The organism is Pseudoalteromonas luteoviolacea (assembly GCF_018100925.1).
Classification (GTDB): Bacteria; Pseudomonadota; Gammaproteobacteria; order Enterobacterales; family Alteromonadaceae; genus Pseudoalteromonas; species Pseudoalteromonas obscura.
Window position 1 is genome coordinate 1 of record NZ_JAGJEH010000018.1, and the last position, 97,850, is coordinate 97,850.

At 47.2% G+C, this 97,850-nt stretch carries 46 protein-coding genes; 17 read left to right on the plus strand and 29 right to left on the minus strand.

What is annotated here, in order from left to right; all coding sequences use genetic code 11:
* Positions 1-1,131 (plus strand): replication protein A (locus J8M00_RS25605; protein ID WP_211013226.1); only part of this gene is annotated, 1,131 nt, incomplete at its 5' end.
* 884 nt (positions 1,132-2,015) lie between these two features.
* Here the strand turns inward: J8M00_RS25605 and J8M00_RS25610 are convergent.
* Positions 2,016-2,273, minus strand: coding sequence for a hypothetical protein (locus J8M00_RS25610; protein WP_211013227.1), 258 nt, complete (start codon positions 2,271-2,273; stop codon positions 2,016-2,018).
* 479 nt (positions 2,274-2,752) lie between these two features.
* On the opposite strand from J8M00_RS25610, the gene J8M00_RS25615 reads away from it, so the two are divergent.
* The 4 genes from J8M00_RS25615 to J8M00_RS25630 all read left to right on the plus strand — a co-directional run bounded on the left by J8M00_RS25615 (position 2,753) and on the right by J8M00_RS25630 (position 6,089).
* A complete protein-coding gene (locus tag J8M00_RS25615; RefSeq protein ID WP_211013228.1) occupies positions 2,753-3,754 on the plus strand; it encodes a tyrosine-type recombinase/integrase in 1,002 nt (333 codons plus the stop codon).
* Positions 3,755-3,847: 93 nt separating this feature from the next.
* On the plus strand, positions 3,848-4,738 hold the full coding sequence (locus tag J8M00_RS25620; RefSeq protein WP_211013229.1) for a DNA replication terminus site-binding protein: 891 nt from the start codon (positions 3,848-3,850) through the stop codon (positions 4,736-4,738).
* A 225-nt stretch (positions 4,739-4,963) separates the two neighbouring features.
* Positions 4,964-5,311 carry a Rieske (2Fe-2S) protein gene (locus tag J8M00_RS25625; RefSeq protein WP_211013230.1) on the plus strand — a complete coding sequence of 116 codons (348 nt, stop codon included), beginning with the start codon at positions 4,964-4,966 and terminating at the stop codon, positions 5,309-5,311.
* A gap of 10 nt (positions 5,312-5,321) precedes the next feature.
* Complete coding sequence (locus J8M00_RS25630; protein ID WP_211013231.1) at positions 5,322-6,089, plus strand: 4'-phosphopantetheinyl transferase family protein; 768 nt, start codon at positions 5,322-5,324, stop codon at positions 6,087-6,089.
* Between the two features lie 37 nt (positions 6,090-6,126).
* Here the strand turns inward: J8M00_RS25630 and J8M00_RS25635 are convergent, their stop codons facing one another.
* The 12 genes from J8M00_RS25635 to J8M00_RS25690 all read right to left on the minus strand — a co-directional run bounded on the left by J8M00_RS25635 (position 6,127) and on the right by J8M00_RS25690 (position 21,909).
* Entirely contained in the window at positions 6,127-9,216 is a 3,090-nt protein-coding gene (locus tag J8M00_RS25635; protein ID WP_211013232.1) for a YncE family protein, read from the minus strand.
* A 99-nt stretch (positions 9,217-9,315) separates the two neighbouring features.
* Positions 9,316-9,879: a flavoprotein gene (locus J8M00_RS25640; RefSeq protein ID WP_211013233.1), complete on the minus strand. Its 564-nt coding sequence runs from the start codon at positions 9,877-9,879 to the stop codon at positions 9,316-9,318.
* Between the two features lie 38 nt (positions 9,880-9,917).
* Positions 9,918-10,379 (minus strand): group II truncated hemoglobin, encoded by a 462-nt coding sequence (locus tag J8M00_RS25645; protein ID WP_247687571.1) that lies wholly within the window; start codon positions 10,377-10,379, stop codon positions 9,918-9,920.
* 59 nt (positions 10,380-10,438) lie between these two features.
* Positions 10,439-11,323 carry a GNAT family N-acetyltransferase gene (locus tag J8M00_RS25650; protein ID WP_211013234.1) on the minus strand — a complete coding sequence of 295 codons (885 nt, stop codon included), beginning with the start codon at positions 11,321-11,323 and terminating at the stop codon, positions 10,439-10,441.
* A 17-nt stretch (positions 11,324-11,340) separates the two neighbouring features.
* The gene (locus J8M00_RS28650; RefSeq protein WP_211013235.1) at positions 11,341-12,477 is read right to left on the minus strand and encodes an acyl-CoA dehydrogenase family protein; all 1,137 of its coding nucleotides are present in this window, start codon (positions 12,475-12,477) and stop codon (positions 11,341-11,343) included.
* Positions 12,478-12,495: 18 nt separating this feature from the next.
* Positions 12,496-13,239: a thioesterase II family protein gene (locus J8M00_RS25660; RefSeq protein WP_211013236.1), complete on the minus strand. Its 744-nt coding sequence runs from the start codon at positions 13,237-13,239 to the stop codon at positions 12,496-12,498.
* Positions 13,236-14,861, minus strand: a complete 1,626-nt coding sequence (locus J8M00_RS25665) for a GMC family oxidoreductase (protein WP_211013237.1) — start codon at positions 14,859-14,861, stop codon at positions 13,236-13,238. Before J8M00_RS25665 ends, J8M00_RS25660 begins: the two co-directional genes overlap by 4 nt.
* Positions 14,862-14,872: 11 nt before the next feature.
* The gene (locus J8M00_RS25670) at positions 14,873-18,241 is read right to left on the minus strand and encodes a non-ribosomal peptide synthetase (protein WP_211013238.1); all 3,369 of its coding nucleotides are present in this window, start codon (positions 18,239-18,241) and stop codon (positions 14,873-14,875) included.
* A gap of 384 nt (positions 18,242-18,625) precedes the next feature.
* Positions 18,626-19,009, minus strand: coding sequence for a putative quinol monooxygenase (locus J8M00_RS25675; RefSeq protein WP_190337413.1), 384 nt, complete (start codon positions 19,007-19,009; stop codon positions 18,626-18,628).
* The gene (locus tag J8M00_RS25680; RefSeq protein WP_211013239.1) at positions 19,009-20,421 is read right to left on the minus strand and encodes an aromatic ring-hydroxylating oxygenase subunit alpha; all 1,413 of its coding nucleotides are present in this window, start codon (positions 20,419-20,421) and stop codon (positions 19,009-19,011) included. Before J8M00_RS25680 ends, J8M00_RS25675 begins: the two co-directional genes overlap by 1 nt.
* A gap of 53 nt (positions 20,422-20,474) precedes the next feature.
* Positions 20,475-21,269, minus strand: a complete 795-nt coding sequence (locus J8M00_RS25685) for a phytanoyl-CoA dioxygenase family protein (RefSeq protein ID WP_211013240.1) — start codon at positions 21,267-21,269, stop codon at positions 20,475-20,477.
* Between the two features lie 358 nt (positions 21,270-21,627).
* Complete coding sequence (locus tag J8M00_RS25690) at positions 21,628-21,909, minus strand: phosphopantetheine-binding protein (protein ID WP_023402296.1); 282 nt, start codon at positions 21,907-21,909, stop codon at positions 21,628-21,630.
* Positions 21,910-22,233: 324 nt separating this feature from the next.
* Between J8M00_RS25690 and J8M00_RS25695 the strand changes: the two genes are divergently transcribed.
* The 6 genes from J8M00_RS25695 to J8M00_RS25720 all read left to right on the plus strand — a co-directional run bounded on the left by J8M00_RS25695 (position 22,234) and on the right by J8M00_RS25720 (position 29,367).
* The gene (locus tag J8M00_RS25695; protein WP_211013241.1) at positions 22,234-22,428 is read left to right on the plus strand and encodes a hypothetical protein; all 195 of its coding nucleotides are present in this window, start codon (positions 22,234-22,236) and stop codon (positions 22,426-22,428) included.
* A gap of 490 nt (positions 22,429-22,918) precedes the next feature.
* Entirely contained in the window at positions 22,919-24,007 is a 1,089-nt protein-coding gene (locus J8M00_RS25700; RefSeq protein ID WP_247687572.1) for a hypothetical protein, read from the plus strand.
* Between the two features lie 371 nt (positions 24,008-24,378).
* On the plus strand, positions 24,379-24,864 hold the full coding sequence (locus J8M00_RS25705) for a DUF2938 domain-containing protein (RefSeq protein ID WP_211013242.1): 486 nt from the start codon (positions 24,379-24,381) through the stop codon (positions 24,862-24,864).
* Between the two features lie 146 nt (positions 24,865-25,010).
* Positions 25,011-26,975, plus strand: coding sequence for an acyl-CoA synthetase (locus J8M00_RS25710; protein ID WP_211013243.1), 1,965 nt, complete (start codon positions 25,011-25,013; stop codon positions 26,973-26,975).
* Between the two features lie 88 nt (positions 26,976-27,063).
* The gene (locus tag J8M00_RS25715; RefSeq protein ID WP_211013244.1) at positions 27,064-28,419 is read left to right on the plus strand and encodes a cytochrome P450; all 1,356 of its coding nucleotides are present in this window, start codon (positions 27,064-27,066) and stop codon (positions 28,417-28,419) included.
* Positions 28,420-28,428: 9 nt separating this feature from the next.
* On the plus strand, positions 28,429-29,367 hold the full coding sequence (locus J8M00_RS25720; protein WP_211013245.1) for a hypothetical protein: 939 nt from the start codon (positions 28,429-28,431) through the stop codon (positions 29,365-29,367).
* A gap of 1 nt (position 29,368) precedes the next feature.
* On the opposite strand, the gene J8M00_RS25725 is transcribed toward J8M00_RS25720, so the two are convergent.
* The 14 genes from J8M00_RS25725 to J8M00_RS25790 form a co-directional block, all read right to left on the minus strand.
* Positions 29,369-30,427: an NAD-dependent epimerase/dehydratase family protein gene (locus tag J8M00_RS25725; protein ID WP_211013246.1), complete on the minus strand. Its 1,059-nt coding sequence runs from the start codon at positions 30,425-30,427 to the stop codon at positions 29,369-29,371.
* A 2-nt stretch (positions 30,428-30,429) separates the two neighbouring features.
* Positions 30,430-31,599, minus strand: a complete 1,170-nt coding sequence (locus J8M00_RS25730) for an NADH:flavin oxidoreductase/NADH oxidase family protein (RefSeq protein WP_211013247.1) — start codon at positions 31,597-31,599, stop codon at positions 30,430-30,432.
* Between the two features lie 88 nt (positions 31,600-31,687).
* A complete protein-coding gene (locus tag J8M00_RS25735; RefSeq protein ID WP_211013248.1) occupies positions 31,688-32,620 on the minus strand; it encodes a hypothetical protein in 933 nt (310 codons plus the stop codon).
* 89 nt (positions 32,621-32,709) lie between these two features.
* Positions 32,710-52,602 (minus strand): SDR family NAD(P)-dependent oxidoreductase, encoded by a 19,893-nt coding sequence (locus J8M00_RS25740; protein WP_211013249.1) that lies wholly within the window; start codon positions 52,600-52,602, stop codon positions 32,710-32,712.
* Positions 52,603-52,674: 72 nt separating this feature from the next.
* Positions 52,675-56,004 carry an ACP S-malonyltransferase gene (gene fabD / locus J8M00_RS25745; RefSeq protein WP_211013250.1) on the minus strand — a complete coding sequence of 1,110 codons (3,330 nt, stop codon included), beginning with the start codon at positions 56,002-56,004 and terminating at the stop codon, positions 52,675-52,677.
* 75 nt (positions 56,005-56,079) lie between these two features.
* The gene (locus tag J8M00_RS25750) at positions 56,080-64,380 is read right to left on the minus strand and encodes an SDR family NAD(P)-dependent oxidoreductase (protein ID WP_211013251.1); all 8,301 of its coding nucleotides are present in this window, start codon (positions 64,378-64,380) and stop codon (positions 56,080-56,082) included.
* 100 nt (positions 64,381-64,480) lie between these two features.
* Complete coding sequence (locus tag J8M00_RS25755) at positions 64,481-65,314, minus strand: alpha/beta fold hydrolase (RefSeq protein ID WP_211013252.1); 834 nt, start codon at positions 65,312-65,314, stop codon at positions 64,481-64,483.
* Entirely contained in the window at positions 65,311-69,618 is a 4,308-nt protein-coding gene (locus J8M00_RS25760; RefSeq protein WP_211013253.1) for a polyketide synthase, read from the minus strand. Before J8M00_RS25760 ends, J8M00_RS25755 begins: the two co-directional genes overlap by 4 nt.
* A 4-nt stretch (positions 69,619-69,622) precedes the next feature.
* A complete protein-coding gene (locus J8M00_RS25765; protein ID WP_211013254.1) occupies positions 69,623-70,402 on the minus strand; it encodes an enoyl-CoA hydratase/isomerase in 780 nt (259 codons plus the stop codon).
* Positions 70,403-70,412: 10 nt separating this feature from the next.
* Entirely contained in the window at positions 70,413-71,678 is a 1,266-nt protein-coding gene (locus J8M00_RS25770) for a hydroxymethylglutaryl-CoA synthase family protein (protein WP_211013255.1), read from the minus strand.
* A gap of 23 nt (positions 71,679-71,701) precedes the next feature.
* Positions 71,702-72,943 carry a beta-ketoacyl synthase N-terminal-like domain-containing protein gene (locus J8M00_RS25775; RefSeq protein ID WP_247687573.1) on the minus strand — a complete coding sequence of 414 codons (1,242 nt, stop codon included), beginning with the start codon at positions 72,941-72,943 and terminating at the stop codon, positions 71,702-71,704.
* Positions 72,921-73,187, minus strand: coding sequence for a phosphopantetheine-binding protein (locus tag J8M00_RS25780; RefSeq protein ID WP_023402314.1), 267 nt, complete (start codon positions 73,185-73,187; stop codon positions 72,921-72,923). Before J8M00_RS25780 ends, J8M00_RS25775 begins: the two co-directional genes overlap by 23 nt.
* Entirely contained in the window at positions 73,184-82,246 is a 9,063-nt protein-coding gene (locus tag J8M00_RS25785) for an SDR family NAD(P)-dependent oxidoreductase (RefSeq protein WP_211013256.1), read from the minus strand. Before J8M00_RS25785 ends, J8M00_RS25780 begins: the two co-directional genes overlap by 4 nt.
* Positions 82,247-82,249: 3 nt before the next feature.
* Positions 82,250-83,374: a MupA/Atu3671 family FMN-dependent luciferase-like monooxygenase gene (locus J8M00_RS25790; RefSeq protein ID WP_211013257.1), complete on the minus strand. Its 1,125-nt coding sequence runs from the start codon at positions 83,372-83,374 to the stop codon at positions 82,250-82,252.
* Between the two features lie 605 nt (positions 83,375-83,979).
* Between J8M00_RS25790 and ileS the strand changes: the two genes are divergently transcribed.
* From ileS to J8M00_RS25820, 6 genes are all read left to right on the plus strand, one after another.
* Positions 83,980-87,126, plus strand: a complete 3,147-nt coding sequence (ileS, locus tag J8M00_RS25795; protein WP_211013258.1) for an isoleucine--tRNA ligase — start codon at positions 83,980-83,982, stop codon at positions 87,124-87,126.
* Between the two features lie 486 nt (positions 87,127-87,612).
* Entirely contained in the window at positions 87,613-88,974 is a 1,362-nt protein-coding gene (locus J8M00_RS25800) for an ANL family adenylate-forming protein (RefSeq protein WP_211013259.1), read from the plus strand.
* Positions 88,964-89,689, plus strand: coding sequence for an SDR family oxidoreductase (locus J8M00_RS25805; RefSeq protein ID WP_190337523.1), 726 nt, complete (start codon positions 88,964-88,966; stop codon positions 89,687-89,689). The genes J8M00_RS25800 and J8M00_RS25805 overlap by 11 nt, the downstream gene beginning before the upstream one ends.
* The gene (locus J8M00_RS25810) at positions 89,683-90,018 is read left to right on the plus strand and encodes a phosphopantetheine-binding protein (RefSeq protein WP_211013260.1); all 336 of its coding nucleotides are present in this window, start codon (positions 89,683-89,685) and stop codon (positions 90,016-90,018) included. Before J8M00_RS25805 ends, J8M00_RS25810 begins: the two co-directional genes overlap by 7 nt.
* Before the next feature lie 133 nt (positions 90,019-90,151).
* Positions 90,152-92,401 carry a beta-ketoacyl synthase N-terminal-like domain-containing protein gene (locus tag J8M00_RS25815; RefSeq protein WP_211013261.1) on the plus strand — a complete coding sequence of 750 codons (2,250 nt, stop codon included), beginning with the start codon at positions 90,152-90,154 and terminating at the stop codon, positions 92,399-92,401.
* Between the two features lie 47 nt (positions 92,402-92,448).
* Positions 92,449-92,721, plus strand: coding sequence for an acyl carrier protein (locus tag J8M00_RS25820; protein WP_211013262.1), 273 nt, complete (start codon positions 92,449-92,451; stop codon positions 92,719-92,721).
* Positions 92,722-93,913: 1,192 nt separating this feature from the next.
* Here the strand turns inward: J8M00_RS25820 and J8M00_RS25825 are convergent.
* On the minus strand, positions 93,914-94,978 hold the full coding sequence (locus J8M00_RS25825; protein ID WP_211013263.1) for a ParB family protein: 1,065 nt from the start codon (positions 94,976-94,978) through the stop codon (positions 93,914-93,916).
* The gene (locus J8M00_RS25830; protein WP_211013264.1) at positions 94,979-96,184 is read right to left on the minus strand and encodes a ParA family protein; all 1,206 of its coding nucleotides are present in this window, start codon (positions 96,182-96,184) and stop codon (positions 94,979-94,981) included. It abuts the gene before it with no gap.
* Between the last annotated feature and the right edge of the window lie 1,666 nt (positions 96,185-97,850).

The following is a 97,850-nucleotide window of genomic DNA, read 5'->3' on the forward strand; positions in this document are numbered from 1 at the left end:
ATGAAAACACCAGTAAAGAAAGTATCTTTGAGCAATCTACCTGCTTCCATTAGACGAGATATTGAAACTATCGAAAGTGCACACCAAGTGGAGCAGCTTTCTTTATTTGTTGATTGTAAAACATCCAGTGCAGGCTTAAAAAGCTCCTTAAGCAATACATTTGTTGGCTATGATCTTTGGTCTCGATTTATCAGGCATAAACGTGAGCAGATCCCCGTCAATGCAGCCAGTGATAAGGTTATCATATCTCGTCGTGTCTCTGAAAAAGTGGACAACGTTCTGTATGAAGGTGTACTCGATATATCCCCTGCTTTGATTAAAGGCAAGGATACCGATTTTTTTGCCTGGCCTTCTGACAGAGAAGAAAAGGTAGAGCGCGCATTAGTCAGACTGGGATCTCAAGGGCGTATTGTGAAAATTTCAGGCCGGGTAGGGGAGCGCTATGCAATTGTTTTTACCTTACGCGAGCTTCAATCTGAACTTAAGTCGGTATCACAAACCTTATCAGTGAATGAGATTAAAGAATCCCTTCTAATTCTAAAGGGCGCTGAATTGAGTATGCAGTGTCGAGAAGTGAACGGGGAGTCGGAATCCTATAGCGAGTCGAGAATGAATTATATCAGTAGTATTCATTTTTCGGGCGCTAACGGAAAGTCCACCGTTAAATGTGTGGCCTTTTTAAATGAGGTGATGTCGCAGCAAATTGAAGGCCTGACATATCGAAGCTACTATTTTGACCGTGTACAAAGCTTTAAGCGATCGCTAAGCCGCTGGTTAACATTGCGCCTTTACCAAGTATTTAAATATGCTGCAGTGGGTAAAACATATCACTTTATGCTGGTAAATATGTCTTTAAAGTTTGGCTCGATCACGTCCCAAGAGGATGTCGATAAAAGTCGCCTGACTGCAATAAGGCGTGATATGACCAGCACCATGAAAGATTTGATTGATTCAGATATTATCAACCGCTATACAATTGAAAATGAAAAAGATGATGATGGTAATATCGTCGACTACAAGTATGAAATATATCCAACAGCACGTTTTTGTGAAGAAATTTTGAGCTTAAATAAACAATATAAAGCTCGTTTGGCAAAAGCTGAAAAGTTAGCGGGTATCGAATCGGATTAAGGCACCATTCGGTACTTGGTATCGTACCAAAGAACACCTCATCATCTATTTCATGTGACTATTTTGACTCAGTGGATCAAAACAAACCTTATAGGTTTGATTGTTTGACAATAAATGGGTTTTACAGCCGGCTTGTTTTATATATCACAGTGGGTTCTCTATCAATGTAATTGATAACAAAGGGTAAAGTCATGGCTCAAAGGTCATCTTATAAGCTGCAAGGAAAATTCAGGCAATGACAACCGTGACGACTTTTTATCATTTCAGCACTATTGCATGCTGTATTTGATGCCTGCTCATTGCGTATCCACTTTTGTGACTCTCACAGGATGAAAGTTTTAATACGCTTTTAAACATACCCATCGAACTGCATTTAGTACATTAACAGTGCGTGATTATCAGTCTCACCTATAAATGGCTTTGCCAACCAGAAGGGAAAGATTTGCTCCGCGACTGGGAGCAACCAGGTATATTCAAAAGTTACTCTAGAAAGCGGTCACGAAGATGCAAGCTAACGGTAGCCTAATGATAGGTAATTAGATAAAGGGCCCTAGTCGCAAATTACACCTCAAGAACACATCATACATGTGATTAACGATTAGGGCAAAAGAGGTTACTTAATTTATTTATGATTTTAGATAAAAAGCGAGGGATGTTTCTTCATCAAAGCAGACTATGCAAAGAGCGCTGGGAACCAATAAAAAGTAGTTACCATGCATCTATGATGAAGTAACAAGGCATGACTATAGGGAAAAACGATGAAAAAGTTTAGTAGAAGGTTCGCTTTTTGATATCGAGACTCTAGCTGCTAAGACATCTTGTTGTTACAAATGGCTCTGAGATCGAGTGCATTGAGTCTATAGTGCTGAAGGCTTAATTTAAGCCTACTGGCGATATTGGCCAAATTCATCTTTATAATAGTCTGAGATGGCCTTCATAACTTCAATCTGATCTAACGCAATGGTGACGGCACTTGATAACCTTTTCATCTCACTATCAATATTCGCAGACACATTGATATTGGACTCTCCAACTTCCCAAAACTGGCCGGTGCTCTCAAAGCATTCAACGCTTGATCCCGTAGGTTGACACCCATGCTTTAGTAAGTGAGGAGCTCGGATGAAACTTATATTTTTTGCCAAGTGAGCCGTTTTCCATGATTTGTATTTTACTCGAGATCCCATTAGGGTAAACAACATGTTCTGGATGATGAATTGAAGTACTTGAGGGTGACCAGTAAATAGCTTAAAAAATACATGATGTGGTTTTTGAAGACTTGATCATGCAGGTTAAACACGTCATGAATAAACGAAAGATTTTCCTCATTTTCCTATAAAGCGGATCTGAGGCGTTATATTCAACTTGAATTCGCCAAGTTTACAAAGTTCACAGTTGAACAAATAGCCAACTTTTAAAAATTGGAAGCGTAACGCATTAATAAAGCGGTGTTCAGATTTTACTTTTATCTATCCTATATAGGGAAAATGACAAAATAACATGATTTAACATAATTGATTTACTGCCGTAAATATACATTTACGTTAGTAAATGATATGCAGATCGGCTATAGTAATGTTGTCGTATTAAATAGCCTTAAGCGCCATAAATTATGAGTTATCGTTTGTCACATATACTGGGTATAGCACCTAGTGAGGTAAGTAAAGAGAGCAGTTTACATACTGGTGGGCAGAATTTGATTGTCCGCGATAATGAGTGTCCGATCTATGCGTATATTATGTCGCTTAATTCTGACAAGTCCAAAGAGACCGCTAGACGAGTGCTCATGGCTGTCGCTATGCACCTCGGGTGCGATGATATTTACCATATAAAATGGTCAAAAATAGATAAAAATACAATAAATAACTTATTGATTATTTTGGATAAAGTAGGCCTTTCCCCAGATACAAAATCACTTTACTTGTCGGTAATTAAAAGTGTTTTGAAAGAAGCTTTTTTACTTGGTCAGATCACCTCATTGCACTATGAGCGGGTCAAAAGTGTGAAGAGGTCCATGGGATCAAGGATTAAAAAACATCAGTTGATCAGCGAACAAAACTTTCGACAGTTATTGCAGCAGGTTGATGAGGTAAAGCAGCCCACTGCGACTTGTTTACGGGACAAGGCCATTTTTCATTTGTTGATAGGATGTGGTTTGCGACGTTTTGAGTTGTCAGGGTTACAGTTGGCACAAATCAATCATGAGACGCAGCATCTTATTGTGGTGGGTAAAGGTAACAAAGAGCGTGAAATAAAACTACATAATATTACTTATCTTGCGCTAAAAGCCTGGCTAAATATTCATCCATATCGCAACGGCCCTGTGTTTATCAGGTTGACCAAAAGTGGCAAACCTTACTATAAAATGTCCGATACACCGGGCCTATCAGGCCATGCAATCTATAACTTATGTAAGAAGTATGGATTGATCTCGGCAGCACAGCGTATCCCACCCCATTCATTGAGAAGGTCATATGCTACCTGGTTGTATAACAATGGCGCTGATCTAAAAGTAATTTCTGTTTTGCTGGGCCATTCATCGCTCAAAACCACAGAAATTTACATTAAGCATACTCAGGATGATATCGATCAGGCCGTCGATGCCAATTTATTTAGTTCATTTTGATGTTTAGTTAAGCAGTTTAAAATTTAGCTGCATTGCTGCGTTATACTATCGAATAAATAAAGGGTATGATGTAGTACAAAAATAAGTGAAAGCATGCAAAAAGTAGCCGTTATACGAAAAATTCGCGCTGATCTGCACTATTTACAAGTGCACATTGGAGAGGCGTTAACACTCTTAAAAGATGCCCAGCTACAACCATGCTCAGCTGTTTATGAGTTGCCAAGATTAACACAAGAAAACATTGCAGAGCATGCTCCCACAATTTTGCCCAACCCCCTGTTTAATGAGCAAGCCCGCCAACGTTTTCTCCATCATGCATTGGACTTTACACTCAAAGGTAATCACCCTGGGGTTATGGCACGTCGCTTACCAGGTTGTCTATGCTTTAGTACTCCTCACGATCAGGAGTTGAGAGAGCGAGTTGCACACGTAAATCAACTAAAAAGTGAATTCGATACGTTCATTCAGCATCATGCCGGCAAAAACCCCGATCAGAGATTTGAACTTGTATCACAGGCAGTACCATTATTGATCCGCAAAGCCGTTTCTAGAAACTTATTGCTCGCCCCACAAGACACTTTTAGCTTATCTTATAGCTGGTCACATTCAACCAGCCGAAGTGCGATACAACCAAGGCAGTATTGGCATGAAAAACTGGATAGGACCTTGCAATCAAAACTGTCCGATGTGAATGCAAGTAATTGGGTAAAAATGATAGAGCAAGAAAAGAAAGCATTGGCAAACGCCAATGACAGCGAATATTTTCGCACAATAAGGCCACTTCGCATCACCCCAATTGTCAATCTTAAATACAACCGAGGTCAAAATGGGGAATTCAACAAAACCACCATGATTGCCCACTCACCTGTGATTGTCTTAAATGATCGGCCTAAATTATCACCACTCAAACCCTATACAGGCAAGCGCATCAGAGATGCCAGAGCGGGCCCGGTCATTGCTCGCTTACATCTGTATCGCGCCTAGAAACCGCTTTTGATGAGTAATATCTCTCATGATTTTAACAACTTGAATGTAGCATTAGGTAAGGGATTACGCTATGCTGGAGTCTATCGCTCGCAGTCCCCCTAAGTATGATGTCAGCCTTTAAACAGGCCGCTCTCACGACATCTAATATACATACGCCATGTATTTTGCAATGAGTGATTGTTCTGACAAGAACCAGACATTAAGTATTGGAAGGATGAAACCATGACATTAGCTCAAGGACGCTATCATATAGCCACAACAGAAGACCAGCTCAAAGAAGGAAAGAGCATGGCACTTAAAATCAATGGGTACAATGTTCTATTGTGCAAATTCGAAGGTCAATATTACGCGTTTAAAAATAGCTGCCCCCACCAAAGCCGGCCAATGACAAATGCCAAAGTCAAAGCTGGAAAACTGATCTGTCCGTTGCATGGGGCGAAATTTAACTTATCAGATGGCGCATCTTTGGGATCGCTCACCAAGCGTCCACTCACAAGTTATGATATCCTGGTCGAAAACAACGAAGTACATATCAAGCTCCCGTGTGAAATAGAAACCGTTTCCTGCTAATGGGCTCGGTATGACTCCACATCATCCGGTACTACCGCTTTGGATTGCAAAAGATGAGCAGATCACGTGTCCTGAGTTATTAGACCAATATAAATTAATGCTCAGTGATGAAGAGCGAGCACACTACTTGCGGTTCATCTACGATGGCCATCGGCATCAATATTTAGTTACCCGCGCACTCGTTAGATGCACTTTATCCCGATACTGCCCAGATATTGCGCCACATCAATGGCAGTTCAAAAAGAGTCGCTTTGGCAAACCAGCCATTGTGAACCGTCTCAATGCACCGCTTTACTTTAACCTATCCCATACCAAAGGGGCTGTGGTGTTGGCTGTAAATTATGTAGGTGAAGTAGGGGTAGACATTGAGTGGATACAAAGGCGAGAGAAAATCACTGATATCGCGACGCGTTACTTTACACAACACGAAATTAAAACCTTGCAAGCCATGGACCCCGTAACGCAGCGCCATCACTTTTATCAGCTATGGACGTTAAAAGAGGCATATATTAAAGCGTGCGGGCAGGGGATGTCGCTCCCCCTAAATCAGTTTTATTTTCAATTTTTAAAACAGCGTATTCATGTATGTCATACCAAACCAAGCTCCTTGGTAAGCGAAAATTATCATTTTTTGCAGTTTCAAATGGGCACAGAGTATCAAGGTGCCTTGGCCATCCAGTGCACAACTGGTGACTTTTCTTCTCCCGCTATACAGTGTAGACATGTCGTACCATTGCGCACGGAGCAAAACGATACACACATAGAATTGAGCCGTTGATAGGGCCATAACGACTATGCGTTATGACCCTATCTGTTTAATGCCCCCAACGAAACCAATCGAAGCCATCTGGTAGACCATCGGTATCTCTATCAATTCCGATCCGATAACCCGATCCCGGCGGCACTGCTGTGAAAGTCACAGGCCCATGGCACAATCTAAATACTAGGCCAAGTGTCAGTAGTGGGAACCCTCTGTCAGAGGTAAATAAGCCGTACTGATTATACAAAAAACCTCGCGGCTTGCCGTGCACTAAGCACTTTGCCACCACATCAGCTTCGACCGTTTCACCACCGAGTGTTTTAGAGACAAACTTTTCTCTGGCTCGTTTGAGTAGTAGCTTAACCCGCTCAAAGCCTGTATCTGTATAGTGGTTGAGTGTGATCTGCTGCCCCACAATCGGTGCCAAGTCCCCAGGAAAAACGAACATATATTGTTCCGTGTCTAGTCGCTGTTGTGTCGTTTGAAATCCAGTGCCTTTGCCTGAATCAAAGAAACGACTGGAGCCAAAAAAGTTCCCGATAGTATCAACACCACCGTCTTTCAAAAAGCCAAACCCTTTGATCTGATCGCCTTTGAAGTCAAATACACTGGGGTCGGGTACCGTGTGCATATTCACATCTTCATTGGGCACAATGCCAAATGCACCTACCCGATTTGCCAAGTTGCGCAAGTGGGGGATCTTCAATATTTGCGGATCCTCTATGTTCTGCCTGCCATTGGTGCCAAAAAAACCTTTTTCTGGTTCCAATGCGTGACATCCTTCACAACTAAACCCACCGACAAAGTCCATCCCAGTAGATTGATTCAGTAAAATATTATCTAACTCGGACAAAAATACCGCGCGTCGTGTGACTGTTATCTCTGTACCATCAGGCATGGTGACATCTTCTTTGAGGCCAAAAAAGAAGTCTCTGCCATTTTGTTGTGATGGCGTTAGGCTATTGTCTAGGTTTCTAACCGGGTTTGGTGGCATAAAAAGTGCCTTTGTAAATGCCCAAAACTCCAGCATTTGCGATTTTGACAGCGGCTCGGCCATGCCATTGACTGATGCATAACTCGGGGCAAAATTTATAAATGAAAGCGCTTCGTCAAACGCATCATCCAAAGTAGGATTGTCGGGATCTGCGGTGAATACACCATTGAGTTTATCACCTCGCCAATGCATGGCGCCATGTGTACTGATCCCTCTTAACGTCTGTGTCAATAGAGGTCCTTTAAGTGGGTGGAATTGGTTGACCTCCGCGTCACCGTTGAGTGCAGCTAAGCGTTCAGCACCCACGGGATCAAAAGAGGACGCAAACTCAAAAAATTCACGTAAATTAATCGGCAATGAGCTGTTTTTAACGCGCTCATTTGGATCCCCTAAATCCCATGCTATAAAGTCGTGATCACCAAAAATATGGCAACTCGCACACGATGCCTCTCCATTACTTGAGGTCAGTTTGGCATCGTATAAATAGGGGCGCCCCTTTACGATGGACTCAGGCTCAGGATTAAACAGTGTGACGTGATCAACTTCTTGCTTGGTTCTAGTATCCACCACTGAAACACCATTATCAAAGCGCGTATAGACATATAGAGTTTTATCGTTATCAGCCAGCACCAGCCCACCTGGACCACCTGCCGAGAGCTGAATGTGCGACGCCTCACTGGGAACAAAAGTATCATTTTCGAGCGCTGTGGTATTAAATGTGCCAATCGCCTGAGAGCCAAATGCAGCCACATATAACATCTGTCCATCTTGGCTAACGACCATTTCCAAAGGAGTGGACAGACTACTAGCCTTCACCTCAGCGGGGGCGACAGGCTGATTATAGTCAATGTGCTTATTGAGGTGACGAGGGATAACATTATTGCCACCTTGATCATGTTCATCCGCCGATGTGATCACAGTAATTCTCGACTCTGCAATATGTCCTCGCAGCGATTTGCCATTATAGCCCTCGCCAGTATAGCGTTTCATATTTTGCGCCTCGGTATTGCTCACGTAAAGCACATCCGTACGCGGGTTCACAGCCATATTGAATAACGTCGTGCCCACAGATTGATGGAATGCTACCTCCTGTAAATCCAGCGCATCTATGACAAAAACATCTTTGTCCGGCAGATGCATACGTACACCATTGCTCCAGTTTCTTCCCTGCGCATCGACAAACTGGCCTGTATTGAGGTCATTATCAGCCGGTCCTGCATTAGGGTCAAACTGTACTATCAAACTGGTTTCTGGTGCTTTGAACCCTTCAAAGTTTTCAGCAGGCGCAGGCAACCCTCCGGGTAAAACGCCTTTGCCAGCAGCGTTGACGGGACCATTTGGTGACGCTTGTCCATCCAGTGTTTCACAGGGTGCTGCATGTTCAAAGCCATTACAAATAGTGAAATTATTCACGAGGGCAGTTCTATTGTGTGAAAAATGCGCAGCCATATAGACGCGTTTTCCATCATTACTGACCGCCAATGCACGGGGAGAGTCCGAGAAAAAAGACATTATTTTTAGTGGCTTACCACCCAGTTCGGCACCCAATTGATGACTGTCAAACACCCAAACATCAGCGCGCCCGACGCCCGGTGTTGTCAACTGTGGATCGCCGGCACCTGGTACACTGGCAATGCTCGAGTGGGTTCGGTGTTGGCCTCGATGTGCCGTCGCAACAAATAACCTCGGACTGGCGGGACCACTGCCGTCAGGGTCTGTGACGACAATGTCACGAGGTTCATCACCGACCAGAAGTGTCTTACTAACAAACGCGCTTGCAGGGTTTCGCACGTTCACGACACTGACACTGTCCGAAAGGTGGTTAGCAACAAACACAATGTCATTGCTTAAAACCGCCACGGCAACGGGCTCCATCCCCACCATGACTGAGCCAAGTAGTCGGGGCGTGGTATAGGTAATATCAAAAATTTCCAAACGGTTATCTGGAATGTTAGTCACAAACAAACGTTTGCCATCAGGGGATATCGCTAAAGGTCGAACCGGACCACTTTCAAACCCGATAAAGTCTGGTTTATTGGTGTTGGGTGTACTCAACGCTGTTGTTGGGAACAGCAGGCTCATCATCAGCAGGCAATACCACTGCCAATGCGCATATATGCTTTGTCGTTTATCTCTTCTCGCTTGGTACATACCTTCACACCTTCTAATTATTGTTGTTGTGAAAGCCAACTGGAGAAACACGCAACACCCAGTTGACCTGTTTTCGCTTTAATACCTTGGCGCGCTTTGTTAACTTCCAATGTTGTCGCGTAAAATGGCGATCACATCCTCTGGGCTTGGAAAAGAAGGGTGTCCCACCATACGTGCCAGCGATACATCAAAGTTTTCGTGCCAAACCGGCTCGACCACTTGATAACCATCTTCTCGCAATTGCTGCACATTTCTGCGTACAGCGGGCTTTTCCCACATACTGGCCCCCATCACTGGAAAAAACAGCACGGGATAAGTTGCAGCCATAATAATGGTGGCGAGTCGATTAGGAGCACTGCCCGTTGCCACAGCTGCTAAGGTGTTAGCAGTCGCAGGCATCACGGCCACAATGTCATGATCAGCAATGATCCTAGAAGGTTTATCCGTTGGCCAATCTTCAGGCTTTTCACCACTGATCACCCGATCTGCGAACAGTGCGATGGTGGTCGCCGGAATAAAAACCTCGGCTGATTTAGTCATCAATACCGTTAAAGTACAATCTATGTTGGCTTTAATTGTTTGCAAATACTTAGGAAGTAAAACGATATCCACGGATCCAGAGACGCCTATCAGGATACGCGCTTTCTTTTTATGTTCGTCCATCTTTTTCTACCAATAATTAGTGTAATTTAGGTTAATACTTACTCGGTCCCCGGAGGCGCTTCTCCCCATCCCCACCGCGGCACGGTTTCTCGTTTTGAGGGGGGCGCATCCGGTTGCGAATTAGCCAGTGCTCGTCGAGAGCCCCATTCGATGTATGCTACAAAAGCGGAACGAAACTCGGGATCGTCTGGCAGCTCAATTTCATCGGCTGTTTGCAACATCAGTGCAACCCAGCGTTCTCGCTGCTCCGGCTGGATCTTTCTCCCTCGATGCCTTCGGATCATAGTTTTAAAGCCACCGCGCTCTTCGGTATAAATCGAAGTGCCGCCGAGTACCTCTTCAAACCACATTGCAACATGAGTGTGATGGTCATCTGCCATATGTTGGAAAAGCGGCTGCAACAAGTCATCTTGCTTCACTTTTTCATAAAATTTTTCTAATAGGGTGGCCACGGCTTCCCGTCCCCCCATCCATTCAAATAATGTCGGCTGTTGTGTCATTATTTTTCTCTTTATTCGGGCGTGATTATGTCTAATCAATGGCGCATAAGGCGCTATGATCAGCCGAGTTCCAATGATGCAATGGCTTGAATTTTGTGCTTTTCACCTTGTGGCTCTGTGCCTCTGTACATGCGGAATGTATGAAATATCTCCTCATACCCTAACGCTTTTAAGGTGTTGATAAAACCAAGATCCAACGTCGGTGCATCAATTGTTACCTGTGTGCCAAGTGGCACCTGTGCCATCGCCACAGCGAACAGCTTCTCGCCGACCGCTTGATTTTCGGCATAGAGAGGACCCAATCGGTAACCATCTGTGGAGCGGCGGATCCCGACCACACCTAAGACCCCATCACCAGACTCTATTAAAAAGCCGTGACGCCCCTCTCCGCTGAACCAGTTTTGCAATAGCGCAGCACGTGAATAGCCAGTAATTTTCGCATCAAATTCAATGACCGCTTCGATATTGTCAGCCGTAATATTTTGCACGCCTTGCGGTGCATCAACTTGTTGGTTATGCACCCCAACCAACCTCGAAGTTTCATAGTGAGTGACAAACCCGCCTTTTTTGTAATTTTCTTCCTGTTCAGGCATGCCATCAAGCCCAACTGAGCGCTTGTCACAGTGATGAAATGCATCGTAACTCAAACGCAACCCATACCCTTTACCACGGGCACCAGGTGCAACTAAATAAAACCCAGCATAGGCATACTCATCACTATAATTAACAACGGATACCGAAGCGACCGGCTCTCCATTCACATAGCCCAAGTAAAAGCCCTGATCATCAATGTTAAAAAAGCACTCGGTATCACCTAGACCCAAATCCCACTTTTCAGCGAGCGCCCATTCATTAACAATTTGCCACTCTTCCAAAGTCGCAGGTTTTGACGTCCACGACTGGTGGTCCTGTGTTAATTTATAACTATCTAATTTTTCGCTCATTATTCTCTCCAAATTTGCTAAAGGCCAATCGACTTTCCAATTACTTCTTGCAACACTTCACTGGTGCCACCATAGATTTTCTGCACTCTGCTATTTACCCAATGCTTCCCCATGCTGGAGTCACTCATGTAACCCGATGCGCCGTGCAATTGCATGCACTGCTCAGCCACTTTGACCTGCAAATTGGTTGTCCATAACTTGGCGCGTGCCGCGTCATCGACATTGAGTTTTTTGCGATTAAACTTGTCAATCGCATCATTGAGATAGATCCGGGCAATCTTGACTTCGGTATCTAAATTGGCGAGTGTGAACTTATTGTGTTGCAAAGAGCCTATAGGTTGACCAAATGCAATACGGTTTTTGCTGTATTCCAGCGTCTCTTTTAATATGGTTTCAGCGGTGGCCACTGCTACTGACGAAATACTTAAACGCTCTCGGGTCATGGCCGTCATAAAATAATAGCTGCCCATGTTTTCACGGCCGATTAGGTTGTCTGCAGGCACATGACAATCCTCAAAATAAAGCGCGGCAGTGTCACTGGCATGCCATCCTAACTTCTTCAACGCGGCACCTCGTGTAAAGCCACTCAAACCTCGTTCAAGGGCCAATAAGCTCAGTCCTTGACCGCGTTGGCCGCTGCCCGTTTGTACCGCGGTTACAACAATGTCAGCGTTGACGCCATTGGTAATATACGCCTTGCTCCCATTGACCACATATTTTTCTCCGTCGCGCACTGCTGTGGTCTTTATTTCTGTTGAGTCAGATCCGCCCCCAGGTTCAGTGGTGGCAATCGCAGCGACTTTTTCACCACTACACAGCGCTGGCAGCCAACGTTTTTTTTGTTGCTCTGTGCCATGCGCGTTGATGTAACTGGCCAAAACATCGTTGTGAGAAATAATGATAGGTGCTGTCAGTCCAGCGCTGATCAGCTCTTCTGTCAGTATAACAGTATGAGAGATGCCCTTGCGACCTTGACCACCATACTCAGGATCAATCTCCATACCAAGTAACCCTGCTTCACCCATTTTTTTCCAAAATGAGCGGTCCACTAATCCCTGTTGTTCCCACTGCGCTTGATAGGGCACAGCTTCTCGTTGCAAAAAGTCTCGGCAGTATTCTCTAAACTCATTGTGCGATTCGATATCTTTACTCACTGCTATCCCCTCGGTTCCCTAACATACCGGTTGCTCAGACACTAACCCTTGCAACATTTCTCGCTCCACCACATCCCAATTGTCATAAATTGCAAAATGGTCGCCAGCCACTTCCACGTGTTTTGTTTTGCCAGTGGAGTGCTCCTGCCAAGCGAAGACATCCCGCTCTGGCACATCAAAGTCTTTTGACGCGGTAATAAGGGTTAGTGGCTGTTTAACTCGCATGTGTTTTAACGCGCCAAACTGACTTTTCACTGTGTAGTCACTGCGAAGCTGCTTGATCAGTCGGTTGGCGATCAAAGGCTGGTTCAGTACCGCCTCGGGCGTGCCTTTATCTCTTCTGATTTTTTCCAAGATCGCCTCATCGCTTAGCAAATGCAGGTTTTCCTGTTCTTGCACGCAGGGGGCAGGCGAAGCAGAAATGATACTAAATGTCGGTCTCATCCCGTATTTACGCTCTAGCAATTGGTTTACCGCCATGCTGATCACGCCACCAAAGCTATGCCCAAATGTGATCCAATCCTGACACTGATCTTGTGCACTGACATAGTGCAAATGTAACGCATCGGCGAGTTTATTTACTAACTCGTCCAACTCTTGAATGTGTGCCTCTCCACCTAATGCGCCTCTACCTGGGATCTCAATCGCTTTGAACAACAGCTGAGACTGTTCCTGCGCATATTTACTCCACGCGTTATATACCGCAGCCCCCGCCCCCAAGTGCGGAAATGCGTACACAACTCTTTTTTTATCCACACTCATTGTAGTGCTCCTACTTTTAAACTATTGGCGATCCGCTCCGCTACCATAATGGTGGTTAAATTGGTCGGCATCGACGGGACACGTGGGAACAGCGAGGTATCGGCGACCGTGATCCCTTCAAGACCATGAAGCTTGCCCTGTTCGTCAGCGGCTGTGCCCGCTTGACCGGGCTCGCCCATACACACAGTGCCTGAGGCATGCCAACCAGGGTTTACGAGGTTTTTCATCGCATTGTGCATAACAACATCATTGTTGATCATGGAGTCGGACCAGATAGGAATGTCCTCTAGACAGTCAGCAAGTTTCTCGTGTCGTATCACCGACCAAATCTTTCTCACTCCACCTATCAAACGCTTTATATCTTCATCGTGTTGGCGAATAGGAAAATCTATCACAGGGCTGGTTTTTGCACATGGCGTTTCAATAAACACCCGGCCGCGTGCCTGAGGCCGCATCAACATCACCGAGGCGCCCACAAGCATGGTGTCTTCCCCTTGTTGACTAAATCTCGGTACCGTTTTGCTACTCACATTGTTGAGCAGGCCAATTTGCACATCAATTTGGCTGTCATGACCACTGGGTAATCGGGCAGCGACCTGTCGCCATGGCGAACCAGTGGTGCATAGCGCTTGTTTGGGCTTGGCCCACAACACTACGGCACTGTGATCTTGTAAGTTGCCCCCTACAGCAGGTAAATCTGCTACCACAGGGATCCCGAGCTTGTCTAAGTGAGTTGCATCCCCCACGCCTGAACGCTGTAAAATTGCCGCGCTGCCAATCGCGCCAGCACAGAGCACCACATGTTTCGCCTGTAGTTCACGCGCTGAGTTGCCTTGTAGTACCCTAACCCCAGTCGCTTTGTTTCCCGAAAACTGCACATGAGAAACCATAACATCGGTTAAAACATGGAGGTTTTTCCGACCACGCATAGGTTCAAGATACGAGCGATACACATCCAGTCGCTCAGCTTCGTGACCAACATTGGAAGGGACCAATCCCACACTCGTTTGCTCACCGTGGTTTAAATCTTCAGTATAGGGAATGTGATGTTCTTGACAGATCTGAGAGAAGAGCACATCCAATGGGTGCAGTTCAGCCTCAGAGGGCCGCCGGATCCGCAAGTAGCCATCTTTACCATGGCGGTCGGTGTCGCCAAAATCTGCATCCGCTTCTAAATGATCAAACCAGGGTTTTACTTTATCCCATTGCCAGTTTGGACAGCCCAGTTTAGCCCATGTATCAAAGTCACTGGGAAACCCGCGCAGCGCCACAGCGCCATTGACCGCTGATGAACCGCCCATCACTTTGCCCGCTTTGTAGCCAAATAATTTATCCGGCGCACGCTTGCCCGGTTTCGCGGGCGCCTCAGGCTGTTCTGATAAGAAGCGATTACTGCCACTGAGGTTCGCTTCATAATCCCAATTATACCCATCCAAAACCAATTGAGAGGCATCTCTTAGTGGGCTATTTTCCTCATTTGCATCCGAGTCCTGACCTGCCTCAATTAATAGCACCGAGACCTGCTCATCTTCAGACAATCGAGCAGCCATGACACATCCGGCCGTTCCGCCCCCAATAACAATGTAATCAAAAACTTGATTATGTACTTCATCGCTGTACATTGACGCTTTCCTTATTCTACTTCGGTCTCGTGGTCCTTGTGGATGAGTTGGGCAAAATATTGAATATTTGAGTTCATAAATAGCCCTTCCACGATCTCTTGTTCGGTATCAGTATTGATGCCAAATTGCTCTCTGATCGTGCCTATTAACGCCACAGCATGTAATGAGTCTCCACCAATATCAAAAAAGCCGCTGGTCACATCGACCGAATCATGCTGAAGCTGCTTGATCCAGATATCAAGCAGTGCAGCTTCGATTTCATTGCCCGCTTGCACACTCTGCTCCGCCTCGTTGTCCAGATCTTGCCAAGGGCTAGGCAGTTCGTTGTGACTTATTTTTCCGTTGCTGGTAAGTGGCATCGCATCCAACACAATATAATAAGACGGGATCATATAGTTGGGGAGTTCACGCTGGGCGAGGTTTCGCAACTGGGTTTGCAGCGCGTCATGATCTAACTCAGCTTGAGGCTTATCAGAAACAATCCATGCGACGATGTGCCTCTGTCCTGTTCTTGGGTGTGCTGGCGCCCCCACCACGACATGGCTAATGTGTTCATGATCCAATAAACATACTTCAACTTCACCAAGTTCAACTCGATAGCCGTTGATCTTAACTTGATTGTCTTCTCGTCCTAAAATCTCAATGTACCCATCGGCGATGTATTTTCCTAAGTCACCAGTTTTATACAAGCGCTCTCCCGTTACAGGGTGGTCAAAAAAGCGCTGGGCAGTTTTTTCTTTATCGCCAAGATACCCTTGTGCAACCCCTTCACCGGCAATGTACAGCTCACCTGTCACCCAACGCGGGCAGTGAGACAGCCACTCGTTTAATACATGGAAACGTTGGTTTGCCAATGGCTTGCCGTAAGGAATACTCGACCATTTGTCATCAACGGCTTGAATAGGGTAGAAAATAGACCAAATGGAGCCTTCGGTTGCGCCGCCCAAACTGATGACTTCACAGTGCGGCAATACTTCTTTGATGCGGTCGGGCAAATCAACCGGGATCCAGTCACCGCTCATCAATACCAACCTGAGTTTTGACTGAGATAAATTGTGGGTATTTTTGTCTACCAATGCTTTCATTGGTGCCGGAACACTATTCCAAATTGTCACGTCATGCGCGACCAACTCTTCATACCACAAAAGCGGATCTTGTGCCGATTCAGGCTTGCCAAAGACGACCCGTCCTCCGGCACCGAGCACACCAAAATAATCGTATACAGATAAATCAAATCCAGCAGGGGCTACGGAGAGTACCGCATCATCGCTGCTAACATTAAAGCGACGATTAATATCTATTACCGTATTGGCGGCGTTGCGATGGGAGATCATCACGCCTTTGGGCTCTCCGGTGGACCCTGATGTGAAGATCACATACGCCAAATCATCCAGCTCGGGAACGGGGTGTGATACTGTTGATGCAGTCTGCGTAGCGTCATATCCGAATAAGTCACAGTGCGGGACATCGCTGATCTGCGTAAAATCAGCTAGGGTATTTGTGTCTCCAACCACCCCTTTGGCATCACAGCGCTCTAGTAATTTCACTTTTCTGGCACTGGGTAGATTAGGGTCTATCGCCACATAAGCGGCTCCCGATAACAAAACACCGACTATCGCAATGACCAGATCTGGGCCTTGTTGCTGAGTGACGGCCACTATATCATTGGCGCAGATATTAACATTGCGACCGATCTGATTGGCAATCCACTGTGCTTTGTTGAGCAGCTCTGAGTAAGTGACTTGGCGATCACCTTGTACCAAGGCAACCTGATCAGGGTATTTGTGCGCTGCGTTTAGCACTAAATCTTGTAGTAAAGTCGGGTTGAGCGCTATCTCCGTGTCATTTGCTTGTTGTCGTGCTCTGGCATCCTGCTCAGGTAAATCAACAACCTCACCTTGCTTATCAAGCAATTTTGCATCGCTGGCACAGGCATTTAACAACGTCAGATACGCTTCTTGCATCTCTTGGATCATGCCATCTGGGAATAACTCTTCAACATAGTTCCAATTTATCGTTACTTGCCCTTGTTCATAGGTAAGCTGATTTTCTAACCACAGCTGCGGCGTTGTATTACTCATATACCGACTGTGAATACCAGGCCAAGAAGGGCTTTTCACGACTTCTTGTAGGTCATAGTCGAGTGTATTACTAAATACCACAGGGAATGATGCCGCGCGATTTGATTGACTTTGCTTGGTCAGTGCTCTTAGCACCTTGATGCTATTGTGGGACGAGTGCAGGCGATTGCTGATGATGGATGATTGTAAGGCCAATAATCGCTGGGAAAATGTCTCGCTTTTTCCTCCCTCGACAGGCAACAACACAGGTTGTAAAAAGTTACCCACCGTGTGTTCTACACCTTCAAAATAGGGGCGACGACTCATTTGGGTCACGGTCAGGGTGAAGTTCTGTGCCTTTGACCACTGACGAACCACCTCTGCATAGGCGCCAAGAAATAAAGTTTCGAGTGTCATTCCGCCGTTGTGTGCAACGACTCGTAGTTGCTCAATGAGCGTTGCTGGCAAAGATTTAGACAAGCGACAAAACTGTGGTTGAGACAGTAAACTAGGTGCCTTTTTTAACGGCATTTCAGGTGCTTGTGGCAATTTATTGAGTTTGTCTTCCCAGTATGCCACATCTTTTCGACCTTGCGCTTCATCAGTGAGTAATGCTTCACAATTTAAGTAATCACTGAAGCTAGGCCGTGATTGCGTGGCCACAGTGCCATTTTGATAATGGTCAAACCAATCTTGTAGCACGAGATATACGCTGTGCATATCGACAAAAATTAAATCAAAATAGATTGCCAGGCGAACTAGGCCCGTGTCTAGACGAATGGCCTTGATCACAAAAGAAGGGGCTTTATCTAAAGGTAATAATGTAGTCTCTAACTCATGGCGATGTGCGGCCAATGCAGCTTGCTGCTCCTGTTTTTCCAAGCCTGATACATCCAGTGTTTCAATTTGGTAGGGCGACACCTGTTCGAGCACTTTTTGTTGGCCATCACCGCTTAGTACTGCGCGTAACATTGGGTGCAGTGAGATCACATGATTGAGAGAAGCTGTTAATGCGTCAATGTCCGCATCTTCAACATCAATCTCAATATAAAAACTGCTAGAGCGGCCTCCTAGCTCAACGCCTGGATTTCGACCGATCACATAAGCATATTGAATATCTGACAAACTAAAAGGAATTGTGCTGTCAGTGCTGACATGCCCTTTCAGGTGCGCTTCATCTAACGGTAACTTTCCCTCTAATAATGCACGTACTTGCTGTGCAAATAGAGCCGTATTACCATCGGTTAATTCGGGAGCAGAGCTCAAGTGGATTTCACTATTTTTTAATTGAATTCGTTGCTTAAATGCATCCATGTTCATAATATAACTTCGCACCAATAAAGATTATCTTGTTCATTTTGAGTAAACGTTGACGGCCTATCTACTCACACCAGTAAAGCATTAGCTAACAAATTTTTGCGCTCACCACTTGGCATCGCTGCCAGTGTTCACATCCATATTGCTGAAGCAGAGGATACTGCCACTACATCCATCTTATCTGTACGCGCCTAGACAACACGGTGCTCGCATATAAAAAAGCACCTGCTCTGTTAAACGACAACTAACTAAGCTTTGTTTAAAGTGGGAACCCCCACTTATCAAAGTTTTCACTTTATAAAAAGGCTATCTAAAGTAGCGGACATCGGTACCCCACCTTTGCTGTATGCCATAACATGTGTAGCCGTCTTATCCGCCCACCTCGCCTTAACTCGTCGGTTCCAATACCTTACGAAAACCGCATCGGGTCTCATAATAAATCGGGTTCAAAAAAGCCAGTGGCCCTCTGAGTTTATCTAATTCACTTTTTGGACCATGTACCTCATAGCGAAATATTGTCGCCAAATGCATTGCCTGGCGATTTAACTCATCAATATTTTGCAAATGCGCCAAGACGCCTTCTGCATCTTCATAGCACTCTTGGCAGTGGCCCTTGTTACCATCAAAAGAAAAAATATAATGCATACATTTAGGTTCATTGGCCGTCTTGGCAATGAACTTGTCACAGTATTCTAAAAATTCAGCCACATGTTTATCTGGGATCTCAAAATAAGGCTTTGTAGACACACATGTTTCATTGTTGACCAGCATTACTCGCCTCCTAGCTCTTTATTCATGTACAGGTTCAATGCATGGTGAAAGTGCTTGATCCGCGACTCATGATAGTCACTTAGATACACTTCCTGATCTGGCCCTGATAGCAAGCCGCCATGCATGTTCTCAATATTCACCATATCTTGGTCGTACACATGGCCTAGCCAATCTTCCAAGACGCCAGCTTCTTCATAGGTATCACCTGCAGCCATATGAACGGTTTCCACAGCGGGAGATTCAACTTCGCTTTTCGGCTTATCTTCAAGAAAGAAGATATCGAAAATACATTGGCTGTGATCATTTTTATTCGGCCTAAAGCGTAAAATAATCGGCAGCGTGATCCCACGGAACAAGATGATATTAGGAAACAAGGTATACTGCAGCACATCCAGAGCCTCAGCATCGGACAGATGCATATGGTCTTTGCCCGTTTTTAACGTATGCTGGGCGCGCATGATATCTGCCATATATTGCCGAGCCGTTACCCCTTGACCTAACTGAGGCGGCGGCGTATCAGGGTTGCCAAGATGCACATTGTAATGGAAGTGGTCCATGATCTCCTGCTCGGTCAGCTTTTCTCGGCCTTCACTGACCTGCAGCCCCACGGCGTGAAAGCTTCTCGATATATGGCGGACACCCGGAAATGTATCATATTGCAATATATCGCTCAGATGCGCCCATGTATGACCATGGGTCTCTTGGGCATGCAACCCTTCCATAAAGGACTCCATGACGGTTTTCCAATTTGCAGGTAACACTTGTTGACTATGTTTTACAACAACTTGCTCGCCGTAAAAATTATTGGCAAGCTGCTCAGGTAAAATCTCTAAATAGGATTTAAGTGACTCGGCATCTGGGTCCATATTAATGAATACGAACCCATCCCACACATCGACACGCACTTCTAGCAGTGGCATCGACTTCTTTTCGATTTTGGAAAAGTCCCACTCATATGGAATTTCAGTTAATTCCCCCTCTAGAGACCAAGTGAAACCATGATAGGGGCATCTGATACATTGCACACTGGTGTTATGCTCAACCAGTTTACGTCCACGATGGCGACAGGAGTTATAATATGCCTTGATAACCTTGGTCTCACTCAAGCTTTGCGGCTCATCGTCTGACACACGCACAACTATCAAGGATAGATGGCCAATCTCATAGACATAGGTATCCCCCTCTTCAGGGATATCTTCGACACGACACGCCATTTGCCAAACGCGTGACCAAACTTTTTTCATCTCCAAATCATGGTATTCAGCTTCGGTATAACGGGCTTTAGAAATAGAGTGAAAATCATATTGCGCCGAAGAGTGCATATGCATATCCTCCGGCGGGGCTATTTTATCGGTTGCGATCACATCCTGATAACTTGTGTATTTGCCGTTTTTTGGTGCCAATTTATTCATGTTGCAACTCTGGATCCTTGCTAATTCTGATAGTAATAAAAAGGTGTCATGGATTAATACCCACCAGGATAACGCCGCTCGGGATCCCGAGGGTAGTGACCAAGGTATTTTCCAAACTGCCTATACCCAAGTAACTGCTTAGTTCTCAGTGGTAACTTCTCGACTGTTTCTGGTGCAAGCGACAAGTACGGGTTTTCAGCTTGCCTTAACCAACCCAGGCTATACATGGTGGCTAGCGCACTGCGCGAGTGAAGACTGTCATTACTGCCTCCACCGTGATATGTGCTGCCCAAATAAACAACCGCAGACCCTTTGCTCATCACCGCAGAACAGGCTTGATCATACGTCGGCTCATTGTGAATACTGCGATTATTTTTCACCACCAAGGTTGCACCATTGTCATGGGTAAACTCATCCAAAGCGACTAAGCAACTAAACATCAAGTTCATACCCTGCATTTGGATTGGATATTGTACGTCATCTCGATGTATTGCTTGCTTGTCTTCGCCGGGAAATATTTCGATACCTACTGACTTATCTATCTGATAATAGTCGCAGTGTGGTAGCAATATGTTATCCGCGATCTCAAGGACCCGAGGGTGACTACACACCTCAATTGCTTTATTTGAGTACTCAAACAGCCTCAGGGCCCTGCGGGTTTTAAACCCATAGAACTTGGAATTGGCCTTGCCATGAAATGCATCATACGCTGGTTCGATTTCGGCTTTTAATTGCTCGGCTTCATCATCACTGATCAACTTTTCAAGAATAACCGCGCCATCTTTTAAAAGTGCAGTAATGACCCTCTCTATTGGTGCGTTATCATCAAACGACTGCAAACTATCCATGAGTTTTCTCCAAAACTTCTGACCGATAACACCACTTAATGCGCTATGCCTAACTACCTGTTAGTGCGCACTCAGCGGCTGTGTAACAGTATTGAAAATATGTCAGCCGTTTGCATGCTCTAACAGCTTTCAGTCGCGCAAAAACACAGCGATTGCGCACAACAGCAGATCATATTATTTATAATTGGCCTATCTAAAATAACCATTCATACACTTAACTTGTGGGGTCCACAAGTTACTATTCTTTCCCGCATCTAGCAGACACAGGTAACCGCACTGGCATAGGGTATACGCATACGGGTAGAGTTGTGTTTATAAATTTCTTTTAGATATCACTTCTTAGAACGACAAAGTAGCATTAAGCAAATTCAGCTTCAACTAGCTTAGATACCGCTTTTACAAAGCCTTCGAATACAAAGAGGTCTGCTGCTGACTCATCGCCTTCATTAACCCGTCCCATCCATTCACCAATGGGAATACGAATACTATATTTCTCATCAATTAAATAGCACACATCCATAAAGTCCATGCTTTCTATGCCCAAGTCTGAAAACAGATTGGTCGTTGGCGTGATCTCTTCACTATCGATATTGCAGACTTCAGAGAAAGTACTCTGAACAAACTGGTATATTCCTTCCATTAACTTCGCATCCTCGAAAAATCAATTTATGATATGTCTCAAATTATGATATGTCATTGAACATGACATTCTGATACTAACCCAATAAAAGATTCGGCTCAAGTCACTCTTGCACACGAAAAATGAATGCAGATCACCCTATACACCTTCTACAAATTGAAACAATTCCTATATAGGATAAATGATTGCTTACCAACCGGGAAAATGTGAAAAAATTTACTTTCCTGTAGATAAGCACCTAATGGATATGATAGATTGATTTTCAACCTGTTATAAAATATATAATTTTAACAGGGGATAACAGACGAAGGAATAGACGTGGTTATGAATACAAAAAAAGCAATAATATTGGCCTTTGAAGCGGGTTACCAGTTAGGGTATTCGGATTCAAACAACGGCATACACATTAAGCTAGAAAAAGTGGTAGAACGCTTTATGAATAGTGAATTTGAGCCAGCATTATCTTCACCAAATGATATGTCGCGCTTTGCTGAGTTAGAAATGGCCAGTGATAAATAGTTAATTTGTAAATAACTATTTACGTCTCATCTGTGCTTATCCTCAATTGTCATCAACTCACAGCCATACCGTGCACACGGTATTCATTCCTTCACCATCACAGACCCTGTCCGTGATTTTTCACGTATACCTTACGTGATCTTGTTTTAAGCTGCGCCTCTGGGCCCAGCTTGCAGAGCTCAGAACCTTTTACAATAGCGCGCCCCGACAATTTGTCTCACGCATGAGACAAATTGCTAAGCCTGAATACGATTAATATTTATATTAATTATTTAATAACAAGCACGAATTCATAAGAGTGAATCCAAAAAAAACTAGATTTTATAGTATTCAATACGTCAATAAACAACACAACAGGTTAATTCATGCTCTGAAAAACACTATTTTTGCAATAAAGGTGAAATTCTCTTTAGCAAGAGTTAGACTTGCGTACTAGTCTTACTTAGGCAAATGTAACTCTTTTTAATATCACTATTCTTTTGGTAGCCGCATGATCAGTTTAGAACAGAAAGTTATCTCATTTTTAGGGAAGAACAAGGAAATGAGCTTTAAAGATGAAGATTTCTCTTACGAGGCTATTTTCCTCTGTAACGTAAAGCCCGATCCGACAAATGCGCGTTACCTCCCCACGGTAATGATCAGTGATGAAGATGCAGCACTTTTCGTCAACAGGAAAATTTCTAAGCGAGCGTTAGCTAAGATGTATGATGCCGAGGGTCTCGTACTTGTCGGTCACAACTGTTTTATAAATTGTCTCCCCCACGGCTCATCTGATTGGAAAAAAGCAAACGAAACCATTCACTCTATCGTCGATTTAGCCAACAACTTGGCCATGTCAGAAATCATTCAGGTACCAACTGTTTACCCAATTCACGATGGTCAATTTCAAATTTTAACAGGCCACCGCCGATATTTTGCTCTTTTGTATACCTATGGTATTAATTCTGTTTCCCAGTTTAAAGTTTATCAATGCGAGCCTATCTTATTAAAAACCAAGCAGTTTCAAGAAAATGCCAGCCGCGAAGAGCTGCCTCAGTATGGCAAATTAGTCTCCTTTAATGCCGCACTACTCGAATTGCAAACCTTGTCAGACGCCAGGCTCAGGCTCGGACTTAAAAAACTGACCGTGCGAGATACAGTCAGCATACTGGGGATCTCCATGGGCTCTTTTGACAACTATAAAGTCCTTACTCGTTACCCCTGTGTACTCTCAGCATACGAAAATGGTATCGCCTTGCCATTTATGAAAGCCAAAAAGATTGTCTTGACCATAGAGGAGCAGTACAAAGAAAAGCACGACAAAAGCGTCCTCAATGTGACGGATAAACACCACATTAATGATGAAATTGATTGCGTGCTGAATGGCACAACACAGAAAGCCTCCCCCCCGCACTCAGCATTTAAATTCAAGAAAATTAACTCAGCCAATACAATTAAGACGTTATTTGAGTCCAATATCTTCCAATTAGATACGGGTATTGACTGGCAAGAGTTAGATTGGGGAAAAACTGCGGATGTGAACGCCGCACTGGCCAAAGTCATCGATTACCTCGAATCTCACAATCGCGATATCCTTTAATTGTCAGGCCATTTAAACCCCGTTTAGCATAGAGATACCAGCAATACCGTTACTTTATCCGCGCCGAGATATACTGCGATGAATGTGCTAACTGACCCATATAGACTGCTGATATTTCGTTGAAATATGCGCCACGATATGGATATACTAGGCTGTAATATTGTGGCATTCACCATGGTATTAGACACCCGACGATGTATGTAGTATCAGTCAAAGACGTTGTCGCAAGAAACACTGAGTATATATTGTGAGTCATTCACCACGCGATAAATGTGTTGTCGCGCATGTCACCACTTGCGCGTACGATCATCATAAGATCACGTTTGTGGTTCGTATATACATGCAAATAGTAAAAAGACACAGGTAAAAAAATGGAATCTTTAGTTCAAGTTATATTAGTAGGGATAGGTGCAACCTTGATCATGGATCTTTGGGCCTTACTATTAAAAGTCAGTTTTGGCATCCCTTCATTAAACTACGGTATGGTTGGCAGGTGGTTTGTCTATCTCACCAAAGGCAAAGTATTTCATCAAGGCATCATGAAAACACCACCAGTCTCTGGCGAAAATACACTTGGTTGGATAGCACACTACGTGATTGGTGTTGCCTTCGCGTCACTGCTTTTTTTGGTACTGGGCAGTGAGTGGATTGAATCACCGACCCTATTACCCGCCTTGGTAGCCGGGGTTGTCACCATTGTATTTCCTTTTTTCATTATGCAGCCATGTTTTGGCATGGGAGTCGCGGCCTCCAAGCTACCCAACCCCAACACACTGAGATTTAGAAGCCTGTTGGCGCATCTGTCGTTTGGCATTGGTCTCTATCTTTCCGCAAAGTTAATGATGACACTTGCTTAATATGCGGGATACCACACCCGATGTCGTGACTGACCGATAAATTCAGACGCGCTCAGTGCAGTGCCAAGTCACATCATAAACCATGGTGACTTGGCACGTCACAATATCAGTTGGCAACATTAGGGCTAATAAGGAATATAAATAAAATGCATGATTCACCCCTCAATCAAGAATACTTGTTTCATCCTTTTGTGAAGCGCTTTGCTGGTGATCCCGAGCAGGTTCGTGACATTCACGACATCGAACAATTGGAAAAGCACCCAGCTTCTGAGCGCTTTCCCTGCCAATCGGTGACCGATGCCCTCTCCATCGCTGCACAGAAGTACCAACATGCCCGAGCAATGAGCTACTTACCCAATGGACGCGCGGACGATCCGGTGCAAAGCTGGAGTTATATAGAGTTTCAGGAGCAATGTATTGGTGCAGCCAATCTTTTCCACTCATTGGGGATAGATAGCGACAGTTCGGTGGCATTTTTGTTGCCCAATATGCCCGAAATGGTGTTTGGTTTGTGGGGGGCTCAGGCGGTCGCCATCAGCACACCTATCAATCCATTTCTGGAAGTAGAACATATTTGCGGCATTATGAAAGAAACCCAAGCACGCATTTTAGTGACACTTTCAAGTGATGCTAACCCAGCGCTTTTTGAAAAAGCGCTGGCAGTCAAGCACAACACCGTCCATCCAGTGACATTAGTGACCATAGGTACGCCCTGCAAGGAGGCGATAGACTGGCACTCTGAGCTGAAAAAGCAGCCTACAGATCAGTATCTTTTTCATCGTCCATTGAGCGGTCACGAAACTTCTGCCTATTTTCATACCGGCGGCACCACAGGCACACCAAAAATAGCCAGGCACACCCACCGAGGTGCAATAGTGAATGCCTGTCAAATGCTGATTGTCGGTCCCAATGAAGCCCTACTCAACACCAAATCAAAAGTGTCATTGTGTGCACTGCCGCTATTTCACGTCAACGCCATTGTGGTGTCCTCGTTAACATCATTGCTCAATGGCTCTGAGCTGCTATTAGCAGGACAGCAGGGATTTAGAAACAAGGCACTCATGCAAGATTTCTGGGCTATTGTCGAACGCTTTAAAATCAATTTTTTTGCCGGTGTTCCCACCGTTTATGCCGCATTGCTAGAGCAGCCAATCGAACAACACAACATCGACAGCCTCTTTTATTGCGGCTGCGGTTCGTCCCCTATGCCACAAGTACTCATCAATGAATTTACCCAGCGCACAGGGGCCGATATTTGTGAAGGCTACGGCATGACAGAAACCACCGCCTGCGCGTCAACACACTACTATTATGGTGCGCGTAAAGTTGGCTCCGTTGGCATGAGAGTCCCCTATCAAGCCATTCGTGTCGTGCAACTGAACGACGATGGGCAGATCATAAAAGAATGTGCACACGGTGAAGTCGGGGTACTGCTGATCAAAGGTCCCAATGTGATCCCTGAATATAAACAAGCCTTTGCCAATGCAAATGCGTGGCCTGAGCCGGGGTGGTTGAATACCGGAGATCTGGGTAAGTTCGATGCTGAAGGCTATTTGTGGCTGACCGGTCGACAGAAAGATTTGATCATTCGAGGTGGACACAATATCGATCCACTGATCATTGAAAATACCTTAGTGGGGCACTCGGATGTCATTATGGCTGCTGCCGTCGGAAAGCCCGATGCGTACGCCGGTGAGTTGCCTGTCGCCTATGTGACGATCCACGCTGGCTCATCACTCACTGCGGACACATTAAAGCAATATTGTAAAGATAACATACCCGAACCTGCGGCATCACCAGTGGAAGTAATGATTGTACCTGAATTACCTGTGACCCCCGTTGGCAAAATTTTCAAATTGCCACTGCGCCAAGAGGTGCTGATAAACTGCGTCAGCAGTGTCATACATGCATTGCATGATACGCTAGAGTTCACAGTTGAGGTCATCAACAATGTGTCGACAGGCAGTATTGTCAGGATCCACTTTGCCCAGCAACGCGAAGACATAGATGAGGTTGCCGAGCAATTGCAACACCAGCTCGACAAGTTCCACTTTCAATGGGAATTCAAATTTGCACCAGTGTCAGCACCTCAAACCGCACTGGAAATATAACAAAGAAAAACATGGCCCATTCAATCTAGGCCAGCTGTGCAGAGCCCCAAATTTTGGGCTCTTGCTTTTCAATAAAAAGGAAATTGTTGTGACAACGACGAATTTGCAGGAACAGGCGATGACCAAGCCCCCCATCGCAAAAAATATCACAGATGGCAAAAAGCCAATCACCTGGTTAGACAACCCACTTACATACTTGCGTCAGTGCTATGACCAATACGGTGATATATTTAGAATCGGCTCTGAGAAAAGTTCAGTCACCGTATTGGCTGGACTTAAAGCCAACCAACTTATGAGTACTGAGAGTAAGGACTTTTTGAGTTCAAATGCGTTTTGGTCAGATACACTGGATGAAATGAATTGTCCGCACTCATTTATTGGCGTAGATGGCGATGTACACCGCTATCAACGCCGTTTGATGGCCCCGATGTTTTGCAAAGCATCTTTAAAAGACAGTGTCGGCGAGTTTGGGAAAACTTTTCGAGATATTTTAAGTACGCAGTATAGCGAGCCGTCAACACGGCTTTGTCCGTTTCTGCGCCACACTTTGTCGACGCAAATAGGGTATGCATTGCAAGGTTATGCCCCCACTCCTGAAGAAGTGGAAGCATTGATCGATTATCAAGCAACGGTCATGAACGCCTGCTCCTTTAAGCGTATTTCAAAAAGGGTTTTGACCTCGCCTGAATATCTACAAGCGAAGAAAACCGTGCATGACCTTGCCGATCGGATCATTCACAATGAACAAGCCGAGCATGCAAAAGAGCGCTATATTGATGTGTTGATCTCACAAGGGCTTAAGAATAAACCGCAGTGGTTCACACCCGGAGATATACGTAATCACGCCATTATTCCTTTTCTTGCGGGAATTGATACGGTTACCTCTGCCTTAAGTTTTGCCCTACGAGAGCTCTTACTCAACCCTGATATTCGCCAAGAATTACAGCAAGAAGTCGCGCAATTAAACCTCGATGAGCCCGACCTATCGGTGATCAACGACATGACCAAAATCAATTTGTTCACCAAAGAAATCATGCGCTTATACCCGCCTGCATTTGCCATCTACCGTGTTGCAACCAATGACTTTGAGTTCAATGGCTATCAAATAAAGCAGGGGGAGACCTTGATCTTTTTCTTGTCAGCCTGCCACACCGATGCTCGCTATTTTAGCGATCCCTATACGTTTAAATTACATCGATTTGCTGATCCGGATGTTGAATCAGAAGCCTATGCGCCCTTTGGAAAAGGCCCACATACCTGTATTGGTGCAGGTTTATCCAACATTATTTTACCGCTCAACCTCGCCACTATCTTGAAATTTGCAGATTTTAAGTACGAGGGCAATATTGCTGATCTGGCACTGGACTACACTAAGCCTTCTCTGTCTCTTGACCCAGATTTTTCCTTGAGCATTACTCCGCTTGCGCACAACCCAACTGCATAGGACACAGTTATGTATCCACATCTTTGTCAATTGGCGCTCACCACTAAACATCCCCATTTATGCAGCAGCTTTTATAAAAAGCTGCTGGGTTATCAAGACAGCGGGGAGCGCACGGTACGCGGTATTGCCGCCGCACGCATTTTCAGTTGCAAAAAAGTGCGAGCACAATGTTATTGGCTCACTGGCGACGACCCATTTTTTCAATTGGAGATCTTTCACTTTGAACAGCCCCACTCGACAGATAACACAGAAAATATGCTCACACGCGGCTACAATATGCTGCTTATTGAGGCTCCATCCCTAGATGAGATCTGTCAAGACCCCCAGCTTGCCCCCCATATGCGTCAAATATGCCGATATCACGATCAGGGCACTGAGCATTTGTTGGTCCGAGACATCGATAACAATGTATTGGATATTTTTTCCAACGCGACCTCGCATACCCTGACTAAACCCACACTTCGCGGAGTCGGGGCCACCGTGAATGATTTGGACAGAGAAGTTTCCCACTTCACCCAGGGCTTTGGGTTATCTGAATCCACGGTACCATCGCATTTTGATCCACAATTTAAACGCTTGTCTGAGCAACCTCAATACAGCGGGGTTACGCAACGAAGTAAAACTCTGGTATGCGGCGGGTATCACTTGCAGCTCACCCAATATAACGATACCGGTGCCCATCACACTAAAGCCCAGACAGATCAAGGGGTGCTCAATATCGCCCTCGGCATTCGAGCATACGATGATTTTGCACCGCTGTACCAAAGTCTGTTGGATGCAGGTTATCAACCGCTATGTCTACCTATGGGGGATGCGATATCCAATAGTGCATATGTACACAGTGCTTCACTCTCCGTCGAGCTAGTACAGCTACCCACGCACATTCAAGCCATGTGGGGGTTTCCAGCACTAGAACCAGAGCCAGAACCAGAACCAGAACCAACCTAGATTAAACCGCAGACTTGATACCCGGCTGAGCAACTGCGCGTATCGCGGTCACAGAGTCTATGATGGTCTGCGTCAAATCAATGCGATATGGATCACAGAAATCCCGCTTTAGCTTACTGTCATCAAAGCGGTGCTCAATACCCAAGAACTTGTCGAGATAAGCCGTGGTTAAGCCCGTATTGTGCGCCGCTAAGGCGTACACCATCGCATCCTTTAATTCACGGTTCGGCATTTTATATTCCGGAAAATGCTGCGCGACAACTGCGGCAATACCTAACAGCGAAATTGATTTACCCGGTAGTAAGTAACGCCCCTCAACAGCAGGGTTGTGCAAAGCTTCCACATATATTCTCGCGACATCGCGCACATCGGCAATGCTGTAATACAAGCGAGGGCAGCCACTTGCGCGGGCATCAAGTAAATTCCGCAATATAGAAATACTGGAATCTTGGTGCGCTTTGGCATTAAACGGCCCCATCAACACCGACGGGTTAAATCGCACCAGTGTGGGTAATGCATCTGATGTATCCGCATCATACTGGGTCTTTAACAGCTGTTCAGCCTGTGTTTTTGAATAAAAGTAGGGTTCACTACTGGTTTTGATATCGTTGTTCCAATCGCTTTCGTCATATAGATGATCGTCAGCAACATCCGAACGAAATACCGCGGCCATTGAAGAGCTATAAATGACTTTTTTCAATCCAGTGCTGCGCTTTATACTTTGCAACATATTGTCGGTACCAATGATGTTCGCATCCTGATGGGTTTGTGGCACATCGACATCACTGGTAAACCCCAGTGCCGTCGTTGCCGCACAAGCAATCAAAAAGTCACTGTCTGCCAGGACTGTATCTAAACTCTTTGGCACAGTAAAATCAGCGCACATCACCTTGAGCGTATCTGCACCATGTACTTGAGCTAGCTGCTGCAGATGCTGCGCCCCTTCACTTGCTATATCCCTCACCGAGGCTCTCACCCGGTAACCCTGTGAGAGTAACTCAGCGACAACATGGGTCCCTAAATAGCCGCTGGCCCCCGTCACACATACTGTTTCACGCACAATTAGACTCCCTCTTGTGTTGTTATTTTTGACATCTTGACTGCGCCAGCCTGACGAGTCAGGCCTCTTATCTTACTCTCATACCAAGCGATGCTCATATGCTCTCCCTGTGGATCTCTCGGTAAGGTCAGGCCGCTTTGCGTATCACAGAGCGCCTGTGTGGCAAACTTAGGATCAATCACCAAAGCCCGCGCGACCCCCACAAAATCCGCAGCGCCGCTCTGTAGGCATGCTCTCATCCCTGTGGCGCTTCGGAACCCGCCCGTAACAACCAATGCGGTGTTAACCTGAGTGCGAATTTGCTTGGCATATTCTAAAAAATAGGACTCCCGCGCTCGCGTGCTCTCTTTCATATTCCCCATCATGACCGGGTTTTCATAAGTTCCGCCAGAGATCTCTATTTGGTCAACCCCCATTTCATCCAACGTTTTGGCAACCAGCATTGACTCCGCTTCACTAAATCCGCCCCGCTGAAAGTCTGCCGAGTTGAGTTTTATGGCCACCGGATAATTCGGGCCGACCGCTAGGCGAATTGACTCATAGGTGGCCACTAAGAAACGCATCCGGTTTTGCAAGCTCCCGCCCCATCTATCTGTGCGTATATTGTGCAGCGGTGAGAGAAACTGACTGATCAGATAGCCGTGGGCTGCGTGGATCTGCACACCGCCAAAGCCCACTTCTTTGCACCGCGCTGCGCAGCTGGCAAACTTGTCTATCAGGGCCAAAATTTCCTCGTCTGTCAGTGCCCGTGGCACATTAAAGTGGCGCGCAAGGCCATTGCCCAGCGGTACCACTGAGGGGGCCACTGGTTGAGCACATAACTGACTGATAATTTGCTTCCCAGGGTGATTGATTTGGGCCCAAAAATGGGTGTTATTTTCACTGCCCGCAGCCGTCCAGCGACGAAAGCTGTCCAGATCGCTGTGTTGATCTAATACCACATCCCTAGCCCCAGATAGGGCCGTCCTATCAATCATAATATTGCCAGACACTGAAATGCCAATATCACCCTCTGCCCACAGACGATATAAGGTCACTAACTTATCAGTTGGATTATGATTTTTATCACCTAGCTGTTCACTCATCGCCGATTTAAAAATGCGGTTTTTAACCACCACGGAATCGGAAAAAGCATACCGCGCAGCGAGCATATCCTGTGCACTGTCTTTCATATACGCCTCCACGGGCAGCTGCTCACCTACCCGGTAATTTTTAAATATTCCTTGTATATAGACAGGTATCTCTACCTGATGGGGATGTTTAGTCTCGACATGCCTGCAACAGCACCTGCGCCCTTAACCCCGAAGCGCTGGAATGCAGCGCAAAGTACTCGCCATGCGCCGCCGTTGAGCTGGCCATATAATCGACCAGATTAATAATTGAGTCGGCAGAAAAACAATGTCCAAATCGAGCGATATTATCCAAATAGAGCTGTGATTTGCTGACGCCAATACTGCCCTCTTTGAGGGTGATCACCGGCATGTAGAGATTGTTGCTAAAGACTTTACTCAGATCGCGAATTGTGAGGTGATTACGATCCATTAATTGCTGTGCGGTTGCGGTAAAGAGCGGCGTATCGTCAATGTCTTCCCCAGCCGCTTTTAACTGTAGATGTGCATTGATTTGAGAGTCCACAATATTCAGCCCGTCCTCAGGCACCTGGCTCAACACCTGCTTGTTAGACACCATAAAGCTTGCTGCGCCATCACTAAACAGCGCATAATCTTGAAAACGATGCCGCTCATCACGAATTTTATTACTGGTTACCAGCAAAATATGTTGATATTTACCACTGTCAATAAATTGCTTAGCCATATCTAATACTGACAACAGATTGGCACAATCTGATACGGTAACTCCCATCGGAAACGCGCGCTCCATACCCAAAGACAGCAGTAACTGGCTATACGAAAGGGTTTCGTCCACTGGGCTGAAATCGGAACTACAAATGATGACCAGATCAACCTCTTGTGCTTCGATTGGCGCGGCAGCAAGGGTCTGCTGCATAGACTCAAACGCCATTTCAAATATCGTTTTGGCCGACGTGCGATACCCGCCCCAAGCAAACAGTTTGGGCATATTTGGCAGTCCATGTTCTGCTAACACACTGTGAAAAACTTCAACATCATCATATTGGTGCTCAACTTCTCCCAAGAAGTATTTTGCAGAATGTAAACAGGATAGCCTCATCATATTTAAACCTCTAATACTTAAAATATCGTAACTTGCCCCTCGTGGCTGCGTCTGGCAACCACGAGGGGCACTGTGTTCATGTCATGTTTTTATATCGAGTCTGCAAACTGCACATTTAAATAATCCGCAAACTCTCGAATAGTCGGGTTTTCGAGCAGCCAAACCGGTTCAATCTGGATACCCAAGTTTTTACTTAAACGCGAAGAGATCTGCATAGCCGACACGGAATCCATGCCATAATATTGTAGTGATTCATCGACCGAGATCTCCTCAACTAACAACGCGTGTTTCACGGTGTCCAGCACGATTTTTTGGATGTCGCGCGGCTCCTTCTGTGGCAGCTCAGCCGCCGACACAGCTGCCACTTTGAGAACGGCGTCTTCAGTAAGAGCTTGGCTCTGGCCAAACAAGATGCCATACACTTTTTCTACTTGAGCATCGCTGAAGTGATTGACATCAAACTGAGCTAACATGCCAATCATTGCATCCTTAATAGTCCCTTTGTCGCCGTCACTCAAGTGAGACTGGTGTGTCGACCATTCGGTCAAGAGCTGCTCCAGTTGTTCCGACTCGGTTAACACCGTGTCTTGCCTATCGACGTCAAAGAAACGTTTCGCTTTGTCTTTATCGGAGATCCCGACAAACCCGACCACAGGCTCAGATAAATTCAAGCTCTCACAAAACATTGGCATCGCAACCTCCATATCGATGGGGACCATACCATGTTTTTGCATTACATCCATTCGCGCAGCTGGCATATACCGGTCTACACTCCACCCTGCCCAACATTGTGATATCGCTCGACCAGAACGTAACCCTTTAGCTGTGAGGCCATTTCGATAACGTGCAAAACTATTTTGGAAGGCCGCTGAATAGCCGTAATCTGTTCCGCCTCGCAAGCCAAAAGCTGCGATCGACGAAAACATCACAAAAAAGTCCAAAGGCGCTTCAGCAAGGCACCTATCCAGATTAACCGTACCTGTGACTTTTGCCTTTATCGTGTCACTAAATTCCTGCCAACTTTTTGCTACCAATAAGTTATCGTGCACCAACCTTGCCATATGCACCACCCCATGGATCGGCCCCACTTGTTGAGCAACTTGCTCAAGGGTTTGCTGCAGTGCCTGTTGGTCACAAATATCCACTGCATGGTAATGGATACGTCCTTTGTATTGGTTGAGCTGCGTGCACAGCGCACGCTGTTCATCATCGAGCACAGAGCGAGACAGTACCACAAAATTGGCCTGCCAGGTTTTCACCAGTCGTTCACATAACAAACGGCCAACGGGACCAAATCCACCCGTTATGAGGTAGGTTTTTCCATCCTCAAATGCAATCTGCTCGGGGGCACTCTGCACCTCATCTTGGTGGTATTCAGCATGTAGCTCTATTTGGCGCTCACCTTGATGATACTGCACTTTTTTAACCGCTTTGTCGACGCCATCGCTTTGCAACACTTCTTGTAGCAACATTTGTTGTAATGTTTGCTGTTGCGATCCATGCTGGATCAAAATAAAGCGATAAGCGTCATTTTCGCGCGTCACAGATTCATAGAACCCGGACATAGCATCAAGATACGCTTGACTGGCTGCTCTGTCTTCATAGATATAATACACTTCGACAGCCTGCTGCCAATTATTTTTCATGGTGGCTTTGAGTAACCCAAACAGTCCCTGTAGGCCTGTTTGGGCTTCTCGTGCACTGTCGTTTAAGCTGTCCATGCACAAAATATAGTCAGGCAATGACGCTAATGAGTCCATCTTTGCGGCCTGCTGATATGAAAAGCAGGTAAGCGCTGGGAATTCGGCCAGTTTGGCTTTATCACATACTTGATAGAGCAATTTAGCCAACGCAGCTGTTTGAGGTTCATCTCCCAATAGATACAAGGTTTTACCTGCTAACTGTGCTACGGCTTTATCCCAGGAGTCGACAGCGTCGAAAGGAGATGCCGCATAATGAGGCTTTGTTAACAGCCAAGAGAAAGGCTGCGCATTGGACTCCGGTGCCAACGCTGTGCCACTATCAACCTCCTCAGATGAAGGCACCCAATATTTTTTCTGTGTAAAGGGGTAAGTAGGCAGCGGTACTCTGCGACGCTCAGAGGCTAAAAATAGATGGCTCAATTCAATGCGATACCCTTGTACAAACAGATCGGCGATGATACGCAATGCGTCGTACTGCTCCTGCGCGCTTTGGCTGCTGCTGAAGCGCTCCACACATTCATTGCTATATGCTTGCAGTGACATTTGTTTTTTAAACGCTTTTCTATCAAAGTGCGCATAACTGTAGGCGGGATCCTCTCTGCCTTCGATATAGGTCGTTAAAACTTGTGCCAATTCTTGCTGATCACGAGCAACCCACGCCAAGCGGTGTGCACAGTGCTTCCGACCATTAAGCAGGGTAAAGCTCGTTGCTGCCAGATCAAGTTCTTGACTTTGACTGTGTGCCAGGAGCTGTTTGGCCATGATCAGCAACTGAGGTTGTGACTGTGACGACAACACAAACAAATACTGTGCTCGTGGCGGTTGGAGATGTGCGCTAACTGGCGCTTCTTCGAGCACTAGGTGTGCATTAGTGCCACTGAATCCAAATGAGCTGATCGCGGCTGTTCTTGGTTTACCCACTGGCTGCGCCCACGGAGTGAGCTCAGTATTGACGTAAAATGGCGTATCGGCAAAATTGATCTGCTCATTGAGCTTTTCGTAGTGAATAGTCGGAGGCAGCTGGCGATGTTTTAACGCCATTAAAACTTTGACCGCACTGGCAACGCCGGCAGCCGTGATAGCATGCCCCATGTTGGACTTGATTGACCCTACAGCACATGCATTGGCAGACTGAGCGGCCTCTGTCTGAAAACTCGCCTTTAGACCCTCACTTTCAATTGGATCCCCTAAACTGGTGCCTGTACCGTGGGCTTCGATCAGTTGAATATCCTCCGGAGCAATGTTGAAACGACGGTGAACCTCTTTTATCAGCTTTTGTTGCGACTTTGCGCTCGGCGCTGTGATGCCATTGCTGGCACCATCTTGATTGGTACCACTGCCTTTTATGACGCCGTGGATGTGATCGCCATCCGCCAAGGCATCCGCGAGTCGTTTCAGTATTAACACACCGACTCCTTCAGCGGGTACAAAGCCATCCGCTGCGGCATCAAACGTCTGACAGCGGCCCTGTTTAGACAGCATATTGGCACGGTCCGCTTGCAGATAGAATTCAGGGGTTGATTGCACAAATACCCCGCCAGCAAGCGCCACATCCAGCTCGCCGGACCACAGTCCCTGACACGCTAAATGAATCGCAACCAAAGAGCTTGAACAGGCCGTATCTACTGCCACGGCAGGCCCCATCAAGTTTAAGTAATAAGATAACCGCGCCGGGGTGATAGAGCCAGCATTCCCCCAAAATGCTTGAGCAGGGGCGTCTTGCGACAACATGTTCTTGTAGTCACCGCTATTACAGCCAACATACACTCCCGCTTTTTCACCAAAGTTGGGATCACCGGCATAACCTGCATCTTCAAGCGCTTTCCAAGACTCTTGTAAGAACAATCGCTGCTGTGGGTCCATATAGGTTGCTTCGGTCCCTGAAATATTAAAAAAGCCTGGGTCAAATTGCTCTATGTCACGAAGAAAGCCCCCTTGAGCACAAAAATCTGTGGATAGCCCAGCGTATTTTGACATATCCCAACGTGTTATTGGCGTCACGAGATCAACGCGATTAGCAATGTTTTGCCATAGTGCATCCACGCTCTCAGAACCAGGAAAACGACCACTCATCCCCACCACGGCGATCGCCTCATCTGGATATTCGCGTCGAGTTGGCAGCTGTTGCACATCCTGTTTCGGCGTTTGCTGAATGTCATTGCTCGAAGACGTAGGATCATTGCCCAAAGCGGTGTGAAGCACTTGCGCATCGTCAGAGCTATTGATATTTGGGGCGATATTGAGCTCTGAGTAGCTCGTCAAAATATGCTCTGCTAACTGCTGTACTGACACATAATCAAACAACACTGTGGTACTGAGCTCAATGCCTAATTGTTGGGAAATACGTTGTGCCACACCGACCCCGGAGATAGAGTCCAAACCATAGTCCGCAAACCCTTCGTGGGGATCGATATCAGCCACAGGAACTTTCAATGCATCACACAGAGCTTGTGTGATCACCTCATAAATTGCAGCTTGCTGCGCATCATCAACGGCTTTTGACTGACTGCTGTGTGTCGCCGTCAACTCGGGGAGCGCTGACACCGATACTGTTGTCTCGGCGATATCAGGGTGTTGTGCCAATATATGCTGACAGAGCTGCTCGACATTGACATGGTCGAATAACACCGTGGTGTTGAGGTCAATGTTAAGTTCATTGGAGATGGTTTGCGCGACATTCACACCTGTGATGGAGTCTAGCCCATAGTCTGAAAAAGCTTCTGTTGGTTCAATCACCTCTGGCGGCACTTTTAATGCGTGAGACAGTGCACGCGTGACGATTGACAGCACTTCAGCCTGAGTGGTTTGCGACGATTGCACAGGTGCAGCGCTACTAACTGATGGCTCAAGGTGTGGGCTCTCATTTTCAGCTTTGTCTGATAACAAAGACACCACATACTGTGCCAGTTGCTCCACATTAACATAGTCAAATAGTGCTGTGGTATTGAGATCTACGTCCAACTCAGTGGAAATGGTTTGCGCCACATTGACGCCAGTGATCGAGTCTAAGCCATAATCCGAGAACGCTTCTGTGGGGTCAATTGACGCTGTAGGCACTTTTAATGCCGCCGAAAATGCCTGCATGATCACTGCGTTCACCTGAGTTAGCTGCTGCGCAACTTGCCCAGAGCTACGGGTGGCTGCGGACACGCTCTGGGTCTTCTGCGCTGCCGGCTTACCGACATCTAGGGGAAGATCCGTGCTGTCCACCTGCTTGGGTATCATATAATTGCCATCACTGATCGCAATGACAATTTGCTGACCCATGCCATGAGATTGTGGCGCGGGGAAGTAGCTTTGGCTAAAACCCTGTGCAGCCAAACAAAGTTGCCAGCCTGATGAGGATAACCCCGGCGAATACGGCATTCGCAAAGCAGCATCTTGATACAGCCACCAACCATCTAACAAGCCAAAAGTCAGATGGCTATATACAGAGCGCTCGCTCAGTTCATTGAGGATCAATACCCCATTGCGTTTAAGCAGCGCTTTGGTGTGTGCCAAAGTGGTGCTGATACTCTTCGTGGCATGTAATACTTGTGCTGCTATGACGATATCGTAACTGCCTGTACTCACCCCTTGCGTCAAGAGTGGTTGTTCGATATTAAGCAACTGCGTTTTGATAAATGGAAAGTCTGCCACATAGTGGGTTTGTGCATGATTGAGAAACGCCTGAGAGACATCGGTGTAACAATATTCGGCAATCTGTGGCGCAAACGGTCGCAGCTTTTCTAACAGTCCAGCTGTGGTGCCACCCGTGCCTGCACCTATCTCCAGAATTCTTAATTTACGGCCATGTCCCTGTTTTTGCCAGGCTCGAATGGCTGAACAAACGGCCAGTGCGACGTCATGGTTAAAGTAATCCGACACCTCATTATTTTTATACACACCTTCTACCAAAGCCATGGACGACTGAGGAAACATAATATCGGTGGCTTTTATCTTACCTGTGATGATATCAGGTAGAGCCGTGACCATGGCATCCAATAGCGTCGCTTTTGCCGCGATCAGGTTGTTATCTTGATTGTGTTGGCAATATTGTTTCCAACGCTGCCAGCAGGTGTCCGCATCCAGTGTCTGCGCTGGTTGCAATGAGAGTAACTGCTGCCCCCCTTGTTTGATCCACCCAGCTTGCTGCAAGAGCTCCACACTGTACGTCAACCACTGGCTAAACATCGTCGTATGATACGCACTCAGCCCCACCCCTTGTATACTGCCAACCAGATCGGACATGCTCACTTCTGAACCTGTGTGCCCAGCAAAAACTCCCGCAGCACGTAATTGTACAGCTAACAAAGGCAGCAAAGCTTCAGCCAAGGTTTGATTGGCTTGCAGATCTAATTGTCCAAGGTGTCTGAGGGCTTGTTGACGTGCAGCTCCCTCTTGATAGGCCAAGTCAAATTCAGCCTGAATATCCGGTAATACATATTGTAGCGCTTGAGCACGAGTGATCTGAGCATGCTCGTTCACGCCGCCGATCTGTGCCCTGCTGTCCACACGAATAAATCCAAGTTGTGGCTCATCACTGCTCAGTAAGTGATGGATGGCTGCCATGGCAGGCTCAGGCTGGATAGATAAGATGCCAGCTTTCTCCATTCTCTGACGATAAGACGTGTCGCTCACTGCACCGACATCACCCCAATAACCCCAGTTGATCACGCTCACTTTGCATGACCAATGGCGGTTTATTTGCGTTGCGAAAACATCTTCAAACACCGAGCCAGTGGCATAGTTTGCTTGCCCTGGATTACGTGTAAACGCAATTAAGGATGAGAAAAACAAAGCAAAATCCAACGATTCAGCCTTAAATGTTTGTGCCAAACACAGGGATATATCCACTTTAGCGCTTAAACAACCGAGGAACTCATCCTGTGACATTCTGGCCAAACTGCGATCTTGCAGCACCAATGCTGAGTGCACCACGCCATGAATGTGCGAGTGGCGTAATTTAATTGAATCCAACGCGTCACGCATCGCAACTGGATCACTGGCATCTGCGCACAGATACCAAGGCTTGGGGCCATATTGTGCAAGACGCTCCATAGCGTCGCTGATCTCAGCATCTTGTTCACGACGGCCAATCCAGACCACATGGGCTTGATGGGTTTTAATCATCATTTCACTCCACACCTGACCTAAACCGCCAGCGCCGCCAACTACCACATAAACCCCGCCATCGCGGTAGGGCTCACTCGACACACTCGGTGGCGTATATGGGTAAAGTTGTTGAACAAACCACTGCCCTTGTCGGTAAGCTATCGATACACCATCGGTAGCTTGTTCAACACGACTCAGCGCGTGTATTGGCAAGCCACTGATAAAATCGCTATCCACAGCAGTGACATGCCAGTTTTTATACTCTTTAGCCAGACAGCCAAATAGGCCATGTAGACTTGCATAAGCGGGATCGGCTCCTTCATCCGGCAAAACGGAAAAGGCATGGATCGTAACCAGTTTGATATCCAGTGCCCGATTTGCATAACCACACTGTAGTAGTGCCTTGATAAAGTTAAAGCAAAGCAATGCGCTCCCTTTTTGTGTACTGCTGAGCTTAGTGTATGCAAGGTCTAAATCATTGCCTGATGCACTGTCATAGTTCAGTTCAACGTTGGCAGCTAAACACACGATTTCATCAAATTCGCCAGCATGAGTGATCTTGTTGACAATGTCCTCGACGGAGTAGCTCTCTTTGAGTGCAATGCTTGTGCCTTTGTTATATTGCAATACGCTGAGCGCTTTTGAGTAGTCTCCTAGCTCAACCACTAACGTATTGCGTTGTGTATCGAGACGTTCATGCTCAGCGGCAACGGCTACAGTTGTCCAGCGCGGTATCAAATATTGATCCCACGCGTCGTTCGCACTTGCTAGCGATGAGCTCGCGCTCTGGCTTGAGCTGGATTTGATCTGCTCATCTGAAGGCGTTTGATGTACGCTGCCCGGTCCATGATATGGCATCACTGCTAACTGTTTAAATTGCACGCTTAGTTCACCTTTGTTATTGAATACCTCAATATTGAATTGATGTTTTGCCCCCTGCTCGTCTCGACTGCACAGCACCCACATAGTGGCACTTAGCGCTGCGTGAATACGCACTTGCTGACATGAAAACGGCACCATCAAACGTGGATCCGCATCTTGTATGTAAAATGCTTTGATTGCTTGCAAAGCCGCATCCATCAGGCCCGGATGTAAAGTGAATGTACGCAGCTGGCTTTCCTGTGTCGGCGCAAGCGCGATATTGGCAAGCGCCTGGGTGGGAGTGACGTACAGCGCTTGGACCAAACGGTGTGTCTCACCATATTCAATGCCGTGCTGCGCAAAAGCCGCATAGAAATCCGCTGGTGCTATGGCGCGGGCACTGTCCATTAATTGTTGTAAATCCGGCTGTTTATTACCACCAAAGCGGCCGTGTTGTGGATCCCGCTCCTCGATGTTGATCTGCGCATTCATACACAGCGCGTCATTATGTTGCACCGTAAAATCAATGCCGCTACTGCCTTTCGGGGTCAGAGCCATCTCAATACGGCCACCTTGTTCAGCCACGACCACAGCGCGGCGCCACACCATATTTGACAGCGAGAGACCATGGCTATCCGTGAGTTTATGTACGTCTTTGGCAGCTTGCACCGCCATTTCTAGATAGGCCACACCAGGCAGTACTTTTTCGCCACTCACTTGATGGTCGCGCAAGAACCACTCCTGCCCGTTAAAATTGTTTTCATAACGCACGCCCGAAAAATTGGATGTATTACGTTGTAACAACGGATGCTGATGTGGCGTCACAGGGGCAAGTTGTGGCGCATCATCACAAATTGATGTGTACCAATATGAGTCCTGCTTGAATGGATAGGTCGGCAGAGATACGCGACGAACTTGTTGGTCTGTAAACCACAGTGCCTGCGCATCGACCTTTTGCCCTAAGCACCAATCGAGTAACCACGGATATGCGGTAAAATCCGTAGCGGCTTGGATTTGTTGTTCGTTCGCCACTTTGATATTTGCACTGAATACACCTGTCGCGGCTTGCCCACCCTGATAAGATGTCAGCTTCTCAACCAACTCAGTGCGAGAACTGGCGATGATCACCAAACGCTCTTTGAGCGCTTTGCGTCCAACTTGCAGCGTATACGCGATATCAGCAAGAGCAACTGAGTCAAAATGCCCCGCAGCAAACCACGCTAAGAAATCACTGACCAATGTACTCAACTGCTGAGGTGTTGCAGCAGAGAACATATAAGGCAGCGCCGCATCACTGTCATCGGCTGAACTACGCGCAGCCACTGGATACTCTTCAAGCACAATATGTGCATTCGCCCCGCCCGCGCCAAACGAAGAAATACCGGCGCGATAAGGTAAAATGGTGTCCTCTCGCTGCTGATGTGGCCAATCTTCATAGTGAGTTTGTAGTTGCAGCAAAGAATGCTCAAAATCAATATTTGGATTCAGTGTTTGAGCGTGAATTGAAGGCACTAATTTTTGATGCTTCATTTGCAACAGCACTTTGCTCACACCCGCAACCCCTGCTGCCCCCTCACAGTGTCCAATATTCGACTTTACTGAACCGATGCGGCAGCTAAACGATGCACTGCTCATGCCTTTAAAGGCTTTTTCTAAACCTGCAATTTCAATCGGATCGCCCAGTGACGTGCCTGTCCCATGGGCCTCGATATAGCCAAGCGTGGTCACATCAACATCTGCACTGGACAGCGCGCTACTGATCACCTCGGCCTGTGCATTGGGGCTCGGCACAGTGTAGCCATTGGTTTTACCTGCGTGGTTAATAGACGAAGCTTTTATCAGGCCATAGATTTGGTCATTATCCCGAAGTGCCTGTGAAAGTGGTTTCAGGATAAGCGCACCACACCCTTCACTGGGCACATAGCCATTGCCATCCGCGGCGAAGCTCTTACAACGCCCTTCTGATGAAGCAAAGTTGCCCTGCGCCAAGTTTAAATATTTATTCGGGTGCAGATTTAGGTTAACCCCGCCAGCAATCGCAGCATGACAGTGGCCATTGAGAATGCTTTCACACGCTAAATTAATTGACGTCAATGACGCTGAACACATGCTATCGACAGCCAAACTAGGCCCCGTAAAGTTGAGACTAAACGACACCCGATTAGCAATTGAGGCAGCACTTCCACCGAGTGAAATCGGGGTGCCATGCACACCTTGCTGCGCGCCATAAAGTTGATATTCTGAATACATGACGCCGACAAATACCCCCACTTTTTCGCCCAGTAGGTTGGCACCAGGCTGAGCGCAATAAGTATCGGCATAACCAGCATCTTCTAACGCGTGATAGGCACACTGCAAGAATATACGCTCTTGCGGATCCATAAATTCTGCATCATGGGGAGAGATATTAAAAAATAAGGGATCAAATTCATCTACGCCATCAATAAAACCGCCCCACTTACTGTATGTTTTTCCAAGTACCCCTTTGCGCTCATCAAAGTAACGACTGTGATCCCAACGCGAGGCCGGTATCTCAGTAATGGTATCCACACCTTGAACGAGATTTTGCCAAAACTCATGTAGCGAACTCGCTTTGGGATAGCGACCTGCAATCCCAACGATGGCAATGTGCTGTGGTTGCGCTGGCAAGGCAGCTGTCAGTGTCGGCTCAGTATGAGGTGCTGATAATACCGTGTTTTCCTGATGCGATGCTCCCCCGTGTGGTGCGCCGCTGTGCTGAGCGAGTTCACCTTCAATGGCGGTTTCATCGGGCTCAGCGACACTCGAGTCAGGCGCAGTGTTGGGCGCAAAGTGCGCTTGCAATTTGTCAGGGAAATGCTCTGAAATATATTGGCTGATCTGCGCAATGGTATTGTATTCAAAAAACAGCGTTTTTGGTAAACGTCCGCATATTTTCTCAAGCGCACTGGTCATACTCACCACCATCAGAGAGTCAATACCATAACGCTCAAAATGCGCATCGCTGGTAATATCTTCCAGTGCGATATCAGTATGTTGGTGCACAAGTTCACGCAATAGCTGCGCAACATTATCAGTGATCTGTTGCGCAGCCACTGGCGCGTGCTGCGCCGCGCTAATTTGCTCACTTGAGTTGAGTACTTCTGCGCGCTGTTGGCGCTCAGGTGATTGATTAAGATAGGTATTTAACTCGTCAAGCGAGCCTGCTTGATACAGAATATGTTTGTCGATACTTTCACCTAACTTTGCACTGAGCCTATCGATCAGCACGCTCCGTTGTGTCATATCAAAGCCGTATTCATCAAATGCTAGATGGGTGTCCAATTCATGGGCTGCCACACCCGTCAATTCGCAGCTTTGTGCTATCAAAAAAGCCATTGTCTGATCAGGTGATTGGGACTGAGTTGGTGCGTTAAACAGCGCCCGGATCCGCGCGCTGACACCATGCATGATAAACACATTGTCGTGTCGACTCTGTAACACTTGATAAAGCGTTTGCAAGCCTTGTTGCGGAGCCAGGGTGCTCATCCCCCACTCTTGGTGCATGCGCGCAAGAGTCGGCGCATCAATTGCCATTCCCTCGGTACCCCAAATAGGCCAGTTGATGGACACAGTGCGACCTCTGCGTTCACCACGTTGAACTAACTGATTGCGGTACGTCGCATACCGGTCCATAAACTTATTGGCAGTGGCGTAATTGCCCTGACCGACATTCCCCAATACGGCGCTAACAGAGGAAAACAGCACCAGATTTTCAACATCTAAATGTTTGGTGGCGGTATCTAGGTTCACCACGCCAGCAATTTTTGGTTGGTATGTCTGGTGCAAACGCTCTGGAGCCATATAAGCCACCAAACTGTCACGGGTCACGCCAGCACAGTGCAATATCGTGATACATTTCAGCGCATTTTGGTGAGCAGCAATAAAGTGGTTGAGTGCCGCCGCTTGAGTCACATCGACACTGTGGTAAGAAGCGTGACCACCAAGCGAGTTGAGTTGTGCGATCTGCTGCTCGGTGTGCAGATCGGCTTGACGCGACCCCAGTAAGAAAATACGTGCGGTACGGGTGTGCTGAACAATATCTTGTGCAATCGCGTAGCCAATCCCGCCCAAACCGCCAGTGATCAGATATACCGCATCGTCACGCCACGGACTAAGGGCCGCTACATCAGGGTTGATCTCGGTCCAAGCTTCTCGGTATAGCGTATTGTTTTTATATAGTAAATACGCTTCATCCATATGATTAGCTGCAACGCAGCACAGTTCATTTATGTGTGCTTGGCTGAGCGGTGCTGACCCTTCTGGTGCTGCAATGTCGATAAATTGGCAATGAAATCTCGGATCTTCAAGTGCTGTGGTTTTTAATAACGCGGATAAGCTCGACGTAACCGATGTCAGGATATTTGCCTCACCTTCAGACATATGTGTGGCGGCCACCACTTGTAAGTGGATCTCTGTCAATTGTTTTTGCTGCATCAACAACTGTAACATCGTCAGCAAACAACTCGAATGGCGCTCAAAAGTTTCGTTTAAGTTCTGATGTTCTACGCCATTAAATTGCTCACACACCTGCTGCAATTGTGCCTGATACGGCGCAAAGTCGGTTCCAGCTTGGATCTGTACATGTGTCTCACCCAATACAACAATCAACTGCGCTGTATCCAGTGTAACCCCATCACGCAGTGCTAAATGCACCGCTCGTTCTGTCGCTTGTATCGCGTGGCTAAACTGTAACGTTTGCATGTCCTGCACAGCTGGCACACTCACCTTGTCCGGTGAGGGGGAGGTCGCTAACATGGCTCTAAAACTCAACCCGGTCATGCTCGCAATCAAATTGCCTTCTTCGCTAAACACTTCAATATTCACTTTGTGCACACTGGTGTTCGCATTGAGGTCGGAGGTCATAGTTATATGTGCGCGCACAGTGTCATTGAGTGCGCCATAAATTCGCAATTGTTCTAACGCGATTGGCACCAGTGCCTCATCAATATCACAGCTGCGAGCAATCAAAACCGCTGCGGATTGCAGCACCCCATCAAAAATCCCAGGTTCAATCTCCATCTCTTGTTGCGCAAAGTTTTGCGCTGGGTGTACCACAATATCTGCAACCCCTTGCGTGCCTGAGATGGTCAATTGCGACACTCGTCTAAACTGCTCACCATACGCTATGTGGCACTGCTCAAAATACGCGTAGATAGACTCAGCAGATAGTACAAGTGATCCGCTTGTAGGGAGCTCAGGCACAGCGCGATCTAAAGGCGCAAAGGGCGCTTCCAATTGCGCTTCTCCGCTACAATGCGTCACAGGCTCAACTTGCGAAGAGCTCACTGTACTGTTGATTTCAAATCGCGTGCCAGCCCCGTCACGATGCAGGTCAATGTGCAGCGTTTTTGCAGCTTCATCAAGCACCCAAGGTGTCAACCAGCCAATATTGTTCATCACCAGAGTGTGTCGCTCAACCGGCTTAGTACCTTGCGTGGATATTGACAGCGCCGCACGCACCATCTCAACCATACTGACACCTGGCAGTATCTTTTTGCCATGGATCACATGTTGTTGTAAAAAGTAATCTTGGCTGTCAAAGTGACTGACAAAACGTTGCTGCAAAAAGGTCGACGCGTTGTTATGCACTAATGGATGAAGTTTGTTGGCCTGCTGCACAGAAGCGCTGCGCGGATTTTCAACCTGGTTATCTACCCAAATGGTCTTTTGCTCAAAAGGGTAGTCAGGCAGCGTGATCACCCGAGCTGCACTGTGCTGAAATAGCAGTGAAAAATCACATGCCTCGCCCTCGCTATAGAGCTGTCCAAGCATATCTAGTGCTTGCTGATAAAGTACGTGATTTTGCTCCGTTATCGCTTTGTTTAGTGAGTCCATTGCAAACTGTGCATAGCCTGGGCGCACCGCGCTGTTAGATACTGACTGAATATTGTCATAAACCTGTGTTGCCGGCTCGCCGGCTATCCACTGCTTTAAGGCCTGTTCAGCGTGCGCCAGATTTTCAACCACACACGCAAAGCGGTATTCAAAATGCGTACGCCTTTGCAACAGCGAGTAACTCAGATCCGCACAGTTAGTGACGAGGCCACTTTGCAGATGTGCCAAGAGATCTTCAACGCGGCGGCTGAGTTGCTGCGCCGTCTTTGCCGACAAGCAGAGTAAATAGTGGCTCTGAGTCTCTGTTGTGGGCTGTAATTCAGGCGCTTCTTCAATCACTAAATGGGCGTTGGTGCCGCTAAACCCAAACGAGCTGATCGCGGCTGCTCTGGGGCGCTGTCCACTTGACTGCCAGTTCGAGAGCGCGGTATTGACGTAGAAGGGGGAGTCATCAAACTGAATAGCTGGGTTACCTGTGTTGTAATTCAGTGATGCCGGGATTTTTTTATGTTGTAGCGACAACAGTATTTTGCACAGACCAGCCATGCCCGCAGCCGTGGCGGCGTGCCCTAAATTGGTTTTTATCGACCCCAATGCACTCCATGCGGTGTTACTGGAGTAGTGGCGGTACGCGCGGCTTAAAGCTTCATATTCAATGGGGTCGCCTAAACGAGTTCCCGTCCCGTGAGCCTCAACCATTTGAATGTTTTCTGGATCAATATTGAATTTGTCATAGGTGTCTTTGATCAGACGCTCTTGAGACACTGAGCTTGGCGCTGTGATCCCATTACTGGTGCCATCTTGGTTTATACCGCTGGCTTTGATCACGCCATAAATTCTATCTTTGTCGGCAATGGCATCGCGCAAACGTTTGAGCACGACAACCCCAACCCCTTCGCCTGGCACAAATCCATCGGCGCGCTCATCAAAGGTATAACACTTGCCTGACTTAGACAGCATATTGGCGCGATTAGACTTCAGATAAAAGTCTGGGGTTGATTGCACAAATACCCCTCCGGCAATGGACATATCGACATCGCCATGTCGCAAGCTATCACAGGCGTTATGGATCGCAACCAGAGAGCTTGAACAGGCTGTATCAATGGCGATGGCCGCCCCTTTTAGATTCAAGTGATAAGAGATTCTGGCAGGAATAATTGACGGCGCATTGCCCCAAAAGGCCTGCGCTAGCGGCGCGTCGTCAAACAAGTGGTCGTAATCACCCTGCTCACACCCCACATAGATGCTGACAGCTTCACCATCCATACTTTGCTCGCTGATCCCAGCATCTTCCAAAGCATGCCAACAGGTTTCCATAAACAGACGCTGTTGTGGGTCCATGTAAGTGGCTTCTTTGGGTGATAGGTTGAAAAAGCCGGGATCAAATTGGTCAATACGCGTCAGTAAAGCCCCGGTATCACAATACTCACTCGGGTCAATACCCGGATAATATTGCGATAAATTCCAGCGGCGCACAGGTTCAACCAAATCTTCGCCCCTTTCCAATGCAGCCCATAGCGCGGATAAATTGTCAGCCTTACCAAAGCGACCGCTCATGCCCACAATGGCGATATCGTCATCTGATGAGGTCGAAGGCATGGTTGCTGCCGCACAGCTCTGAGGCGCAGACTGGCTTTGATCCGCATGCTCACCCGCGGTGATTACATCCTCTACCATATGGTTTTCAGGTTGTTCGGGCAACTGCGTTGCAATGTAGTCAGCCAGCCGTGTGATATTGGTATAGTCAAATAAGCAAGTGCTGTGTAAAGTCAGTGTCAGTGCCTCATTCAAAGCCTGAACGACGTTGACGCCAGTAATAGAGTCGACCCCATAATCCGCAAACGACTCATCGACTTGAATGTCATTCACGCTGTATTTTAAAGCATCCGCTATGACTTGCTTAATGGTGTTTTTCAGCGCTGACGTGCTGTGTGCCTGAGGGGCCGCACGCCGTTTGACTAAAGCCTCATCCACGGTATTTACTTCACCCGTGTCACTATTAACCATAGCAGGTGGCAACTGGATGTCAGCAGATGCATGTGATTGTGCAAACCGCACGCCATTGCTTTTAGCAACAATAATTTGTTGGCCCAACACATGTGCACTCAGCTGTGGGAAGGCCACCTCCTGATACCCTTCTTGTTCTAACGCTTGTTTCCAGCCAAGTGATGTCAGTCCTGGACACTCGGGGATCCTGATCGCGGAATCCTCGTGTAACCACCACCCTTCGAGCAGGCCAAAGGTCATGTGGCAAAAGATGGAGTCTTCGGATAATTCATTTAAGATCAAAACACCGCCAGGCTTGAGCAGTGCCTTGGCATTTTTCAATGTGTTGCGAATGTTGCGCGTCGCATGCAGCACATTCGTTGCAATCACCATATCATAGCTGCCACGTTCCACCGCTTGCTCGTCTACTGGCTGCTCTACGTTAAAAATCGCCGTTTTCAAAAATGGGTTGTGCGCTTGATAATGCGTGTGTGCATGCATTAAAAAAGCCCGTGAAATATCGGTGTAGCAGTATTCTTCTACCTGATGTTGCATCGGTTTTAAGGTCTCAAAGACCAGCGCACTGGTGCCCCCAGTGCCCGCTCCAATCTCTAATATTCGCGCTTTTTTGCCGTGCTTAAAACCGTGCTGGGTAATATGCGCAGCCACATCTGCCACCAAACGGTTAAAGTAATCCGAGACCGGATTATGTTTGTAAATGCCTTCCAGTAAGCGCATTGAAGACTCGGGAAACATGATCTCAGTAGCCCGTTTCTCTGCGCTGAGAATTGCCGGTAGCGCCGATAACGTCGCGTCGAGTAAATGGGCCTGTGCCGCAGTTGCCGGATCCGCAGTCCAGTTCGCACACGCCTCGGTCCACTGTGTTAGAATCCGCTCATCCGTCGCCAATTGTCGACCTTGTTCGGTGAGAGAAAAGACGCACTGTGCATCAGCTTCAGCTGTCTGATAAGCAAGAATGCCGCGTTCACACAGTAAATTGATGGCTTTGTGTAGCCAGCGCTGAAGGTAAGAAACGCTTTGCTCTGCGCGCAGCTGCTGCAAACGCTGTTGGAGTGTTTGCACTGTCAAACTCGTACCGTCAAACAAGCCACAGCGGTAAAGTTGGTACCACATATATTGAATGGTTAGCTCATCTGCTGCGCGAAACGTCAAACCACCGGCCAGATCAGCCGCTGCTGGCAACAAAAAGCGATTCAAATCACTGAGATCTAGTGCATCATTCCTCGCCTCTGCGTCGACGTAACAGCGCTGTTTTAGATCTGTATTTGGCAGGTTAGCCGATGCCGTTAAGGCGTTAATATACGCCACTTGATGAAGCTCTGAACGCATCACGATTTCAAGGGTAGCCATCGCATCGGTGATGGTTAAATCCCCCACCCCAGATTTGGCACGCCAGTATTGGAACATGTCAGAGTTGGCCAGTGCGCCCTCAGCCGTCCAGTACCCCCAATTGATGGTTTTCACTTGAAACGATACCGCCCGTTGCAATGCGTTTGATAAGGTGTCTTGGAACAGACTCCCCGCCGCATAATGGCTTTGCTCCGCGGCGGTGATAAAACTATTGATCGATGAGAAGTTCACCAGATAATCGAGCGATTCATATTTTAGCAGCCGAGCCAGATTCACACTGCTTTGCACTTTGGCATCATAGACGGCGGAAAAATCATCAAAGCTCATATTTTTAAAGGCACACGCCTTAAAAACCATCGCGGCATTGAGCACCCCATTTACCCGACCAAACTGCTGTACAATGTTGTGGTAGGCCGTTTGTAAAGCGGCGTATTCAGTGACATCGGCTTGCACATACTGCAATGTCCCCCCTTCTTTGCGCAATTGCGCGATAGATGCTTGAATTTGCGGATCCAGTGCTCTGCGGCCCAGCCAAATCACGTGTACACCTTGATGCTTGAGCATATATTCGGTGACAGCGCGGCCTATTCCCCCGGCCCCGCCCACTAAGATATACACGCCGCCAGGTCGGCACAATACAGATGCTTGCGCTGTTGTTGGTAAGGTATTCGCCCATTCAATCGGCACAAACTGTCGCACAAGCCACTGCCCATTACGATACAAATGAACCCCATCAAAACGCCGCTGTATGTCGCCAAGGATCTGCAGCGGCCACTCAGTGTCAGTCCCCACATCAAACAAACGCACATTTAGCGCCGGATATTCCTTGCTAATACTGCCAAGCATCCCCACCAGAGGTGCGTGCTCAAAAGCAATATCTTCTGGCAAGTCACTATCCTGCTGCATGAGCAATGTCACACAGGTGGGCGCAACAGACAGCTCGTGTAGGACAAACTGGAGCCATTGAAAACATGCTTGTACACAACTGTTATGCTCGTCGCCGAGGATGTCATCACTCGCCGCCGTTGGGATCCAAATGACATGACTAATGTGCTGTGAGGCTATGTCAGCCAATGCCTTATCCGGCGCTTGCTGTGCATCAAAAAAATACATTCTGTTATGCAGTCTAGACAATGTCGCCTGTTGCGAAACACTCGCCCCCACCACACACACAGCGCCCTCGTGATACACAGTGCTCGCTGCATCATTTTGAGGCTGCAATTCGACTGGTGCCCAGCGCGGTACAAGCGCACACTTTCCGACTCCCCCTTCCATATTCTCTCCTTGCGTTGCATGCTGCACGGTAATTTCTGATGTCGCCGCTTTTGGCTCATGCCGTACTAGATCGTCAGCCTCAGGTAACGACTCAAACCAGCACTCTGATGGCTCGAAGGCATAACTGGGCAAGCTGATATGCTGCGTCAGTTCCGGAATAACCTGATGGTGTTCGATGTCCACACCCTGTAACCACTGCGCCGCTTGGTCATACACTTGCTCAACCTTCTGGTGCTCACTATGAAAGGGCTGACCGTATGACTGCTCAGCAACCGCCGCGATGGCATTTTGTAAATTCGCTAACAGCGCAGCTTGTGAACTGGCTATTACCACAACCCGTTTACTAAAGTGCGTGCGATGCCTGTACAAGTTGGCACAGAGCTGCGCTAACACCAAGGTAGTTTGACCTGACAACCAAGCGTGCATCTTGGTCAGTTGCACCTGCAAACTGGCCTCGGTTTTGGCCGAAAACACAAATATATAGGGGGATTGTGCCGCTTTTGGCGGTGCTGGCTGCGCCCTTGCAGGGGCTTCTTCCAGTACAATATGTCCATTGGTACCACCAAAGCCAAATGCACTGACGCCTGCACGCCGCGGCAGCAAAAAACCTTGACTGTCGGTGCGCTGTTGCCACGGTTGCGCGTTTTGCAGTACATAAAACGGCGAGTCATCCAATGTGATCCGCGGATTGAGCGATTTAAAATTCGCCAATCCCGGAAGTACACCGGCTCGCATGGAAAGCAAGACTTTGATGATCCCAGCAATGCCCGCAGCCGCTTCAAGGTGACCGATATTAGACTTGGCCGAGCCAATGGCACAGTACTGGGTGTCGGTGCTGTGTTGAAATGCATGCTGAAGTCCCTGGATCTCTATCGGATCACCTTTTGGTGTCCCGGTGCCATGAGCTTCGATGTAGGTCATCGAATCTGGAGTCACCTGCGCATTGTGCATTGCACGTGAGATAACCTGCGCTTGCGCTTGATAACTTGGGTAGGTCAACGTATGGGTTTTACCACAGTGATTGACCGCCCCCCCTTTTATCACGCCGTGGATCTGATCGTTGTCTGCCAATGCAGCCGCCAAGGGTTTTAACAAAATCAGTCCGGCCCCTTCACTGCGCACATAACCATCAGCGCCGGCATCAAATGATTTACTCTGGCCGCTCGGAGACAACATCCCGGTTTTTGAAAATGAAATGTGTCGCGTGGGGGTCAAGATCAAGTTGATACCACCGGCCAGCGCCAAATCTGTCTCCCCTAATTGCAGGGATTGCATAGCACTGTGTACCGCGTTCATCGACGCCGAACACGCGGTATCCACAGTCACACTCGGCCCATTAAAATCATAAAAGTGTGAGATCCGATTGGCGATAATGGCATTGGCGGTGCCAGTAGACTGATAGGCCTCTATGGGCCTCTCGTGTTTTTCTAACAGCTCTTTATAATCAAAGTTAAACGCCCCAATATACACCCCCACGTTTTGACCAGCCAGCGATTGCGGTACCACCCCAGCATCTTCCATACATGCCCATGAGAGTTCTAGCATGATCCGTTGTTGCGGGTCCATTGCCTGTGCAGTGGAAGGAGAAATACCAAAAAAACGGTAGTCAAAACAGTTCACTTTGTCGATGAACCCACCCCATCGTGAATTGCTCTTATTGACTTCGACGAGTGGATCGCCATCGTAATGTCTCCAATCCCATCTGGTATGTGGAATATCAGAAATACAGCTTTTCTGAGCCAAAAGGTTTTCCCAGTACTGATGATAATCTTCAGCTTTGGGAAACCGGCACGCCATACCAATAATTGCGATATCTTTATGTGAAATTGTCGACATTCTTATTATCCTTGAATACTCGTCTCATCTATAAACTACAGGGTTGTGTGCCGTAATTAAGGCAACCAGTTTCTAATCTTGTAATGCCACCTCAGGCACTGCTGCACCTTGTTTAGGCTGCTCCGCGCGAGTCATCAATTGCGCATATTTTTGCGTCATATACTCTGCGGTGCCATCCAATAACAAGTGTGCGATTTCATCAACGTGACGGTTTTGCCACGCCTCAAATCGGGTACCTTTAACCCATTGATTGAACGCCCCAAGGGACGGACCACAGTGAATTTGATAGTCCACTTTATCGGCAGCACCGCTGATGGCAATGCGATTGGTATGAATGAAATACCAGCGAAATACTAAGGCCATTTTATGCTTGCTGTCTTTTTCGGCGCGCACTATCTCTTGCGGCTTCGCTTTGTTGTAATACTCACACGTTTCTTGATACACGGCATCAAAAGAACGCTTAAAGTATTTCTTCTCTATCAGATCTCGGGTCGCTGCATCTACCTCGTGCCACCCTTGGTGACGCTGCCACAACTCATACAATTTGTTTGCTCTGGCTGGAAAAAAGACGCCTTTTCTCAACACCTGAACTTTTGCACCAATTTCAAACATATCGCCTGCTGGGGCATATCGCGTGTCGTGAATATTGGCGTCTTGCAGCAGCGCTTTCACTTCATCGCTGGTGCCCGCCTCTGGCGAACATTGATTAATTGAACCAGTTAAAATAAAGTCCGCACCAAGCATCAGCGCAGATGCGGCTGACTCTGGCGTACCAATACCGCCAGCTGCACCGACATCGATCTGTGCTCGGTAGTTATACTCGTTGGCAACCCGATCGCGCAGCCTAATGATGGTAGGCAGAATTACCGACAACACACCCATATCTGTGTGCCCGCCTGAATCCGCCTCGACGCAAAGTGAATCCGCCATCGCAATGGTTTTCGCCAGCTCGGCTTGTTCACGACTCACCAACCCCTGCTCGAGTAATTTTTTAACCACATGAGCGGGGGCGGGTTTCAAAAATTGCTCGGCGACTTCTGGTCTAGAGATCTTAGCCATAATGCGATTCGTCGCACGCACATTGCCGTGGGCATCTCGACTCAGACCTTGTAGGCGATAACGTACCAAAGCGGGGGTAACACTGAGAAACGCAGCGGCTTCAATCACAGTGATCCCCTTGCGCATAAACAGTTCAACCGTACGCATTTCTTTATCTGGGTTTGCCAAGTTACACACCAGATTCATCCCAACCGTCGTAGCACTGCCAAGGGCCTGTTGGATCTCGTCAATATTCTGTGCAATGTTTTCGTCACTTAGCCCACCAGTGCCAAAGAAAGATAAAAATCCAGCCTTCGCCATACGGATCACCAGCGCCTTTGAGGCAATGCCCTTGTACATCGCCCCCGTTGCGTAGGCATATTGCAAGCCATATTTTTTCTTAAAGTGTTCAGAGCCAAGCTGTCGTGAAGTAAGCGGTGCCACAGCATGAATCGGGCGCGCTCCATTTGCTGGCACAGAGGTAGACTCTTTGCTCTTTACTGATGTGCCATGTGTACTTGTCCAGGCAGTTTGAATTTTTGCCAATAAATTTGTCAGTACTTGGCCGTGGCCCACTTCATGAAAATTGCTCACTCCTTTATGTAACAAATAGTCTATGCTATCGCACCAGCGCACTGGAGAAGAGATCTGCATTGCCAAACACTGTTTCAGCTGCGCTACATCATATGGCTGAGCATGCACATTTGAAATAATGACCTTGTTGGGAGTGGCAAATGAAAATTGTGTTAAATAGTCTGCAAAGTGGCGCTGTACTTGTGCCATATAACGAGAGTGAAACGGCGCACTGACATTCAGCGGCACAACCGCAGCGCCTTCCTCTTCTAAGCCCAAGGTTAAGCGTGCCAAACTGTCTTTTGGCCCTGCTAATACCAGTTGTGAAGGACTGTTGTAATTGGCAAAGTCAATATCTTTGATGTGTGCGGTATCCATCACTTTCTGGATCACCTCTGGCGCACATTTCATCACCGCGACCATCCCGCCATCGGACATTTGCGCCATCAACTCACCCCGCTTTTTCACCAACCTCAAGCCATCTTCAAAGCTGAATACCCCCGCGGCAAAGAGAGCGTTGAATTCACCTAAGCTGTGCCCCATAACCACGTCGGGTTCAGCTTCATTGGCGATTTTGTCTAAATAGCTCAATGCACTGACCGTATACAATGCAGCCTGCGTATATTGTGTGTTGCCCAGCTTACTGACCGGCCCATTCAAACATAGCGCTTTGATTGAATAACCTAAAATCTCATCTGCAGCGCGAATTAACTGAGGGTATTTATCGAATAACTCTCGGCCCATGCCCACTTGTTGAGCACCTTGGCCTGGAAACATATACACTTTGGTGGCTGGGTCGATTGCTGTGTTTGTCATGCTCATATTTTTATTACCTTGTTCTGAATGCGAATATGTTGCTATCAACTCGTTGAATAAATCCAAAGTTGCTGCAAAAGGGTTAAGTAACGCAGTGATCTCGCACCCGCTCTGGTGCGAGAGGCACCTTTTGGCAAAATTCGCCATCGTGCCTGATGGGCCTAAATCACAAAAATGGCGGGCACCGAGTTTTTCTGCGGTGGCCACAGCCTGTGGAAATTGAATAACTTGACGGACCACCTGCCAAAAATAATCGCCATCCACTCGCTTCACCAACGCCCCCGTGGTACTGGAGATTAACGGCAGGGAAGGTTCATAAAATCGATACTTTTGACACAATTCGAGAAATGCAGATTTTGCCCGGTTGAGTTTTGAGGAGTGGAAAGCTTGAGTGACGGGCAAACGCATAAATGCGTGTCCGTACTGCGGCAATTGTGCTTCAAGCTCCGTCAATGCGTCGTTTGACCCCGATACCACGAAGTGCGCATCATAGTTCAGCGCAGCAATTTCAAGGCCGCGCTCCGCCAACTTAAGCTCGCCGCATTGTTGAGGATCTGCCAGAATGGCCGTCATGCCGCCTGTGTCAGCATAGCGTTCAAAAATATCGGCTTGCTCAACCACAAAACGCATGCCTTGTTCTGGCTCAATACACCCAGCAATGGTGGCCGCCACAACCTCACCCAAGCTCGAGCCCAGTACAAAATCAGGCTTAACCCCGTGTTGTATCAAGCTTGCCGCCAATGCATATTCCAGCATGTAGATAGCGGGGTGAGTATAACGCAACTCATCAAAGACAGGATTTAGCTGCCCTGTGCTCGTGTATAGCTTGGCGAGAATTGACCTCCCCCCTGCTTCAATGGCAACCCTATCCAAGCGTTGCATATTATTGCGAAACGCCGCATTGTTGTTATAGAGTGTCTCGGCCATTTTGTAGTGTTGGGAACCCTGCCCTACGAACATAAATACTAGTGACATAAGCTGCTCTCTTGCTCTGAAGTCAACACGTTAGGGGGGCAACAATGATGCGCTATAGCGGCCATTTTTCGATTGTTAAACATCATTTATCTCCCCAGCCTGTGCTGCGAATTGTGGCGTGATCGTCTGGCGTAGGATCTGCGCAACATCCGCTACATTGGCTTTTTCCAATACGCTGTAATGGCCACCTGAGACCGAAACTAGGGGGATGTTTTGTAAGCAATAGCGGCGATATTTCGCCAGCGTTTGTTGGCGGTTTTCGCCTCCCATATGGCTTTGCTTAGCCAACAGCAAGGTAATATCACCGTCGTATTTTTGCGACGGCACATACTGCAATCCCATCAATATCTGCTGCGCATAGGCGTGCATTATCTGCTGCAGATACGCCTTGCTGTGTTCAGTGGACACCGCAGCTTCATCGAGTAAGGCCTGAGCCAGTGGGGTAACCACGTCGTCACCTTGGGCTTGTTTGTGAGCCAGTGTATTTGCTACCTGTGTATCGCGAACAAAAAATTGGAAAAACGCAGACAAGGATATGTCACCTTGCGCGTACAATTCGCTGTCCAGCATAAAAATATGTACTTTGCGACCCTCATTGCGCAATAAACAAGCCATTTCATACACGACACTGGCCCCCAAGGAGTGCCCTAGCAAATAGATAGTTTGTTGCTCGGGTAGCGATGACAGCTGAGTCACATAATCCTGTGCCATGGCCTGGATGCTATCGTGCGCAATGCTCGAATCATGAAACCCTCGATGGCCAAAACCATAAAGACGCATACGACCTTGTAACAGCTTCACCAAGGGGGAGAAACTGCTCAACATAGCGCCGGCCGCCGGTACGCAGATCAGGGCAGGCCCTGCGCCTTCAGAACCAGAAAGTGACACCATGCCATGCTCAACTTGCAGCTCCTCACCTGCCTGAGTGGCACTTAATTGCTCGGCAAGTGCACGAATACTGTTTGCAGCCATTAAATCATGCGTGGTAACTTGAATGTTGAGTGTCTGGTGAATTTTTTGCTGCCATTGCACCAACTCCACTGAACTGCAACCACTCAGATCCAACGCGCCAGTGAGCGTCAGGTGTGCCTGCTCGGCCATGCTATCCTGCGCCAATCTCAAAAGCTGCTCCTCAAGCTCAGTGTTCGCAATCAGCTGCTCAGAGCGATCCGCCGACTGGTTGATTTGCTGTTCAAATTCACCAATCCAATGTCGCGTCGCTTTAAATGGGTATCCCGGTAAACTTACCCGTCGCACCACTTCACCCCGATACATATTTTGCCATGCGATAGATAAGCCGTTACACCAAAGTGACGCTAACATACTCAGATCACGAGATTTCAGCCAACCATCTACCACCGTCTGTAACGCGGTGTCGCTTTGCAGCATAGAGACAATCGGTGGGCAACTCGCACTCGTGCCTTGGTATACGCCAGGCGCATTGTATTCACCTTGCGTAATTTGGGTTAGACATTCAACAAATTCGGCTTGCGAATTGACCACCATAGCTACCCGCTCTTCCATCGCACTGCGCCCCACTTGCAGTGTGTAGGCAACACGATACAGATCAAGCTGAGGTTCGCGGGCAAGCCAAGTCAGTAAATTGCGCGCTTGGATCGCAATTTGCGGCTGTGTTTTTGCAGACAGCAGCATGACATAAGGGCCATGTGTTTGACGTGCGCTTTGGGGATCAGGTGCGCGGTATTGCTCAACAATGACATGTGCGTTGACACCACCAAATCCAAAAGCGTTGATCCCCGCCACTTTGGGGTCGCGCTGTGAACCGCGTGACCATGGCTCGGCCGTTGCAGGAATATAAAATGGCGACTGTGCAATGTTAATGTGCGGGTTCAATTCATCACTGTGCAAGTTTGCAACCAGATGGTTGTGTTGCATTTGCAAGACAACCTTAAGTAAAGAAGCCATGCCCGATGCCATTTCCATGTGTCCAACATGGGTTTTAACCGAGGCCAGCGCACAACCCCCTTGTTGCGCCCCCTTAAATGCCTTCGTTAGCGCTTGAAACTCAACGGCATCTCCGATTTCAGTACCGGTTCCCTGTGCTTCAACGTAACTAACTTGCGCGGGGTCAATGTTTTTCTCTTCATAACACGCTTTGATCAATGTCGCTTGTGAGTTGGTATTCGGTGCGGCAAATCCGCTTCCTTTGCCGGTATAGCCCACTTTACTATTGCGGATCACAGCAAGGATATTATCTCCATCTCGTTTTGCCTCAGATAAGCGTTTCAATAACACAGTAGCAACGCCTTCACTGCGCACATAGCCATCTGCATTGGCTGCAAAAGCACGGCACTGGCCCGCTTCGCTAAGTAGGCCTGCACGGCTCAAATTAATGTGGCCCTGTGCAGTCACTATGACGTTAACGCCCCCGACTAAACATAAGCGACAGTCACCGCTGCGCAGCGCTGTGACAGCCCGGTGTAAAGCGACCAGAGCACTCGAACACGCAGTCTCAACAGGTTCACTTGGGCCTTTTAAATTCAAAAAATAGCTGATCCGGTTTGGCCCCAAAGAAGGTGCATTGATCGGCCCAGACAACTCCATCGATGCGCCCGCGCCTTGATCACTGGCATTGTTTTCAGAACCATATCCGCTGGTATGCGCAATACCAATATACACTCCCGTATTTGACCCTGACAGCGATTCCGGCGCATACCCGGCATCTTCAATTGCGTGCCAAGCACTTTGCAACAGTAATCTTTGCTGGGGGTCCATCTGCCTTGCTTCGTGGGAGGAAATACCAAAAAACCCGGCATCAAACTGGTCAATTTGAGCTAAAAATCCGCCCCACTTACTGCGCGTGGCACGAGGATCTTGTTTGGTATCACCGTACACATCGCGCCAATCCCAGCGCTCCTTAGGTATTTCAGTGACGCAGTCTTTCCCTTGTTTCAAATTATCCCAAAATTGTGCAATATCACTGGCGCCAGGAAATTGTCCATCCATACCGATAATAGCGATGCAATCATCATCTTGGTCAACAGTCGAGTGGCGAGCTTGCTGTTCAGTCTCTTGCATATCCTCCGCGTACGGTCTAACCGAAGGGTCGACAGGCTGTTGTGAATGCACTGTTTTTACTTTCTCGACGTATTCTACAGGCGCTTTATCATCGCTGTGTGAGTCAGACAGGTGAGCCGCCAGAGCGGATACGGTGTTGATGTCGTAAAAAATCGTGGGCGCCAGCTCTGCTTGGTAGCGATGATTGATCGCCTGAGCTAACTCAGCAAAGCTCACCGAGTCAAAGCCCAACTGATCCAGCGGCGTATGGACGTCGAAGTCATGTTTGGCGATTTTCAACATGTCACTGATCAACACCAACAATGCTTGTGTTATGTCTGAGTGCGCCTCTTTTTGCGACTCAACAACGGTCGCTGAAGGCTGAACAGACTCCGTACTGCGCACTTGATGCTGCGTGTCACTTAGCAACTCATTCATATGATGAACCAACTCACCAACACAGGTGCACTGATAGAAAACCGTGGTAGACAACTCAACCTCGTAGCGAGCACTGAGCGCACTTGCTAACTCAGTCAAAGAAACCGAGTCAAAGCCGATCTGCTCAAATGTCGTGTCCGCATCAATGCTCTCAGCGGGTACTTTGAGCAACTCGCTGATCTCAGCAATAATATCCCCTTCATTGCACGGTGCGCTTGGCGCTGTTTTAGATATTTGCACGGGAGATTGAGTCGGTGCATGGCTGAGCTGCGTTTGTAAATACGCAACCAGTTCGGCCACTACAGTACACTCATAAAACAACGTAGCAGAGAGCTCTACGTCCAGCGCCTGACTTAAGTGGCTGGCAAGCTCTCCCAATGAAACCGAATCGAAACCAATGTCCGAAAACGCCGTATTACCATCAATACTCGAAGCTGGCACTTTGAGTAACTCACTGATCATCGCGATCACGGTATCTTCACTGAGCGATGGCGCCACCGCCGCAGCGCTGGGATGCTGGGGAACAGCCGTTCTCTCTTGCGCGGTTGCGCTCTCATCGCCTTGGGATAGATGCGATTGTAAGTAGTGGGTCAGCTCATCAATTTGAGTGCAGTCATAAAATACACTAACGGGCAGCTCTACCCCTGTCGCTTGGGTCAGCACATTCGCCAATTCACTGATAGAGACTGAATCAAAGCCAATATCAAACAGCGCCGTTGTGCCATCAATGCTCGACTGAGGCACTTTCAGTAAATCACTGACTTCACGGATAACATCTTGCACGTTGAAAGACGCGGCGGCTCCACGCTGCGCTGGCTGCTCAACGGTGTAATACGCATCCACGGCCTGCAGTTGGTGCGCGAAGTTTTGGTACGCTTCCCCCGTGCCATACAAGACCAGAACCTGTGATACTTTTGCGGCCAACGCGCTCGAAAACGCGTCAAGCCCAGCCTCGGTTGGCAGTGGTATTAATCCAGATGTTTCTTTCAATTCGCGCATCGCATGACGGGGCATTCGCATCCCACCATCTTGCCAAAGCGGCCAGTTGACGGACACACTGTGACCGGAGCACTCCCCGCGTTTAACACGCAGCGCCCTATCGTGGGCAAACCAGTCCATAAACCCGTTTGCCGCCGCATAATCGGCCTGACCTGGCGCACCCAATACACTGCTGATCGATGAGAACAAGGCAAAAAACTTTAATTCACATGTACGCGTCGCAGCGTCCAAATTGACGAGCCCTTGCACTTTTGGCGATAGCACTCGGTCCATATGCTGTGGCGATTTTCTGACGATCATACCATCTTGTAATACCCCCGCGGCATGCAAAACCCCGGTGATTTGACCAAACTCTTCCAACACCTGTGCAATGGCATCTTCCACCTCGTTTAATCGCGAGAGATCAATCGCTTGATAATGCACCCTATCGCCCTGCGCATTGCACTGTGAAAGCCACTGTTGGCGCGCTAAATCCAGCTCGCCACGACCCCATAGGATCACCTTACTGGTTTGGGTCTGGGCAAGAATAGTCTGGGTAAATATTTTACCAAGGCCACCAAAACCACCGCTGATCAGGTACACCCCTTGCTCCTGCCACGGCGACACGGCTTTTTCAACTGCTGGCAAAGCCTGCCAGCGCCTGATGTCACATTGTTGCGACTTCAGTTCAATGCAACTGGGCTTGTGTGTGTGAGCATTGTGTATGATCTGCTTTTCAACCTCTGCGCTAGAGTCCGCCATGATCACATCCGCAAATTTAATCACATGCTCGTGAATGGCCGCTTCGAGCATCGGCAACAGCCCCGCATACATGCGCTGGTCTGTACCTGGTGGCGCGACCAATTGGATGCGCTGAGGCTTGGCCCCTTGATGCTGAATGACTTGTTGTAACACCGCCAGCAGTGCTTGTGCATAGTGCAGATAATGATCCGCGCTACACAGAGAGGCCTTCGACGCTTCGGCAGGTGCATCGATACACACCACCTCTACACCTGTAAAACGCGCGCGCAATTGAGCAGACCACTGTGCTGCATCGCCCAGTAAAACAACCCAAGTTGTATCGCCGTTAAAGTTATCCGTTGTTGCTGCGGCGAAAGGCTGTGACTGCCACGTCGGTGACAAGAGTTTGATTTCCCCACAAGGCTCTGCTTGCTCTGTTTTTGACGGTCTGCGCTCCTTGACCAGCTCCTTTTTCACAGGTGTCGACGACTTCATCACCCGTGCAGTATAACCGAGTAATTGCAAGCACACATTGCCCTGTTCATCACACAGTGACAAATCAATAACCTGAGTGCTGACCGTACACTGTTTGGCATCAAGTATGACCCACACAGTTTCTGGCAAGGGGGCATATTCTTTCACTTGATTGAGCACAAAGGGGACCATAGGCCCTTGTTGAGAGTCAGCTTCCTCTACGTAGGGCTGTTCGCCAAGATAAAAGCCCAAAATACAATGCAGTGCTGAGTCGAGTATTTCCGGGCGCCACTTCATCGTTTGAGATGGCTGCGGCTGTGGCTGCTGCGCTTTCAGTCGTCCCACCACGTATGCTCCACTGCGCTGCAGTGACTCAACCCCACGAAATGCCGATCCATAGTCCAGCCCAGCCTGCAAAAACTGACCATAGAATGTCTGCTTATCGACCTCAATCGTCTTACCCTTCTCGCGCAACTGCGCTAACTCAGGCACCTTGCTGGGGGCTTCGCGCTCACCTAAATTGATAGCCCCACGACAAAAGTCTCCACTGGATGGGTCGAGCAAGTCGTAAATTCTAAACCGCGTACGCTGCCCTGCTTGCGGTAGGCAAGACAATTCGATCACAACCTGTTTGCTCTGACCGTCAAATATCATCGGGCGACGCCAAGTTACATTGTCTATTGAGTAATGCTGATGTTCCTCTAATAGGGTGCTAAGCGCCTCCCTTACTAGCTCCAGATATGCCACACCAGGCAGGATCGGGTTTTGGTTGACCACATGTTGTGCGATAAAATACTCACTGCCGGTCAAAGGTATAATCGATTGCAAAGGCTTTAAATAAGACGCCGTCTGCTCGCGCACAGGCGCTGCATTTTCAGCCAGCGCTTCAAGTTGCGCTAATGGTGGATAAGTACGCTCAACATCGGTGTCAGGTACCCAGTAACGCTGCTTTGCAAAGGGGTATCCGGGTAAGCTCACTTTGTTTGGCAGTGTGCCATCATATAAGGCTCGCCAGTCAACTGGGTAACCTTGGATCCACAACCCTACCAAGGCGGGCCAATCCGCCTCAGACAAGAGATCAGCATAGACTAGATTATTGGCAGTAATAAATGCATCCAACGCTTTGCCTTTGATAATTTCTCCATACCAGCGCTGGGTCGGTTTGCTAATGTCATCAAATTGATGCTCTAGAACATCGGCGAGTTGCTGGGTAAGCTCATCCATTGAATTTGCTGCGAGGGCAAGTCGGTGCTCATGATGCGCTCTACCAACTTGCAAAGTACTGGCGATACTGCGAAGGTCCTGCACATCGTGGACACTCTGACCGGTGTGTTCAAGCGTAGTGTGCAATCGCCTTACCGCTCTGTGCAGCTGCTCAGTACTTTTAGCCGACAACACGATATAACTTGGCACAGATACGGATTGTTGCTCAACGGGGATCTCTGCGACATACTCCTCAACCACCATATGCGCATTTGAACCGCCAGCGCCAAATGCTGAGATACCCGCTACGCGCTTTTTCCCCTCAGCAACTTGCCACGGCTGTGCTTCACGTGGCACGTCAAACGGAGAGTTATCAAAATCAATATAGGGGTTGCGTGTTTGTGAGTGAATAGAGGGGACAATGGTTTTATAGCGCATTTGCAGCAAAACCTTCGTTAATCCGGCAATGCCTGATGCACTTTCACAGTGACCAATATTAGATTTGATAGAGCCTATCAAGCACGCCGCTTCGCCCTGCGCATTCTTGGCCAGATAACCCTCGTTATATGCCCTTTGTAAACCATCGACTTCAATCACATCTCCAATTGCGGTGCCTGAACCGTGCGCCTCAATATAACTGATGGGATCAGACGCCGTTTTTGCCAACGCTTGGCTTATTACCTCTGCCTGCGAAGATGCTTTTGGTACGGTATACGTTCTCGACGCGCCGCCATGGTTGATGGCCGTCGCTAGGACCACCCCATAGATATGATCACCATCTTCGAGGGCATCAGCGAGGGGTTTGAGCAACACAGCCCCAACGCCTTCTGAAGCCACATAGCCTGTCGCTTTATCCCCAAAACTATGACAGCGCCCAGTTTTCGATGAAAAACGCCCCGCACTATGTAAAATAAACTTATTGGGGTGCAGTGTTAGGTTGACGCCACCTGCGATGGCGGCACGGCACTCGCCGTTTAAAATACTTTGACACGCTAAGTGTACCGAGCTGATGGAGCCCGAGCACATGGTATCAATGGTCATGCTAGGACCGGTAAAATTACAACAGTAAGACACCCCATTAGTAATAGAAGCATTGAGTGCAGAAACCGGTGTATTGGCCTGACTGTACATCAAATATTCATTGTACTCTACCGCGCAAAATACCCCTACAGGCCCTCTCTCTGAGAGCCCTTCACACGAGTATCCAGCATCTTCAACTGTGTGATAGGCACACTGGAGAAATTGCCTTTCTTGAGGATCGGTCAGCTCGGCGACTTTTGGCGCCATATTAAAGAACAAGGGGTCAAATTGATCTACATCATTGATGAATCCACCCCATTTACTATAACTTTTACCATACACCCGGTTACCTGGCTGATGATACAAAGCGTGATCCCAACGCGTTTTGGGTATTTCCGTGACGGTATCTTTGCCTTGTTTGAGGTTTTCCCACAATTCATCTAGGCTGTCTGCGCCTGGGTATTTTCCTGATATCCCAATGATCGCTATTTTTTGGTTGCTCACTCCGATCCCCTTCTGTCAATATTTTGCACCGCCCCAAACCCAAGCTTTTACCAAGCACCGTGGTGACGATTAAATGCTTTTCTGTGCGTACTTCGCGTGTTTAATGGCCGTTTAAAATTAAGTCTTCGCAGACCTCTGCGGTGTCGGTAAACAGATTGTAATGCCCCCAATTAGCAAAAATTTTATATTCGGCATCCGGAATAATTTCGGCAAGCGCCACGGACTCTTGCCAGGCGACCATATCATCGTTACCTCCACCGACAATGAAGGTTGGGCAGCTGATCTGTTCAGTTAAGGTGCGACTGATCTTAAATTCGTGGGTGGTATTGACCAGATGGGCAAACCGTAGAAACGCCTCTTTACCGCTATTGAACGGTGCTTGGATCATCTGTTGGTAGTGCTTATTATCAATACGCGCCAATTTGTCTTGCATGCTTTTGGTGTTATACGCCACGATGTTTTGATGGAGAAAATCAAGCTTCTTCTCATCGTGGATCAACATGCGGCAAACCTGACCTATGGTATCGCCCGTGAGCCCCGGCGTGCCTTGATTAAAGAAATTTGGCGCATTGAATAGCACCATTTTTTCGATTAAACATGACTCTTGTGCCGCAGCAACCAACGCAATTTGGATCCCCGTACACCACGCAACCAAGGTGAACGAGGGCAAGGCTAACTCGGTCACAATACTGGTTAAGTCTTGAACTTGATCCTGTACGGAATACTCGCGAAAACGCTCATCGTATACACCAGGAAATCCCCGGCGTCGCCAGGTCACAAAGTTATGACCGCGCGCCACCATGGCATCTGACAACGCCTGTGTAATACAGCTGTCGACACCCAGCGCATTGATGAAGACCACTGTAGGCTTGGTGTTATCAAACTGATTGAGGTTAACGTCCAGCATTAATCCGTCATGTGCTTGTACTTTCATAGAGGTGTTTCCAGTTCCAAATTTTGCTGCGCAGATTGCGCGGTCGATTGATGTGAGCTCGGCAAGTTATCTATCTTTGACCAAATATCGCAACTGCGATCTTGCCATGCATCCACAAATGAACTCTGGCGCTCATTGTACGCCTGCTCAGCCGCCAGCTTGTCGCGCCCTCTGAGCTTAAAGTACTCATCCGTCGCACTGGCATAGGCGGATATGGCCAGTACAGCTCCCATACCCGCTACAGGTGAACCCGTTCCCGACGCATCCCCGGTAAGCATGATGTTTTTACTGATAAAGGTACTCGCCCGTGAATATTGCACATCTATGGGTTTGCTGATCCACAACACCTCTCCTACCGAATTTTGCTGTGAGTCACTGAAGAATTGCGCACGCTGTGCAAGCTGCTCTGCGCTTGGCAGTTCACCATTAGCACTGTACACCGCTACACCTAGTTCATCACGATTTGGATAAAAGAGCCCAAATGCACAACCTGATAACTGTTGTTCAGCATCAAAAGAGAATTTGTAGTTAAGTGTTGATCTATCTCCAACGGCACGGCAGTGATAGATATACCAGCACTCCTCTCCCTTATTGGACGTTTCAATGTCGTAACATATCCCCACAGCCTGCGCATTTGAACTGCACTCGCCATCGGCTAAGATCACCAATTCTGGTGTGACAGTGGAAGTTGACCCCAACTGTAAATTAGTCAATGTTACGCTGGCTTGCTCAAGCTCTGTCGGCACCACTTTTGCTTCCACATTAAAGTAAATACGCACGCCCTGTTCACGTGCAGCAATCAGCAGTACATCTTGCAGATCAGCCAAAGAGATAGCCAATACAGACTCGCCCACAAACTCATCATAGGCACTCTTATGGGAGGTACCAGCCGCTGTGAGTTGGGTCGTCGCTAACTGTGCCTCATCGATCTCTTTTTGATAATAACGCGTAGACTCATTGTCACTGCGGGTATAAAAGAAGTTGTGCTGTGCTATCGGCGTGCCGCGCTCGATAAGCTGCGTCAGTACACCAAAGCGTTGTAAATAAGGCAGTGCGTTTTGATATATGGTGACCATTTGCATCCGGTCAACGGCCTTGCGTTTATCAAACAAGTAAACCCGTTCCACCCCATTGAGCACGGCGCTCAACGCTGCCATGATCCCTGCCGGACCTGCACCGATCACCACCACACTGTGTTCATCAATCTCGTCTAACAACTGTGTGGCGCTGTTCTCGTATTCAAAGCGGTAACCACTGCTCGTGGCCTGAGAGATATAGCCCGGAAGGTCACTTGGCATGTGCTTGGCCCCTACCGTCTGAGCCGGTGCTGGTTGCACGCGTTCAATCACTGTAATCAGATCAGACACACTGTCGGCTTGAAGTAACTCACTACCCACTTGAGCTTCGTCGAGTTGTTCAATACCATCGCAAAGCGCAGACACTATCAACATTTTGGTCACTGACGTGACACCTAAGGCTTTGAGTGGCGTTGTCAGCTGTAGCTCATCACGGCTAAGACCTAAGATTTGTCCAACCGTCTCTCCCACTAACTCAGCCACTTCCGTTTGATGTGATGGCTGCACCGCATTGGCATCACTGGCCTGCGCAATATCAGTTTCAGACAATGCTGGTTGAGCCGGTGTATCTATCTGCTGTGCACTGTTCAGTGATGGTTTTTGCGCCGCTTTGGGTAGCCAACAATGACGACGCGCAAACGGATAAGTCGGCAATGCAATGATCTGAGGCAGGACACTATGTTGCTCACCATAAAGAGACACCCAACTCAGCTGTCCTCCTTGCACCCATAACTTGGCCTGTTTTAACAATTCAGTATCGTTCTCAACGTCTAGCTCAATGGATGCATGGCGCGACGTGTGTTCAATATCATGAAAAAAGACCTGCGCCTGTGCCTTACCATCTAGCCACGCTGCGAGGTATTCACGTAACTGTTCTATGGTGTTAACCACACAACTCAACCGAGTCGGCATGGCCTCTCTGCCTTCTATCAGCGTATACGCTAAATCGTCGAGATGAATGTCTTGCTCCGTGCTGAAATGCTCCATATGACGTGTCACCAACTCCTTGAGACGTGTCTCATTTTGCGCTGAAAACACCATTACTCGATCACGGCGTACACCTTCTACTTTGGTTGCTGATTTTGCAGTTAGACACTCCTCTAGCACCATACAACAACCCGAACCACCTGCACCCAAGGTATTGATCATCGCACTTCTGGGCTGCTCAGCTGCTGTCGTCCACGGAGCTAACTTGTCTTGGATAGTAAATGGAGCATTGTCTAAATCGAGTTTGGGATTAAGTGGCGTATGCAAGATCGAAGGGGTCAATACCCCGTGCTTCAACTGCATGGCGACTTTGATTAGCTGCGTCAGCCCTGATGCAGCTTCAGCATGGCCGATACTCGATTTAACGGTGCCTATGGGCAGTTTTCTATTACCTAGGGCGTCACAAAACACCTGCTTCATCGCTTGAATTTCAGCGCTGTCTGACACCGTCGCGCCCGCAACTGAAGTTTCAACATAGTGTATCTGCTGGGGCGTCACTTTGGCCGTTTGCAGGCACCCGGCCATTAAGCGTGTTAGAGCATCGGGATCAGAGACATTAAATCCATCCGTAGTGCCTTTATGGTCGGTATGCACGCCTTTGATCACGGCCAGTACTTCATCATTATCTTGTATCGCATCACGCAAAGGCTTCAATAACACCGCACCGACCGTCTCGGCGGGAATAAACCCACCTGATTCACCAAACCCTCGCACAGTACTTTGCTCAGCCAGCAATTGAGACTGACTTAACGCCTGATATTTGTAGCCGTGAATAGATAAATTAGTGGCCCCCACAATGGCTAGCCGACAAGCCCCACTGAGTAGGCTTTGACAGGCAAGATAAATTGCACTGGCAGCCCCCGAGCACATGGTGTCCACCGCCATGCTTGGTCCATGCAGGTCAAAAAAGTGAGAAATACGGTTGGCCATGCTAGAGAGCGATGACATGGCCACCATCGCTTTTTTATCTTGCTCGGTGTCAAAAGCATGATACTGCTGATACATAGATGCGGTGTAGACTGCCACCTTGTGATCGTATTGTTGTGCCAATTTTTGTTTGGTGTAGCCGCGACTTTCCAGTAGGTTCCAAACCTCTTCTAAGAGCAATCGCTCTTGTGGGTCCATCAACTGTGCTTCGCGCGGGGAGATCTTAAAAAATAGTGGATCGAACTTATCAACTCCGTGAATAAACCCACCCCAACGACATGCCAACGCAGCACTTTCAGAGCCAAATAACGCCGCTCGCTCCTCGGGAATATCAATAACACAATCCATGCCTTGTTGCAGGTTTTGCCAAAATTTAGCAACGTTTTCAGCCTCTGGAAAACGCCCCGCGACACTGACGATCGCGATATCTTGCTCAGACACCGATGCTGCTGTGGTGTCACGATGCGCTGCACTCTCAGTGCGCTCGCTGTGCGCTATGGTCTCACTCGGGGCGCTATCCATTGCATTGGATGCGCGAGCTGGTGCGGAGCTTGGCTGGCCGAATAGCCGCTTAATATTGTCCGTCACCTCAGGTTGATGCATGGTCTGAGCATGCATAGCTAGCTCTTGCTCAATAAATGTTGGCAGCTTGTCGCGCACCTGCTGACAGAGGTGTTTTTTCAATAGAGAGACTGAGCGCAGCGGCTTTTGGGCGATTAAGTCAGCCAGTTCGTAAGCTCGACTTAGCACGCTTTTGCGCGGCAGTACTTGCAGCCCCACCCCGCGTTGTTGTAATTCATCACCGCGATATTGATTGGCACTTAATAACATCTCACTGCCCAGATCCACGCCCAGCTTGGTGGGCACTATCAAGGTCGACCCCATCCCAGGGGTAAACCCATATTTCATAAAGTTGAGGGTGTAATAGCTCTCTTTGCTGAGCAACACGATGTCGGAGAATAACCCCATCACAAATCCGCCGCCAATGGCGTGGCCCTGAATGGCAGATATCACTGGCACCCGGCACTCTAATGGCAAGCTATAAATATTGACGTCGCTAAAGTTGCCCTGTGTGTCATTTAACGACAACAGGCTATCCTGAGTGCCACCACTACAAAAATAGCTGTCGAAGCCGGTGATAATGACCGCTTTGCAAGTTCGATTTTCCTCTATTTTTTTATACGCTTGCATCAACCCTGACAAAATATCACGGCTAAACATATTTTTATTGTCACGGTCTTCCATGGTGATCTGGACAACACCGTTATTCTGCTCGATGATGGAAACAACCGAGTTGATGATTATTTTTGTCATTGTTTTAACTTTCCCATGGCAGCTTGCCGCTGTCCACATAACGTCCAATATTGGTTACCACAGAAGGCAAAGAAAACGTTGCTCGATTTTCCTGTACCGCGATCGGCTCGTGTTCAAGTAATTGTGGGTTCAATGTATTCATATAGTGTTTGTGCCGTATTATGCCATCACGAGGTAAGCGTCTTAGACGCAGTAAATGTCGTCTTAGCAACTCATCTAAATCATCGGACACGGCGTCCGCCAGTCCCCAATTGGCAACATCGTGGGCGTTAAAAGGGGAGGTCATCAAGGTCATATAGTTGGCTTTTTGCCAGCCAACTTTTTTGATCAAAAATGGCATGACACAGGCGGGCAAAATTCCAAAGATGAGTTCTGACAAACTATATTGTGCGCGATTACCTGACAATACAATGTCACATGCTGCAACAAATCCCATCCCGCCGGCATTGACCCGACCTTCAACCACGGCAATGGAGATAAATGGTCCCAGCGCAATTCGCTTCCACAGCGTGTACAGTATACTTGGGTCGTGTTCACTACCCTGCTGGTTGTCTGTGTACTCTTGTTTGTCCATCCAAGAAAAATCAGCGCCGAAACAAAACACGTCCGGCAGTCCTTTGATAACCAATATGTTGCTGCGCAACTCGCAGTCGTCGATCACCCGCAGGCACTCTTCAATCATTTGCTTATTCAAAGTATTCTTATGGTTAGGTCGGTTAAATTGAAGCGTACATATCTCCGCATTATGACTAACCTTGATCATCTCATACGTCACGATTGACACTCACACATCTTTATTGGAATTCATATTCTCGATGAAAATTATTGATCCGCTTCAAATACAAACGAGGACTCAACTGCTGTTGTTGTTGGATCTTATCGGTGATTGGGCATTCAACCTCCACATCTTGGGTACCAAAGCGCACGTCTTTGTTTTGTCGTAAAGATCTTTCATACTCTTCGATGGAGAGCTGATAGCGACTATCCAAATGCGATGCGATATCCAGTGACTTTAAGCGTGCTTGCCCCTGCTCGGTGACAATACCACTGTAAAATTCAGAGCAGCACCCTGAACCATAGGCAAAACACCCGATCCGTCTGGGCGTGCTGAAATCCCCCGCTTCTATCACCCCCGCCAAAGACACATACAACGCCCCGCCCATAATGTTACCAATGCGCTGACAATAGGTCAGTCCGGGCGTTACCCGCTGGTTATAATCGGCTTCGATTTGCGCCGGAGGTTGCTGCGCAAATTTTCTCATCAACGAGCGGTGCGCACCTTTAACCATGCCGCCAAATGGAGTATGAAATGCCAAATAGTCAAATGTATGTGCGTAGTTCGCCCCGTCAACACGTTGCTGGTACTGCAAAAAGGTTTGTTCACAACAATCTAAATAAGACATCAAAGAGATATCTGCATTGCCCGCTTCACTGTCTGGCTGAGGTCGGCAGGTATCCATGACCTCATAAGAGTAATAACCGCTGGCTCCAACATCCAACCTAAAAATTTCCGGTTTATTGCTGATCAGCATAGCCACTGCGCCAGCGCCACCCGAAGGCTCTGAAAACGCCCAATCTTTTTCATTGACGTCCTCTTCTCCTAAAACCATAAATCGACAGAGATCCACCGCAATCACTAAAGCTTTAGCACCAGGTGAGGTGTTAGACAAAATGAAGTTCGCCGCATTATGTAAACCAACCGTACCTGAGTAGCACGCTTGTTTTACCTCAAACACCCGGCAATTTTTATTCAAGCCAAGGTGATCATGAACATAGGTGCTAATGGATTTACCAAAATCAATGCCTGACTCAGTACAGGTGATCAGCATTTCGATGCTGTTTTTTTCTTCCTCACTCAATGCATCCAAAATGGGCTTGGCAGCATTGACGGCGAACGTGACCGGATCTTCACTGGCCAGTGCCACGGTTTTTTCTGACATCAATAGATTGTTAAAGCGTGCGATATCAAGTTCGCGGTGATCGATCAGTTTACGTACATCCAAACACGCTGTGCCCGCATATACATTCATCGCTTCAATCCCTACTTCACTGCATTCCATTACTTACTCCTACTCACGTATTGTCAAGGTTTAGTGATACACACCGCGGTGTTTATCCCGCCAAACCCGTAACTCAAACTCAGCGCTTGCTTGATGTTGGTTTCATGCCTAGTCGTCGCCACCCAATTAAAATCTGTTTGTATGGGGTTTTCTAAATTTAAACTGGGGTGTAAAAATCCCTGTTCCATCTGGATCAAGGTCGCGATGATTTCAAGGCACCCAGCGGCGCTCAGAGCATGACCAAAAAGGGACTTGGTCGCGTTCAATGGCGCACCGCGCAGTCCTGTTTTGGCCAATGCTTGCAACTCGGTCTCATCTCCTAACACCGAGCCACTGCCATGCGGATTGACATAATCAATGTCTGACGCCGTCATCGCTGAACAGTGCAATGCCTGTTGGATCACTGCGACTTCCCCAGCCAAAGAGGGATCTGGATTGCGATTACCATCCATCACCACTGCGCAGCCAGGTATAGCGCCGCGTAGGTGAACCCCTCTTTGCAACGCGTGCTGATGGCGTTCAAGTACTAATACGCCACAGCCCTCACCATAAATAAAGCCATCTCGTTGTTGGTCAAAAGGTCGACAAGCCTGAGTGGGCGCATTGGCAAATCGACTGCTCCCCATGGCACCTAAAGAGGAAAATGCATGACATTCCCAGTAGGATAAATCCATCAAAGCGCCAACCACAACGCATACATCCAGTGCCCCACTTGTCACCGCTTTTGCCGCTTCAATTACCGCCAGTTGTCCACTGGCGGAGGCTCCGCCGAGCGAAAAAGCACTGCCGCGTATGTCAAATAGCTCAGTACAGATCCCACAGATATCTGAATCCATGAAATTTAATGCATAGCTGGGCTGAATAAAATACGGTGCATTTTTACGCTTGTCACGCAAATTATTTAAGTGTCGCTGCTGTACATTGCTGCCACCGACAATCAGGCCTATTTTTTCAGGCTCAACGGTATCTAGTTTAGCATCAGTCCACGCCTGCTGCAGCGCCACCACTGCCGCTTTCGCACTCAGTGAAAAAGTACTCAGGTTATGTGCATCAAACTGTTTTGGCATCACCAGTGGCGCAAGCTCTGCGCCAATAAATGGGTCGTCAAAACAGCGCCCTTCTCGGGCCATATATGAAAACGCCGAAGTGCCTTTTTTCAGTGCCTGAGAGATGGCTGCAATGTCCTGCCCGATCGCAGTCACGGCACCCATGCCAGTGATCAGCGCAGGCGCATTACGCATATTAGCGGCGATTGAGTCTGTCATGCAAGAGATCTATCAGTTCATCCAAATTGGTCGCCGACATGGTGTCAGTCATCGGTATTCTGAGTGACAATGCCGCCAAAATATCCACGATAATTTCAACCCGCTCCATCGAGTTCACACCCAAAGCGGCTAAGCTATCGCCCTGCTTAAACGTATGATCTTGCAAAGAGGGGACTAGCTGACGAATACAATCTAACACCACTGTTTGTACCTGACTTCTTTCGACATTGACTGCGATATTCATAGTACTTCTTCCATCTGTTTATGTTCTTTATGTTGACCGGCCACACCTAAGTGTGCGTCTTGTGTCGCCTCATCGCTGCGCTGTGCAGCTTGTAAGGCTCGGATTATTTCCTGCGCTTGTTGCATCCCTTTGCTCTCTAACTGGCTTTGGATATACCCGGAAAAACTTTCCAACGTGTTGTGTTCATAGACGATATCGGCGTTCAAACTGAGCTGCATGGTCTGATTGATCACCTTAATCCACTCCATCCCGGTAATTGAATCCAGCCCTAGATCCGCAAATCGAGTCGCCGCTTTGATTTCCTGCTCAGCCATCATCAAAACCGTTGCCAACGACGTGCGCAAAAAGTCTAACGAGGTGTACTCACTCGGCGCTAGCAATGACACCGATGAGTCGAGCTGCGCAGCATCACCTGTCGATGTCTGTGGCTCAGCAAACAGCGAAGTCAGATACTGAGAAAACGCTGCTGGCGTCGGGTGTTCATATACCGCATTAGCCTCAATGTGCGTGCCAAAATGGTTATTAATGGCGCGGATCCATTCAACCCCAACAATCGAGTCTAAGCCCAAATCAACAAAGCGAGACTGCGCGCGAATATCCCCCGCATCGAGCAACAAAGCATTTGCCAAGGTGGCGATAACGGTATTGATCACCGCCTCATCATCTGCCGCTTCTTCTTGCGCGGGTGTAGACAGCGCCGTTTCCGTCATTTTAGGCTGCACTGCCGACGCCTCGCAAGCCTCACTTTGCTGCAAGTGCGCATGCAACTGATTGATGCTAGGGTATTCATGTACGCGCTCGACTGCTAACGCCAAATTATACTGAGCATTGATGGCACGTACCCACTCTACACCAACGATGGAGTCTAAGCCAATATTTGAAAACGGCGTATTGTCGGATATTTCATCTTCGTTCATCATTAGCGCCTTGGCCAAACTCGCTCGTAAAAAGTCCTTGCTGAAGGTATCTGTGCCTTCGCAGGCATGGGCCTTAGGCGTTTCATTCACTGTCACCATCTCTACGGACGAATCCAACTGAGGTGCAGGGGTTTGCGCCTTTTCAAGCGGCCGAGCAGGCGCTGTCAACGCGACTTTTTTCACCGCAAACAGCTGCGGATCGACTAATTGTATCTTACCCGATTTGCGCTCTTGTGGTGCTGGTAAAGCAGGTGTATTGCGCGATAGTGCATTCACCATCTGAGCGCGTAACGCTTCATCACTGGCTGGTTTCCAGTAGCGTTTTGCCACAAATGGATAGGTCGGCAAGCTGATTTTCATCGGGCTCTGGTGATCATATAAAGCATGCCACTGAATCTCTCTCCCTCGCAACCAGGCACTGACAAGCTCTTTACAACGCACATCTCTTTGCGCTTCATCGGTGCGCTTGATGGTACTTAAAAAGCTTGGGTCTAGTGGCGTAGACTGCGCTTGGTTTTCGTCAGCAACTCCCGTGCATACTAGGCTACTCAACCAACTTTCAGCTTCCGCTGGCACACTGTCAGCGGCTAAGAATCGCTCTAACCCTGTGTGTATCTCTGCCAAGTCGCCAGCCATGCATGCCAATCGGTAGTCAAATGTTTCGCGGCCCGTTTGCAAGGTATATGCAATGCGCTGTACATCGTCTTGAGATAGCTGCTCGCGCCTTAAGTGGTGCAGTAGATTACTGGCCATCTCTTTGAGCTGTTCGTGACTTCTGGCAGATAGTGTGATCACTTGAAGGTGCGATCTATTGTTTCCGTGTTGCTCTACCTGCTGAGGCGCTTCTTGTACAATCAGGTGGGCATTTGAGCCCCCAGCACCAAACGATGACACTCCAGCAATACGCGGGGCATCATCACGACTTGGCCATGGCGCCAGCTGCTGTTGCACAACAAATGGGGACTGCGCAAACTCAATTTTGGGGTTTATCTGTTCACTGTGCAATGAAGGCACGAGTTGCTGGTGTTTCATTTGCAACAGCACCTTGGTCAGACCCGCGATGCCCGCAGCACTTTCACAGTGGCCAATATTGGACTTCACAGAACCAATTGCGCAGAGATGGTCTTTGTTTTTATCGGTTGAGAACGCTTTATTTAAAGCGGCCACTTCAATGGGATCTCCCAGCGAAGTCCCCGTACCATGTGCCTCCAGATAACTGATCTCCTGAGGCCTAACCTTGGCTTGTGCCAATGCCCGAGCGATCACCGTCTGCTGAGCCGTAGGGCTAGGAACAGAGTACCCATAGGTTCTGCCGCCATGATTGACCGCACTGCCTTTGATCACGCCGTAAATATTGTCGCCATCTTGCAGTGCTTCACGCAACGGTTTGAGTAGCACCGCCCCTACGCCTTCACTGGGCACAAATCCGTCCGCCTCAGCGCTAAAGGTTTTACAGCGACCAGTTTGCGATGCAAACCCGCCATATCCCAGCATCAAGTATTTTGCAGGGTGAATAGACACATTGACGCCGCCAGCAATGGCCGCTTTGCACTCACCGCTGAGCAAGCTTTGACAAGCTAGGTGAATGCTGGTCAGTGATGACGCACACATGGTATCAATGGCCAAACTCGGACCGTGAAAGTCACAAAAGTAGGATACACGATTGGCAATAGACGACGGGCTCATTGACAATACCATAGGCCGACCCAGCATGGTTTCCTGCGCACCATACAATTGATATTCCTGATAAGTCACCCCAACATACACACCGACCGCACCGGGAGTCCCATCGAGTGCGGTGTTTTGTGCCAAAGACGCCCTGCTATAGCCTGCGTCTTCTATTGCTTCATAGGCCGTTTGTAAAAACAGCCTTTCCTGTGGTTCGATGATTTCAGCTTCGCGAGGTGAAATATTAAAGAAGCTCGGATCAAACTTATCTACGCCATCGATAAAACCGCCCCACTTTGCATACGTTTTGCCAGGTTTGCCTTTTTCCGCATCATAATAATGACTATGAGCCCAGCGGCTGATTGGCACCTCCGTGATGCAGTCTTGGCCCCCAGCTAACACCTGCCAAAACGCTTGCAGTGTATTTGCTTGAGGGTAACGTCCTGATATACCGATGATAGCAATATCCGTATCTTGTGCATCTCCACTTTGTTCTGGGCGAGCGCTAGCGACGGACTCTCTTTGAGGTTCAATCGATTCAGACGAGCTGGTTGTGCGAGGGGCATCACTCGAACTGGTGGGGGGAATGAGGTGTGCCTCAAGTTGACTGCGGTGTGCAGTCAACATGTATTCAGCCAATTGCGCGATTGTGTGATATTCAAAAAATAGGGTTTTTGGCAGTGTCCCATAGACAGATTCCAATTTATTGGTCAGCTTGGTCACCACCAAAGAGTCAATTCCCAGCTCATCAAAACCTGTATCCTGCCCAAGCTTCTCCTTTGCATACCCCGTCACTTGTGAGATCAGCGCGGTCAACTGTTCACATACTGACGCCAGTAAGACACCCTCATCGGCAGATGATAAGGCACCAGAGTGCCCTTGCACCCGCGTTTTGCCCGTTAAGGAGTCGCTGTACGCCTCGAGCAAGTCATGTAATGTACGATAGGCGTTCGCGGTATTTAAGCTGAAATCATGATCACAATGCTGATTTAACTCATTGACAATGGCATGTAACTCTACGATACCGAAACCTTGCTCATCCAGCCCAACATGCAGGTCAATTGCACTCGGTGCCACACCGACAACCACCGCGGCAGCGGCGGTAAATCGCGACATCAGTTCACGCTGCACTTGGTCATTATTCGGTTGCGTGGCTTTGCTTGGCAGTGCGATAGGCGCTGCCGCACCAATTGAACGAGAGAAGTGATGTTCAAGTTTTGCCGTATCGCCAGCAATTGCGATGGTGTGAGTACGCGCTTGGCGCATCACTTGATACAGCGCCGACAATCCCGCATCGCGCTCAATAGGCTGCATACCTGACATGTCGTATAGTGCCGCGAGAATATCATCAGATACTTGCATCCCGCCATCACGCCACAGCCCCCAGCCGATAGCACAACTTTGACCAAAACACAGACCCTGCTCAACGCGCTGTTGTCGCTGCTGCGCATACAGATCCATAAAGGCATTGGCGGCAGCATAATCTCCCTGCCCAACATTACCAACCATGGAAACCGCTGAGGAGAACAGCACAAAGTGCTCCAGCTTTATCTCTTCACACGCTTGTCCCAAGTGCCATGCACCATAGGTTTTTGGCGCGAGGACTCGTCGAATGCTTTGTGCATCTTTATTGCGTAATAGGCCGTCTTGAATAACTCCTGCGCAGTGCAACACCGCATTGATCCCACCATGCTCACGCACGGTATTCTGAACCAAGGTTGTCACTGCATCGAGCGCGGTCAGATCCACTGTCTCATAGCGCACCGTCGCGCCCATTTCTTTCAAACGGGCGAGTTGATTATCTCTGTCTACATCCAGAGGCCGCTGACCCGTTAAAATCAAGGTAGGTGCCTGCACTTTTTGCGCAATATCGCACGCACACAAATACCCCAGCTGACCCAGTCCTCCCGTGATCAAATACACCCCTTGATCGCGCCACGGATGAGGCACAGGCACTGTATCAAGCACATCCAGATCGCATGCCATCAATTGCGATGCCTCAGCTTTGAACCAGTGACAATGCCTTTGCTGTTTCGCCTGATCAAGCAAGTTAAATACCTGTTCTTGTGGCAAGTTCGCAGGCAACTCAATGAGTTGCCCTGTAACATTGTCGTTTTCCAAAGAGCACGTTTTCAACAGTGCCGACATCGCGGGTAAGGTTGACTGTAAGCTCGGCTCTAGAGGAACCACAACTTGCAAGATTTTATGTGACCTACCCTTGTCGCGTATAATGGCTTCAAATCGCGCCGTCAATTGAATACAAAATTGCGTAAAACTGGTAGCAGGATGTGCCGTCGAACTGGACAGGTGGACAATCCCCTCTCGTGCCGACAAGGCCGGGTAATCACACAGTACAATATGTTGCTCGATATCTTCGTCCAGCGGCTCATTGTGCGTCTCATCCAGTGCCCGCCAACTCGGTGTCATCAGCAGTACCCCCGCAACACTGTCTGTTGCCGATGCTGCCAACGGGCCATCATCTCGGGCCGTTACGGGCACAAGCATCGGCGCTTTTGGAATGTCAATCTGTGCAAAAGGATAGCCGGGTAAACTAACGCGCTGATATTGTGTGGGCTTGCTAGGAAGCCAATCGATTTCACCCCCTTGGGTCCACAACTCAGCGATATATTGAAACTTTCTCTCTGCGAGCCAATGTCTTACCAGCTGTTGTGCAGAAGACTCCTGAAATAGCGCCTCAACCCCTCGGTTTTTATCTACTTTGCCCTGCCACAGCTGTGCACTCTCAGTACCCTGCTTATAGGCTTTGAGCATCTCAAGCAAGGCGTCTAACGAGTCAACTTCACACGCCATACGGTATGACATGGCTTCTCTGCCCGCCTGCAAGGTATAGGTCATATTGGCCAGCGATATGGATGGTTGCTCAGTCAAAAAGTTGATGTACTTGTCCACATAACGCGCCAATCCCGACTCGCTTTTTGCAGACAAGACAAATAAATAAGATGACTCAAGCGCAGTGCTTTGCGCAGCAGTAGGCGCTTCCTCAACCACAATATGTGCATTGCTGCCGCCAGCGCCAAACGACGACACCCCAGCGCGTCGCTTCGCGTTTCTCGAAGCCGTATCCAGCTGCCAATCTGTCAGCGAGTGCTGCAATTTGAACGCAGAGGCTGCAAAATCAATATGTGGGTTTGGTTGTTCGGCGTTTAAGGTCGGCGCAAGCTTTTTATGATGCATTTGCAATAACACTTTTGTCAGCCCTGCAATGCCCGCAGCCGCTTCAAGGTGGCCAATATTGGTTTTTACCGAGCCTAGCGCGCAAAATTGCTGTGCCGATGTACCCGCTTTGTAGGCCTCATCTAAGCCCTTAAACTCTACCGGATCCCCGAGTAAAGTGCCGGTGCCATGCGCTTCAACATAGTTGATATCCGCAGCGCAGAGCCCGGCTCTCGACAGGGCAGTACGAATAAGGTTTTGCTGCGCTAATGGGCTCGGTACTGTGTAGCCGTTGACCTTGCCACCGTGGTTTATTGCCGTACCGCGGATCACCCCATAAATGTGATCACCATCAGCAATGGCTTTGGCCAAGGGTTTTAATAACACCGCGCCCACACCTTCACCGGGCACAAACCCATTTGCCTGCGCGCCGAACGCACTTAACGTACCATCTTTGGACAATACATTAAGCCTAGTGAACTCAGCAAATGTGGAGGGGTGCGTATAGGCATTCACGCCGCCGGCAACAGCCACATCACACTCTCCGGCATAGAGATGCAGGCAAGCTTCATGGATGGCAGACAAAGACGACGAACACGCGGTATCGACAGGCATACTCGGGCCGCCAAAATTAAAGCGGTAAGAGATCCGATTGGCCGCTGAAAAATAAGAGTCCTTATAATTGTCAAATCCAGCTTTAGAGATCCCGACAAAGACGCCGACCGTATCACGCTCCAATGCCTTGGTGGTGTAACCAGCATCTTCAACGACATGCCAAGCGCACTGCATAAAGAGCCGCTCTTTGGGACTCATATACGCAGCTTCAAAAGGCGGTAAATTGAAAAACTCATTGTCGAAATAATTGAGCCCGTCTAAAAACCCGCCCCACTTTGCCGCCGCTTTAAAACTATCTCCTTCGCCATCAGCTTGTGCGTCAAAGTACGCTGCAATGGGCCAGCGTTCATTGGGGATCTCTCGAATGCTGCTTTTACCAGCAGCCAAGTTTTGCCAAAACTCAAACACATTGTCCGCATCTGGATATTGTCCAGCAAGCCCGATGATGGCAATGGGTTGTCTCGTGAACGACGGCTTACTCGCAGTGAATTTCCGGCGTGCACCCGAACCGCTCGTTGACTGCTGAAAATGCCGTTTACAATGGTCAATCAACTTGGCGGGGGTTGTTGCTTCAAACAACACCGCAGGATCTATCTGGGTGGCTAATTTCTCACTCAATGCTTTTGACACCCTAGATACCAATAAGGAGTCAAACCCCATATCGCTAAATTCCCGCTCAAGGTCAATATCCCGCTCTGAAACGCGCAAATGTTCAGCAAGTATTGCAATCAATATTTTTGCAATGCGATGCTCATCATCGCCTGTCGGTGCAGGCTCTATAGTGATGTCCATCGCGGTATCGAGTGTCTGTGGCGCTATATCGGGAGCTATCCAATAGCTTTTTAGGTTAAATTGTGTGCCTGGCAGATGCACGCGCTGACGCTCTTCGGGCACCATTTCAGGCCACTCACAATGGCCGGTTTCCAGCCATTGTGCCGCAATCGGTTGAGCCTGCTCGCCAAGCTCTTGACTGTGTCCATGTTCAAAAACATTTGAATTCGCTCGCGCTTGCAACACATCTTCGATCTGTTGCAATAGCTGCTCTCTCGATGATGCCAAAAAGATGCAACGATAGTCATGGCTGTCTCGGCCATGTCGCAATGTGAATGCCAGATGTGAAAGTGGATATGCACGCTGATTTAATACCTCGCGTAGCGCAGTGAGTTGGGCGGTGAAACACGCTTTATTCAGTGCTGACACCGGCAGCGCCCAAACTTGCTCACCTTCGGGCTCCCCCTTAACACTCGGCTCAGACTCCCGATCTAGACCTTCAATTAACACGTGGGCATTATTGCCACCTGCCCCATACGCATGGATCCCCGCCAGTCGATTGCGCGACATCTTTGGCCACGGTATGGTATCTGTTGCCAATTGACAGACACTGTGCTTGGGATCAATATCCGCACTGATCTGGTCAATACCGAGTATCTTGTGTATTTTTTCGCTTTGCAAACTATGAATGACTTTAAACAAAGCGCCCAATGAAGACGCTGAGTGCATATGGCCGATCATCGGTTTTAAAGTACTCACTTTGCACTGAGCTGGGCGCAATGCGACTCCCTGTTGCTGCGCTAGGTTATTAAGTGCAAGGTTAAATGCATCCCACTCGCAAATATCGGCAACCGGATTGCCCATGCCCTGAGCTTCTATATAGTCGACCTCTCGCGGATCTATGTTGGCCTTGGCGTAACATGCTTGGATCAGAGATGCATGTGCATTGGTATTGGGCGCAGCAATGGACGCAGATCGATTGCCATTATAATTTACCGCTGAATTTTTGATCACGGCATAGATAGCATCCCCATCTTTGCGCGCACGAGAATAGGGTTTAAGTAAAATACTGGCCACCCCTTCCGCTCGTAAATAGCCATCAGCATCACTGCCAAATGATTTCACTGTCGGTGTTGGACTCATCTGTTGCGATTGCGACAACTTAACGAAGGTATCTGGTCGCAGCAATAGATTAGCCGCCCCGACTATGGCCTGATCAATCTCCCCCGCGCGCAGTGCAACCACAGCTCTGTGTATCGCCACCGCAGCACCAGAGCACATTGTGTTAACCACTTCACTGGGACCTGAAAAATCAAAATAGTACGAAATATTATTGGCAATCATACTGTCCGATTGATGTAGACTCTCTCCAGTATCATAACCCGACTCAATCAAGTTCAATAAATATTCATTGCGTTCAAAACCAACAAAGACCCCTGTATTTGAGCCTTTCAGTGCTTGCGGACGATAACCTGCATTTTCCAACGTGTTATACACCGACATCAATAACAAACGTTGCTGGGGATCCATACGCTCTGCATCATCGGGTAATAACTTAAAAAAGTGAGGATCAAAGCTTTGGATATCGGGAATAAATCCCCCCCAACGACACCGCATTTTATCTGGCTGAGCTTCCTCGGTTTGCACTTCATCAGCATATAAATGCCAGTCAAAACGCGATTGAGGGATTTCCTCAATCAGAGACTCATCTTTATCTAAATGCCGCCAAAACTCAGCCACTGATTGGCAACCGGGTAAATACCCTTCTAACCCCACAATGGCGATGGGTTCTAATTCTGAGGAGTCGGTATGACTTTCTTCGGCACTGTCTTTGTTGGCGGATTGAGCGGTGTGTTTTGTCGCGTATTCACGCATCAAATCCTTGATCGCCAGTCGCTGTTTTTCTATATCCAAAACTTATTTCACTCCTGTATATGCTGCTACGAGCTGCTCCAAATGGGGTAAAGAGTCCTTTACTGATGCGTAATCCACGCCAAAGTCCATTAAACACGCAATTTCATTCACGCCGATGTCCTGTGCCTGTTTGACGATCCGCTTACCATCTTCAACTGTGCCGAACAACGCACCGGTCTTAAAATATCGCTGAAAAGCATATTCCAAAATACTGTCTTTATCTTGCTCACCAAATTCAGCAGCGCCCTTTTTCTGCAGCGAGTCACTGGCTAGGTGGGCTTCCATTGAACTGCGAATATATGCTTTGAATGGACTTTCTACTGCGCGCTTCACTTGCGATATAGAGTCTCCAATCAAGGTATGAAGCATCAGTGTGACCACCCCCGACTCAGGGTCAAAACCGGCCCGTTTTCTCGCCGCCCTATAAATGTTGATCTTTCGCTCCATGGAGGCAAGATCGACGCCGTAAAGCATGGTAAATACGTTGTGACCACTCGCACCAGCCTGCTCAAACCCCTTGTCATTTTGAGCGACTAACATCCACACGTTCAACGACTTTTGAATAGGTCTTGGGTAGACTTTGGTCGCATAAGAGGTGTTATCAGGTCCCTCAAACTCAACACTTTCCCCTGCCCACAGTCGTTTAACGATTGAGATCTGCTCCGTCATCTTCTCTCGACGGTCATCATAGTTGTGTGGGGCATAAATAAAGTCAGGTTTATTCCACCCAGAACCAAATCCCAGATCGACACGCCCATTGGACAGAATATCATTCATAGCCCACCATTCCACCACCTCTGCGGGGTGGTGCAGCGGTAAGCTCACGCCCGCAGTACGAAAGCGAATATGCTTTGTTTGCGGGATAAGATAAGCCGCCATGACCGCAGAGTTTGGGAAAATAGCGCCAAATTCATGAAAGTGACGTTCAGGCAAGTAAACCGCGGTGAACTTAGCTTGATCTGCAAACTGAGTCAACGCGGTGATAAAGTCGTATTTCTCTGAGCTGGTAATGTCTTTGCGGATGTCTGAAAAAAACATCATGCTGAACGCCATTTCTCCAGCCGGTTTGGGATCTGACTTCACAGGTAAAAAGTCAGTATCTAAACCTAACAGTGCTTGTATTGTCATCAATAATTTTATCCTTAAATTATTCCAGCCCAAAACGACTGCGCTTCAGCACCCAGTATATCGTTACACATAATTTTTTAGTGTTGCGCATGCGGCAAACACTCTGGCACTGACAAAGTGATGTTGTAGAAATCGTATTTGAATCGTTTTTGATTATGCAAAATTTTCCCACACAATCCAACCATTGTTCGTTGGCAAAATCACCTTAGGGATTTTTACACGCACTTTTTGTTTCGCTCATCTCATTTTGTCTCATGCGTGAGACAAACCTTTAATTGCAATTAAAGAAACAATCACAGTATCACCAATGGTTCGTACCACTCACCCTGCCACAACCGCATCAGATAGTTTAAACACACAATAAATACAATAGGTTAAACAGTTAAATTGATAACATATTTAGACTGAGATATACAAGGGTTTTACTGTGTGTAAATACCCAACCGTGCTCGGTGCCAGTGAAAACATACACCGAACCTACAATTCTCTTGGAAAATAATCCCATAAGTGCCGTAAGCCTTTTACGTTGTTGAATTTATGGTATGATGAAATATCAGCTTATCGCTACAGCATAATGAACTCTAATTAAAGGTTACTTTGGCAGAATGAACGGCAATACTCTCGATACAGATCAGAATACATTTTCCTTTGTTGATGCGGAACGAAAAGTCCTTGATTTTTGGGAAAAACAGGATATTTTTCAGAAATCTCTTCGTCAAACAGCCAACAATCCACCCTATGCATTTTACGATGGTCCTCCATTTGCAACTGGTAAACCACACCATGGGCATCTGCTGGCATCCACCATTAAAGATATTATCCCTCGCTACTTTACGATGAAAGGTTATTACGTCCAACGCCGTTTTGGCTGGGATTGTCATGGCCTACCTATTGAACATGAAACCGATAAAACCTTGGGTATGTCAGCCAAAGAGGCCGTTGAGACCTTAGGGATCAAAGCATACAATGATGAATGTCGAGGTATCGTTCAACGCTATACTAAAGAGTGGCGCTCTACCGTTACACGCATTGGCCGCTGGGTCGATTTTGATAATGATTACAGAACCATGGAACCTTGGTACATGGAGTCTGTATGGTGGGTGTTCAAACAACTTTGGGAAAAAGACCTTATCACCCAAGGCGTCAAAGTTGTGCCGTTTTCTACCACTTTAGGCACCGTTTTATCTAACTTCGAAGCGGGCTCTAACTACAAAGATGTGCAAGATCCTGCACTTGAAGTGTTGTTCAAATTAGAAGACGAAGACTGCTATATCGCAGCGTGGACCACCACACCTTGGACTTTACCTTCCAACTTGGGACTGTGCGTCAAAGCCGATGCCGACTACATAAAAGTGTTAGATGAAGATAAAGATATACACTTTATTATTGCCAAAGCGCGCCTTGAAGCCATAGGTAAAGGGAAAAATTTAACTGTAGTGCAAGAATATACAGGCGCGGAATTGGTCGGAAAACGCTATGAGCCGCTCTTTGATTATTTCAAAGAACTAAAGAATGAAGGCGCATTTGTTGTCCTTGCTGACGATTATGTCACCATGGACAGTGGTACGGGTATCGTACATATCGCACCAGCATTTGGTGAAGACGATAACCGCGTCATGAAAGAGGCAAATATTCAAGCCGTTGTGTGCCCTTTGAATATGGTTGGCGAGTTTACCGAAGAAGTGACGGACTTTAGCGGAATGCACGTCAAAGAAGCGGATAAGAAAATCATTCGCCACTTAAAAGAAACAGGCCACCTGTACAGCCACACCACCATAGTGCACAGCTACCCGTTCTGCCCGCGTTCTGACACGCCGATCATCTACCGCTCTATTCCATCATGGTATGTCAAAGTAGAGCAGATGCGCGACAAGCTCGTGGCATTGAATCAACAGATCAACTGGGTACCTGAATATATTAAAGAAGGCCGGATGGGGAACTGGTTGGCTGGCGCCATTGACTGGGCAGTCTCGCGAAACAGATACTGGGGAACACCGATTCCGCTGTGGCGCAACGACGTTACTGGCAACTATTTATGTATTGGTTCAATCGAGGAATTGGAGCGCTATTCAGGGATCCGTGTCGATGACTTACACCGTGACTACGTCGATGATATTTCTTTCAGTGTGGCAGGTGAAGAAGGCACTTATCAGCGGATTGAGGAAGTGCTCGATTGTTGGTTTGAGTCAGGCGCGATGCCGTATGCTCAGCTCCACTACCCGTTCGAAAATCAGTCTCTTTTCGAGTCCAGCTTTCCAGCTGAATTCATTGCCGAGGGACTAGACCAAACACGCGGTTGGTTTTATACCCTATTGGTATTAAGTCAGGCTTTACACGATAAGCCCGCATTTAAGAACGTCATTGTTAATGGCATCGTGATGGCAGAAGATGGCAAGAAAATGTCGAAGCGCTTGCGCAACTACACTCAGCCAGATGACATCATGGAAGAGTTTGGTGCCGATGCTCTACGCTTATATTTAATCAACTCAGGTTTGGTAAAAGGCGAACCACAACACTTTTCAAACGAAGGTGTGAAACTGACCGTTCGTCGTGCCTTGCTGCCTTGGTGGAATGCTTTTAAGTTCCTGAAGACCTATATAGAAATCGACGGGTGGAAACCTTCAAATACCGCACACACAATCACCAATCCGTTGGATCATTGGATACTGTCCAAGCTGCAAACATTGAAGTTAAAGGTCACCACGGAGATCGAAAACTATCAGTTATATAACGTGATCCCGGTGTTGTTTGAGTTTATTGAGCAATTGACCAACTGGTATATCCGCCTCAATCGCTCGCGCTTTTGGGCTGAAACACTGACTGAAGACAAGGCATGTGCATATCAGACGCTGTACACCTGTATCTATGAATTGAGCTTGGCCATGGCACCGTTTGCGCCGTTCTTGTCAGAGCATATCTATCAAGAGATGCTAGCCTTACAAGATCATGGGGAGCAACCTGAGTCAGTGCACTTGTGTGCATATCCAACCGTGGATGAAGCACTCATCCAGCCAGAGCTTGAAGATGCACTTGCGCTATTACAAAACGTCGTGTTGCTAGGTCGTCAAAAGCGTAATAAAGAGCGGATCAAGACCAAAATCCCTCTAATGAGCCTAACAGTGATCCATCGCGATACAGGTCTCCTTCAAGAGATCAAGAAGTTAGAGTCTTACTTACAAACAGAGCTGAATGTAAAATCAGTCGTCTATCGTGAAGACGAAGACTCCTTTATCAATTTCTACGCCAAGCCAAATTCACCTTTGCTGGGCAAAAAGTTGGGTAAATCATTTAAGCAATATAAAACGCTTATTGAGGCACTCACTGGTGAGCAGTTACGTCAATTAGAGAAAGACGGCAGCATTGAACTTGAGGGCATGCGCTTCGACAAAGAAGAAATCCTCACTTTCCGTGAACCAAAAGAAGGCTCAGAAGTCATTTCTGATAGCTATATTTCCATTGAACTGGACTGCAAACTCAACGAGGAGTTATTGGCTGAGGGTCTGGCCCGTGAAATCGTTAATCGTGTTCAAAAAACACGTAAGCAGCTTGATTTTAAGATCGAAGACCGTATTCATGTCGAATATGCATGTGATCAAGCACTCGACGCCGCTATCACTGCACATACAGACACCATCTCATCGGAGACATTGGCATTGAGCTTTGAAAAGCGCGATATCGCATCTGATGACACGGTTGCGCGTTATGATGTAGAGGGCCATACGCTATTGCTTAGGTTGAGTAAGGCGACATAACCTAACACTATCCAGTTGTGCACAGTCACTTTTTAGGTGCCTGTGCACACTGTTAACAAGGCCAATAAATAGACAAATTTCTGCAAACATCGCCCACCCCTCCCCTTTCACTCTGTGACTCAATACATGCTTTACATGTTATTTATCAATGTTTACAATGTTTTTCATCATTCAATTACACGGCTGAAGATACGCCGTTGGTGTGCTGATTGTCATACATCAGAAAATAACCACACCCTGAGTGCCTAGACAAATAATAATTTAAGATCCCTTTAAACTGGGCGGTATTTCTGCGCTTATAATTCCATAAGCATCGCCTGTGTTTTGAGGTCACTTGATGCTGATCCCCTATCACCTTGTAGGCTTGCCGCCATGCTATCAAAGGTGTTTCGTCACGCGTGGCGATCGGCGTAATAGCACCTGTTTATGTCAGTGGCGACAAGCTATTTGACAATATATGAGCAACCAAAAAAGGAAGCTAACCCAGTGGATAGAACATGGATTTTGGATCGCGTAAAACAGTTCGATGAGACCCTCGCGGTTGTTGAAGAAGATAAATGCATTACCTTTGATGCAATTGCCCAAAGCGCTCACAATTGGCTGACCAATGAGTCGATCACAGAACGCAGTATCATTGTCATCAATGGATTATTTAACGCAACGACGTTGGGGTTGATGCTTTGTGCCTATATCAAGCAATGTACAATCGTGCCATTATTTAATAGCGATGCAACGCATGTAGACACGATCATTGACACGGTTCATCCAGATTTACTGTGTGACACACGCGACGACATCATGTGCTGCAGCACGATAGCCCCCTTTGCAACCACCAAACCTGCATTATTAAAGCAACTGAATACATTGGGAGAATCTGGACTGATCTTATACAGCTCTGGCAGCACAGGTACACCCAAAGCCATTTTACTCAGCTTAGACAAGCTTTTGCAGCGTTATCAAGTTCACAAAGAGCACCCCACCTCCACCATCGCAGGCTTTTTGTTTTTTGATCACATTGGCGGCTTTGATGTCTTGATGCAGTGCCTAATGACAGGATGCACCTTGGTCAGCATGACTAAACGCACCCCTGAAGATGTGTGTCAGGCCATTGAAAAACATCGTATCAATGTATTACCCACTACGCCGACTTTTCTCAACATGGTGTTGATCAACCGCAGCTATCAACGCGTAGATCTAAGTTCACTTACCGTGATTGCATATGGCTCAGAAGTCATGCCACAAGCAACACTCGACTTGCTGCAACAAGCGTTGCCGCATGTCACGCTAAAACAAACATATGGTATGAGCGAGCTGGGGGTTTTACCCACAGAGTCGAAGGCAGGCAACTCACTGTGGCTAAAAATAAAAAAAACCGACTACAAAGTGCAGGATGGCGTGTTGTGGGTCAAATCGCCAACGGCCATGCTTGGTTACCTCAACCAAGATCATACGCCATTGAATGATGGGTGGCTGTGCACTGGGGATTTGGTGGAGCAACAGGGGGACTATATTCGCATTCTGGGGCGCCAGAGCACAGTGATAAATGTCGCGGGTGAAAAGGTATTTCCGGCCGAAATTGAAGCCTTCCTATTACAAATTCCATTTGTAAAGAATTCATCAGTCTGGGGGAAAAAAAGCCCGATCACCGGAAAAATTGTCGCTGCGACAATTTACACTGATGAAGAAGTCGATCCGAAGCAGGCAAAAAAACATATTTTAGATATCTGTAAGCGAACCTTAGCCCCCTACAAAATTCCAAGACACTTCGAATTTGTAAATGAGCAGTATCATAGCGAAAGGTTTAAAAAAATCAATAAGATACAAGGAACACAAACCAGTGGAAAATAAAAAGGGTACAATTGTGATCAGCGGTGGAAGCCGAGGGTTGGGGTTCGAAATCGCGTCCCAATTTTTGCAGCAAGGATATACCGTTGCGACATTTTCAAGAGGCAGTACTGAGCATGTAACAGCACTTGCAGATGATCCACGCTTTTTTTGGAAGTCGGTTGATGGCAGTGACTATCAGGCTCTAACCGAATTTCTCAAAGAAGCTCAGCAGCGACTCGGCAATATTGTTGGCCTGGTCAACAATGCCGCCATTGGTGCGGATGGGGTGCTCAGCACAATGCGTACATCTGACATTGACCGGGCGTTGGATGTGAATCTCAAAGCACAGATCTATCTATCAAAATTAGTTTCTAAGAAGCTCTTGCAAAACCGCGATGGGTTTATCATTAATATCTCTTCCATCATGGGCGTAAGAGGGTTACCTGGTGTTTCAATTTACAGTGCCACAAAAGCGGCAATGGATGGCATGACCAGAAGCTTAGCGAAGGAGCTAGGCAGAAAAGGGATCCGTGTCAACTCTGTCTCTCCGGGCTATTTTGCCAGTGACATGGTGAAAGATCTGTCAGATGACATTTTAGGTAAAATTGAGCGCCGTACACCGCTAGGGCGCTTAGGTACACAGAGTGAGATTGCCAAGTTGGTGCTATTTTTAGCAACTGAGGGGCATTTTATCACCGGGCAAAACATCGTCATAGATGGAGGTTTTACATGTTAGACACACAACAAGTTAAAAATGAGGTGTTGGATAGTATTATCCAAGAGGTGGCCACAATACTGTCTGAAAAGTCGCTGCCGATCACACAACTGGAAAGCGCTACAGCATTTTCTGAATTGTCATTAACGTCTCTGGATTTGGCCGAACTGATCAGCAATCTAGAAGCGCGCTATGAAGTTGACCCATTCGAGGAATTGGTTGCCATCACCAGTGTCGTTACCATAGATGATCTCGCTGCGGCTTATACGCTGGGCTTATCAGGTCAACCTGAGGGGACACATGACGCCCTCAGCGAAGAGCTAAAAGCCATAAAGAATCAAACACGGTAATCGAGCTAGACACTGACATATAAGATCATAGCGACACATTGGCTATATGCGCCATCATTTTGGTGCTCGCTATGGTATTTCAGCTGTTCATATCTAGCGTGACTCAGAGATATAAACGTAGAAGTAAAAATACATGATGGCTACAGATGATATAGCAATTGTCGGGCTCGCTTGCCGATTTCCAGAGGCAAGTTCTCCGGCCCAGTTTTGGCAAAACTTAGCACAGGGACGGGAGTCCATAGCAAGATTATCCGACGCGCAATTACGCAACGCAGGTGTCAGCGACAGCGAATTTGAGCAACCCAGTTACGTCAAAGCATATACCCCCCTTGCCGATATCGACAAGTTTGATGCGCGCTTTTTTGGGATCCCAGCAGCAGAAGCAAAGTTAATGGACCCACAACAGCGGACCTTGCTTGAAATTATCTATCACGCTTTAGAAGATGGCGGCGCTTTGCAAACAGCGCAGCAGAGAGAAACTGGTGTCTATGCAACTGGTGGCGGGATCACCCGTAGCTATCTTTATCAAGAAGCGACAAAGCACTTTAAGGGCAATAGTGATACCGGCAGCTTGTTACAATTACTCAACGATAAAGATTTTCTTGCGACACGGGTATCCTACAAATTAAATTTACAAGGCCCCAGTCTCTCCGTGCAAACAGCCTGCTCAAGCTCCATGGTTGCAGTTCACTTGGCAAGAAGCGCATTACTGAGCGGAGAAATCGATATCGGTATCGCCGCAGCCAGCTGTATCAGACTACCACAAGAACGGGGCTACAATGCCGCAGAAAGTATGATCTACTCACCAACCGGTCGCTGTAGAACTTTTTCAGACGACGCCGATGGCACCATTTTTGGCAGTGGCTCAGGCGCCGTGGTACTCAAACGTTATCAAGACGCACTGGCCGATGGCGATCATATTTATGCACTGCTCAAGTCAACCGCGGTCAATAATGATGGGGCTGGAAAGTTTGGGTTTACCGCTTCCAGTGTGCCAGGCCAAGCCAAGGCCATGGTTAAAGCTATCGCATTGGCGGGGATCAGTGCAGACCAGCTCAGTTATATTGAATGTCATGGCACTGCGACCAAAATAGGCGACCCACTGGAGATCCGCTCGCTCGAAAAAGCATTTTCACTGGATACCGATAAAAAACAATTTTGTCATATCGGTAGCGTCAAACCGAATATAGGTCATTTAGAGCAGGCGGCTGGACTTGCCAGCCTCATCAAACTTGCGCTGATGATAAAACATCGTCGGCTTGTGCCCACTATTAATTTTCGCGCACCCAACCCGAAATTAAAATTGCCACAATCCCCCTTTAAAATGGCACTCGACTATGAAATGTGGGAACCCGAACAACAGCGGCGCTACGCCGGGCTGAACTGTTTGGGTGTGGGGGGCACCAATGTATTTGCCATTCTCAGCGATCTCCCCACCACCGACGCGACAGCATCCAATGACAACAACCTGGTTGAACCTGCACAAGATGTGTTGTGTCTGTCAGCCAAAACGAAAACACAGCTCGTCGAATATATCGAGTGTATCGCAAACGATGAACGGCCTTTGCCACTGTGTGCCCTCGCCTACAACATCAATACCAGCCGTGCACATTTACCAATACGTAATACAGTGGTGATTGACCGGGATATGAGTCTAGGACAGTGGCGCGAACAAGCCTTGACCAAGATCGCGGCGTCCAGCGAGCGGCGTGGAACGACATTTGATAAACCAATCCAGTATATATGTAACCCCACAGAATTCGTTCATGCCAGCCAAGTAGCTACACTGGCCGCTGACATGCGCTGCCAATGTTTTACAGATGCCTATCAACGCTGGATGGACAGTGCAGCGCTCACTCTCATAAGTGACTCCACGGCCCCCTTTACACAGCACGTGGCGAAATTGTTGGCATTTGAACTGGCATTGTATGAGCAGTTAAAGCACTGGGGATTAAAGATGGCATCATTTCTTGGTGAGGGAATAGGTCGATATGCGCAACTGTTGTTGGAAAATGTCCCCTCGCAACAGTGGCTCAGTACGCTGGAAAAAGAACTGCATATACATCACGATAATTTAAACCACGCACAAACTCATAGCTTTTCTCAGATGGGTGAAGTGGCCATTGAGCAAGATCTACACCTCGCAAGTGAAGGCCCGATAATTTATCGCAATCGCCCTTTACATAACCTCACAGATGATGTGTATGTCTGTGCCAGCGAACAGTTTACTACCACCGAGCTGTGGTCCCTACTTGCCACGATTATCGACAAAGGCGCGCAAATTAACTGGCAAAACTACTATCCTCTCAAGGCTTTTGAAAAACATACTTTACCCAACTATCCATTTGAGAAGAAACGCTATTGGTTGGTTGATGAAGACTAACGTTGTTACACCTAGACTAACAAAAGATACAAGGAGCATGAAATAACATGAGTAACGCAGCAACAGCTAGAACATTGGTAATTAGCTTTATTGAAGAAATGAATCGTTCATCACTACGTGGAGACGAGATCCAAAATGACTTTGAGCTAAAAGATAAACTTAATATCGATTCATTAAACAAGCTCATTTTACTGACCCGAGTCACAGAGCACTTAGGTATTGAGTTTGGCACAGCCGATAAAACCATTAATGACTTCACCACAGTCAACGATCTGATCTCATTTGTTGAATCACACACCTCAGCACTAGAAGTGTCGTAACTTTTTCGACCTCACTTGACCAAGGCAGCTGGGATCACACGCTCTTCGTACGTTTCTGGCTGCTGCCCAGACAAATCGCTGCAATATATACGGATATATCAGATATCACCACGCATTGTGGTTTGATACATCGCCAAACGACACTGTGTAGACAAGCCTATTGTACGTGTAGCTACAAGGTATTAGTCACCTTATCGCTCTCATCTGTGATCCCTGAGCCATATTGCCATATCTTAAACCTGCCTTTTTAACCATATGCGTCACTTTACCCCCTTTGATGGTGGCATACGCCGTCGTCGTTGATTTGACGACGTTTGTCTGTGGTCAGTTCAAGAAAACCAAGGTACCTTTACCCTTAATATGGATCTCATTATCCTTAAAACGCTCGCCAAACTAGGAATTCCAAAAGCACCATAGGCGCTTTCCTATTGTTGGCGCATACCGATGAACCCAATGATAAATAGTTGTGTGTTCAGCGCACGCTCCCGCTCTCAAACATTGCTTCCAACTCGCGGTCACTGTATTCACATTAATCCCAATCAACTTAAAAATAGGAGCTAATTCACTCGATGGTATTTCCTTATTTCAGTTAGTGATGACTTAAAAAAGGGGGAATTATGACCCCTCGCGTGAGAACACAAAACAGTAAAGGGGAGAATGCGATTATTGGCTTCAAGGCGCCAGTTTCGGTCAGGTGAAATACCATTACACATCTTTGCTCAAAAAATGCTGTAGAGCAACAAGAGTTGAATAGGCCTACTTATTGAGTGCCGTCCATCCTTAAGGGGTGGAGGGAAGCGCTTGTAGCTCCTCACGTAAACATAGATATGATGATAAAAAACCAAAGCAGACCTCTAAACGCAGAAAGAGGAAGGTATACCCGAGAGCTTGAAGAGCAATTTGTTGCTCAAACTGTGCTGTAAATATTTTAATACCCACGGGCCGCTGAGATAATAATACGGTGTTCAAAGCGACGATATTTAAACTGGTTCATGTGGGGTATACACTAGAGGTTTAGCGCATTTCAAAAGAACCCAAATGCGGTCACAGTGAAAGAGAGCTTGCGTTTAATTCTTGGCGAATTCAGTTTGAATAATTTGCTAATAAGTTGGCGAATTCAACTTGAATAATCTGGTTTTAACTTTAAAAGCAAGGAGTTAAAAACTCCTTACCTTGTTATACAAGACGAATATTAATCTCGATAATGCTGCGCTAAAATCGCTTGCACAGAAGATTCAATCTCTTTCAATACGTCTTTTTTGATCCTGCCAAACTCAAAGGACACAGCTCGGTTTGACTCTTTTTTTCTCGCAAACATGTCTTTTGACTCAAAATGTCTCAGTGTAGAAGTCACCACAGGTGGCTTATTGGGACGTTCTGAACTCAAACTTGCTTTAAGAGTTTGGCTGATAATTTCTTTATGCTCATGCACCTCGACACCATCAAGTTGTACGGCCAACAATTCCTGGATACGAATTATCTCATCATTCAAGGTATCCTGATATCTGCTCATCACTTTAAAGAGCAGATCATAATCAGCGATGGAGAGCTCTCCAGCGATAGGGTAGAGCTGGATCAGTCGAATATCCACACTGGCCGCTTTCAATGCTCGACTGATCTTTGCTTGACTGCAGTTGTGTAGTTTAGCCAAATCCGCTTGCTTCAGTGTGGGGTTGTGCTTTTGCATCATCAAACACTGCTGCCCAATCTCAAATAAATTATGCTCTTTTGCAGACTGTAACTGTTTTGCTAAATTTTTCGCATCGTCTAACGCTAATTCGTCCCGTGTGACCAGCACGCGATAGCCATCATGTTTGTGAAATAAAAACCAAGCTCTTCTTCTTGAACCATCTAGTATTTCAATCTTTCCGTTTTTGTATCTGGCAACAGCGGGATGGAATTGTTGATAGGTAAGTGAATCAAGATCTGCAACAGACTCTTCATTTAACAACGCTTGCTCACGACCATTAATATCGAAGTTAACTTCTGTGTCATTTTTTAACTGTGTATGATCAAGCACCATTTCCGTGAAGCTTGCTTGTTGTCCTGACGCTAGCTGCCAGTGGCTTGTTTTACCGATCGATTCAACCCCGAAGTGTTGCTTAAGATACCCGGTCACATCTTCACCGGATATTTCGATCTGCGAGGATAGCTGCTTAAACAAATTAGGAATGCGAGATTTTGCATCTCGCTTTTCAGCTTCGTGCGAACCGAATGTATTGCCCAGAGGGTTGATCTCACCACGTCTTTTAGCCATCTACTGATTCTCTCTTTGTTGTTGTGACCAAACAAAATGAATATCTCGCATGATCTGGCTTGTCACCTCAAACGCATTTTGCTGTGCATTTTGGAATGAAGACTTTGCTTTTGGATATTCACTTTTAGACATATCAAACACGGTACTGAGTAAAGAGGATGATTGTCGAATGGCTTCACTGTGTTTAAATTCTTTCGAATAGATTCGCTGCTCAAAATATTGCGTCAACTGATTCATCAATTCAGTCGTGGTTGCGCTGTCTCGATGGTTCGTCAACAAAATTTTCATGAAATCATACCCACTGTGGCCTTCGTTGAGAAGCAGTGACCAAATTTTTGGTATGTAACTAAAATAGGAACATGTTGCATCAATATCGTTTTGTGTCACCGACAGTGGAAATATCACGCTTGAGGCCGCGTAGTAGGCATTATATGTCGAATAGCCTAAAGAGGGTGGGGTATCGACAATAATGATGTCAAATTCGCTCTCAACTGCTTGTATGATGTTATCTAATAAGGTGTATGGCGAAGAGAGTGCTTTATTAAACACCTGTTCGTGAAACCAGCCTTCTAAGGCTCTGTCATATTGAGAAGCTGGCAGAATTCTTAAATTGGGAATAGTGGTTGGTAAAAACGCATCAGAGATCGCGCTTTGTAATGTTTCCCCTTGGTCTAACTCAAAATTTTCCATCATCAAATCACCAACAGATAGACACCCCTGTTGAATGGCTTCAGTGGCATAATACATAGATAATGTGGATTGCCCATCCATGTCGATCAGACCTACTCGATATTCTTGAGGAAACTCGGTTGCAATACCTGAAGCAATTGTTGCTGCAGACACTGTTTTTCCAACCCCCCCTTTTTGGTTCTGGATCACGACAACTTGCACTTTTTGATGCTCAGAACGAACAAACTTTGCTTCTTTGCGCAACTCCTCTGGTAGTTGATCTCTGATCAAGTAAATCTCTTCTAAGTTTACCGACCATACTGCATCGTCATGTCTACGTGGATCAATATTTGTTTTGGAAACATATTTATCCAAGGTTTTACTATTGATTGCCAAATAAGCCGATGCTTCAGCACGAGTGAAGTTTCGCTGTTCCTTTTTATTGTTGATCAACAAACGTTGGTTTCGTCTTTTGATAAGTCCATCAGCACTGTCTTTAAGTGCGAGAAAAGCATTGGTGGTTTGTTCAGAATCCATAATAATTCCCTTGATATTTTAAATTATACTATACACCTTAAAAAAGAGCTTACAAACAAAAAAATGATGTATTGAACAATAATAGAGCGCCTTTTCCTATTCTATCGATGTGATCTTCTGTATTTGATAGAAAAGAATATTAAACTTATGGTTATAACAGCTAAGGGTAATTAATAAGGTTAATATTGGTTAATATATAGGTATAAAGGCTAGTGGCTTATTTAAGTTAATAAGTATTTGACTACATTAAACTTTATCAATTTTCCCAGATCTACTTTCCTATATGTATAGATCGAATTTACTCTATGTTTTGGATCATGATTACTCTATGTTAAAAAGCTACCCGAGAATTTACACACAGCTTAATCACAAACATATTCACATTTTTGACCTAGAGATCAGAATTACTCGCAGTTCGAAGGCTTGGTTATCCACATTGCATCTGTATGTAGGTAGATATTTTCCGTAAATTCATATCGAAGATCTGATCTCCTCGTTGATCAGATCGGATCTACTACCAGTGTAGATCACCTTATCCACATGTATACGCTGCGTTTTTTATCTCGCTGTACTAATACAGATCAAGATTCCTCTATGCTTTTCCCACTGATTTATATCAGCGAATAAATTCGTCGCCAGTATAAACGAGATCAGATTTACTCTATGTTTAGACGATAATATTATCATTTTTCTTTCAAAATTGGTTAATTATTGTGTAACAGAACACAATTCCTCTATGTTCAACAAACATGTCCTACATTTGAGAAAGAATGAAGTGGATCTTTTGAAAGGCCTGATATTGATAATATACTTTTTTATTCAATTGCTTAATCACGCAGACTACTCTTCTCAGATCACATTTACTCTATGCTTATATGGTTATAAGTTAGAGCGTTAAATTAAATATATCTATTTAAAATCAATTGGTTAATATTTTTATCTGAAAAATTCAGAACGTAATTCCTCTATGTTTCAGGGGTGGGAGAGAAGTGCTGTGTCAGTTTAACTATTTCAATAAATTCAATTGATTATGGAGTACTTGTGCAGAATGGGATCATATTTCCTCTATGTTACCCCCATTTTTGATAGCGATGAACTCCCTTTCATTATGCTATTTAGTCGTATATAAGAAAGGTGTTGTGCAATACAGATCAAGATTCCTTCATGTTTCTGGTCGCTTCAAAATTCAGAAGAAAACTTTATATTCAATAAGTTATAACTTTTTCAATCTCACAGATCTCATTTCCTCTATGTTTAGTGCATACCGGATAGATTGAAACAATGAGGTGATGACTTTATTCCTTCACCCTAATTGAATAGGCGTCTTTTCCTTTTTAGATCATATTTCCTCTATGGTTGAATGGAACAAGAGATTATGCATCGATGTGTTTATTTTGGCGGCTGGCAAATTACTTTTTGTTGCTGTCCTAGAAAAAAGTAGTGATAGGAAAGGGAGGGAACGGAAAGAAGGCTGAGTATGTCGCCCGGCTTTTTATTTAGTCCTAGATTCAGATCAGATTTCCTTTATGGTTTGTTTGTTCAGATCAGAGTTCCTATATGTTTTATTTTATCAGATCAGATTTCCTATATGTTTTGTTTTAGATCCGCATTTAAATTTTTAGTGGTATGCTGTAGCGTTATACGGAATAGTACGGAGCTGTCGGTA

Coding starts and splice junctions, on each gene's coding strand:
- J8M00_RS25620 (WP_211013229.1), top strand. CDS start 3,848: ATGCAAAAAGTAGCCGTTATACGAAAAATTCGCGCTGATCTGCACTAT.
- J8M00_RS25625 (WP_211013230.1), top strand. CDS start 4,964: ATGACATTAGCTCAAGGACGCTATCATATAGCCACAACAGAAGACCAG.
- J8M00_RS25630 (WP_211013231.1), top strand. CDS start 5,322: ATGACTCCACATCATCCGGTACTACCGCTTTGGATTGCAAAAGATGAG.
- J8M00_RS25635 (WP_211013232.1), bottom strand. CDS start 9,216: ATGTACCAAGCGAGAAGAGATAAACGACAAAGCATATATGCGCATTGG.
- J8M00_RS25640 (WP_211013233.1), bottom strand. CDS start 9,879: ATGGACGAACATAAAAAGAAAGCGCGTATCCTGATAGGCGTCTCTGGA.
- J8M00_RS25645 (WP_247687571.1), bottom strand. CDS start 10,379: ATGACACAACAGCCGACATTATTTGAATGGATGGGGGGACGGGAAGCC.
- J8M00_RS25650 (WP_211013234.1), bottom strand. CDS start 11,323: ATGAGCGAAAAATTAGATAGTTATAAATTAACACAGGACCACCAGTCG.
- J8M00_RS25660 (WP_211013236.1), bottom strand. CDS start 13,239: ATGAGTGTGGATAAAAAAAGAGTTGTGTACGCATTTCCGCACTTGGGG.
- J8M00_RS25665 (WP_211013237.1), bottom strand. CDS start 14,861: ATGTACAGCGATGAAGTACATAATCAAGTTTTTGATTACATTGTTATT.
- J8M00_RS25670 (WP_211013238.1), bottom strand. CDS start 18,241: ATGAACATGGATGCATTTAAGCAACGAATTCAATTAAAAAATAGTGAA.
- J8M00_RS25675 (WP_190337413.1), bottom strand. CDS start 19,009: ATGCTGGTCAACAATGAAACATGTGTGTCTACAAAGCCTTATTTTGAG.
- J8M00_RS25680 (WP_211013239.1), bottom strand. CDS start 20,421: ATGAATAAATTGGCACCAAAAAACGGCAAATACACAAGTTATCAGGAT.
- J8M00_RS25685 (WP_211013240.1), bottom strand. CDS start 21,269: ATGGATAGTTTGCAGTCGTTTGATGATAACGCACCAATAGAGAGGGTC.
- J8M00_RS25690 (WP_023402296.1), bottom strand. CDS start 21,909: ATGGAAGGAATATACCAGTTTGTTCAGAGTACTTTCTCTGAAGTCTGC.
- J8M00_RS25695 (WP_211013241.1), top strand. CDS start 22,234: ATGAATACAAAAAAAGCAATAATATTGGCCTTTGAAGCGGGTTACCAG.
- J8M00_RS25700 (WP_247687572.1), top strand. CDS start 22,919: ATGATCAGTTTAGAACAGAAAGTTATCTCATTTTTAGGGAAGAACAAG.
- J8M00_RS25705 (WP_211013242.1), top strand. CDS start 24,379: ATGGAATCTTTAGTTCAAGTTATATTAGTAGGGATAGGTGCAACCTTG.
- J8M00_RS25710 (WP_211013243.1), top strand. CDS start 25,011: ATGCATGATTCACCCCTCAATCAAGAATACTTGTTTCATCCTTTTGTG.
- J8M00_RS25720 (WP_211013245.1), top strand. CDS start 28,429: ATGTATCCACATCTTTGTCAATTGGCGCTCACCACTAAACATCCCCAT.
- J8M00_RS25730 (WP_211013247.1), bottom strand. CDS start 31,599: ATGAAAGACAGTGCACAGGATATGCTCGCTGCGCGGTATGCTTTTTCC.
- J8M00_RS25735 (WP_211013248.1), bottom strand. CDS start 32,620: ATGATGAGGCTATCCTGTTTACATTCTGCAAAATACTTCTTGGGAGAA.
- J8M00_RS25740 (WP_211013249.1), bottom strand. CDS start 52,602: ATGTCGACAATTTCACATAAAGATATCGCAATTATTGGTATGGCGTGC.
- fabD (WP_211013250.1), bottom strand. CDS start 56,004: ATGTCACTAGTATTTATGTTCGTAGGGCAGGGTTCCCAACACTACAAA.
- J8M00_RS25755 (WP_211013252.1), bottom strand. CDS start 65,314: ATGAAAGTACAAGCACATGACGGATTAATGCTGGACGTTAACCTCAAT.
- J8M00_RS25760 (WP_211013253.1), bottom strand. CDS start 69,618: ATGACAAAAATAATCATCAACTCGGTTGTTTCCATCATCGAGCAGAAT.
- J8M00_RS25770 (WP_211013255.1), bottom strand. CDS start 71,678: ATGGAATGCAGTGAAGTAGGGATTGAAGCGATGAATGTATATGCGGGC.
- J8M00_RS25775 (WP_247687573.1), bottom strand. CDS start 72,943: ATGACAGACTCAATCGCCGCTAATATGCGTAATGCGCCTGCGCTGATC.
- J8M00_RS25780 (WP_023402314.1), bottom strand. CDS start 73,187: ATGAATATCGCAGTCAATGTCGAAAGAAGTCAGGTACAAACAGTGGTG.
- J8M00_RS25790 (WP_211013257.1), bottom strand. CDS start 83,374: ATGACAATACAAGCACTGTTAGGTTTAGATACTGACTTTTTACCTGTG.
- ileS (WP_211013258.1), top strand. CDS start 83,980: ATGAACGGCAATACTCTCGATACAGATCAGAATACATTTTCCTTTGTT.
- J8M00_RS25810 (WP_211013260.1), top strand. CDS start 89,683: ATGTTAGACACACAACAAGTTAAAAATGAGGTGTTGGATAGTATTATC.
- J8M00_RS25815 (WP_211013261.1), top strand. CDS start 90,152: ATGATGGCTACAGATGATATAGCAATTGTCGGGCTCGCTTGCCGATTT.
- J8M00_RS25820 (WP_211013262.1), top strand. CDS start 92,449: ATGAGTAACGCAGCAACAGCTAGAACATTGGTAATTAGCTTTATTGAA.
- J8M00_RS25825 (WP_211013263.1), bottom strand. CDS start 94,978: ATGGCTAAAAGACGTGGTGAGATCAACCCTCTGGGCAATACATTCGGT.
- J8M00_RS25830 (WP_211013264.1), bottom strand. CDS start 96,184: ATGGATTCTGAACAAACCACCAATGCTTTTCTCGCACTTAAAGACAGT.